Here is a 111,918-nt window from a genome sequence, read left to right as displayed (position 1 = left end):
CCGTCGCGCCAGTCACCCGGCAGCGGGTGCTGGCCGTCATCGCGTACCTGGGGTACGAGCGCAACGTCGAGGCCGAGCGGTTGGGTCGGCTCACGAAGCGCTGAGCGATCGCCGCCGTTGCTCGCACATGACCATCACCGCCGCATGGTTCTCGCCGACCGGCTGCGCGTCACCGGGTCGGCGTCGTCGGCATCGGGACGTCCGTCCGACCGGCGAGTCCGACACGGCTCCTCCGCTGCGGTCCCGTCCGGCCGGACCCCGCGATCACCTGGCGTGCTGGCACCTCGATCAGCACGTGCAGCACGCTGGCGAGTCCGAGGGCGGTGACGAACGCCGCTGCGGCCACCAGCGCGTTCTCCGGAGCGGTGCGGGTCGCCGCTGCGGGGAGCAACGCCAGCACGCTCTGCAGCACGAGCACGTGCACCAGGTAGAAGGCGAACGAGCGTTCACCGAGGCCCATCAGCATCGGTGAGGCGAGCACGGACGGCCGGCGCTCGCGGTCCCACCGAGCGAGCGCGGGCAGCAGCAGCGCGAACCCGATCGCCGTGTACCCGGTGAGGGCGAGCGGCGTGCTCCGCAGCAGGTTCGCCACGGCGAACCCGAGCACGGTCAGGGTGAGCGGCACGGGCAGGCGCGGTCCCCGCCACGCGCCGGAGCGCACCAGACACGCACCGACGACGCCGAGCACGAACTCCGGGAACCGCGCCGGCGGCCACGTGTCGGGGGACAGGTCGCCAGGCAGCAGGTGCAGCGACGTCGGCACGAGCAGCACCGCGGCCAGGGCGAGCGCGCCGACGGTCCACAGCGCCCACGCGGGAGCTCGGCGCAGCGGCACCATCAGGAACGGGAACACGGCGTAGAAGAAGGCCTCGCACACCAACGACCACGACACCGGGTTGCCTGCCTGCCACCACGGTGCATGCCAGGCGCTCACGAGCAGGACGTTCGCCACCAGGGCCTTGGCGCTCAGGGTGGTGATGCTCGGCACGAGGGTCGCCGCGACGACCAGGGCGAGCGCCACGGTGACCAGGTGCAGCGGCACCACGCGTGCGATCCGGCGACGCCAGAACCGCAGCGGACCGGTCCCCGGCGCGTCGGTCCACGCGAGGACGAACCCGGACAGCATGAAGAACAGGGACACGCCCGTGGCGCCTGCTCCGGCCAGTCCGCTCAGCAGGGTCGCCGACTTCCCGGTGAAGAAGCCGACGGTCGTCAGGTGGAAGGCGAAGACCGTCCCCGCGGCGATCCACCGCAGCCCGGTCAGGGACGGCAGGTGAGAGTCCGGGGGAGCTGGGGAGACGTTCGTGGTCATGGTGGTCCGATCCGCGGCGGGTGCCGCATCGGAGTCCATGAGACCGAGCGCGGTGTTCGGGCAGCGTCCGGCGAATCGCAGACGCTGGCCGTACCCGCGGTGTGGTGGACTGAGCGAACCGACCAGGAGGTGGCTCATGCGGGTGCTCATCGTCGAGGACGAGGTGTTCCTCGCCGAGGCCGTCCAGACCGCGCTGCGGCTCGAGGCCATCGCCGCTGACGTCGCCGGCGACGGCGAACGCGCGCTCGAGCTGGTCTCGATCAACGACTACGACGTGGTGGTGCTCGACCGCGACCTGCCGGTGCTGCACGGTGACGATGTGTGCCGGGCCCTCGTGGCGGACCCCACGTCGCCGCGCATCCTCATGTTGACGGCCGCCGCCGAGCTGTCGGACCGGGTGGCGGGCCTGCAGCTCGGGGCGGACGACTACCTCGGCAAGCCGTTCGAGCTCGAGGAGCTCATCGCCCGGATCCGCGCGCTGAACCGTCGGAGCCGTCCCGCACTGCCGCCCGTGCTGGAGTCCGGCGACGTGCGGCTCGACCCCTTCCGCCGTGAGGCGTACCGTGCGGGTCGCTACCTGCACCTCAGTCGCAAGGAGTTCGCCGTGCTCGAGCTGTTGCTGCGGGCCGAGGGCGGCGTCGTCAGCGCCGAGCAGCTGCTCGAGAAGGGGTGGGACGAGTCCGCCGACCCGTTCACCAACGCCGTCCGCATCACGATCTCGACGCTCCGCAAGAAGCTCGGCGACCCCGCCGTCCTGCACACCGTGCCGGGCGTCGGATACGTCGTCGATCCGGACCGGGCGGGCGTGTGAACCGCCCCCGGCGCCTGTCCATCCGCCTGCGTCTGACACTGACCTACACGCTGCTGATCCTGCTCACCGGCGCCTCCCTGCTGGCAGTGGTGTTCGCGGTGCTCGCCATCGTCCCCGGGTACGCCTTCACCGCCGGGCCCTTCCCGTACGGCAGAACCGGCGGCGACCTGTACACGGTGCACGACCGCGCCGACGTGCTGCGGTTGTTCGTGATCGTTGCCGTCCCGGCACTGCTGGTGGTCGGCGGCATCGGCGGTGTCGTGAGCTGGGTCGTCGCAGGACGGCTGCTCCGACCGCTGCAGGACGTCGTCCGCACCACGGAGCTGCTGGACGAGACGAACCTCGACGCCCGGATCACCGTGTCGGGCGCGCACGACGAGATCCACGACCTGGGCGCGACGATCAACGCGATGCTCGACCGGCTCGAGGCGTCGATGACGGCGCGCAGCCGGTTCGCCGCGAGCGCCGCGCACGAGCTGCGGACACCGCTGGCGACGATCAAGACGATGGCGCAGGTGGCACTGCGGACCGCGACCGAGCCGGACACGATCCGGACGTTGACCCGGGTCGCGACGACGGCCGACCAGATGACCGCGATCACGAACGCGCTGCTCGATCTGGCCCGTGGCGCTCCGGACACCGAGACCCATCCCGTCTCACTGCGCACCGAGGTCGCGGCAGTGGTGCAGGCAGAGGCGCCGGCGCTCACCGCCGCGGGCGTCGCGGTGCGGGTGGCGCTCGACGAGGGCGTCGTGCTCGGGTCGCGTGCCCTGGTCCGGCAACTCGTCGCGAACCTGGTCCGGAACGCGATCGTGCACAACCACCGGGACGGCTGGGTCGTGGTCACGGTGGACGACTCTGACGGCGTGCAGCTGACCGTGGAGAACACCGGCCCGGTCATCCCCGCCGCCGAGGTCCCCCGACTGGTCGAGCCGTTCCACCGGATGCAGCGGACGCGCAGCGCCGGCAGCGGGCACGGGCTCGGGCTCGCGCTCGTGCAGAGCATCGCGACGGCGCACGGGGCGGAGCTCATGGTGGCCGCGCGTGACGGGGGTGGGCTGGTCGTTGCGGTCCGCTTCGCCGCCCACGACCAGGGCGGCGACGCTTCCACGTAGGGCGGACGACGTCGTCCGCCACAGCGATGTGGACGCCGTGGCTGCCGAGCGCCGACCGTCCGTCATCGCGCGCAGCCGCACCACCCGGACCGGGATCGCGATCGCGCGGCTGGCCGATCTGGTTCACGATCCCCGAGGATCCTCGACCGGATCGGCCATCGCTGGCGCAGCACGTGGTCGTGGCCCACGCGGGAGCACGAGCTGGAGACGCGGCGTTCCCCGCTGCCGACAACACGGCGGGGCCGCGGTGGTCCAGCGCGCGCCCGGCGACGCTGCCCGCGGGAACCGCACGCTCCCGCGTAGGGTGCGGAGCATGGTCGACGACGCCACCGCCCTGCCCCATGACGCGGTCCTGCTGGCCGGGGGACGGGCCTCCCGGCTCGGCGGTGTCGACAAGACGGCGCTCGTGACGGGCGGCACCACCCTGTTCGACCACGCGCTCGCCGCGGCCGACGGTGCGACCCACGTCGTGGTGGTCGGCCTGCGCGACGGACGGAGCGCACCCGACCACGTCATCCGTGCCCGTGAGGACCCGCCCTTCGCCGGCCCGGTCGCAGCGCTCGATGCCGGCCTCGGAGCGCTCCCGGGCTCCGCGCCGTTCACCCTCGTCCTGGCCTGCGACCTCGTCCGCCCGCAGCAGGCGGCGGCCGCGCTGCTCGCGGCGCCCGAGCGGCACGCCCCACACGACGGTCTCATCGCCGTCGACCAGGCCGGCCGCCGCCAACCCCTGCTCGCGCTGTACCGCACGGCAGCGCTCCGCGACGCCCTCGACCGGCTCCGTGCGACGTCGGGCACGCTCGAGGACCTGTCCATGCGACGACTGCTGGCAGCGCTCGACCTGGTCGAGGTCGTGCTGCCCTCGGTGCTCTGTGCGGACATCGACAGCGCCGAGGACGCCGACCGACTGCTTGACTGAACCCATGACCACCAACGACGTCCTGACCGCGTGGACGGCCGAGCTCGCCGAGGCACTCGCGCTGCCCGACGGCTTCGAACTCGACCTGGACGTCGTGCTCGACCTGGCCCGCGACGCCGCGCACGGAGTCGCCCGACCCGCTGCACCGCTCACCACGTTCCTGGTCGGCTACGCCGCCGGCCTGCGTGGGGGCGCCCCGGCGGACGTCACCGACGCAGCCCGGACCGCGACCGACCGAGCGCTCGCCCACGGCACGGACGGCGACACCGCGCAGTGACGTCGCACCTGTCGTGGTCGGCGGCACGCGACGAGGCACACCGCCAGGGCAGCCTGCTGACCGGCGCGCCCGTCACGCTCGACCTGGTCGCCAGCCCGGGCCGGACCCTCGCCGCCGACGTGCGGGCACCCGGTGCCGTGCCGGCACACGACGGCGCGGCGATGGACGGCTGGGCCGTCGCGGGCGACCCACCCTGGAGGCTCGGTGCGGCGATCGTCGCCGGTGCGGCTCCGTCGACCCAGACCCTCGAGCCCGGGCACGCCCGCCCCGTCACCACCGGGGCGCCCGTCCCACCCGGCACGACGAGCGTCGTGCGGTCCGAGGACGCCCACATCGACGACACCGGCCGGCTCGTGCAGGACACCGTGTCCACCCGACCGCACATCCGACCCGCGGGCGAAGAGGTGACGCTCGGCGACCTGCTGGTGCGAGCAGGCAGCGTGCTGACCCCGCCGCGGGCAGCGCTCGCCGCGGCCTCCGGTGTCGACCGGGTGTCCCTGGCCCCGGCGCCGACCGTGCGGGTCGCGGTGCTCGGCGACGAGATCGTCGGCGCCGGCGTCCCGCAGCCCGGGCAGGTGCGTGACGTGTTCACGCACACACTGCCCGGGATCCTGCGCTCGTTCGGGGCCGACCCGGTCGGGGCCGTGCGGGTGCCCGACGACCGCGCCGCGACGACGGCTGCGCTCGCCGGCACCGGCGCCCGACTGGTCGTGACGACCGGCGGGACGGCGGGCTCGTCGACCGACCACGTGCGCGGGGCCCTCGATGCGATCGGCGCGCAGCTGCTGCTCGACCGGGTCGAGGTGCGCCCCGGTCGCCCGATGCTGTTGGCGCGCCGCGACGACACCCTGTACCTGTGCCTGCCCGGCAACCCGATGGCCGCCATGGTCGGGGCCGTGCTGCTCGGCGAGCCCCTGGTGGCGGGGCTGCTGGGGCGTCCGCCGGCGCCGACGTCGACGGTGCGCCTGGCGGTCGACGTGCCGAACGACCGGCCGGGCGCGCTGGTGCTGGCATACGTGCTCGACGACCACCCCGACGGCGACGACCGTGACCACCGCGCCGTCCCGGCGAACCGCCAGACGTCGGCGATGCTGCGGGGACTCGCCGATGCGGACGGGCTCATGGTGGTGCCGACCGGCGGGGCGCGCGCGGGCGACGTGGTCCCGACGCTGCCGCTGCCCTGGTCGTGATGCGCGTCGGCTGAGGGTCGCCCTTGGTCAGCGCCCCCGCGGGTGGTAGACCCGACCCATGAACCGCATCACGGCGCGCAAGCGTGTCACCCGCGTCACCGTCGGGACCTCGAGGGCCGTGCGCGACGACGTCCTGGCGGTCGAGGAGCCACTCGAGATCCGCGTTGGGGGCTCGGCGCTCGCGATCACCATGCGGACACCCGGGCACGACTTCGACCTGGCCGCCGGGTTCCTGGTCAGCGAGGGGGTCATCGCGCAGGGCGACGACTTCGCCGCGGCCCGGTACTGCGCGGGTGCGACGGACGAGGGGCTCAACACCTACAACGTGCTCGACGTCACCCTGGCCGCCGGTGTGCCCGCGCCCGACCCCAGCCTGGAGCGCGCGTTCTACACGACCAGCTCGTGCGGGCTGTGCGGCAAGGCGAGCATCGACGCCGTCCGCACGAAGTCCCAGCACGCCGTCCTGCACGACGACCTGGTGGTGGACCCGGCCCTGCTGGCGACCTTCCCCGACGTCCTGCGCGCCGAGCAGGCCGTGTTCGAGAAGACCGGCGGGCTGCACGCCGCGGCACTGTTCGACGGACGGACGGGTCGCATGCTCGTGCTGCGCGAGGACGTCGGCCGCCACAACGCCGTCGACAAGGTCATCGGGTGGGCGGTGAAGCAGGACCTGCTGCCGCTGACCGGCATGGTGCTCATGGTCTCCGGTCGTGCCAGCTTCGAACTGACACAGAAGGCGTCGATGGCCGGCATCCCCGTCATGGCGGCGGTGTCGGCGCCGTCCTCGCTGGCCGTCGACCTGGCGACCGAGGTGGGCGTGACGATCGTCGGGTTCCTGCGGGGCCAGAGCATGGTCGTCTACAGCCGACCCGACCGCATCACCGAGTCGACCGCCGCGGACGAGACCCACCACGCGACCGAGCCACATCACGCGACCGAGACAGTGAGCGCATCATGACCGAGAAGCCCCCCGTCGCGGACGTGACCGACGCCGACATCACCGTCGGCGAACCGAAGGAGTGGGCGGCCGGCGTCCCCGGCGTGCTGCACTCGATGGGTCCGGCGATCGAGCAGCTCGGCGTCGCCCGCACGCTCAAGCTCATGACGTCGCTGAACCAGAAGGGTGGGTTCGACTGCATGAGCTGCGCCTGGCCGGACCCGGACAAGCGCAAGGTCGCCGAGTTCTGCGAGAACGGCGGCAAGGCGGTCGTGTGGGAGGCCACGCCGGTGCTGGTGCCGCGCACGTTCTGGTCCGAGCACTCGATCACCGACCTGCTCGACAAGACCGAGTACTGGCTCGGCATGCAGGGCCGCCTGACCGAACCCGTGTGGAAGCCCGCGGGCTCGGACCACTACCAGCCCGTCAGCTGGCAGCGGGCGTTCGAGCTGATCGCGGCGAAGCTCACCAGCCTGGACAGCCCCGACCAGGCGTCGTTCTACACGTCCGGTCGCACCTCGAACGAGGCGGCCTTCGTCTACCAGCTGTTCGTCCGGGCGTTCGGCACGAACAACCTGCCGGACTGCTCGAACATGTGCCACGAGTCGACGAGCCTGGCGATGGCCGAGGTCGTCGGCATCGGCAAGTCGACGATCGCGTACGACGACTTCGAGGAGACCGAGCTCATCATCGTGATGGGCCAGAACCCGGGGACGAACCACCCCCGCATGCTCACCGCGCTCGAGGACGCCAAAGAGAACGGCGCCTCGATCGTCGCGGTGAATCCGCTGCCCGAGGCCGGCCTGCGCCGCTACAAGAACCCGCAGAAGGTCCGCGGGGTCGTCGGCCACGGCACCGAGATCGCCGACCAGTTCCTGCAGATCCGCCTGGGCGGCGACATGGCCCTGCTGCAGGCAATGTCCAAGCGCGTCATCCAGGCCGAGCTCGCGGCACCGGGCACGGTCGTCGACCACGCGTTCATCGCCGAGCACACCAGCGGGTACGACGCGTTCGTCGAGCACGCGCTGCAGGTCGACGACGACGAGGTGGTCCGCGCGACCGGGCTGACCGTCGAGGAGATCGACGAGGTCGCCGACCGCTACATCCGGTCGAACCGGACGATCATCACGTGGGCGATGGGCATCACCCAGCACACCAAGGCCGTCGACACGATCAAGGAGATCATCAACCTGCTGCTGCTGCGCGGGAACATCGGGCGTCCCGGTGCGGGCGCCTCGCCGATCCGCGGCCACAGCAACGTGCAGGGCGACCGCACGATGGGCATCTGGGAGCAGATGCCGGACTCGTTCCTCGACGCCCTCGGCAAGGAGTTCCACTTCGAGCCCCCGCGCGAGCACGGTGTCGACGCACTCAAGGGCATCCAGGCGATGCAGCGCGGCGAGGTCAAGTTCTGGATGGGCATGGGCGGCAACCTCGTCGCCGCCATCTCGGACACGCAGCTGGCCGAGGCGGCGTTCCGCGGCACCGAGATGACCGTGCAGGTGTCGACGAAGCTCAACCGCTCGCACGCGGTGGTCGGCGACGAGGCGCTGATCCTGCCGACGATGGGCCGCACCGAGATCGACGTGCAGGCGTCCGGGCCGCAGTTCGTCTCGGTCGAGGACACCGTCTGCTCCGTGCACGGCAGCCACGGCCAGGTGCCCCCGGTCGCTCCTGGGCTGCTGTCCGAGGTGGCGATCGTCTGCGAGCTCGCCCGCGCCACGCTCGGCGACCGTGTGGCGATCGACTGGTCCGCGATGCAGGCCGACTACGGGGTCGTCCGCGACCACATCAGCCGCGTGGTGCCCGGGTTCGACGACTACTCCCGCCGCGCCGGCAGCAAGGAGGGCTTCGTCCTGCCGAACGGCCCGCGCGACTCGCGCACGTTCGCGACCGAGACCGGCAAGGCGATGATCACGGTCAACGAGCTCGAGCACGTCGAGCGCCCCGAGGGCACGCTGCTGCTGCAGACGCTGCGCTCGCACGACCAGTACAACACCACGATCTACAGCCTGAACGACCGCTACCGCGGCATCAAGAAGGGCCGGCAGGTCGTGTTCGTCAACCCGCTCGACCTGGCTGAGCTGGGCCTGACCGACGGCCAGCACGTCGACATCACGACCGTCTGGCACGACGACCTGGAGCGCGTGCTGCGCGGCTGGCGCGTGGTGGAGTACCCGAGCGCGCGCGGCTGTGCGGCCGCCTACTTCCCCGAGGCGAACGTGCTCGTCCCGCTCGACAGCGCTGCCAAGGGCAGCAACACCCCGGTGTCCAAGGCGGTGCCGGTCCGGCTCACGCCCACGGCGGCCTGACAGGAGGCCCGTGGCGACGCCGCCACGGGCCTCCTGTCCGTCATCGGGTCACCACCCTGTCACTGGTGCAGGAAGTCGGTCCGCTCCGGCACCACCGTCGGCGCGAGCCGGACCCGGACCACCGGACCGGAGTCGACGCTCTGGATGCCGTCGAGCTGCACCACGAGGGCGTCGGGGCGCTGTTCCCACACCACGTCGCCGTCGTGCCCGAGGACCGCGACCGAGCGGATCGCGTGCCCGAGCAGTCCCGAGGCCGACCCGAGCGCGCGGATCACCGCGGTGCCGTCCGCCGGGTCGGCGAGCAGCGTGGCGTAGACGGCCTCGCCCGTGACGTCGTGGCGCACGGTGAAGCGGACGTCCTGGGCGGTGTACGCGATCGCCTCGGCATCGACGAACGACCCCGCGGGACGGGTCGTCGGGCCCTCGCCGGAGATCGTCCACGGTCGGGTGCCGTAGATCGCCTCGCCGTTGCGCGCGAGCCACGCGCCGATGCCCTGCAGCACGCGCACCTCGTCCTCGGGCAGGGTGCCGTCGGACTTCGGACCGGTGTTGAGCAGCAGCACGCCGTTCTTCGCGACGACGTCGACCAGCTCGGCGACCAGGTCGCGCGTGGTCTTGTAGTCGTGCCCCTCGACCCAGCTCCAGGCGGTCTTCGAGATCGCGGTGTCGTTCTGCCAGACCATCTCCGGCGTGCTGCCCATCGCGCCGCGCTCGATGTCGTACACGGCGCTGCCCGGGGCGAAGGTCTCCCACTTGTAGTTGATGACGACCTCGCGACCCCACTCGGCCGCACGGTTGTAGTAGTACGCGGCCAGACGTCGGACGTACGGCTGGAACGCAGGCTGCTCGATCCACCAGTCGAACCACAACACCTGCGGGCGGTACCGGTCGATGAGCTCGACGGTGCGCAGCAGCCAGTCCTCCAGGAAGCGCTCGTTGGGCGCTGTCTCCTCGCGCTGCGCCGGCCCGTAGAAGTCGGCGTACGCCGAGTCCAGCACGTCGGAGGGGAACTTCGTGCCGCCGTTCATGAAGAACCAGTGCTCGGCACGGTGCGACGATGCCCCACGGACCATCCAGGCGTCGTCCGCGGCGCCGAGGAGCTCGCCCAGGACGTCACGCTGTGGGCCGAGCTGCGCCGCGTTCCACCGCGACCGGGCGGTGTCGTACATCGCGAAGCCGTCGTGGTGCTCGGCGACCGGGACGACGAACTGCGCACCGGCCTGGCGGAAGACCCGCACCCACTCGGCCGCGTCGAAGTGCTCCATCGTGAACGACGGGATGAAGTCCTTGTACCCGAAGGTGTCCTGCGGCCCGTAGGTCGCGACGTGGTGCTCGTACTCGGGGGTGCCGGCGCGGTACATGTCGCGGGAGTACCACTCGTTCCGGTACGCCGGTACCGAGAAGACGCCCCAGTGGATGAAGATCCCGAACTTGGCGTCCTGGTACCAGAGCGGCGCACGGTACTGCTGCAGGGACTCCCACGTGGCGTCGAAGGGTCCCGCGTCGATCACGGCGTCGACCTCCGCGAGGGCGGCGGTGTTGTCCGACACGTCGACGGGTGCGGGCAGCGAGGTCGGGTCGAGCGGGGTCAGCGGTTCGTGCACGAGGTGCTCCGATCGGTTGCGCGGCGCCGATGCCGCGAGCACAGACATCCTATGTCTGAGCGGCGCTCGCTGTCACCCGGTCGCGCGCGGCAGCCCCGCCGCGTCCAGCGCCGGTGTCCCGACGCCGCGGCCAGCGGCGAGTCCCGGCCGGGCGGACAGGATGCGGCGTGCGACGGGCGCGATCTGTCCGCGGGGCCGAGACTCGGCGGCGCTCGACTGCGCGTGGCCGCGTCAGGTCTCCAGCGCGCGTCGCAGGTCGCCCAGGTGGGGCACGGCGGCGGCCAGGGCGTGCTGGGCCTCGACGGGCAGACTGCCGATCGCCGCGACGAGCACGCGCTCGGCGGCGGCGTCGTAGACCGTCAGGCGCTCGCGGGCCAGTTCGGTCAGTCCGACCTCGGTGCTCCGCCCGTCGCCTGCGGCCAGGCGTCGTTCGACCAGGCCGTCGCGCTGCATCGCGGCGACGAGGTTGCTCACCGTGGAGCGAGCCAGGCCCAGGGTCCGACCGAGTTGTGTCGGGCTGGACCAGCCGTCCTCGTCCAGGCGACGCAGCACCTCGATCTGCGCGTCGGGGATCTCGGGCAGTGCTCCGCTCCTCCGCGCCGTGGTCAGGAGCGCCCGACGGAGCGGCCCGATCTCCGCGCTGAGCAGCCGCGCCGCCAGGGGCAGGTCGGGGTCGGGCGTGCGCGGGTTCATCCGATCAGCGTACTCACGGGCAGTTGTCGTCGAACTACGCTTGCAACAAACGCAATTCGACGGCAAACTCAGATGCATGGACATCACCATGAGCGTTGCGCACCCCGTCCCGACCCAGGACCTCTCCGGCATCGTCGGACACCGGTTCATCTACACGTACGCCAACGGCTGGCAGTACGAGATGTACGTCAAGAACGCCACCACCATCGACTACCGCATCCACACCGGCATGGTCGGCGGCCGCTGGGTCAAGGACCAGCAGGTCGACCTGGTCGTCCTGACCGAGGGTGTCTACAAGGTGTCGTGGAACGAGCCCACCGGCACGAGCGTCGTCGTGAACGTCGTCCCCGGCGAGCGCGTGCTGCACGGCACGATCTTCTTCCCGCACTGGGTGGAGCAGGACGGCAGCAAGACGGTGCTGTTCCAGAACGACCACCTGGACCGGATGCGGGAGTACCGCGACCAGGGTCCGACGTACCCGATCTACGTCGTGCCGGAGTTCGCGCACATCACGCTGTTCGAGCACGTCGGTCAGGACGACGAGACCGTGATCGACACCGCGCCCGCCGACCTGCCCGCGGGCTTCGCCGACCGGAGCAACTGACCGTGGCCGACCTGCTCGAGCCGGGGAACGGCGCTGACACCGGCAGCGTCCCGACCACCGCGATCACCCTCGACCACCGCGGCCGACTGTTGCGTGGCTGGGAGTACGGCACGGTCCGACCGGGCACCCCGGCCGTCCTGCTCGTGCACGGGTTCGGCGACACCGACACCGGCGCGCGCCAGCTCTTCGTGCAGACCGCCCGCGTCCTGGCCGAGCGTGGCGTCGGGGTGCGCTCGTACTCCCGGCTCGGGCACGGTGTCAGTGACGGGGACTTCGCCCGGATCACCATCGGGGACGAGGTCGCCCAGGTCACCGCCATGATCGAACAGCTCGCCGCCGACGCCGGGGCGCCGGTGCACGTCGTCGCGCACAGCCTGGGTGCGGTCGAGTCGGCGATGGCCGCGGCCGGGGTGCCGGACCGGGTCCGGTCCCTGACGCTCTGGTCACCGGCGGGCGTCGTCGTGGACGACATCACCGTCCACGACGCCATCATGGGGCAGCCGATCGCCCCGGTCCGCGAGCGCGGCTGGTTCGACTTCGGCGGCACCGCGCTGGGGCCGGCCTTCATCGACGAGGTCCAGGCGGGGCTCGACCCGTACGGTGTCGCGGCGGGCTACCGCGGCCCGGCGATGGTCGTGCACGGCACGGCCGACACGATCGTCCCCGTCGAGTACGGCCGGCACTACGGCGAGCTCCTGACCGGCGCGACGTTCGTCCCCGTCGACGGCGCCGACCACGGCTGGTCGTCGGTCCCGCTCCGCCAGGACCTGCTCCGTCGACTCCTGGCGTTCACCGGACTCTGACCGCGATCGGCCCGGGCCGCGACGAGTCGCCGCTAGCGTGAGGGCATGACCAGACGACGGCCCACGCGGTGAGCAGCGCGGTCCCGACGATCCTCGACGTCGCCGCAGCCGCCGGCGTCTCGAAGTCCGTCGTGTCCCGCGCGCTCGCCGGGGCGTACGGCGTGGCGCCCGCGACCGTCGACCGCGTGAAGCAGGCCGCCGTCGACCTGGGCTACGTGGCGAACGCGAACGCCCGAGGCATGTCGGCACACCGGACCCACACGCTCGGGGCGTTCGTGCGCGACGCCTCGACGCCGTTCTACGGGCACCTGCTGACCGCGTTCCAGCTGCGCGCAGCCGAGCGTGGCTACCGGGTCGTCACGGCAACGGGTGCCGGTTCGTTCCCGATCGCCGAGGAACGCCGTGCCCTCGAGACCCTGGTGTCGCTGCGCGTCGAGGGCTTGATCGTCTGCAGTGGGGCCCTGCCCGTCGAGGACGTGCTGCCCTTCGCGCGCCGCATCCCGACCGTGGTCGCGGGGCGCCCGGAGCGCGACGAGTCGGTCAGCAGCGTGTACTGCGACGAACGCGGCGGCGGGCGGGCGCTGGCCGACCGGGTCGCGGACCTCGGGCACGAGCGCGTCGCGGTGCTGACGGTGTCGCCGTCCGGCTCGTTGACCCAGTCCGCCCGGACCGATGCGATGGTGCGGCGGCTCCGCGCCCGCGGTGTCGACGTGCTGCGCATCCGCTCCGAGGACCACGGCGCCGACCCTCGTTCCCTGGACTCGTTCATCGACCAGCTGCTGCAGGCCGGGGGCGTCACGGCGGTCATGGCCCCGAGCGACCTGTGGGCCGTCGGGGTGCTCGAGGCGATGCGCCGACGGGGGCTCCAGGCGCCGGCCGACCTGTCGGTCACCGGGTACGACGGGATCCTGCCGTACGCCACGGAACTGCTCGGCATCACGTCGTGGCGACAGCCCCTGGGCGTGATCGGCGCGCTCTCGGTGGACGACGTCGTCGACCAGATCGACGGCCGGACCTCGAGCGCGACCCACACCGCGATCGACGGCGCCCTGGTCGCCGGCCGCACGCTCGCGCGGCGCTGACCGCCCGCCGGGTCCGAGCGTTCGCGCCCGCCACCGCTGGGACCACCGGACAGCAGGTGCGTGGCGGCCCGGCACCAGGCCTCCCGTCCGCTGGGACCACCGGACAGCAGGCCCGTGGCGGGCTGGCACCGCGCCTCCCGTCCGCCGCGGAGCGCGTCACGTCACCCGCCGTTCACCGGCGCGTCGCCGTCCAGACGGATGCGACCCGCGCGCATCCCGAGCACGATAGGGAACGTTCCCTATCTCACGCGACTGCCCACAGACCGGCCACTGGACGGAGACCATGTCCCACACGCACCCAGCCAAGCGCCCCCTCGACGCGGGCGACCCCTACCGCTACGGCGTCTACCTGCGCCCCGACGCCCGGACCTGCCGGGCGGTCACGGTGGTCACCGACCAGCTCCGGGCCCAGTACGGCCTGGTGTCCGCCGGCGCGTTCCCGCCGCACGCCACCCTGGTCGGCAGCCAGCCCTTCGGCGGCGACATCGCCCAGGTCGAGGACGCCCTGACCACCCTGCTGCAGGGCCGACCGGCGTTCGACGTGCACAACGCCGGCGTCCGCGAGCAGGGCATCGGGTACGTGTACGACGTCGCCGAGCGCCCGGACGGCTCGGTGAACCAGGACTTCGTGCGCCTGGCCGCGGACGTCGACGCCGCCGTGGCTCCGTTCCGCGTGCCGATGCACTCGCCGCTGTCGAACGACTACGACCCGGAGCACTGGCGCGGGCACCTGTCGCTCGCCTCGCACGACCTGTACGGCCGGCCGGACCTGCACGACGAGGTGGGTGCCTTCATCCGCGACCTCGGCATCGACGTGCCCTCCGGCTTCCGCGGTGACACGGTCGTGCTGTACCGCACGGCCAGCCCGGACTGGAGCGGTCGCTGGTGGCACACCATGACGTGGGAGCACGTCCGCACCTGGACGCTGACGTGACCGTCACGTTGGCGGACGTCGCCAGCGCGACCGGGATGTCCCGTTCGCTGGTGTCCCTCGCCCTGCGCGGCGACGACGGCGTGTCCGCGCGCCGACGGGCAGATGCGGTCCGTGCAGCGGGCGCCCTGGGTCTGCCGGTCGGCGACCTCGCGCGCCGCCGCGCCGACGACGGGCCGCTGGTCGTCGGGGTGCTCGTCACCGAGGCCGCGAACCCCTTCCACGCCGAGGTCCTGGCGAGTGCGCACGCGACCGCGGCGACCCTCGGCTTCGACCTGCGCGTCGTGGACGGCTTCCGCGACGACCTCCGGCTGGCCGCCGGACTGGAGGCCCTGCACGCCTGCCACGGGTCGGCCGACGGTGTCCTCGGGGTCGCGGTGGTCAGCAGCCGACTCGACCCGGCACGGCTGGCGGCGGTCGCCGCGGACCTGCCGGTCGCCGTCCTCGGCTCCGGCGCGGTCCGGGCCCGGGGCACCGGCGTGGACACGGTCAGCGCCGACGAGGAGGCCGGCATGCGCGGGCTGCTGCTGCACCTGGCGTCGCTCGGGCACGTCCGCACCTGCTTCGTCGCGGAGTCCGGCCACCCGTCCACCACGCGTCGCGCGCTCGTGCACGCCGAGGTCGCCGGACGGCTCGGGGCACTCGGTGCGGTGCGGACGGACGACGTCGACGCGCTGGTCGTCGACCCCGGACGGATCGCCCGCCACCTGGACCAGGGCGTGACCGCGTTCGTCGCCGCGAACGACTCGACCGCCGCCCGGTTGCTCGGTGCCGCGCACGACGCCGGGCTCGACCTGCCGCGACTGGCCGCCGTGACCGGGTTCGACGGCACGGCCCTGGCGGCGCGACTCGACCTGACGACCGTCGACCAGCCCCGGCGACGGATGGGTGCCCGCGTCGTCGAGCTCGTCGTGGAGCAGTTGCGCGGGCGGCGGGTCGACCGGCACGAGGTCCTGCCGACGGCGCTGCAGCCGCGGGGCTCGAGCGTGCCGCTGCTGGCAGCAGCACGGGCCTGAGCCCGTCGGTCAGCGGCCCTGCCGGTCGAGTGTCGCGACCTGCGCTGCCGTGAGCGCCGCGGGGTAGACCGTGACGTCGTCGAGGTCGCCGGCGAACGCGTCGGTGCTCGGACGGTCCTGCCACGTCGCCAGGTCGTCGTACCCAACGCGCCACCAGCCGGAGTAGGTCGGCGGGGCCACGCCGGTGGTGCTGCCGGTTGCGACACCGTCGACGTAGACCGTCATCGTGCCGGCGCCGAGGGTGGCGACGAGGTGGTGCCACTGACCGTCGGCGACCGAGCCGTGCGGCGCGACGACGACCTCGGTGGAGTCGTTGTAGACCCCGAAGGACGCCCGGCCGTTCGAGGCGATGTAGAGCGTCCGGTCGTAGGCGGACGACGTCCCCGACTGGCTGTCACCGAAACTGATGACGTCGCCGCCGCCCGTCGTGCGGATCCACGCCTCGAGCGAGAACGTCGTCGGCGCCGTCACCCGGGCGTTGCTGGCGCCGGTGACCTGTCCGGAGACGCCGTCGAGCGTGACGTACGGGCTGTCGGCGCAGGTGCCGCCGACGCGGGTCGCGCCGGAGCCCAGGGTGCCCGTCCGACCGTTGCCGGCCGCATCTGCCTCGGTCATGCCGGTCGCGGCGCTGAACTGGTAGCTGAAGGTGGGGCTGTTCGTGACCGTCCGCGCGAGACACGGGAAGGTCGTGGCGGCGCGCAGGGTCGACGTCGGGTCGGCGCTGATGCTGCCGAAGCCCGCGGCCACCGCTGCGGCCGGGCCGACGGTGAGCCCACCGGTGACGAGCAGCACGGCGGCGATCGTTCCGATCCGCACGACGCGACGGTGTCGTCGTTCGGTGCGGCGTCGGCCTCGTCGGGTGTCCGGGTCCGCGGGGGTGCGCCGGACACGCACGGCTGGTGTGGCGGCTGTCCCGTTCGTGACCGGGTGGGCGGGGTTCCGGACGCGTCGGTCGATCGTGGTCACGGCGAGCACGACGGCCGCGCCGACCGCGAGCAGCAGCAGCTTGCTCCACTCGTGGTCGCGGATCCACAGGACCGGCAGGCCGACGAACGGCACTCGGAGCACCGCCACACCGTGCACGGCGGAACGGCGCACCGGGGTGGAGTCGTCGTCCGGGTTCGCGTCGCCCTTGGTGATGAGCGCGCTGTCGGGGCCGGTCGCGACGAACCGGTGCAGGCGCAGTGCTCCGCTCCGGTCCGGGTCCTCGGCGAGCAGGACCTGCCCGACGTGCAGCGCGCTCGCGGCCACCGGGCGCGAGACCACGACGTCACCCGGGGTCAGCCGGGGTTCCATCGAGCCGGTCATCTCCGTGGTGGGCTGCCAGCCGATCGCCGCCGGGACCGCTGCCCAGAGTGCGAGCCCGAGCACCATGACGACCACGCCGCGTGCCATCGTCGCCACGACGACGCGCACGAGGGCGAGGACGTCGGGCAGTGACGTCCTCGCCCTCGCGGCGGCGGGTGCGGCGATGGTCGTCATCACCTAGCTGTTCTGTGCTTCCCAGGTCAGGCCGAGTGCCGCGGAGCCGGCCTGGGCCGTGTTCGGGGTGGACGAGGCGACGGTGTACGTCACCTGGTACACGCGGGACTCCGGCGTCGCGCCCGTGGGCGTCCACGTGCCGATCCCGGTGGCGTAGTTGCTCGAGCCCGACCCGAAGGCGGCGAGCGTGCCGGAGTACAGCGTGCCGTTCGTGGACAGCGGGGTGAATCCCGAGCACGACCCGAAGCCGCCGCCGGTGCCCTGCAGCACGGTCAGGGTGACGTACGACGACAGGGCGTTCGTCGTGCTCGGTGCTGTGCCGTACAGCTTCACGGCCGACGCGAGCGAGCCGTTCGAGGTCACGGTGATGCAGTTCGTGCCGGTCGATCCGGGTTTGAGGTTCGTGGCCGTGAACAGCGCGGTGTTCGCGTCGTCGTCGGTCAGGCTGACCGTTCCGGTCGACCAGTTGCTGGTCGGGTTGGCGGTGGTCGCCGAGAAGGCGGAGTAGGACGCGGTCGAGACGACCAGCCCAGAGGCGACGAGCGCGACCGGGATGCCGACGCCGGCGATGATCTTCGCGGTGAGGGGGATGGATCGGGGCATGGGGCAGCTCCAGAGCAGGTGTCGACGAAGCGACGAGAGGCTGTGTCCGCAGCGCGCCAGGGATGACACGGGATGCACAGGTGGTTGAGTACCTAAACTACTCGCTCAATCACCTGATGTCCAGGAAACTCGGAAAGAGCACTCAGGTGATCGACTAGTGTCGTCGACATGGACGCGCACACGGATCGCGGTCTGCGCGACGACGACGAGACCTTCGACGAGCTGCTCAGCGCGTTCCGTCAGTTCGAGCTCGCGCACCTGCGTGTCCTGCGCCGCCTGCTGGCGGACGAGGGCCTCAACGAGACCGACATCCGTCTGGTGCTGCTGCTGTCCGGGCCGGACACCGGCGGGCTCACACCGACCCGGGTCGCCCGCGCGCTCGACGTCACCACCGGGGCCGTGACGATCATGCTCAACCGCCTGACGCCCCGGGAGATCGTCGTGTCCGTCCCCAACCCGGACGACCGCCGCAGCGTGCTCGTCCGGCTCGGCGCCGCGGGGGAACGGTGTCGTGAGCGGGTCCGGTCGGTCTACTTCTCGGTGTTCGAGGACGCGTTCCCGCACGGTGACTGGGAACGGATCGGCACCCGGTTCGTGCGTCTCGCGGCGGGACTGGACAGCGTGTCCGCCTCCCGCTGACGAGCACGAGCACGAGCACGAGCGCGAGCGCGGGGACGCACACGCACACGCCCGCGCCCGTGTCAGGCGATCATGAACTCCTCGGGCCGCAGCGCCCGGCCGACGACCCGGACGTCGCCGATCGACCCGACGAACACCTGGTCGAGCACGCCGCCGTACCGGTAGCCGCCCAGCAGCCAGGGCTGTCCGGCGGTGCTCAGGCCGCGGTTCCGGGTCGACGGGTTCCGCACGACGGGGCACCCGTCCACGTACATGACCGTGTGCGACCGGTCGTTGACCACCGCGACGTGCCACCAGCGGCCGAGCGGCAGCTCGTGGCCCCAGTTCGTCAGTGATCCGTCCTGGCTGGTCGGGTACACGCACCACTGCAGCTCGCGGTCGCCGGACAGACTCAGGGTGACCGCGGGCTCCTGCGGGTCCCCGTCGTCCGAGCGGGCCTTCCCGACGTCACCGGCGCTCGAGGACTGCGAGAACAGCGCGCTGAACCCGTTGGCGTCCGGGTCGAACGTGGTCGGCAGCAGGAAGAACGCCTCGACGGTGTACCCGTCCGCGAACCGTGCGCGGTTGATCGGCGCGCCGTCGACCGTCAGCAGGTGGTCGCCACCGGGCTTGCCGCCCTGCAGCGCCAGGCTGCCGGCGCCCGGCTGGTCCGGGTGGTGCGCGCTCGACCAGCGCAGCGCGCCCGGCACGGCTCCGGGACGCTGCGCGACGACCAGGTCGTTGCCGCGGCCGGTCTGGTCACGGACCCGCGTCGTGGGAGCGACCGTTGCGCCGTCGGTGGTGCCGTCGAAGCGCCAGTACGCCATCGTCCCCGGCACCAGCATCGCGGACGCCGGACGGGAGGCCCGTGGTGCGACCGGCGCGAAGCCCGCGAAGCGCGCGGTGAAGTCCACGGCCACCGTGAACCGGTCGACGTCGCCGCTCAGGGTGCGTTCCTCGTCTGCCAGCGCGTTGTCGTCGCCCAGGCCGCCACCGAGCACGAACGGCGACAGGGTCTCGACGTCGATCACGTTCCGGTCGAGGTCCACGTGGTACAGCCGGATCATCGCGGCGCCGCCGTAGTACCGGTTCTGGTAGTTCGTCAGGTGCAGCTCGACGTCGTGGCCGGCGGCGTTCTTCCGGGTTGTGCGACCCGGCCCCCAGTAGTGGCCGTTCAGCGTCAGGAACACCTGGTCCTGCTCGGCGATGAACGTGTCCCACAGCTGCTGGCCGTACGCGTCGAACGTGGCATCGCCGGCGGCGTCCGAGTCGACGATCGCGTGGGTCGTCAGGATCACGGGCGCGTGCGGGCGGGCGGCGAGCACGGAGCGGGCCCAGGCGAGACCGCTCGCACTCGTCTTCCAGTCGAGCGCCAGGACGACCCACTCGCGCCCGGCGGCCGTGAAGGCGTGCGCGGTGTTGTACCCGTCCGGGCTCGACCCGATCCACCCCGGTGCCCGCCGGAACCGCTTCGGCCCGAAGACGTCGAGGTACGGGGTCGGGCCGCGCTGGTCGTCCGTCGACGACACCACGTCGTGGTTGCCGGCGAGCACGCTGTAGGGCGCTCCCGCACGGTCCAGCACGTCGAACACGGCACCGGCTGCCTGCATCTCGGACGCGGCGCCGTTCTGGGTCAGGTCGCCGAGGTGCACCAGGAACACGGTGTTGTGCCGCGTCTGTTCACGGACGACGTACTCCATCGAGGCGCGCATCGGGGCGGGGTCGACCGCGGCGCCGTCGAACATGTACTGCGTGTCCGGCATCACGGCCACGGTGAACCGCGGCGATGTGGTGTCCGGACGCCAGCGGCCCGGACGCCCCGCCGAGGCCGCTGTCTGTGCGGCGGCGGTCGGCGGTGTCCCCGCCGCGGCGGGGGCGGTCAGAGCATCGGCCGCCGCCGCACCGTCGGGCAGGCCGGCCGAGGCGGCGATCCCGGCGGCACTGGCCAGGCCGGTCCCGACCAGGAAACCGCGGCGCGAGAGGGGGTTCCGGGCATCGTCACGAAGAGGGTTCTGCACGGCTCCGCACGCTAGCGACGGTGGGCGAACCGGTGGCGGACGCGCGGTGAACGATCGTCGCCGAGAGTGCGCGCACCCGTTCCACCAGGAAGCCGTGCTCGTCGCCGCCACCGCCGGCGACGTAGTCCTCGGCGTCCTGCGGTCGGTCGGTCGGGGCGCCGCCGACGCTGCCGTGGAACCACCCGCCGGCCTGCTGCAGGACGAACGCACCGGCGGCGACGTCCCACGCGTGCGTCGCGAAGCCCATCGTGACGTCGGACCAGCCGGCGGCGACGTGTGCCAGGTTGAGGGCGCCGCTGCCGGTGCTGTGGTGGTGCCGGTAGCGCAGCGTCAGGTCGCGCAGCAGGGCGAACGCGGCGTCCTCGCCCAGCAGCTCCAGGTCCTGCTGCACGGGGAAGCTCGTCAGCACCGTGGCATCGGCCTCGGGCAGGGCGGCGGCGCGGATCGGTGCGCCGTCCAGCGTGGCGCCGGTGTCGTCGGCGGCGAACAGGTGGTCGGCGACCGGGTCGTACACCACGCCGGCGACGACGACCCCGTCGACCTCGGCCGCGATCGAGACGCACCAGTACGCCAGACCGCGCGCGAAGTTCGCGGTGCCGTCGATCGGGTCGACGATCCACCGCAGTCCGGCGTCCCCCGTGCTGCCGCCCTCTTCGCCCAGCACGACCGACCCGGGGAACGCCGACGTCAGCGACCGGGTGATCGTCTCCTCGGCCGCGCGGTCGTGCACGGTGACGACGTCGTGGGCGTCGCGCTTGGTCGCCACGGTCATGTCGGCGCGGAACGCGGCGAGCAGCTGCGGGGCGACCTGGCGGCAGGCGGTCTCGGCGGCGGCTCGCAGCGCCGCTGGTGCGGGGGCATCGGGGGAGTGACTCATGCCCCCGGTGTAGCGGCACGGCCGACGTGGACGGTGAACCGCCGTGGCCCGTCGGTGGAACCCGCGGTGAACGACGGTGTCGTGCACGCGACTCCCTGCCGGGTCGGTGCCCGCGTCCGTTGAACACGGCGTGAACGGACGGCGGCCGGTCGCTGACCGCGCTTGACCGGCTCACCGGCCCGCCCGCACAGTGGAGTCCGTTCCCGGATAGGGAACGTTCCCTACTCGGAGGTGGACACCCCATGACGGTCTCCGTCCGGCCCGGCCTGCTCGCCGGTCCCGCCCGCCCCGCACCGACATCGGGTGCCTGGCTGCGGTCCGACCGCCGCGTCGGCACAGTACTGCTGCTGCCCGCGCTGGTCGTGTTCGGCGTGTTCGTGTTCTACCCGCTCGTGCGCGTCATCGTGCTCAGCACGCAGGGCACCGACATCTTCGGGCAGCCCGCCGGTTGGGTCGGTCTGCAGAACTACGTCCGGACGCTCACCGACCCGGACTTCGCCCAGACGATGGGCAACACCGCACTGTTCTGCGCGGGGGTCGTCGCCGGCCGGATCGTGTTCGGACTGCTCATCGTCGTGCCGCTCACCGCCAAGCTGCGGGGGACCGCGGTGTTCCAGGCGCTGCTCACCTCGCCGATGGTCGTCTCGGTGTCGGCGGGGTCGGTCGCGTTCGCGGCGATGCTCGCGCCGGGCACCGGCCTGGTCAACACGGTCATCCGGCAGTCCGGCGGTCAGGGCGTGCCGTGGCTGACGGACACCCACTGGGCCCTGGCGAGCGTCATCGTCGTCACGGTCTGGGGCTCGCTCGGGTTCACCGTCCTGCTGCTGGTCGGGGCCTTCGGGGCGATCGACCAGGACGTCGTCGAGGCCGCGCACCTGGACGGCGCCGGACCGGTGCGCACGTTCTGGTCGGTGTCGCTGCCGCTCGTCACGCCGACGCTGTTCTTCGTGGTCGTCACGGGCACCGTCGAGGCGCTGACGACCTTCGGCCAGATCCAGATCCTGACCGGCGGCGGGCCGGCGAACTCGTCGCGGACCCTGGTCTACGCGATCTACCAGCAGGCGTTCGGCTCGGCGAGTGCGAACTTCGGGCTCGCCGCCGCGCTCGGGGTCATGCTGTTCCTGCTGGTGCTCGGGCTGTCGCTCGTGCAGTTCGGCGTGCTCGAGAAGCGGGTGAACTACTGATGCGCCCGGTCACCGCCCGCCGCTTCCGCAGCGCGTTCGTCTACGCCTGGCTCGTCGTCGCGGTCGTCGTCGTGTGCTTCCCGCTGTACTACGTGTTCGAGGGTGCGCTCACCCCCACCCGGTACCTCGAGCAGGGGCTGCCCGGACTGCTCCCGTTCCACCTGACGCTCGACAACCTGGTCCGCGCCACCCAGGTCGTGCCGCTCGGCCAGCAGTTCCTGAACAGCGTCGTCGTGACGCTCTGCCAGACGGTGCTGCAGGTCACGATCGGCATCATGACCGCGTACGCGCTGGTGTTCTGCCGGATGCGGGGGACCCGCGCGCTGTTCCTCGTGCTGCTCGCCAGCATGATGATCCCGGGCGAGACGACCCTGATCGCGAACTACCTGACCGTGTCGTCGTGGCACCTCATCGACACCCTGCTGGTCGTGTTCCTGCCCTTCGTCGCCTCGGCGCTGACGATCTTCCTGTTCCGCCAGGCGTTCCTGAGCTTCCCCGACGAGCTGCGCGAAGCCGCCGTGCTCGACGGTGCCGGGCACTTCCGCTTCATCCGGTCGATGCTGCTGCCGATCACCCGGCCGACCCTGGTGTCCGTGACCCTGGTGTCCGCCACTGCCGCGTGGAACGGGTTCTTCTGGCCGCTGCTGGTGACGAACTCGCCCGAGAACCGCACCGTGCAGGTCGGGATCGCCCAGCTGGCGGACGCCCAGGCCTCGGACGTCGGGGTCGTGCTGGCCGGGGCGGCGATGGTCACGCTCCCCGTGCTGGTCCTCGTCCTGCTCGCCCAGCGGTTCCTGGCCGGTGGCCTGACCGCCGGCGCACTCAAGTGACCCGCCCCGCATCCGTCCCCGCACCACGCATCCCCACCACGAACACTCCCACGACAGGAAGCAGCCCCATGCCGTCTCGCCGTTCCTCCGCCGTCCTCGTGCTCGGCGTCACCGCCGCAGTCGCCGTCGCCCTGACCGGGTGCTCCGCCTCCGGGTCCGCCAGCCCCGCGTCGTCCGGCCCCGTCACGGTGCAGTTCTGGCACGCCATGGCCGGTCCCGCGGCCACCGAGTTGGACTCGCTCGTCAGCGAGTACAACGCCGACAACACCGACCACGCCACCGTGAAGGCGTCGTTCCAGGGCGACTACGCCGCGGTGCAGACGAAGTACACCGCCGCGGTGCAGTCCTCGTCGACGCCCGACCTGCTCATGATGAACGACGTCTCGACCGGCTTCATGATGGACTCCGGGCAGACCGTGGCACCGTCGACGCTGGGCAAGGTCGACACCTCGACGATGGCCCCCGCCGCCAAGCGCTACTACAGCGGCAAGGACGGGCTGGCCGCGATGCCGTTCTCGGTCTCGATGCCGGTGCTGTACATCGACAAGGCGCTCGCCACGAAGGCCGGCCTCGACCCGTCCTCGCCGCCGAAGACCCTGGCCGAGGTCGCGACGTGGGCGAAGCGGATCCACCAGGCCAGCGGCGCCTACGGCTTCAGCATGAACATGGGCGACTCGTGGATGCTCGAGGAGCTCTCGGCGTCCGGTGGCAAGGCGTTCTGCACGCCGGACAACGGCCGCGGGTCGAAGACGGCGACGGGCGTCTCCCTGACCTCGGACACGCAGGTCGACTTCATGACGACGCTGCAGTCGCTCTACCAGCAGGGTGTCGCGCTCAACCCGGGCACCGACTCCGCCGCGATGAACTCGGCGTTCGCCAGCGGCAAGGTCGGCATGCTGCTGACCTCGTCCGGCGCGTACACGACGGTCGACCCGGACGGCTCGAAGTCCGTCGTCGCCCGGTTCCCGACCACCGCGTCGTCGTCGGACGCCGGGCAGGTCATCGGCGGCAACGCGCTGTGGATCTCCGGCAAGGGCCACTCGTCCGCCCAGCAGAAGGCGTCGTTCGACTTCGCGAAGTGGCTCCAGACGCCCGACGTGCAGGCGAAGTGGGCCAAGGCCACCGGCTACCTGGCGATGGACACCGGGGCTGCGGACACCAGCGTCGGCAAGCAGTCCCTGGCGGACCCGAACGTCGCGACCATGTACCAGCAGCTGACGGCCGACCCGTCGAGCACCGCGGCCGCCGGCTGCGTGACCGGCGCGTTCCCGACCGTGCGCGCCACCGTGATCGGCGCGTTCAACCGCGTGGTCGAGGGCGCGGACGTCCGCGCCACGATGCAGACTGCCGAGCAGCAGGCGAAGTCGCAGATCGCGTCCTACAACCAGGCCGCCAACAAGTGAGCAGCCGCCCCGCGGCAGCCTGACCACGGGGCGGGCGGGAGGCCCGGTGCCAGCTGGCACCGGGCCTCCCGGCATGTCCGCAACAACTTCTGAACCATCCGGCCCGCTGTCCCGTTGTCCGGGTATGGCACTCACCAAGCGCACCAAGATCGTCATCGGCATCGCCTCGGGCGTCGTCGTCATCGCCGCGGCAGCTGTCGTCGGCCCGGTCATCTACGCGAACACCGTCAACGGGCAGGCCGCGGCCGCGCCCTCGCTGCAGGCCAGCTCGTCGGGCAAGCTCGACGCGGCGGATGCCGACGGTACCTGGACCGGCCAGAGCGGCTCGTACGCCGGCTACCGGGTGCACGAGGTCCTGCAGGGGAATGATGTGAACGTGGTCGGACGCACGAAGGACGTCGAGGGGAAGGTCGCCGTGTCGAGCGGGAAGCTCACGACGGCGACCGTCACCGTGCAGGTCGGCAAGATCTCCACGCCGGAGTCCGCACGTGACGCGTACTTCCGCACCAAGGCACTCGAGACCGACAAGTACCCCACCGCGACGTTCACGCTGACCAAGCCGGTCGACGTGGCACAGGCGCTCGACGGAACGAAGCAGGACGTCACGCTGACCGGCACGATGGACCTGCACGGTGTCGAGAAGCCCGTCACCGCTGATGCGCAGGTCGCGGTCGGCAAGAGCGGTACCGTGCAGGTCGTCGGTTCGGTGCCGATCACCTTCCAGGACTACGGCGTGACCGCACCGTCGCTCGGCTTCGTGACCGTGGACGGGAAGGGCTCCGTCGAGTTCTCCCTCGACCTCGGGAAGTGACCGTGACGAGCCGTTCCGCCGACGAGCTGCTGCAGGCGCTGTACCGCGAGCACGGCGACGCGCTCACGCGGTACGTGCGGCACCTCACGCGGGGCGGCTCGGGCGCCGAGGCGGTCGAGGACGTCGTGCAAGAGACCATGGTCCGTGCATGGCAGCGCCCCAACGTGCTGGAGCGGGCGCCCGACAGTGCCCGCGCCTGGCTGTTCACCGTGGCCCGCAATCTGGTCGTCGACGAGGCCCGCTCGGCGCGTAACCGCCGTGAGACCGGCTCGGAGTGGACGGTCGAGGGCGCGGAGTCCGACCGCACCGACGCCGTGCTCGACCGGATCATCGTCGCCGACGCGCTCGCCTCGTTGACGCCGGACCACCGTCGTGTCGTCGTGGACGCCTACTGGCTCGGTCACACCGTGCCGGAGATCGCCCGACGCCACGACGTCCCGGAGGGCACCGTGAAGTCACGGCTGCACTACGGGTTGCGGGCCATCCGGCTCGCACTGCAAGAACGAGGAGTGACCCGATGAACGGCGACCCGACGCCTGACGACCGGTACGTGGAGTGGGACGCGGCCTACGTGCTCGGTTCGCTCCCACCGCACGAGCGGCTGGAGTACGAACGACACCTCGAGACGTGCGACCGCTGCACGGCCGCCGTGTCCGAACTGGTCGGCCTGCCCGGTCTGCTCGGCAAGCTGCCGGCGGACCAGGCGGTCGAGATCGCGGAACCGGACGGGAGGCCCGACACGCGGTCCGACAGCACCCTCGCCGCCGTCGCGCACCGCGTCCGGCACCGTCGGCGTCGTCGCCGGGTCTGGGTCGGCGCCACCGCGGGGCTGGCGGTCGTGGTCGCCGTGCTCGGTGGACTGGCCGTCGGCACCGCCGGTGACCGTGTCGGGTCCGTCCAGGCCGGAGCGACCACCACCGCCTCGGCGGTCGCCGACCGGTACGACATGGTCGGCCAGCAAGGGCTCGACGTCGACCTGGCGGTCAGTGGCGAGCAGTGGGGCACCCGGTTCGACTGGGGGTGCTCGTACGGCGGCAAGAGCTGGGCCTCGGACGGGTCGGTGATGTACGACCTGGTGGTCGTGCGCACCGACGGCAGCACGTCGACCGTGGCGTCGTGGACCGCGGCGGGAGCCGATGCCCGCGGGCTGTCCGCGTCGACGGAGATCGCCCGGTCGGACATCGCGAGCGTGCAGGTGCGGCTGCGTGGGCAGCAGGTCGTGCTCGCCGGCGTCGACCTGTAGGCGCCCGTCGACCTGCAGGCGCCCGGGCGGCCCGGGTCAGCCGGCAGGCGCCCGGGCGGCCTGGGGCGGTCGGGTCAGCCTGGGGCGGTCAGCCGACCCGGTGCAGGTGCGCGATGATCGCGCGGTGGTCGCTGCCGCCCACGACCCGGACCTCGGTGCTGACGGGGCGCCACTGGGTGGTCGCCAGGACGTGGTCGATGGCGCCGCCCATCCAGGTCGGTGCCGAGGTCGGCCAGGTCGCCGTGCTCGTCGTGCTGGCGGCTGCGTCGCGGCACCCGTCGGGCACGGCGAAGACCGCGTGGTCGACGGTCGCGTTGAAGTCCCCGGCCACGACGGCGTCGCCGTGGCACCCCGACAGTCCCGCGGGGACGTCGTGTCTCCAGCGGCGCATGTCGGCCGACGTGGGGATCGGCGGGTTCGTGTGCACGGCCACGAACCGCGGGCCGTCGCCGTCGACCGGCACGGCAGCGACGGACCCCAGCGTCGTGGCGGCCGCGCGCGCCTGGCGGTAGGCGCCCAGACGTCGGTCGACCAGCAGGCTCGTCGCCGTGCTCGCGGTGTCGCCGGTCTGCACCCCGAACCGCTGGAAGTCGAGTCCGGCACGGGCCAGTGCCCGCTGCAGGGCCGCGGCCCGGGTGGCGTCCGTCTCGGGCATCGCGACGACCTGGAGGCCCTCGCTGCGGACGAACCGCACGAACTCGTCGTCGCCGACCAGCCCGTGCTCGGTGTTCAGGCCCGCGACGACCAGGTCGGACTGGGCCTGCACGGCGCCGGGGGTGAACGACCGGACGGTGCCCACGCCGACCTGCGCGACGGCACTCAGCACGAGCACGAGTGCGGGGACCACCAGCCAGGCGATGCGGCCGCGGAACAGGCGGACCACGACGGCGAGCAGCAGGACGAACCCGGCGCCGACGAGCAGCCCGATCGCCGTGACGCCCCGCAGGGCCACGAGCTGCGCGGGGCCCACGAGCGTGGACACACCGACGACCGCCGGGGCGAGCAGCACCAGGCTCACCGCGATGACGACGGCGGACAGCGTCCACCGGATGACCGACCCTGTGCGCACGGCCTCAGCCCAACCCGGCAGCGGCCGCACGGAGTTCAGTCAGCGCTGCCAGTGCGTGCTGCGCGAGGTCGTCGTCGGCGCCGGAGGGGGTGCCCGACCACCGCTCGAACCCCTGCTTGAACGCGAGCACGCCCATCTCGGCCGCCAGCCGCGCCGGCACCTCGGCGATGCCGCGGGCGACGAGTGCGTCGGTCATCGCGGCCGCCATGCCGACGGACTTCAGCGCATCCCGTTCCTGCAGCTCGGCGCTCGCCGCGACGGCGACCCGCAGGCGCGGTCCGAGCTCGCGGTTCGTCGGGCCCATCTCGGCCGACGCGCGTTCCAGCCCCGCGGCGACCGCGGCCAGCGGCGTGCTGCCGTCCGGTGCCTCGGTGATGCCGTCCGCCAGCAGCCGGCTCAGGGTCTCCTGCCCGGCGACCAGGAGTTCGCGCTTGTCGGGGAAGTGCCGGAAGAACGTGCTCTTGGTCACCCCGGCACGCTCGGCGATCTGGGTGACGGTCGTCTCGTCGTAGCCCTGGTCCGAGAACAGGTCGACGGCAGCCAGCACCATCCGTTCGCGAGCTCCGGGTTCCCAGCGTGCCATGGGTCGATCATACCGACGGGACAAATGTCCCATCGCAGGTGTACCGTGACGGGACAACAGTCGCATCACTTCGAGGAGCACCCATGCACGTCTTCATCACCGGCGGCACCGGCACCATCGGCACCGCCGTCGTCGCCGAGTTCACCGCTGCCGGGCACACCGTGTCCGCCCTGGCCCGGTCCGACGCCTCGGCCGCCAAGCTCACCGCGATGGGCGCCACGCCCGTTCCCGGCTCGATCGACGACGTCGACCTGCTGCACGCCCAGGCTGCCGCAGCCCAGGGCGTCGTCAGCCTGGCGTTCCCGAACGAGTACGACAGCGCCGAGGGGCTCGCCGCGGCCATCGAGCAGGAGTCCCGGGCGATGACGGCCCTGGGGTCCGCACTCGTCGACTCCGACCGGCCGTTCGTCGTCGTGTCGGGGACGCCCTGGGTCCAGGGCCGTGCCGCGCTCGAGACCGATCCGCTGCCGCTCGAGGGGCCGGTCGCGGGCCGTGCCCGTTCGGTGCTGGCCGCGCTCGCCCTGGCCGACCGCGGCGTCCGGGTGTCGGCGATCCGTCTGCCGCGCACCGTGCACGCGGACGGGGCCGGCGGGTTCGCCGGACTGCTGACGCAGGCAGCCCGCCAGAGCGGCGTGGCCGGGCACCCGGGCGACGGTGCGCAGCGCTGGCCCGCCGTGCACGCGCGCGACGCCGCGGTGCTGTTCCGGCTCGCGCTCGAGTCGGCTCCGGCGGGCAGCGTCTGGCACGCGGTCGCCGACCAGGGCGACCGCGTGATCGACCTGGTCGAGGTCATCGGCCGTCGGCTCGGGCTGCCGGTCGCCCGGGTCGCAGACGAGACCTTCGGCCCGTTCGGCCCGATCTTCGCGATGGACCAGCCCGCATCGAGCGAGCACACCCGCCGGGCGCTCGGGTGGGAACCCACACACCCGAGCCTGCTGGCGGACCTGGAGACGATCGAGCCCTGACCCGGACGGCGTCAGTGCTGGTCGTGTGACCAGCCGGTGCGCAGCTGTTCGGCAGCACGGTGGAACGCGTCGGCGATGTCGGGTTCCGGATCGAACAGGTTCTGGATCCGGAGCCCGTCGAACAACGCCAGCAGCTGCCGTGCCCCGCGCACCGGGTCGGTCGACGACGGTTCCCGCCCCGCGACGACGTCCGCTTCGAGCGCCTGCCGGATGCCGGTGCGGAAGGCGCGGTACGTCGCCAGGAACGGCTCGGCGGCGGCGTCACCGGCATCGGCGGCGGTCGCCAGCGCGAAGACGATCAACCGGTCGAGCGCCGGCTCGCTGGACAGGGCGACCACCATGGCGCGGAGCCAGGGGATCGTGCCCTGTTCGGCGGCGACGTGCGCGAGCGGAGCCGACACCGATGCCAGCCACGTGCCGAGCGCCGCGGCGAGCAGGTGGTGGACGGTGGGGAACAGCACGGCGAGCTGTTCCGGCGGGAGTCCTGCACGGGTGGCGACGGCCCCGAGGGTGCACCGCGCCGGTCCGATCTCCCGCAGCAGGTCGATCGTCGCCGTCACCGCGCGCTCCTGGGCCGGTGCGACGAGCCGTCGCGTCGACAGCTGGACCGGGGGCGTCCGGCGGAACCACTCGAGCAGTGCGTGCGCCCGCGACGTCGCTGCCTCGGGGTCCGGCGCCCTGCGCGGGTCGAACAGGTCCACGAAGCCGGGGGTCGCCAGGAGCCGCGGGTCGTCGGTGCGGAGTGCGAGCGACCACGACGCGAACGTGCTCGCCGCGATCGGGTCGTCGCACAGGACCTGCACGTCGAGGTTCGCGGGATCGGCTGCCACCTCGGCGAACTGCGCGCGCACGACGTCCTCGGGTCCCTCGAGCACACCCATCACGTTGTCGTCGTGCATCGCCAGGATGCCGGTCACACCGAGGTCGGCGTTCCGGGCGGCGGCCGTCGGCAGCATCCCGACCAGGTCGTCGACGGAGAACCGGCCGGTCCGGGCGCAGGTGAAGACGAGCGATCGCAGGGTCATCGGTGCTCCTCTGCGGCGTCCCGACGGATCGCGAGCAGCGTCAGGTCGTCGTCGACCCGCCCGCCGACGGCGCCGACGAAGTCACCGAGGCCGTCGTCGAGGGTCGGCACCCGGGTGAGCTCGGTCGCCAGCTCGGTCAGGGTGTCGAAGGTCGCGCCCGGCAGCTCGAGGATGCCGTCCGATGCGATGAGCAGCACGTCACCGGGACCGATGTCGACCCGACGGGGCATGCGTGGGAACCCGCGGGGTTGCAGACCGACGGGCAGGTCCGCTGACCGGATGTGCTCGGCGTCACCTGCCGCGTGTCCGATCGCGGCGAAGCCGTGTCCTGCGTCGATGAAGTCCACGGCGCCGTCGGCGAACCGCAGCCGTCCGTGGAACAGGGTCGCGAAGGCCGAGGCGCGTTCGAGGCGATCGCGGACCGCGGTCTCCGCCGCGTCGACCGCGACCGCGGGGACCTCGTGCCGCTGGGTCGCCAGCGCACCCGCGATGTGGGTCGCGAGCAGGGCGGCAGGCGTCCCCTTGCCCATGACGTCGCCGACAGTCGCCGTCGCGGTGCGCCCGTCGTCGGCGACGCACCACTCGGCGAAGTCACCGGACAGTCCCGCGGCGGCGCGCCAGGCGTGCGCGGCAGACCACCCCTGGACCGCACCGGTCAGCGGCAGCAGCGCCGACTGCACGACCTGCAGGCGAACGGCGAGGTCGAGGTCGAGGCCGTCGGCCTCGTCGTCGAACACCTCGTGTGCAAAGGCCACACCGCACCGTACCCCGGAGACGCCGATCCGGCCGTCACCCCGTTCGGGTGACGGGGTGTCGGTGACCGACGGCGGACGGGAGGCCCGTGGCGGGCCCGCCATGCGCCTCCCGTCCGTCTGGGGTCACCAGCCGAGCGTGCCCGGCTCGCCCTTGAACGGCCCGACCACCTTCGCGGTGATCCACCCGCCGTAGAAGTCGCCGGCCTGGGACTGCACGCGTTCGCCGGCGACCTCGCACGAGTCCATCCGGCTCGGGTAGACCGCCACCCGGCCGACCAGTTCGCCGTAGCCGGGCTCGGGTGTGGGGTAGTACCAGGCGGCGCTCGGCACCGTGACGTCGCCGCCGTGCACGTCGTCGTACTTCGCGCGGCCCTTGAACTCGCACATGCTCGTGCCGGTGGTCGGGGTGAGCGCGCCGTCGACGAAGTCCTCGACGGGCAGGTAGTAGACCGGCGGGTGACTCGTCTCGAGCACGCGCACGGCGTTCGTCGTGTCCGCGATCACCTGGCCGCCCAGGCGCACGACGATGCGCTCGTCGGTCGGCTCGAGCCGCGGAGGACGCGGGTAGTCCCACACCGACTCCTGCCCGGGGCCGGGGGTGATCGGGGCGGGGTGTCCGGGCCAGCGAGGAGTCATGACTCCGGTCTACGCGGCGAAGCCGAGCAGCACCTCGTTGAACGCGTCGGGCTGGTCCAGGTTCGTCGCGTGGCCTGCGTCCTCGAGCACCACGACCCGACCGTTCGGGTTCGTCCCGACGGCGGCCTGGGCGTGCGAGCACGGCCACAGCTGGCTGCCCCGACCGGCGACCATCGTGAACGGCACGTCGAGTCGTGCCACGACGTCCCGCCAGTCCTGCAGGCCGTGGTCGCGCAGCAGCCGGACGGTCTCGGGGGCGTTCGGGGTGCGCACGGCCGGAAAGCCACCGATCCGCTCGATCAGTCGCAGGACGCCGGGGTTCTCCGGGTCGACGCGCAGCCCGCGGCCGGTGTCCGGGATCCCGTGGTCGAAGAACGTGCCGCTGTTCTCCGGGGTCATGCCGGTGAAGCCGTGCTGCCAGGTGTCGTCGTTGACGAGCTTGGGCGTCTGGTCGATCGTCAGGACCCTGCCCACGCGTGCGGTGCCGAACAGGTCGACCATGGCCCAGATCGTGGAGGCACCCATCGACTGCCCGACCAGCAGCACGTCGTGCAGGTCGACGTGGACCAGCAGTTCGTGCAGGTCGGCTCCGTGGCGACTGACGCGCTGGCCCCAGAGCACGTCGTCGCTGTCGCCGTGGCTGCGGCGGTCGAAGGCGACGACGCGGTGCCCGGCGGCGAGCAGGGCGTCCTGCTGCAGGGCCCAGCCCGTCGCCGGCATGGCGTAGCCGGCGACCAGGACGACGGTGCGGCGGGCAGTGGTGCTCGTCTCGGGTGTGGTGCTCGTCTCCGGCGTGGTGTCGGTGTAGGCCAGGCGGGCGCCGTCCGTCGACGTGAACGACGGCATCAGAACGCCTTGCCGGGGTTCAGCGTGCCGGCCGGGTCCAGGGCGTCCTTGACCGACCGGTGCATCGCGACGACCCGTTCGCCGAGTTCCTCGCGCAGCCCGGGCAGCTTGAGCAACCCGACGCCGTGCTCGCCGGTCACGGTGCCGCCGAGCGCCAGGCAGTCGGCGACGATCCGGTCGAAGGCGGCCTTCGCGCGGCCCTTCGCGGCGGTGTCGCCCTCGGGCGCGATGATCAGCGGGTGCAGGTTGCCGTCACCGGCGTGGGCGATGTTCGCGATGGTGACGTCGTTCGCGGCCGCGGTCGCCTGGATGCGGCGGAGCATCTCGGGGACGGCGCTGCGCGGCACGCAGATGTCCTCGGTGAGCACCGGACCCAGCCGCTCGAGCGCCGGGTACGCCAGACGTCGGGCGTGGAACAGCCGGTCGATCTCGTCCGGGTCGGTCGCCCGCTCGACGTCGGTGCCACCGGCGTCGGCGAAGACCCCGGCGACGTGGTCGGCGATGTCGTCCCCGGCAGCGCCGCGTTCGTCGATGCGCGCGAGCAGCAGGGTGTCGACCTCGGACGGCAGGCCCAGGTGCGTCCAGTCGTCGACCGCGCGCAGGCAGGTGCGGTCGACGATCTCCAGCGCCGCGGGGATGATGCCGGCCCGCGAGATGGCGGCGACGGCGTCCCCGGCGGCGCTCAGCGACGGGAAGTACCCGATCACGGCGCGCTCGTCGCGTCCGGCCAGGGGGAGCAGCTTCACGGTGACGCTCGTCACGATGCCGAGCGTGCCCTCGGAACCGACCATCAGCGCGGTCAGGTCGTACCCGGCGACGCCCTTCGCGGTGCGTCGCCCGAGCTGGACGACGGAGCCGTCGGCGAGCACCACGGTCAGACCGAGCACGTAGTCCCGCGTCACGCCGTACTTGACGCAGCAGATCCCGCCGGCGTTGGTGGCGACGTTGCCGCCGATCGTCGAGATCGCCGAGCTGGCCGGGTCCGGCGGGTACCACAGGCCGTCCTGGGCGACCCGGGCGCGCAGGGCGTCGTTGATCACGCCCGGCTGGGTGACGGCGTACCGCTCGTCGGTGTTCACCTCGAGCACGGCGTCCATCAGCTCCATCGACACGACGACCGAGTGCTCGACCGCGTTCGCGCCGCCCGACAGTCCCGTGCCGGCACCGCGTGGGACGACCCGGACCCCGTTGGCTGCGGCCCAGCGGACCGTGGCGACGACGTCCTCGGTGCTGCGGGCGAGCACGACGGCCAGGGGGCGGTGGTACTCGGCCCACTCGGCGTCGTCGTGGCTGTAGCGGTCGAGGGACTCCGGGTCGCGCAGGACCCGGTCGGCGGGGATCGACTGCTCGAGAGCGGTGGTGTCGACGGGGTTCGTCAGGGTCATGTGCTGGTCCTTCCGGCGCGCTGCGGTGCGGCTGGCACGACGGTACGCCCTGCCGGTCAGGGCCGGGTCATGTGCTCCACGCTCCGCATCGCCGTCGCCAGGATCGTCAGCACCGGGTTCACCCCGCCGTTCGTCACGTGCACGGACCCGTCCGTCACCCGCAGGTTGTCGTGTCCCCACACCCGGCCGTGCTCGTCGACGACCGAGTGCGCCGGGTTGCTCCCCATCCGGAGCGTCCCCGCCTGGTGCTGCCCACCGGAGGGGCCCTCCGGGGTGCCGCCGACCTCGGCGACGCGGACCGCTCCGGCGGCGCGCAGCCATGCGGCACTGCGGGCGCTCGTCGCGTCACGGGCACGCAGGTCCTCCGGGTGCGCGCTGCCGCTGAGCCGGGCGACCGGGATGCCGTACCGGTCGAGCACCCCGTCGTCCACGCGGACGCGTGAGTCCGCCGACGTCATCTCCTGGATCGGACCCATCAACCGCATCGTGCGCCGGACCAGGTGCCGCATGCCCGCTTTCGACTCGGCGCCAGCACGCGGGAGCAGTCCTGCGGCGACCAGGTAGCGGTAGGTGTTGGACGGCGTCGCGACGAACTCGTTCGCGATCATCCCGCCGCCGACGATGCCCGCGGTGCCGTGCCGGTGGTCGGTCGTCGCGATCGAGGGGCCCGGACCGACCAGGTCCTCCACCACGTCGTCGAAGATCCCCGTCGCACCGCCGTACACGTGTCCCTGCAGGTGGCGTCCGACCAGGTCCGCCCGGTTCCCGATGCCCGTCGGCTCGCGGTCGCTCCGGCTGTTGAGCAGCAGCCGCGCCGACTCGATCGCCCCCGCGGCGACGACCACCTCGGCGGCGTCGACGTCGTGCTGGAAGTCACGCCCGTCCGCGGTCCCGACGAGCGTGACCCCGACCACGCGGCCGGTGGCATCGGTGCGGAGCCGGGCGGCGCGGGTGCGCAGGACGATCCGGGCCCGTCCGGTCGCGAAGGCGCGCGTGAGCATGGTGTTCTGCGAGCCGTTCTTGGCGTCGACCGGGCACGCGAACCCGACGCACTGGTTGCACCCGGCGCAGGCGCGACGGCCGAGCCACGGCGTGCTGTTGACGAGCATCGGCACGTGCACGGTGCCGAACCCGAGCGATGTCGCCGCTGCCGCCAGCCGGTCCCGCGACGGGCCAGCGGGCAGGGGTGGCATCGGCAGCGCACGCGAGCGTGGGCCGGCCCAGCGCCCGTCGTCGGCACCGCCGCTGACGCCGACCTCCCACTCGGCCCGGGCGTAGTACGGCTCCAGGTCGTCGTAGCTGATCGGCCAGTCCCGCAGGGCGCTGCCGTCCGGTACCCCGTACGTCGACGCCATCCGCAGGTCGAGCGGCGCGAACCGCCACGCCTGCGCGCCGTACACGCGGGTACCGCCGCCGGCGGTCCAGGCGTTCGCGTTCCAGCCGGGGTCCGCGGGGCGGATCGCCAGCCGGGTCCGGCCGTCGTCACGCACCCGGACGTCGCGGTCGTCGGTGGGACCGGAACGCGGTGCGAGCCCCCAGTCGGAGCGCGGGTTCCGCAGGTGGTCGTGGTCGAGCTCGGCGGTCTCCGGCCAGTCCCCGGCCTCGACGACCAGGACGTGTCGACCCGCTTCGGCGAGGCCACACGCAGCGACGCCGCCTCCGGCTCCGGAACCGATGACGACCGCGTCGTACCGGTCCCGGAGTGCGGACGGGTGCACCGTCACGGGGCGGTCGGTGTCGACCGGCACCGCCGTCGGCCAACCGCCGAGCGGCTCCGGCTGCCAGTCGACCATGCGCCAGGACACTCGGTCCGTGTTGCCGCCGTTCCCCGGGTCGGCGTAGTACCCGCCCGCCACGAGTTCGGCGAACCAGTCCCAGTGGGTGCTGCCGGTGCCGTGCGCGGCGACGTCCTCGAAGCGCGCCAGCCAGTCGGGGCGATCCGCCAGCACCGAGTCCAGGAACCCCAGCGCGCCGGCCTGGCTGGCGGACGGGTGGTCGTCTTCCGGCACGACGACGTCGACCAACGCGCTCAGCCGGTCGTTCAGGTCCTGGCGCACATCGACTCCTTCGTCGTGTCCGAGTTCGTGTCCGAGTTCGTGTCGGCGGTCGTCAGTCCAGGCAGAATTCGTTGCCCTCGATGTCCTGCATCACCAGACACGACTCCTCGTCGCCGTCGGCCAGCAGCATGCGCACCCGGGTTGCGCCGAGGGCTTCGACTCGTGAGCCCTCGGTCTCGAGCGCCTGCAGCCGCTCGTCACCGACCAGGCCGGTGGCGACCCGCACGTCCAGGTGCAGCCGGTTCTTGACGACCTTGCCCTCGGGGACCTGCTGGAACCAGATGCGCGGGCCCACGCCCGTCGGGTCGACGCACGCCGTGCCGTCACCCTGCAGTGCGTAGCCCAGGACATCGGCCCAGAAGCGCGCGAGCCTGGCGGGATCGGCGCAGTCGAAGGTGACCTGGAACTCGCGCACGGTCGTCATGCGGCAACCGTACGCCTCCGGCGGTTGCTGTTCCAGGCAGCTTCGAGTAGTTTTTGAACGTGTTCGAAAATGACGAGAAGCCGCTGCCGAAGCGGGAGCGCACGCGGGCGACCATCCGCGCCGTGGCGATCCGGTCCCTGCGCGAGCAGGGCTACGACGCCACGACCATGCGTGGCATCGCGGAGCAGGCCGGCCTGTCGGTGGGCAACGCCTACTACCACTTCCCGACCAAGGACCACCTGGTGCAGGAGCTCTACGTCGACGTGCAGCACGAGCACCGGGCGGCGGCACTCCCGCTGCTCGACACGACCGACGACCTGACCGCCCGGATCGGCATCGTGGTCCGCACCGGACTTGCGAACCTGCGCGAGTACCACGCCATCGCGCCGCAGTTCCTCACCGCGGCGATGGCCCCCGGGTCGCCGGTCAACCCGCTGTCATCCGAGTCGTCCGAGGCACGGGACCTGGTGCTCGACCTGTTCCGCCAGGCCGTCGCCGGATCACGCCAGAAGCTGCCCGTGGACCTGGCCGAGGACCTGCCGATGGCGCTCTGGATGGGCTACCTGCTGTTCGCACTGTTCTGGACGTACGACACGTCAGAGGGCCAGCGCCGCACCGAGCGACTCGTCGACGCGATGCTCGGTGTGCTGCGGTTCGCCCTGCCGATGCTGCGCATCCGCCCGTTCCGCAGTGCGGTCACCGAGATCGTGGGCATCGTCGCGGGGCGCGGCGCATGAGTGGCGGGCTGCCCGTCCCGACCTGGTCGTGGCGGGCGAGCATCCGGCTCGAGCTCCGCGCGCTCGGTTGGATGCTCGGGGCGACCCTTCCGGTGGTGACGGTGATCGGCGTGGTCATCGTGATGAGCGTGCCGGCGATCGACCCTGGTTGGGTCAGCGACGGGTGGTGGTCGACCGTGCTCGGCGCCGTCGGATGGGCGGTGTACATCACGGTGTTCGCCGCGATCCCGACGGTCGTCGGCGCCGTGGTCGCCCTGCCCTTCACGATGCTGCTCGGCCTGCTGATGCGACCGGTCCACCGCACCGGGCTCCACGTCCTGGCAACGTCACTGCTGGCCGGGGTGCTCGCCGCCGCGCCGCTAGCGATCATCCCCGACGGCTGGACGCTGTTCGTCCCCGTGTCACTCGCGGCCGGTGCAGCCGGTGCGCTGGCCCGACACGGCACCTTCCGTCGCGCGGCCCGCACCCGTGAGCGCAGTGCCGATCAGGCACCGCTGGAGCGTGCCGCATGAACACGGACCTGCCCGCGCCGACGTGGACCTGGCGGGCGAGCATCCTGCTGGAACTCCGTGCGCTGGGCTGGATGCTCGGCGCGACCCTGCCGGTCGCGACGACCGTGTGCATGCTCGTCGCTGCGACCGTGCCGGCGGTGCTGCCCGAGGGCTGGGAGTCGACCGGGTTCCGTGACGTCGGCTACGGCCTCGTCGTCTTGACGATGATGGAGGTCTACGGTGCGATCCCGACAATCGTCGGCGCCGTGGTCGCGCTGCCGTTCACGATGCTGCTCGGCCTGCTGATGCGCCCGGTCCGGCGACCCGGCCTCCACGTCCTGGCGACGTGCTTGCTGGCGGGGACACTCGCGGCGGTTCCACTCGCGCTCGGCCCCTTCGCCTGGGTGCTCTTCACGCCGGTCTTGCTTGCGGCCGGCGCAGCGGGCGCGCTGGCCCGGCACGGCGCGCTGCGTCGCGCTGCGCGCACGGTGCGTGCCACGAGTGACTGGCAATGGCCCGCGCCCTGAGCCGGTGATGGTGCGGACGTCAGCACCGTGCTGCGTTGGCGCCGGTGCGAGCTTGTCCGCCCGGTGGGAGCCTGTTCCCGCGCACGGTCCCGACAACCCGGCACCGGGCCGCAACCTCGCACCGTGCTGGCAGCGGACCGCCCCGGACGAGCGACGAACCGCCTGAGCAGTTCATACGAGGGCGCGCGACCGGGTACCGTACCAGGATGACCTCCGAAACGAACAGCACCACCGACCCCATCGATGAGGGGCCCGTGGTGACGTTCGCCGACCTGGGGCTCAGCGAGCCCGTGCTCAAGGCCGTCAAGGAGATCGGGTACGAGACCCCGTCCGCGATCCAGGCTGCCACCATCCCGACCCTGCTTGCGGGCCGCGACGTCGTGGGCCTGGCCCAGACCGGTACCGGCAAGACCGCGGCCTTCGCGCTGCCCGTCCTGTCCCGCATGGAAGCCGGCAGCAAGCTGCCCCAGGCCCTCGTGCTCTCGCCCACCCGCGAGCTCGCGCTGCAGGTGTGCGAGGCGTTCGAGCAGTACGCATCGCACATGCGCGGCGTGCACGTGCTCCCCGTGTACGGCGGCCAGGCCTACGGCGTGCAGTTGTCCGCGCTCCGTCGTGGCGTCGACGTCGTCGTGGGCACGCCCGGCCGCATCATGGACCACATCGCCAAGGGCACGCTCGACCTGTCCGAGCTGAAGTACCTGGTGCTCGACGAAGCCGACGAGATGCTCAAGATGGGTTTCGCCGAGGACGTCGAGACGATCCTGGCCGAGACCCCGGACACCAAGCAGGTCGCCCTGTTCTCGGCGACCATGCCCGCACAGATCCGCCGGATCTCGAAGCAGTACCTCAACGACCCGGCCGAGATCACCGTCAAGGCGAAGACGACCACGTCCGCCAACACGACGCAGCGCTACCTGATCGTGTCGTACGCGCAGAAGGTCGACGCGCTGACCCGCATCCTCGAAGTCGAGGACTTCGAGGGCCTGATCATCTTCGTCCGCACCAAGAGCGAGACCGAGACCCTGGCCGAGAAGCTCCGCGCCCGTGGCTACGCGGCCGCGGCCATCAGCGGTGACGTCGCCCAGGCGCAGCGTGAGCGCACGGTCAACCAGCTGAAGTCCGGCAAGCTCGACATCCTGGTCGCCACCGACGTCGCTGCCCGCGGGCTGGACGTCGACCGCATCACCCACGTGGTCAACTTCGACATCCCCGTCGACACCGAGTCCTACGTCCACCGGATCGGCCGCACGGGTCGTGCCGGCCGCAGCGGTGCCGCGATCAGCTTCGTCACCCCGCGTGAGCGCCGCCTGCTCATCGCGATCGAGAAGGCCACGCGCCAGCCCCTCACCGAGATGACGCTGCCCTCGGTCGAGGACGTCAACGTCACCCGCCTGACCCGGTTCGACGACGCCATCACGGCGGCGCTCGAGTCCCGCGACCGCATCGACGCCTTCCGCGACATCATCGCCCACTACGTCGAGCACCACGACGTGCCCGAGCAGGACGTCGCCGCGGCGCTCGCCGTGGTCGCGCAGGGCGACACCCCGCTGCTGCTCGACCCCGCCGAGGACGCCCTGCGCCGCCAGGTGGAGCGCGACCAGCGCCGCGACGAGCGCAAGACCCGCGAGGACGACGGGGGCGACCGCCGCCGCCGTTCCGTCCCGATGACGCCCTACCGCATCGAGGTCGGCCGCCGCCACCGCGTCGAGCCGCGCCAGATCGTCGGCGCCCTGGCGAACGAGGGCGGCCTGCGTCGCGACGACTTCGGTGCGATCCGCATCCAGCCGGACTTCTCGATCGTCGAGCTGCCCTCGGACATGCCCGGTGACGTGCTCGGCAAGCTCTCCGACACCCGGATCAGCGGTCGACTGATCGAGATCAAGCCCGACCGTCGCGGTGGCGGCGCCGGTGGCGGCTACCGCCGCGGCCCGCGCGAGGACCGCGACGAGCGTCCGGAGCGTCGGCCGCGCTACTGACGCGTCCCTCTGACAGACGGGAGGCCCGGTGCCAGCTGGCACCGGGCCTCCCGTCCGTCTCGGCGCGCTCCTACGCGCGGGCGGGCTCGGCGACGCCGACCAGGGTCCGGCGGCAGACCTCGTCCCACGGCGTGGGCTGGATGCCGAAGCGCTCGCGCGCTGCGCGGTCGTCGACCACGTACGGTGCTGTCCACTGGTAGGCCATCTCGGCGATCTCCCGCATCATCGGCGACACCACCCCGATCGCACGCAGGGCCGGCGCGGGCAGCCGGTGCACGGTCACGGCGGGCTTGCCGGCGGCAGCGAGCACGTCCGTCAGCGCCCGGGTCTGCGAGACCGGCGGGTTCGACGGCACCATCCACGTGCGCCCGAGGGCTGCGGTGTCCGAAGCGGCGGCGACCAGCGTGCGTGCCACGTCGAGTACGTCCGTGAAGGTGTGCGGGAGGTCGGTGCGGCCGATCATCCAGACGCCCTTGCCGGCCAGTGCGCCGGGCAGCACCCGGGTGACGTGCCCGTTCATGCCGACGCCGGTGCCGACGTAGTCCGACCCGCGGACCTCGACGGTGCGCAGGCGTCCGGCGCGGTGGGCGTCGAGTGCGTCCTGCCACATCCGTGCGCGCAGGACCCCCTTGTGGTCGGTGGCCGCATCGGGCAGCCCCTCGTGCATGGGTCCGGTCGTCGGGCCGTACGGGTACAGGTTGCCGGTGATCGCGTAGACCGCGCCCGTACGTTCCGCCGTCGTCAGCAACGACGTCGCCAGCGGAGGCCAGGTCCGCTCCCACTGCGTGTAGTCGCCCGGGTTCGCGCAGTTGTAGAGCACCGACGCGCCCTCGGTGACCCGGCTCAGGGCGTCGGCGTCCGAGGCGTCGAGCGCGCGGTGGGTGACCCCGGCCAGACCGGTGTCGCGGCCCGAGCGGGTGACGACGGTGACCTGTTCACCGCGTTCGGCGAGCAGTACTGCGACGTGACGGCCGACGGGGCCGGCGCCGACGACGACGTGGTGCTGCGACATGGGGTTCCTCCCGGTACGAAGTGAGAGCACTGCTCTCGGTTCGATGAGCATGGCACCGTTGTCCGGCAAATGCAAGAGCACTGCTCTCGTTTGTGATCGGTGATCTCGCGTGGCAGTCTGGAAGGATGACCGACCGGACACCGACCGCACGCGACCTGGCTCGCGAGACCGTCCGCACGCGGATCGTCGACGCTGCCCGCGCGCGCCTGACGGACGAGGGGCCGGCCCAGCTGAGCCTGCGCGCCGTCGCCCGCGACGTCGGCATGGTGTCGTCGGCGCTCTACCGCTACTTCCCGAGCCGCGACGACCTGCTGACTGCACTGCTGGTGCAGGACTACGACGAGCTCGGTGCCGCGGTCGAGGCCGCCGATGCCGCGCACGACCGATCCGACGTCGGCGGGCGGTGGATGGCCGCGTGCCGGGCGATCCGCACGTGGTCGCTCGCGCACCCCGGGGACTTCGCGCTGCTGTACGGCTCGCCGGTGCCCGGGTACGCCGCGCCCCAGGAGACGATCGTGCCCGCCACCCGCGTGGTCCTGGTGCTGGTCCGGACCGTCATCGACGCGATGGACGGCGGGGACACACCGCCGTCGTCGATCGTCCCGCCGCCCGCGCCGGTCGGCTCCGTGGTGGACGGCGCTGTCGCGTACATCCGGTCGCGGGGGATCAGCGAGGACACCCCGGCCGAGGCGGTGATGCGGACCCTGATGGCGTGGACCGCGGTGTACGGCACGGTGTCCTTCGAGTTGTTCGGCCACTACGTCGGGTCGGTGGGCGACCACGAGCGGTACTTCGACCTGGTGGCCGAGCGGTTGGCGGCGGACATCGGGTTCGCGGCCGCGGCCGCGCCCGCGGGAGCGCGTCCGGCATCCGCGTCGGCGGGAGCGCGTCCGGCATCCGCGTCGGCGTGACCGTTGCGTCCCCAGATCGGGGCGGCGGACTGACAAGGGGCCTGTCCCTGAGGTAGACAGGTCGTGGTGCCGCGCCCGACCCGACGGACAGCGCACCGCAACCGCCGCCGGATCAGGAGACCACCTTGCAGCGCACCACGACGTCGGTCGTCGGCTCGGGAGCCGCACGATGACCGCGCTCGACCTCAGTCGCCAGGACCGCAGGCGCCTGGCCACCGGCACCGCGCGTCGACGGATCATCGCCGTCCGCACGGTGGCGCTGCTGGCATCGCTCGCCGGGCTGAACTACGTCGTGTGGCGGTGGGCTGCATCCGTGAACTGGCACTCGTGGTGGATCGCCGTGCCGCTCATCCTGGCCGAGACCTACAGCGTGATCGACTCGCTGCTGTTCGCGTTCGGTGCGTGGCGGCTGCGCGAGCGGGGTGAACCACCGACCACCCCGGCGACCGAGGTCACCGTCGACGTCTTCATCACCACGTACAACGAGCCGATCGACCTGGTGATGCGCACCGCCACCGCAGCGAAGGCGATCCGCTACCCGCACAGCACGTGGATCCTCGACGACGGCAACCGCCCGGAGATGCGTCAGGCGGCCGAGCAGCTGGGGCTCGGTGTGATCACCCGCGGGCAGGACTGGGTCGATCGCCCCCGGCACGCCAAGGCCGGCAACCTCAACAACGCCCTGATGGCGACGCAGGGCGAGTTCCTGCTCATCCTCGACGCCGACCAGGTCCCCGACCCGGCGATCCTCGACCGCACGCTCGGCTACTTCAAGGACCCCCGGATGGCGCTCGTGCAGACGCCGCAGTGGTTCGAGAACGTCCCCGACGCCGACCTGCTCGGCAGCCAGGCGCCCCTGTTCTACGGCCCGATCCAGCAGTCGAAGGACGGCTGGAACGCGGCGTTCTTCTGCGGCTCCAACGCGATCCTGCGGCGCGAGGCCCTGATGCAGCTCGGCATCTCCCGCTACGTGCGCGAAGTCGAGGCCTCGGTCGAACGCACCCTGCGCACCTCGCGCAAGCTCCTGTCCCGCGCACGTGAGCTCGAGACCGACCAGCGCGTGATCGAGGCCCTCGACGACGCCCAGGGCGTGGTGGACCGCGCGCGCGACCAGATGAGCCGTGACGAGCCGCTCGGCGACGTCACCTACGAGTTCCAGCGCGGGATCGACGCGATCGCGTTCCGGTTCGCCGCCGCCGACCTCGAATCCGTGCGCAGCGACCTGCAGGAGCTCGCGGCCCTGTCCACCGACGCCGACACCTTCGCCGGACTCGACGACGCCGCGCTCGACGTGCTCGGGCAGCGGGGCGCATCACCCGTCGCCGCGATCGAGGCCATCGCCGTGCTCGCCCGCGCGGTCGACGTCAACCGCGGCGACGAAGCACAGGCGGTCATGCCCCTGGCGACGATCTCGGTGACCGAGGACATGGCCACCGCGATGCGTCTGCACGGGCTGGGGTGGAAGTCGGCGTACCACGACGAGATCCTGGCGAAGGGCCTGGCCCCCGAGGACCTGCCGACGATGCTGGTGCAGCGGCTCCGCTGGGCGCAGGGCACCATGCAGGTGTTCTTCCGCGAGAACCCGCTGGTGCAGAAGGGGCTGTCGTTCGGGCAGCGGCTCATGTACTTCTCGACCATGTGGAGCTACCTGTCCGGCTTCGCGGCGATCGTCTACATCGCGGCCCCGGTGCTGTGCCTGTCGTTCGGGGTCGTGCCGGTGCAGGCCTACAGCGTCGACTTCTTCGCTCGGCTGATCCCGTTCCTGGTGCTCAACCAGCTGCTGTTCTGGGTGGTGGCCGCGGGCCGTCCGACCTGGCGCGGGCAGCAGTACTCGCTGGCGCTGTTCCCGGTGTGGATCGAGAGCGTGACCAGCGCGTTCCAGAACGTCTTCCGCGGCAAGCCCCTCGGGTTCCGGGTCACCCCGAAGGTGCGCGACGACGCCCAGGCGAAGCCGCGCTGGGACCTCGTCCGACCGCAGCTGTTCGCGATGGGGGCGCTCGTCGGGGCACTCGTGCTGATCGGGATCCGCTACCTGAGCGGGCAGGCGGCCGGCATCGCACCGCTGGTCAACACCGCCTGGGTGGTGTTCGACCTGTTCATCTTCAGCATCGTGATCCGGGCCGTCCTGTACCGCGGCCCCGGCACCGTCCAGTCCGAGCACGAGTCGACCACCTCCGGAGGACCCCTGTGACCGCGTTCGACGTCCCCGCCGTCCCCGAGAGCCTGGACACCGTGCAGGACCGCTTCGGCGCCTGGTGGGACGGGCTCGGCATCGACGACGCCGCGCACCGCTTCGCACTCGAGACGGCGGTGGCCGAGATCGCCGCGAACATCGTCGAGCACACCGTCCGCGCCGATCGGCAGGCCGGCCGGCGGTACACCGTCGAACTCCAGGCCACCGACCAAGCGCTCACCGCCGTGCTCCGCGACAACGGGCTGCCGGTCGACATCGACCTGAGCGCCGTCACCATGGCCGACGTCGATGCGGAGAGCGGCCGCGGACTCGCCCTGGCGATCGCCGCGCTCGACCGGCTCGAGCACCGGCACGAGGGCGGTCACAACGTGTGGACCCTGGTGTGCACCCGGTGAGGCGCACAGCCATCAGAATCCTCACCATGCTGGTCGTCGCGGGCACGCTCGCCCTCGGCGGAGCGCTGCCCGCCCAGGCCACGACCGCCGCGACTTCCGGGACATCCACGACATCCACGGCGAGGACGACCACAGCGGCCGCCATCGCCCCGGCGTCCGACAAGGCGTGGTTCGGCCCTGATCTCGACTGGGGCTCCGACGCACCCGACGGGTACGCGGGCCGGCTCGGAGCGGTCCCGTCCAGCTACGCCGTCGAGATCGACTACCCGATCGACACCGCCGCGCAGAAGCAGCTGCTCCGCGCGACCCGGGCCGCCGCCGCGCAAGGTGCGACCCTCGTGGTCAGCCTCGAGCCCGACGTCGCCCTGCGCTCCCTGACCGCAGCCGATGCACGGCATGCCGACGACCTGCTCGAACAGGTGCACCAGCAGTACCGCACCCAGGTGCTCGTGCGGTTCGCGCCGCAGATGAACGGCACGTGGGTGCGCTGGGGGCAGCAGCCCACGCAGTACGTCAAGGCCTTCCGGACCCTGGCGTCCGCGGTCCACCGGGGGTCCTCCGACGCCCTGATGGTCTGGTCCCCGTCGTACGGCGCGGGCTACCCGTTCGGCCAGTCCGCGGGACGGTTGCAGGACCTGTCCGCCACCGACACCGCCAAGCTCGACACGAACGGCGACGGCCAGCTCACCGCGGCCGACGACCCCTACCAGCCGTACTGGCCCGGCGACTCCTCGGTCGACTGGGTCGGCATGTCGATGTACTACTTCGGCAAGGGCAAGGCGACCGAGGCCGCTGGACGCGACGTCCCGCTCACGACGAACGACGTCCCCGAGTCGGGCGAGGTCGCTGCCCGCTTCGCCGAGACGTGGGGGTACCAGCAGCCGCAGCAGGGTGACTTCTACACGCGCTTCGCCGCGGGGCACCACCGGCCGATGCTGCTCGACACGGGTGCGCTGTACGACCACTCGCTCAAGGGCGCCGCCGAACTCGACGTCAAGCAGGGGTGGTGGCGGCAGGTCTTCAGCGCGATCGAGTCACGGCCGCTCGTCCGCGGGGTCACCTTCCTCGAGACGAACCGTCGCGAGCCCGAGGCCGGCAACCGGGTCGCCGACTGGCGCGACACCGCGGTGCCGGGGATCGCGGGCTCGTTCCGCACCGACCTGCAGGGCACCGACCGGTTCGTGTTCGGTCCGGTCACCGAACGCGTGACACCGCAGGACGGCGCCGCGGCGACGAACCAGCAGCTCGACACCGGCGGCGACCAGATGGCGTGGATCGTCTGGTGCGCCGCCGGGCTGGCGGCCGTGTTCCTGCTGAGCGGACTGTTCGGCCGGTTGCTGCCGAGCTGGCGGTACCCGGACGACGGCAAGCCCGGGCGTGACCTGCGCCTCGACCTGTTCCGCGGGTTCATCATCCTGGCGGTGGTGATCACCCACATCGAGATCGGTGGCCCCTACTCGTACCTGACGTTGCACGCCGTCGGGGCGATCACGGGCGCGGAGATGTTCGTGTTCCTGTCCGGCATGGTGCTCGGCATGACCTACCCGCTGGCGATCGCGAAGTTCGGCGAGTGGGTCGCCGCCGTCGGGGCACTGAAACGTGCGCGCAAGCAGTACGTCGTCACGCTCGTGGTGATCGCGGTGGTGTTCGCGCTGAGCTTCATCCCGTTCCTGAACACCGACGCGATCACGACGTTCACCGACCGGGGCACCGGCACCGGGGGTGTGGGTGCCGAGGGGCGCGTGTACGACCTGTACCCGAACGCGATGCAGCTGCTGGCCTACCCGCCGCCGTGGTTCGCGATCCGGCAGTTCCTGCTGCTCGAGATGGGCCCGTGGCCGTTCAACATCATGGGCCTGTTCGTGGTGCTGAGTCTGTTCATCCCGCTGCTGCTCTGGGTGATCCGGCGCGGCTTCTGGTGGGCGGTGCTGATCGTCAGCTGGGCGCTCTACGTGTTCCAGGCCCTCAACCCGGACTTCGCACCCCTGAACTCGCAGTTCAACGCGGTCTTCCCGCTGCTGACCTGGCAGGTGGTGTTCACGCACGGACTCGTGCTCGGGTACTACCGACGCCAGGTCGTCGGGGCGCTGACCAGTCGGCTCGGCAAGGTCCTGATCGGGATCGCGATCGGCGGGTACGCGGTGTTCCTGGTCTACGTCTGGGCGGCGAACCACGCGGGGTTCACCCCGACGCCGTTCCCCACGTCGATGTACGACGACCTGTACAACACGGCCTACCAGCGCGTCGACCTGCAGTGGGGGCGCCTGGTCGACATCGCGTTCTTCGCGATCGTGTCGTACGCCATCCTGACGGTGTTCTGGAAGCCGATCGCCGCCGCCATCGGCTGGCTGTGGATCCCGATCGGGCAGGCCAGTCTCTACGTGTTCGTCTGGCAGGTGTTCTTCGCGCTGGCCATCGCGTCCATCCCGGGAGTCCCCTGGGGCGACTTCTGGATCGGCTTCGTCGTGCACTCGGCCCTCATCCTGCTGGCGTGGTACATGGTCCGGAAGAAGTTCCTGTTCAGCGTCATCCCGCGCTGACCGCGCACGGTGCGAGGTTGGTGGCCGGTGCCGGGTGGGCGGCGTGGTGCGCGCCTGTTGTCTCGCACCACGCTGCTGACGCCGCACCACGGGCACAGGGCAAAGCGACTGCGCACGGTGCGAGGTTGGTGGCCGGTGCCGGGTTGACGGCTTGGTGCGCGCCAGTTGTCTCGCACCACGCTGCTGACGCCGCACCACGGGCACAGGGCGAGAGCGGACGCGCTGACGCACCACGCGACGGACGGGAGGCCCGGTGCCAGCTGGCACCGGGCCTCCCGTCCGTCAGGTGGTCGCGATCAGGACGCCATGCGGCCCATCTCGGTCACCACGTCGCCCAGCACCGTGGCGAGCTCGTCGCCGTCGGCGACGGACGTGCGGTGCGCGACCTCGATGAGTGCCGCCATCACCAGGGTGACGGCCGTGCGCGCGGTCTGCGTGTCGGTGCGTTCGGCGGCGACCTCGATCACGGCGCTGCGGGTCGCCGCCATCCAGTCGAGCATGGTCGGCATCACCTCGGGGTGCCGCTGGACGAGCTGCCGGGCGCGGTCGCGGTCCTGGGGGAGTGCGACCGTGTGCGCGACGAGGTCGCACAGGTCCGGTACGAGCGGCCCGTCCGAGGACAGGAAGCGCTGCCGGACCGGCCCGGGCACGGAGTTCGGCGGGAACCCGAGCGCCGCGTCGGCCTTCGACGGGAAGTAGTTGAAGAAGGTCCGCGGCGAGACGTCCGCCTCGGCGCAGATCTGCTCCACGGTGACCCCGCCCAGCCCCTGCTCCCCGACCAGCCGTGCGGCCGCGTCGTGGATCGCGTGGCGGGTCTGCTGCTTCTTCCGCTCGCGGAGCGTGCAGGAACCGTCCGCTTCGGTGGGTGTCTCGACGGGGGTCACCGGGTCACCGCCGGACGGTCGGCGTGGAGCCGGTCATCGGGCCGGTGAAGGACCCCGCCTCGGCGGCGGCGAGCCCCGCGTCGACCTCGAGCTGCGCCTCGGCGGACAGGTCCGCGCGCTCCTGCAGTGCCGACCGTGCGCGCAGCGGCGGCACCTTGAAGAACCAGCTCAGCACGAACGCCAGCAGGATGACGCCGAGTCCGACCCAGTAGATCGTGACGGACGAGGCGTTGAAACCGGCCATGAACGGGCGGGTCAGGCGGGCGTCGGCGCCGGTCAGGAACGAGGTGTCGTTCGTGCTCGACGCGCTGGAGCCGCTGTCGGAGGACTGCTGCTGCAGCCGGTCGACGATCGGCGGCACGGCCTGGTCGACGTAGTACTGCCGGTCGGAGGCGTTCGACCAGTCGACGACGAGTGCGCCGTCCTGCACCGTGGCGTGGGCCTTCGATGCGACCGTCTGCAGGGCGGTGGCCTCGGCGGCCGGGGTGGCGGCGCCGACCTGCTGGTCGATGACCGTCTGCGCTGCCGCTGCAGGGACCGTTCCGGCGGCGACCTGCGCCTGCACGGCGGCGGTGACCTGCTGCGTGACGGCCTCGTCCGCGGCCTGCTTGGCATCGGTGGTGGCGTCGGCCAGGCCGTCGGCCACCTGCTGCTGGACCGGGCCGGTGATCGGCTGCCAGATCTTCTCGATGACGCCCTGGTTGCGCTGGGCGCTGGCGACCGTCGGGTTGAGCGCGGCGTCGAGCCCGTCGGACAGGGTGCCCTTGTCCGCCGTGGCGCTGAGGATGTTCGCCGGCATGACGGAGAACAGGATCGACAGCAGGACGGCGGTGCCGAGCGTGCCACCGATCTGGCGGAAGAACGTGGCGGACGACGTCGCGACGCCCATGTCCCGCGCTTCGACCGAACCCTGGGATGCCAGGGTCAGCGACTGCATGACCGAGCCGAGCCCCAGGCCGATCAGGAACATGCCGATCATCAGGAACCACAGCGGCTTGTCGATCGACATGAACGTCAGGACGACGTAGCCGGCCGACACCAGGGCGGTGCCGATGACGGGGAAGATCCGGTAGCGACCGACGCGGGCGACGATCTGCCCGGAGGTGATCGACGCGATCATCAGGCCACCCACGAGCGGCAGCGTGGCGAAGCCGGACTGGGTCGGGCTCAGGCCGACGACGATCTGCAGGTACAGCGGGATGGTCAGCATGGCCCCGAACATCGCGAAGCCGACCAGGAAGCCGATGACGGTCGCCATCGAGAACGTGCCCGAGCGGAAGAGCTTGAGCGGGATGATCGCCGCGTCGCCCATCTTCGACTCGACGATCAGCAGCGTGACCAGGCCGACGACACCGATGACGTAGCAGGCGATGGCGGCCGGGGAGCCCCAGCCCCAGGTGCGTCCCTGCTCGGCGACGAGCAGCAGCGGCACGAGCGTGACGATGACGGCGGTCGCGCCCCACCAGTCGACCTTGGGCTTGTCGGTCTTGTCGTGCACCTTCGGCAGGTGCAGGAACACGATCACCATGACGAGCGCGGCGATGCCGATCGGGACGTTGATCAGCAGGACCCAGCGCCAGCCGGTGACGAACAGGATCTCGCTCGTGCCGGCGAGCAGGCCACCGATCAGCGGACCGATGACGCTCGAGATGCCGAACACGGCCAGGAAGTAGCCCTGGTACTTCGCGCGCTCACGAGGAGCCAGGATGTCGCCCATGATGGCCAGGGGCAGCGACATCAGCGCGCCGGCGCCGATGCCCTGCACCGCGCGGAACCCGGCGAGCATGAGCATCGATGTGGACATCGACGACAGCACAGCGCCCAGGATGAACACGACGATGCCGAAGATGTAGAGGGGACGGCGGCCGAAGATGTCGGAGAGCTTGCCGTAGATCGGGGTCGCGATCGTCGACGTGATCAGGTACGCCGTCGTGACCCAGGCCTGCTGGTCCAACCCGTGCAGGTCGTCACCGATCGTGCGGATCGCGGTGCCGAACACGGTCTGCCCGAGCGAGGACAGGAACATCCCCGCCATCAGGCCGTAGATGACGAGCAGGATCTGGCGGTGCGTCATGAGCGGCTGCTGGCCGGGTCCGGCGGTGCCGGGGGCCGAGGCGTCGTGACGCCCGCGCTGCACCTGGACGGGTGCGGTGGCGGTTGACATGCGTTCCTTCGTGGTTCGAGCGGTTCTGGAGGCTGCGCGGGAGACCGGACGTGTCGAGGCGCAGACCCGTGGGGTGGGCGGCGACACCGGTACTCGACCTTGCAGTGACTGCAAAGTTACACCATGTGCTTCCAGCAAGCAACTAAATGGTCACCGTAGGCTTGCGGTGTGACCGAGGACCGCGCCGACTCCGAGCGAGCACTCCGACAGCAGCTCGACCGGCTCTGGGTCCGGCAGGCCCTGCGGTCGGTGCTGATCGAGGACCGCGGTGGACTCGACCCCACCGCGCGGGTGATCCTGCGGGCCGTCGAGCGCCTCGGTCCCGTTCGGGCCACGACGGTCGCCGAGCTGACCGGGCTGTCCCGGCCGGTCGTCAGCCGTCGTGTGGCGTCACTCGTGAGCGCTGGGCACCTCGGCACGACGCCCGACCCCGAGGACGGTCGCGCCAGCCTGCTCGAGCTCGCTCCTGCGGGGCGCAGCCTGCTCGACCAGCTCGACGTGCACGGGGACGAGACCTTCGACGACATCGTGGGGGAGTTCGCGGACGACGACCTGCGTGCGCTGGCCGTGCTGCTCGGCCGGTTGAACGACCGCGCCGACGACGTGTTGCGGGCGGCGGTGCGGCGGCGCTGACGCCGGCGCCGGCGAGCACGGTGCGAGGTTGCTGTGCTGCGTGCCGCCTGCCTCGGGCGAGCACGGTGCGAGGTTGCGGCTCGGTGCCGGGTTGATCGGGCCGTGCGCGGAATCAGGCTCGCACCGGGCGGACGAGATCGCACCGGCCGCCAAGTCGGCACGGTGCCGACATCGGCACCGTGCGCGGATGCGCGCGCCGTGACGGACGGGAGGCCCGGTGCCAGCTGGCACCGAGCCTCCCGTCCGCCCCGCGGTTGCGGCGCTAGCCCGCGGTCGCGACCGACGTGGACAGTGCGTTCCGGACCGAACCCCAGGCAGCCAGACGCTCGCGGGCCGCGTCGTCCCGCTCGTCCTGCAGTGCGGTGGCGTGCGCCTGCTCGAGCACCTCGTCGATCACGATGCGCTGCCCGGTGCGGGTCGAGGCGATCGCGGCCTCGACCATCGCCAGGCTCATGACGTTGCCGTGCACCTCACCGTCGGGCGTCGTGCCGGACCCGAGCGCGCGGACGAACGAGGCCAGTGCGCCCGCGATCTCGGTGCCGACGCTCGGGGCGGACCCGGGGGAGCCGGGTGTTCCGTCGAGGTCGCTCGTCGGGTCGTGGTCGCCGTCCCACAGTGCTGCGCCGTCCGCACCCGATGCGCGCCAGTCGCCGTTCCACGACGTCTCGGCACCCGGGGCGCACCACGAGCCGTCGTAGACGTAGCGGATGTCGTCCTCGAACGTGAACACCGCAGCGGCCGCCGCGTCGCCGCGGTACCAGGACCACGACGGGTTGTACGACTCGCAGTAGACCGACACCGGGTCGCGTTCGAGCAGGTACCGGGCGGAGTCGAACGGGTGGATCGCCATGTCGAGCAGCAGGACGTCGTCCATCTCCTCGCGGAAGCCGCCGAAGTGCGGGGCCTTCGCGAACCGGGTGCTCAGCGTGCCGATGGTGCCCAGGCCGCGCAGGTGCTGCCGGAACGCGACCAGGTGGTCGTTGTACCGACGGGACTGCGACACCATGAACAGCTGCCCGGTGGCCTCGGCTGCCGCGGCGAGCGACAGGGCCTCGGCGACGGTCTGCGCCGCGGGCTTCTCGCCGAGGACGGGCAGGCCGGCGTGCAGGGCCTCCATCGTGATCGGGTGGTGGGCGACCGGCACGGTGATGTCGAGCACCGCCTGGGCACCCGTCTCGGCAGCCAGTTCGGTCAGGCTCCGTCCGACGGGGATCGACGCGTCGCCGGCCAGTTCGGCACCGGCGCGGGCGACGTCGAGGTCCAGGTCGACGATGCCGACCAGTTCGACGTCCGGGTCGGCGGCGACGGTGCTGAGCCAGGCGCGGCCCATCCCGCCCGCGCCGACCTGGACCACCCGGAGCGTCATGCCTGGGCCCCCTCGGGGGCCGGGGCCGCCTGCTGCTCGTGCGCGTGCTCGTCGACCGACTCGACCGGGGCGTCGTCGAACGGGCCGCGGTAGTGCTGGCCGTCGAAGTACTCGCCCAGGTCGTACCGGCGGAGCGTGGGGATCTCGCGCTCGCGCTCGGGGCGGGCCCACTCGGTGGCGTTCGCGATCACGCGGCGGACGTCCTTGTGGTGGTACACGGGGAAGTCCTGGTCACCGGGCGAGAAGTAGAAGATCTTCCCCAGGCCGCGGCGGTAGGTCATGCCGCTCCGAAACACCTCGCCGCCGGTGAAGCCCGAGATGAAGACGAGCTCGTCGGGGGTCGGGACGTCGAAGTACTCGCCGTACATCTCCTGCTCGGGGATGACGATCGGGTTCGGGACGCCGCGGGTGATCGGGTGCTGCGGGTTGACGGTCCAGACGAGTTCCTGGTCGTGTTCGCTGCGCCAGCGGAGGGTGCACGTCGTGCCCATCAGCTTGCCGAAGATCTTCGACCAGTGGCCCGAGTGCAGGACGACCAGGCCCATGCCGGACAGCACGTGCTTGTGCACCCTGTCGACCACGGCGTCGTCGACGTCGGCGTGTGCCGCGTGGCCCCACCAGGTCAGGACGTCGGTGTTCGCCAGGACCTCGTCGGTCAGGCCGTGCTCGGGCTCCTGCATCGTCGCGGTGCGGACGACGGCCTCGGGCAGGTTCTCGCGGATGCCGTCCGCGATCGCGCCGTGCATGCCCTCGGGGTAGCGCTCGGCGACGTGCTGCTCGACCTGCTCATGGACGTTCTCGCCCCAGACGGTGATGCGCAGCGGGGTGGAGGTGGTGTCGCTCATGTCGTTCGGCTTTCTTCCCCCGCAGGGGTGTTCGGTGATGGGAGGTGCTGCTCGGCCGAACCGGTCACGTGACCGCGTCGCGTCACGTCGCCGTGCCGGGTCACTTGACCGCGCCGCCGAGGGCGCCGGCTGCGATGTACTTCTGCGCGAAGATCAGCAGGACGGCGGCGGGCAGTGACGCCAGGACCGAGGTCGCCATGACGGGCCCCCAGTCGGTGACGTTCGAGCCGATGTAGTTGTAGATGCCGAGGGTGATCGGACGGACCGCGGTCGTCGACGTCAGGGTCAGTGCGATGAGGAAGTCGCCCCAGGCACCCAGGAAGGTGAACAGCGCTGCGGTGACGATGGCGTTGCGGCTGATCGGCACGACGATCGACACGAACGCGCGGAAGTCGCTGGCGCCGTCGACCAGGGCTGCTTCGACCAGGCTCGGCGGGATCGACTCCATGAACGCGCGCATCAGCAGGATCGCGAAGGGCACCTGCACGGCGCTGTCGGCCAGGATCAGGCCGATGTAGCTGTTGAGCAGCCCGACGTTGTTGAACAGCGTGTACAGCGCGTTCGCGATGACGATCGCGGGGATCATCTGCGTGATGAGGAGCACCAGCATGAAGATCCCGGTGCCGCGCATCTTGAACCGTGCCAGCCCGTAGGCCGCCGGGGTCGCGATGACCAGCGTCAGCACCACGGTGCCGAGACCGATGATCATGCTGGTGACGAAGTTCTGCCCCTGCTGGGCGAACGCCGCCTGGTACCCGGCGAAGGTGGGGCTCCACGGGAACCACGTCGCGGTGGCCGCACCCGAGGTGGCCTGCAGGCTCGTGTTCACCATCCAGTAGACGGGGAACACCATGATCGCCAGGAACAGGCAGCCGAGGATCGTGAACGGGATGCCCTTGACGGTGCCGCGCGGGCGGGGGGCCTTGGCCGTCCGCTTCGTGGTGAGCGCACGGGTGGCGGTGACGGTCTGGTTCGCGATGCCGACGCTCATTCGTCGACCGCCTTCCGTGAGATGGCCAGGTAGATCATGGCGAAGACGAACGAGACGACGATGAGCACGTTGCTGACCGCGGCTCCGATGCCGAACTGGAAGTTGATGAACGACTGGTGGTAGGCGTTCGTGGCGAGGGTCTGCGTCGAGTTCGCCGGGCCGCCGCCGGTCAGGCCGAGGATGATGTCCACGACCTTCAGCGTGTAGACGACCCCCAGCACGATCACGACGCTGACCACGCTCCGGATGCTCGGCCAGGTGATGTGCCAGAAGGCCTTCCACCCGGTGGCACCGTCGAGGGACGCGGCTTCGTAGAGCTCGGGCGGCACGGACTGCAGCCCGCTGTACAGGATCGTCGTGTTGAACGGGATGCCGAGCCAGACGTTGACGCCGATGACGGCGATGAGCGCCAGGCTCGGGCTGACCAGCCACGGCACCGGGGCGATGCCGACGACGCCGAGCAGCTGGTTCAGGGCGCCGCTGTCCTGGTCGAGCAGCCACTTCCACACCGCGCTCGAGGCGATGAGGGGGAGCAGCCACGGCAGCAGGAGCAGGCCGCGCAGGAAGCCCGACAGCGGGAAGTGCCGCCGGAAGAACAGCGCCAGCGCGAGCCCGATGACGAACTGCAGGATGATCGAGCCGGCGGTGAACAGGGCGGTGTTCACGACGCTGGTGGTGAAGACCGCGCTCTGGAACACCTGGATGTAGTTGCCGAGGCCGACCCAGGGCGCTTCGCCCGTGAAGAAGGTCGCGGTCGTGTAGTCCTGGAAGGACATGATGATGTTCTTGACCACGGGGTAGCCGAAGAACACGAGCACGAAGATCGCCGCCGGCACCACGAAGAGCCATCGGGTCACGCCGGATCGGAACCGGGCACGTCGCTGTCCGGGTCGGGGTGTCACCACGGGCAGCGTCGTCCGTGGTCGTGTCTGTGTCGAGGCGCTCACGCCGGGGGTCCTTTCCTCCACGCGGGAGGGAGCCGGCCGGGTGGCCGGCTCCCCGGGTGCTACTGCTCTTGCGACTGCGCCTGCTTGAGCGCGTCCGCGGGGTCGGCCTTGCCGGTCAGGGCGAGCTGGACGGCGGTGTAGATCTTCGTCGCGGCCTTGGGCCAGTCTGGTCCGAGCTCACCGGTGCGAGCGCGGGCCGTCTTCACCGTGGTCACGAACGAGGCGACCTGCGGGTGGTCGGTCGCCCAGGCGGCGCCGATGCTCTCGTTGGTCGGCACGTTGCCGGTGGTCCCGGCGATGACCTTCTGCATCTTGGTGCTGTTCAGGCAGCCGACGAACTTGCCGGCGAGCGCCATCGTGTCCTTGTTGCCGGTCTGCGGGACGGTGAACGCCTCGCCACCCAGGGGCGCGACCGGGGCGTCGCCGGTGCGGGTCGGGATCGGGACGGAGTCGAACTCCAGGCTCTTCTTGGCGTTCAGGAGCGGCAGCTGCCACGGGCCGTTGATCATCATCGCGGCCTTGCCGGCCAGGAACTGGTTGTTGACGTCGGCCTGGGCCCAGTTGATCGAGCTCTTCGACATCGAGCCGTCGTCCTGCAGGCTCTTCACGAACTCGAGTGCCTGCGTGGCCTTCGTGGTGTCGATGTTCTTCTCGTTGCCACCGTTCGACCAGAAGAAGGGCAGGAACTGCCAGGTGCCCTCGTAGGTGTTGATGTTGCTCATCGCGAAGCCGTAGGTCGAACCGCTGGTGAGCTTCTTCGCCGCGGCCTGCAGCTCGTCCCACGTCTTGGGCGGGGTGATGCCGGCGTCGCTGAGCATCTTCTTGTTGTAGTAGAGCGCGATCGAGTTGGTGGCGGGCTGCAGGCCGTAGAGCTTGCCCTTGTAGGTGTTCGCCGCCTTGACGCCGGGGACGTCACCCGACGCGTCGAGCTTGTAGTCGCCGAGGTCGGACAGGGCACCGGAGGACGCGATCTGCTGCACGTCGGGGTTGTCGAGCATGAGCACGTCGGGCAGGGTCTTCGACGATGCCTGCTGCAGCACCTTGGCGATGAGGCCGGCACCGGCGACGTGGTTGATGGTCAGCTTCGCGCCGACGGTCGTGGCGCACTGCTTGTAGATCGGGTTGTAGTTGGCCGCGTAGTAGTCCTCGATGGTCAGGTTCTTCGAGCCGGAGCCCGACGATGCGGTGCCCGAACCGGAGCAGCCGGTCAGGACCAGCGGGATCGTGGCGACGACGGCGACGGCGCCGACGATCGCACGCATCCGGCGCGACGGGGAAGTGAACTTGTGCTTCATTGCAGAGCTCTTCTCTTGGGCGGGTCTTGGGGCAGACACGCGCCGACGAGGCCGTTCGACATCGTCGTCGCTGTGCTCTTGAGGCGAGAAGCTAACAGAAAAGCGCTTCACCTGTAAAGCGCTTTTCTGGATCGGTTCGTCGCTATGCTGAGCCCATGGCCACGATGCAGCAGGTCGCGGACCGTGCCGGTGTCTCGATCGCCACGGTGTCCTTCGTGGTGAACGGCACCAAGTACGTCACCCCGAAGACCACGGCGCGGGTCACCGCCGCGATGCGCGAGCTGAAGTTCCGCAACAACGTCGTCGCACGCGCCCTGGCCAGTCGGCGCACCCGCATCATCGCGCTGCTGTTCCCGACGACCGGCAACCGGTTCAGCCCGACCACGTCCGAGTTCTTCATGGCCGCAGCCGAGCGGGCGTCCGAGCGTGGCTACCACCTGGTGCTCTGGCCGGTCGACCCCGCCGGTGACGACCTGGACGACCTGGTGTCCGGTGGCCTGGTCGACGGCGTGATCCTGATGGAGGTGCGCATGGACGACCCCCGCGTCGCCGTCCTCACCGAGCTCGAGGTCCCCTTCACCCTGATCGGCCGCACCCGCGACAGCAGTGGGTTGCCCTACGTCGACATCGACTTCGAGACCACGATCGAGCAGGGCATCGACCACCTGGCCGGACTCGGGCACCGCCGCTTCGGGCTCGTGCTCGAGGACCTCGACGGCACACCGATGGCCGGCTACGCACCGCACCAGCGCGTGCAGGACACCTTCGCCCGCTCGATCGCCGACCACGGGTACGCCGGCTCGGTGGTCTACGCCGACCAGGGGAGCGAGGGCGGGCGCCGGGCAGCGCAGCACCTGCTCGAGGTCGACCCCGACGTCACTGCTGTGCTCATCATGAAGGACGACTCGACGGCCGGGTTGCTCGTCGGGCTGTACGCCGCCGGACGCCGCGTGCCCGAGGACGTGTCCGTGCTGAGCATCGCGTCGTCGTCCGCCACGGGCGACCAGCACCACCCGCGGCTCTCGACCATGAACTCACCCGGTCGCGAGCTCGGCATCCGTGCCGCCGACGCCCTGATCGACCAGCTCGACGGCACCTCGGTCGAGCTGCCGCACTTCCTGCTGCCCTGCGAGCTGCGCGAGGCCGAGTCGACGGCCGCCGCCCCCGCCTGACCCACAGACGGACAGGAGGCGCGGTGCCAGCTGGCACCGCGCCTCCTGTCGGTCGGTCGCGTCAGTTCGACCGTGTGGTCTTCGTGAACAGGTCGTCGAAGACCGTCTGGTCCTCGGTCGGCTGTTCGCCGAACTTCCACTTGCGGCGCAAGCGCCGGAACGTCGTGATGCGGACCGGTTCGATGCCCGGTTCGGTGTCGTAGTTGCTCATGGCAGCCCTCCGTCCTGATGTCGCCCCAGTTGTCCCCACCGGGTTCGACGCTACGGGCGGGGCGGGTGACGTGGGCCGATTTAGGTAGAAGAATTACCTGGTTGCGCTCCGTGGACAATCGTTCGGTGCGGTCGCCGCGGCACAATAATCTGCCTCAGAGGCCGGGGGCTCCGCCGTCGAGTGCGTCGATGACGCGGTCGATGATCCGGACGAACCGGGCCTTGTCGCGATCCGAGAAGGAGGACATCAGCTCGTGCAGGTGTTCGTTCGTGCTGTCCATCGCGGCGTGGTACTCCGCGCGGCTGGCGTCGGTCAGTTCGATGAGCCGGCTGCGTCCGTCGTCGGGGTTCGGCTTGCGTTGCAGGTGACCGGCGCGCTCGAGTCGATCGACGGCGTTCGTCACGGCAGGGCCGGTGATGCCGAGGTGCGAGGACAGGTCCTTCACGCGGACGGAGCGGCCGCCGGACTCGGCACGCGAGACGAACTGCACGACGCTCAGCTCGATGCCGGCGACGCCCATGTGGTCGCGCAGACGGTTCCGGAGCGACGCCATCGCAGCATCAAGGCGGGTGATCGCTGCATCCAGGTCGAGCTCGGCGTCACTGACGGGCACACGATCACCTCCTCCGGGTCGAGCGACCGGGCGACACGTCACACCGGGCACGCCCGACCAGCGTATCCAGATAGCGAGGACGTGCGCGTACATCGGATGTCGGTGCGCCGGAGCGCGGCGTGAGCGACCTCGACCTCGGTGGTTCGGGCGTTCCGGACCTGATCCGGTTCGAGGTGGCCGGGCGTGATCCCGAAGCAGCTGTCCGTGACCTGGCGGTCGTGGACGCGGGCAAGCAGTGGTCCGCGCGACGGACCGACGCTGCGTTCTCGTACCGGTACACGGCCGTGGGTGACAGTGAGGTGACGGTCCGTCGGTCCCGCGCGACCGGGTTCCTGCGCGGCGTGATCCGCCCCGCCGAGCACTACGTCGTGCAGTGGATCACGAGCGGGTCGGCCGCCGTCGACGTCGACGGGGAACGGATCGACCTGCGCCCGGACGAGCCCACGCTGTACCCGACCGATCAGGAGTTCGTCTTCGTGGCCACCGACCACGACCAGCGGCTGGTGTACCTGCACCGGGACCTGGTGCGCCGGGTGGCCGGGGAGCGCTCGGACCTCGGTGCGGGGCCGCTGCGGTTCGACCAGCCCCGATGCAGCGACGAGCTCGCTCGCAACCGGTGGCAGGACGCCCTCGGCGCGCTCTCCCGCGCGCTCCGCGACGGGGTCGAGTCGTCGACCTGGGCCGACGCGAAACGCAACGTGGTCGAGGCGTTCCTGGGGGTGTTCCCGCCGCACGTCGACGCACTGCCCGCGGCGCTGTCCCTGCCGAGGAACGCGCGAGTCCGGGTCATGGTCGAGCACGTGCACGCCCACGTCCGCGAGCCCGTGTCGGTCGCCGAGCTGTCCGCGGTGTCAGGCCTGAGCGTGCGGAGCGTGCAGGAGAGCTTCGCCCGGGTGCTCGGTGTCTCGCCGCTGACCTACGTGCGCGAGGTCCGGCTCGACCGGGTGCGCCAGGAGTTGCTCGAGCTCGACCCGCAGGACGTCACCGTGGGGGACGTCGCCCGGCGCTGGGGCTTCGCGCACCTGGGACGGTTCTCGGCCGTGTACCTCGACCGGTTCGGCGAGTACCCGAAGCAGACGCTCCGCCGCTGACGCGTGCGGCGCCCGGCGCATCGCGCGCCAGTGGCGCGTGCTGCGTGCCGGCCCGGGGGTCAGGCCGGACCGGGGGTCAGGCCGGAGCGGGGCCGGTGCTGCGTCGGACGCGCAGCTCGGTGGTCATCCGCACGTGGTCTGGACCGGGCTCGCCACGGAGCATCGCGAGCAGCATGTCGACCGCGGCGGCGCCGAGTTCGGCGAGCGGCTGGGCCACCGTGGTCAGGGGCGGCGTGGTGGTCGACGCCTGCGGGACGTCGTCGAAGCCGATGACGGACAGGTCCTCGGGAACCCGCAGACCCAGCAGCGCCGCGGCGTGCAGCACGCCGAACGCCGACGAGTCGTTCGCGGCGAACACCGCGGTCGGCCGGTCGGGGATCGTCAGCAGCTGGCGCGCGACCGCGGTGGCCTGGTCCTCCTGGTAGTCGCCGGCCCGCACCAGGTCCTCGTCCACGGGGATGCCGGCGGCGGCCAGGGCCTGCCGGTACCCGGCCTCGCGCAGCTGGGCGCTCGCCAGGTCGGCGCGGCCGTGGATGTGGGCGATCCGGGTGTGGCCCAGCGCGACCAGGTGCTCGACGGCGTCCCGGGCACCGCCGGCGTTGTCGGTGTCGACCGTGGCGTGTCCTTCGGGGCCGGTGTGCGGGTCGATCGCGACGACGGGGATCGACGAACTCGACAGCGCGGTGGTCGGTGTGACGACGATGGCGCCGTCGATGAGCGTGCCGGACAGGCGCGAGAGCGACCGGCGCTCCCACCCGGGTTGGCTGGCACCCGTGACGAGCCCGGCGTACGCCAGCAGCTCGTAGCCGGTGCCGGTCGCCGCCGTCGAGACGCCGCGCAGCAGCTCGGTCGAGAAGGGCTCGAACTCGGGGACCAGGATCCCGATCACGTTCGTCCGGGTGCTCCGCAGGCTGCGTGCGACCAGCGAGGTCTCGTAGCCCAGGCGTTCCACGACCTCCTGCACCCGCAGCATGGTGGCCGAGGCGACCCCGTCGCGGTTGTTGATCACCTTGGACACGGTCGGGATCGAGACCCCGGCCGCCCGCGCGACGTCGCCGATCGTGACCCGTCCGGGCCCCGGCTGCGCGCCCGCGGCGGTCTCCATGTGCTCACCGTACCGCCGGATCAGCCAGATCACGATGTCACGACGCCGTTTAGATAACGTTATCGATATCGATTGACAAGCGGCCCGAGCACCTGGCACGCTCTCCGCAGCGACACTCGATGTCGCGCTTGTCAACGACGACGACACCGAGGAGTTCCACGATGACGAGGAAGATCCGGGCCGCTGCAGCCATCGCGCTGATCGGGGCCACCGCACTCACCGCAGCGGGCTGTTCCGCCGGCGGCAACGCTGCGGACAGCAACGGGAAGGTCACGATGACCTTCTGGCACAACTCGACCACCGGGCCCGGCAAGGCCTTCTGGGCATCGACGGTCAAGGCGTTCGAGAAGGACAACCCGAACGTCACGATCAAGATCCAGGCCATCCAGAACGAGGACCTGGACGGCAAGCTGCAGACCGCGCTCAACTCCGGCTCCGCCCCCGACGTGTTCCTGCAGCGCGGCGGCGGCAAGATGGCCGCGATGGCCCAGGCCGGACAGCTCATGGACATCACCAGCTCGATCGGCACGAACGCCAAGTCCGAGGTCAGCGCCGGTGCCTTCAAGGGCTACGAGCTCGACGGCAAGACCTACGCGATGCCGGTCGACGTCAACCCCGAGGGCATCTGGTACAGCCAGGACCTGTTCAAGCAGGCCGGCATCCAGGGCACGCCCACCACGATGGACGAGCTGAACGCCGACATCGACAAGCTCAAGGCCGCGAACATCCAGCCGGTCGCCGTCGGCGCCAAGGACGCCTGGCCCGCGGCGCACTGGTACTACAACTTCGCACTGCGTGCCTGCAGCGAGAAGGTGCTCAACGGTGCCGCGAAGGACCTGAAGTTCACCGACAGCTGCTGGAAGACCGCGGGCGAGAACACCAAGGACTTCTTCGCCACGAAGCCCTTCAACGACGGCTACCTGACCACCGCTGCCCAGCAGGGTGCCGGCAGCTCGGCGGGCCTGGTCGCGAACCACAAGGCCGCGATGGAGCTCATGGGGGCGTGGGACCCGGGCGTGATCTCGTCGCTGACCCCGGACGGCAAGCCGCTGTCCGACCTCGGCTTCTTCCCCTTCCCGGAGGTCTCCGGCGGCAAGGGCGCGCCTGGTTCGATGATGGGCGCGGTCGACGGGTACTCGTGCTCGGCGAAGGCCCCGAAGAAGGAGTGCACGGCGTTCCTCAACTACATGACCGAGAAGCCCGTGCAAGAGGCGTACTACAAGGCGTTCAACGCGATCCCGGCCAACCAGTCCGCGCAGTCCGTCGTGACCGAGCCCTACCTGAAGACCGTGCTCGAGTCGTACAACAAGGCGCCGTTCGTGTCGAACTACCTCGACACCCTGTACGGGCAGAACGTCGGCAACGCGCTCAACACCAGCGTCGTGAACCTGCTCGCCGGCAAGGGTGACGTGTCCGACATCGTCAAGACGGTCAACCAGGCCGCGGCGAAGGGCTGACCCGACCCATGGCCACATCAGTCGCCCCCCGTCCGTCCCGCTCCGGTGAGCGGGACGGCACGGGGAAGGACCTGACCGGGGCCGACGGCACACCGCCGTCGGCCCCGGCCGGCCGGCCCCGCACGAAGCCGGTCGCCGACGTGCGCAAGCGGGTCGAGATCGCCCTGCTCGCCGGGCCCGCGACGATCATGTTCGTCGGGTTCGTCATCCTGCCGGTGGTGCTCGCCGCCTACTACGGCTTCTACAAGTGGCAGGGGTACGGCACCCCGACCGACTTCGTCGGCCTGGACAACTACAAGATCATCTTCACCGACCCCGACTTCCGGGGCGTCCTGGCGCACAACGCCTTCATCGTGATCGGGTCGCTGCTGGTGCAGGGGCCGATCGCGATCATCCTGGCGCTGCTGCTGAACCAGCGGATCAAGGGCCGCGGGCTGATCCGCGTGCTCATCTTCGTGCCGTACGTCATCTCCGAGGTGATCGTCGGCACCGGGTGGAGCCTGATGCTGTCGACCAGCGGCGCGGTCAACGACCTGCTGCAGGCCGTCGGGCTCGGCGCGTTCCGCAGCGACTGGCTGTCGAACCCCGACATCGCGATCTGGACGCTGCTGGCGATCATCTCGTGGAAGTACATCGGCTTCGCGGTCATCCTGTTCCTGGCCGGGCTGCAGAGCATCCCCGAGGAACTGTTCGAGGCCGCGCAACTCGACGGTGCCGGCTACTGGCAGATCCAGCGGCGCATCACCCTGCCGCTGCTCGGCCCGACGATCCGCATCTGGGCGTTCCTGTCGATCATCGGCTCGCTGCAGCTGTTCGACCTCGTCTACATCATCTGGGGCCAGTACATCGCCTCGACCGCCGGGACCTCGACGATGGCGACCTACATGGTCGCCAACGGCCGCAACTCGGGCAACTACGGGTACGGCAACGCCGTCGCCGTGGTGATCTTCCTCATCTCGCTGGTGATCGCACTCGTCTACCAGCGGTTCGTCCTGCGTCGCGACACCGCCGGCGCCCTCACGGAGAAGGCCACACGATGACCGCCACCGCATCGATCGTCGCCCCACGGCGCGGCCGGAACCGGCCGACCGACGGACCGGTCCGTCGCGAGCGGAACCTCGGCACGTACTTCATCGCGCTGCTGTTCATCGCGGTCTGTGTCGGCCCCGTCGCCTACATCGTCCTGGGCGGGTTCCGCACGAACGCGCAGATCACCGCGAGCCCCGCCGGTCTGCCGGCACCGTGGAACTTCCAGAACTACGCCGAGGTCCTGTCGAGCGGCGTGTTCTGGCAGGAGCTCGGCAACTCGCTGATCGCGGGCGTGACCACCACCGTCGGTGTTGTCGTGCTCGGGCTGATGGTCAGCTTCGTGCTCGCCCGCTACCGGTTCCGTGGCAGCGGTGCGCTCTACGCGCTGTTCGCCGCCGGCCTGATGTTCCCGATCACGGTCGCGATCACCCCGCTGTACCTGCTCGTCAAGGACCTCGGTCTGACGAACAGCCTGGCGGGCGTGATCCTGCCGCAGATCGCGTTCGGCCTGCCGACGACGGTCATCATCCTGGTGCCGTTCCTCAAGGCGATCCCCGACGAGCTCGAGGAAGCGGCGTCGATCGACGGCGCGAGCCGACTCGGGTTCTTCTTCCGGATGGTCGTGCCGCTGTCGCTCCCCGGCGTGGTCACGACCGGCATCCTGGCGTTCATCGGCAGCTGGAACAGCTACATCCTGCCGCTGTTCATCCTCAACGACGCGTCCGCCTACACGCTGCCGCTCGGGGTGCAGGCGTTCTCGTCGCAGTACTCGGTTGACACGGCCCGGGTGCTCGCGTTCACGTCGCTGTCGATGATCCCGGCGCTGGCGTTCTTCGCCGTGTTCCAGCGTCGCATCGTCGGTGGTCTGACCGGGGCGGTGAAGGGGTGAGCACGCTCGACCGCGACCTGGCCCGCCCCGCGTCCGCCACGTCGGTCGCCGTGACCGACGCCGGACCGCAGGCGCCTGGCGGGGCCGAGACGGGCCTCCCGTCCGACACGGGCACCGCACCGGACCGCGCCGGGGCGCTGCTGGCGGACATGACGCTCGAGGAGAAGACCGCGCAGCTGGTCGGCTACTGGCTCGACCAGAACGGTGTCGTCGCGCCGATGCAAGGCGAGATGGCGGCGGCGCAGGACGGCGCGACCCTGGCCGACATCACCCGGCACGGCATCGGCCAGTTCACCCGCGTGTACGGCACGCGCCCCGTCGAACCCGACGAGCGCGCGGCCTGGCTGTGGGCCGAGCAGCGCCGACTCAAGCGCGAGACCCGCCTGGGGATCCCCGCGCTCGTGCACGAGGAGTGCCTGACCGGCCTGGCCGCGTGGAAGGCCGCCACGTTCCCCACGCCGCTCGCCTGGGGTGCGGCGTTCGACCCCGAGCTGGTCGAACAGGTCGGGGCCGTCATCGGCCGGTCGATGCGCCAGCTCGGCGTCCACCAGGGTCTGGCGCCCGTGCTCGATGTGGTCCGCGACCCGCGTTGGGGGCGGGTCGACGAGTGCATCGGCGAGGACCCCTACCTGGTGGGCACCGTCGGCACCGCCTACGTCCGCGGCCTGCAGGGCTCCGGGGTCGACGCGACGCTGAAGCACTTCCTGGGGTACTCGGCGTCGCAGGCGGGGCGCAACCACGCACCCGTCCACGCCGGACCGCGCGAGATCGCCGACGTGTTCCTGTCGCCGTTCGAGATGGCCCTGGCCGACGGCGGCGCCCGGAGCGTCATGAACTCGTACGCCGAGATCGACGGCGTGCCCGTCGCGGCGAACGCCGACCTGCTGACCGGGGTGCTGCGTGACCGGCTCGGCTTCGACGGCACCGTCGTCGCCGACTACTTCTCGGTGGCGTTCCTCGAGGTGATGCACGGCATCGCGGCCGACCGGGGCCAGGCCGCCGCGATGGCGCTCGAGGCCGGCATCGACGTCGAGCTGCCGACCGGGGACGCCTACCTCGCGCCGCTGATCGAGCTCGTACGTGCCGGGGCCGTCGACGAGACGCTCGTCGACCGCGCCGTACTGCGGGTCCTGCAGCAGAAGGAACGCCTAGGCCTGCTCGACCCCGACGTGTTCGCGGACGACGCCCCGACCGGCATCGACCTGGACACCCCGGAGCACCAGGACCTGGCGCGCCGACTGGCGGCCGAGTCGCTCGTGCTGCTGTCGAACGACGGCACGCTGCCCCTGACGGGCGCCGGCCCCGCAGACGGACAAGGTCCGGGCGCCGGCCCGGCTGACGGACACCGTGTGGGCGCCGGAACGGTGCGCCCTGCTGGCTCGGTCGCGGTGATCGGCCCGAACGCCCACCGCGCCGAGGCCCTGCAGGGCTGCTACTCGTTCGCGAACCACGTGCTCGCGACCCACCCCGACCTGCCCCTCGGGTTCGCGATCCCGACCGTGCTCGACGCGCTGCGCGACACGCTCGGCGACGCCGTCTCCTCGGCGCTCGGCTGCACCGTCGAGGGCGATGACCGGTCCGGGTTCGCCGAAGCCGTCCAGCTCGCCGAGTCCGCCGAGGTCGCCGTCGTCGTGGTGGGGGACCAGGCCGGGCTGTTCGGCCGCGGCACCGTCGGCGAGGGCAACGACACCGAGTCGCTCGAACTGCCGGGCGTGCAGCGCGAGCTGGTCGAGGCCGTCGTCGCCACCGGCACCCCGACCGTGGTGGTGCTGCTGACCGGCCGCCCGTACGTGCTCGGCTGGGCGCTCGACGCGCCGACCCGTCCCGCTGCCGTCGTGCAGGCGTTCTTCCCCGGCGAGGGCGGAGGGCTGGCGATCGCCGACCTGCTCACCGGTGCCGCGTCACCGTCGGGCCGGCTGCCCGTCTCGTTGCCCCGGTCCGCCGGTGCGCAGCCGTACACGTACCTGCACCCGAGGCTCGGTGGCCCGTCAGACGTCACCGCGACCGACTCCACCCCGGTGCGGCCGTTCGGCTTCGGCCTGAGCTACACCTCGTTCGCGTACGAGGACCTGACCGTCGACGACACCGTCGCCTCGGACGGCACGTTCAGCGCGAGCGTCACCGTGCGGAACACCGGTGCGCGGGACGGGGCGGACATCGTGCAGCTGTACGGGCACGACGTCGCGGCGAGCATCACCCGTCCGGTCGCGCAGCTGCTCGGGTACGCCCGGGTCGCGGTGGCCGCGGGGGAGTCCGTCCGGATGCGGTTCCGCGTGCCGGTGCAGCGCTTCGCGTTCACCGACCGGCGGATGCGCAAGGTCGTCGAGCCCGGAGACGTGCAGGTGTGGGTCGCGTCCCACGCGGCGGCGTCGCGGCCGCAAGGCCCGGTCGAGTCCGGCGGCATCGTCGCGGTCCCCGGTGGCGCGGCTGCCGAGCCCGTGCCCGGCTCCGCCACGGAGCGTGCGACCGTGCGGGTGACCGGCCCCGTGCACGAGGTCGGCGTCGCCGACCCCCGGCTGGTCACCTGGACGGTGGACTGAGCCACGCTGCGGACGGGAGGCCCGGTGCCAGCTGGCACCGGGCCTCCCGTCCGTTTGGTGGTCCGGCCTGGCCAGCACGGTCGCGGTGCCGTATCCTGGATGTGGTTAATCGATTAAGCAGTGTCGTTCGACGACACGGCGAACCCGGCGATCGACCACGTCCCCCAGCAACGACGCTCGGAAGGAACAGCTCATGCACATCGGGTCCAACTCCAGGCCACGGCGGATCGTCGCCGCGGCACTCGGGGCTCTCGCTCTCGTCACCGGGAGCCTCTTCGCCACGACGGTCGGGGTGGGCAGTGCCGCTGCCGCCACCACCGGCCCCTGCGACACCTACGCCGGCGCCGGCACCTCGTGTGTCGCCGCGTACAGCTCCACGCGGGCGCTGTACTCCACGTACAACGGCCCGCTCTACCAGGTGCAGCGCGCCTCGGACGGGGCGACCACCAACGTCGGCCTGCTCGCCGCAGGCGGGTACGCCAACGCCCAGACGCAGGACACGTTCTGCGCGGGCACCACGTGCACGATCCCGAAGATCTACGACCAGTCGTCGAACCACAACGACCTGACGGTCGCGGGTGCCGGGGACGCGGGGCCGGCGAACCACGCCGCCGACGCCGGGGCGCTGCCGGTCACCGTCGCCGGACACAAGGCGTACGGCATCTCCATGCCGCAGCAGGTGGCCTACCGGATCTCGAGCACCGTCGCCAAGGGCACGGCCCGCGGCGCCAGCCCGGAGTCGATGTACGAGGTCGCCAGCGGCACGAACGTGAACCACGGCTGCTGTTCGGACTTCGGCAACGTCGAGACGCAGTCGAAGGACACCGGCAAGGGGCACATGGACGCCCTGAACCTGTCGATGCTCAACGGCACGGGCAGCGCCGGACGCGGCCCGTGGGTGCAGGCGGACCTGGAGAACGGCGTCTACGAGGGCAAGACGGCGATCAACACCGCCAACACCGGCAACACCTCGAAGTTCGTCACCGCGCTGCTGAAGAACGACGGCGTCGCGAACTTCGCACTGAAGGGCGGCAACGCGCAGTCCGGCTCGCTGTCGAAGTGGTACGAGGGGGCGCTGCCGACCGACAAGGACGGCGACGGCCAGGGCTACACACCGATGAAGCTCGAGGGCTCGATCGTGCTCGGCGCCGGCGGGGACAACTCGAACCGCGGCACCCAGTCGTTCTTCGAGGGCGTCATGACCGCCGGGTACTCCACCGACGCTGCCGACAACGCCGTGCAGGCGAACGTCGTCGCGCAGAACTACCAGGGCGTCTCGACCGGCGGTGGCCCGGGCGCCGCGATCACCGGCCCCGGCGGCAAGTGCGTCGACGTCGCCGGTGACGACACCGGCGGTAACACCGCGGTCGTGCAGCTGTACGACTGCAAGGCGCTGGCCGCCGACCAGCACTGGCTCGGCAACGTGTACGGTACGCACACCCTCAGCACGCTCGGGCGCTGCCTGGACGTCAACGGCAACGGCACCGCGAACGGCACGCACGTCGAGCTCTACGACTGCAACGGTGCCGGTGGGCAGCAGTGGATCGTGCAGCCGGACGGGTCGATCAAGAACCCGCAGTCCGGCCGCTGCCTGGACGACCCGTCGGGCAACACCGCCAACGGCACGGCGCTGCAGCTCTACGACTGCAACGGCAACCAGGCCCAGAAGTTCGTGGCCGCCGTCCCGATCAAGACGATCGGAGCGAAGTGCGTCGACGTCGCCGGCAACGACCTGCAGCAGAACGGCCAGCAGGTCCAGGTGTACGACTGCCAGACGCTGGTGACCGACGAGCAGACGACCGACCAGCAGTGGGCCTACAACGCCGCCGACCACACGATCCGGACGCTCGGGCGCTGCCTGGACATCGACGGCAACGGCACCGCGAACGGCTCGCACCTTGAGCTGTACACGTGCAACGGCATCGGCGGCCAGCAGTGGGTCCCGCAGGCGAACGGCTCCGTGCTGAACCCGCAGTCCGGCCGGTGCCTCGACGTGCCGTCGGGCAACACCGCCAACACGACGCCGCTGCAGCTCTACGACTGCAACGGGCAGGCGCCGCAGGTGTTCAGCTTCAACTGAGCCACGCTGCGGACAGGAGGCCCGGTGCCAGCTGGTGCCGGGCCTCCTGTCCGTCCGTGGGCGCGTTTCGCGCCACATCAGTACCACCAGTCTGGTGCCACCGGAGGAAGCTGGACCGGTGCAAGCGAACATCAGCGCGGTGACGGTGGAGGGTCGAGCCCAGGACCGCGACGCCGACCTCGACCATCTGCAGCGGTTCGAGGCGTCCCAGTGAGATCGCGGAGGTGCACCAACGCCCTGGACGCACATCGAGTCCGGCACCGACGGAGCGTGCTCCCGCATCTACGATTCCAGAGTGGCTCCCATCCTCCGCGACGTCCACGTGTGGCCCCCGATCGGCTTCCCCGGCCAGAAGTGGGACGTCTCGGAGCAACTCGGCATCGTCGACTACCCCGTCGACGAGATGGATGCGCTCCTGCGCGGGTCACGGAAGGTGTCCGAGCTCCTGAGCGAAGCACTCGAGGCGCGGCGGATCGTCGTGCCGCGGTCCTCGATCCAGTTGATGCCAGCGGGGCTCTCGGACACCAAGGACCTGCACGTCCAAGTCCTGAACTGGATGAACGACGGCGACGATCTCGCTCGGGTCTTCGTCCCCGAGGGATTCCACAACCTGAGCGCATCGGTGCGCGACCAGCTCACGCTGCGGATGTGGGAGGAGACCCTGCGCTTCTTCGCCGAACGGCGCGGATGGGACCCTTCTGCGGTGTCCGAAGCCGTGGATGCGGTAGGACGCACTGACTGCACGAGGGAGTGGGTGGGGCCCAGCAAGTGGAATCCCGGGCGGTCGATGCAGATGCGTCTCGTGGGCTCCATCCACGACGACGGGTTCCTCCGTCTGCAGGTGGAGACGGAGGACCGGAGGGGAGCGACACGTCGGTCCGAACCGGTCATCGGTGGCACGACGCGCCCCGGCTTCCAACGAGCAGCCCGAGCGGCCCGTTGGTCCTCGCCAACCACAGTGCGGGTCTCGGTCCTGCCGTCTGCGCTGACGGGAGGTGCCTCGGTCTTCGAGGTCGAAACCACGACCGGGCAACTCGTCGGCGGTGACGACAGCGTCCGTGTCATCCCGATCACGCCGACGGGCCCGGCATCCCCCGTCGGTTTCCGCCTGACGCTCGAGCGCCACGATGCAGTCTCCGTTCGGTGGGGCGGAAGCGGCCCGATGAACAACGTGCCGCACGCGTACAGCGTGGAGATGGATCGCCTCGGCGACGTCATCCGATCGCCGCGCTGGCTGACGTGGTGGGCGCAGGCCGAGGTCGACGAGGTCACGGGGTACGTCGACCACGAACCCGCGACCTCGACACCAGTGGTCCAGTTCCAGCGCCGCAAGCTGATGCTCATCGTGCGCCGTCCGACAGCGTCGATCCCGACGGTCGACGCAGAGGCATCAGCGCTGGCACGAGCAGACCTCGACGCCGCGATCCACAGAGTTGCGGTCCGGAGATCGTTGAACTCGCCTCCACCCCTCGACTGATCCGCGCTGCAGACCGTCCGGCACCCGACCGATCAACGAACGCGGGCTGGCACGCTGCCGCATCTCTCCGTTCCCTCAGCCACCGGCTGATGCATACGCTGAAGCCATGACTGACCGCGATGATCCGGCCCGCGCCACCACGAAGACGTGGACGACGACCTACCGCATGCCCATCGCGATCGTCAGTGGCGTTCTGGGCATGCTGTGCTTCTGGGCGTTGTTCGACGGCAGCCCGGCCGAGAAGTGGGTCGGCGGAGTGGGGCTGGTCGTTCTCATCGTGTGGGTGTTCGTCTTCCAAGCCTTCTACCGTCGCGGCTACTGATCGCACGGCCACCCGAGCGGAGGGTGCGTTCGAGCTCTCGATGGCGAGCTGCGGGGTCAGGGACATTCCTGCAGCGACCTTCGCGAGTGCTTCGACGGCCTCGGTTGCGAGACCGGTCCCTCGGTGTTCGCCGAGCAGTGCGGAGAACAGCTCGACCGCATCTCCGCGAAGTGCAGCCCCGCAGGTACCGGCGCGCTCGCTGTGGGCCGTGGTGATGACCCATCGGAACGACCGTCCTTCTCGAGCGCGGCCGACGAAGGCCCGACACCGTTCGCGCGCTGCTGGCTCGTCGATCGACGGAGGGTAGAACGTCCACCGAGTGACTTCCGCATCTCTGCTGAGGGAGTACTCGACGGGCCAGTCGCCCTCGGTGAGCGCGAGCAACCGTCCGCCGGTCCTCGGCAGCTCGACGCGGTCGGGCCAGTCATCTCCCACGTCGTCACCGTACCGCTGGCGGTCGGAACCTCAGGGACGGCGACTCCTTCCGAAGCGGCCGTCATCCGGACCGGGGGAGTGATGCTTTCCCGTGCTCGTGGCCTTGCGGTCCGTCAGTGTCTGACACTGCTGGTGAGGGGGAGTGCCGCTGGCATACTGAGACGATGACGATGGCTCAGCACGTCATCGGGCGTGCGCGGGAGATCGCGATCCTGCGGGGTGCCGTCCACGACGCGGCGGCCGGCGGTTCCGCGTTCGTGATCGACGGCGAAGCGGGCATCGGCAAGTCGTCGCTGGTTGCCGACGTGCTCGCATACGCGGACAGCCGCGGCCTGCGGGCACTCACGACCGCCGGCACCCTGGCGGAGTCGGCGGAACCGTACGCCGCGCTCCACATGCTGCTGTACCCGTTGCGCGGTGGCATCGCGAACCTGCCGTCCCCGCAGCGACGCGCGCTCGATGTCGCGTTCGGGGTCGTCGTGGGAGTCCAGCCGTCGCCGCTCCTGGCCGGTCTCGCCGCGCTGACCCTGCTGTCGGACGCCGCGGCCGAACGGCCCGTCCTTGTCGTCGCCGAGGACCTGCACTGGATGGATGCACCGTCCGAGTGGGCGCTCCGCATGATGGCCCGTCGTGTCGGTGAGGACCCGGTCGTCATCGTCATGACCACGCGGAACACCGACGTGGTGGACACCCCGGGGATCCGGCGCCTGCACCTCGATCCGCTCGACCAGTCCGCTGCCGACGACCTGCTCGACGGCGTCCCCGGTGCGCCCACGGGTCAGGCGCGACACGACCTCGTGCACCGCGCCGAGGGCAACCCGCTGGCGCTGCACGAGCTGGGGCGGTCGGCAGCAGCAGCGGCCGACCGGACACGGCAACGACCCGTCGTCGGACGGGTCGAACAGGAGTTCGCGGACCGGTACGCGGAGCTGGACCAACCGACCCGGTTGGCGATCCTGGCCGTGGCGCTGTCCGGCGGCACCAGCGCCGAGGAGGCCGCCAGGGTCGCCGCCCGCGCCGTCGGCAAGTTCCCGACGCCGACCTGGACCGAGCAGGCCTCGGCGGCCTCGCTGCTGGAGTGGGTCCTCCCGCGTGCGATCCGGTTCCGGCACCCACTCGTGCAGTCGGCGGTCCTGATGGTGGCGTCGCCGCCGGAGCGCACCGCGGTCCTCCGGTCGCTCGTCCTCGAGCACCGAGACGATCCGGCCCGGACCATCTGGTGGCGTGCGGAACTCGCTTCCGGTCACGACGACGGCCTGGCCGACGAGATCGCCGCGCTCGGCGACGAACGGACCGCGATGTCCGACACCTTCGTCGCCAGCAGGGCGTACGAGCGGGCCGCCGAGCTGACGTCGGACGTGGCCCGACGCGTCGAGCGGCGCATCGTCGCTGCGGAACTCGCAGGTCTGTCGGGGAGGACCTCCGACGCGGCACTGGTGGTGCAGCAGGCGCGCGACGAAGCGCCCGCCGGACTGCTCGCAGCCCGCGCTGCATGGGTCGCCGAAACCCTGCCCACCGGGCGGACCGGCCTGGCCGTGGGTGACCTCGGGCCAGCGCTCCATGCGGTCGCCGAGATGCAGGCGGCGGGCGGGGTCGAACACGCCACCGCTGCCCTGCTGCACCTGGCCGCGATCGCCTGGGACCACACCGCCGAGGCGGATCCGGGCGACCCGATGCTCGTCGTCGTCGAAGCCCTCGCGCTGCCCGAGGACGATCCACGGTCGATCCTGCTGGCGGCCCGGACCGAGCCGGTTGTCCGCGGCGACGAGATCCTGGACCGCGCGCTGGCCGCGGCTCCCGCAGCGCAGGACGAAGCGTCGGCGTGGCTCATCGGGTACGCGCTCAACCTGGTCGGCGAGATCGACACGGCACGCGTCCTGCTCGACCGGGCTCTGGCGAGCATGGCGGCGCGGGGTGAGCTTCGGACCTTCCCGCAGGCGCTCATGGGGACGTCCATGACCACGTACCTGGCCGGGGACGTCGCCCGGGCGCGCGTGCTTGCGGAACAGGCGGCATCGCTCGGACGCGACCTCGGCGACGCCGGGTTCTCCGCCGCGGTACGGTGCGCACTCGCGTGGTTCGATGCCCTCGAAGGGGTACTGCCGGACCCCGAGCGGATCGCCGGCGGGACCGAGGTGGGCGCGCAGGTGCTCCGCTCGAGCGCCATGCGCGCAACGCTCCTGGGCGCGACCGGATTGGCGCACCTGGTCTCCGGCCGCGCAGCGGACGCCCTTGAACCCCTGCGACGCCTCTTCGACCCCGACGACGATGCGTTCAACCCGACCTTCGCCGTGCTGACCTCCCACGACCACGTCGACGCAGCGTTGGAGTCTGGCAACCGAGCGGACGCCGAGCGGCGGTTGGCGGAACTGGAGCGCCTGCACGACCGGTGGCACGCCCCCTTGGTCCACACGGCCCTCCAGTACGCCCGCACCGCGCTCCTGCCGGACGCCGACCTCGATTCGGCGTGGGCGGACCTGCAGCACACTCGTTGGCCGGTCCCGTACCTGCAGGCCCGCGCGCTTCTCCGACTCGGACGCCGTCTGCGGCGTGCGGGCCGGAACGCCACCGCCCGAGCCGCCCTGCATGCAGCCCTCGACCTGTTCGAGGCGATGCCCGCACCGGCCTGGGAGGAGCGCACGCGGGACGCGATCCGTGCCACGGGTGAACGCTTGCCCCTGACGGGTCAACGCAGCATCGAGCTACTCACCCCGCAGGAGCTCAGGGTCTGCACGCTCGCCGCGCAGGGCATGACCAACCGGGCGATCGGTGAGCACCTCTTCGTGTCACCCCGGACGGTGGGCGCGCACCTGTACGCGGCGTTCCAGAAGCTCGGGATCTCGACCCGGCAGCAGCTGCCGGCGGTCCTCGCGACGACGCCGGCCGATGCGCCTTCCTCCCGTGACTAAGTCACCCAACGACCGATCTCGGTCATCGCGACCGATGTGCACCGCCCGGGCCCGCCCCTAACGTCACGGACGGAAGCAGACGCTCCCACACCGACGCAGGTCCACGCCACCGGCTGCGGACCAGGAAGGGCCGCACCGTGACCGGATCGCCCACCGTCGTCCTTGTCCACGGAGCCTTCGCCGACGCCGCCAGCTGGGCGCCCGTCACCAGGCTCCTGCTCGACCAGGGACACGCAGTCCTGGTCCCGCCCGTGTTCAACCGCAGCCTGGCCGGCGACGCCGCCTACATCAGGTCGTTCGTCGAGCAGATCGACGGCCCGGTCCTGCTCGCCGGGCACTCCTACGGCGGTGCCATCATCACCGTCGCGGGGGTCGCGGACAACGTCGTGGGCCTGGTCTTCGTCGCCGCCTACGCACTCGAGGAAGGCGAGAGCCTCGGCGCTCTGCAGGGCGGGTTCCCCGACAGCGACCTCGCCGCGAACCTGGTCTACGCGCCGTACCCCGTCGAGGGTGCCGAGCCCGGTACCGACGTCTCCGTGGCCATCGACGCGTTCCCCGCCGTCTTCGCCGGTGGCCTCGATCTCGACACGGCAACGGTCCTCGCCGTCTCGCAACGTCCGCTGTCCGCGGCCGCGTTCGGCGAGCCCGCGTCCGTTGCCGCCTGGAAGACCAGGCCGTCCTGGGGCATCGTCTCCAGCGCCGACCACACCATCAACCCCGACGTCGAGCGCTTTGGCTACCAGCGCGCCGGTGTCCGCAGGGTGCTCGAGATCGACGGACCGCACCTGGTCATGCAGACGCACCCCGCCGAGGTCGCGGCGTTCATCACCGACGCCGTCGCCGAACTCGGCTGACCTCCCACCGCCCCCACACCCGACGAAGAACGACAACAGGAGAACGACATGGGTTACGTGACCACCGACGACGGTGCAGAGATCTACTTCAAGGACTGGGGCAACCCCGACGCGCAGCCGATCGTGTTCCACCACGGTTGGCCGCTGTCGTCGGACGACTGGGACGCGCAGATGCTGTACTTCCTGGCCGAGGGCTTCCGTGTGATCGCGAGTGACCGACGCGGCCACGGGCGTTCGTCGCAGATCGGCACCGGTCACGACATGGACCACTACGCCAGCGACGTGTCCGCCGTCGTCGAGCACCTCGACCTGCACGACGCGATCCACATCGGCCACTCCACCGGTGGCGGCCAGGTCGCGCGCTACGTCGCGCAGTACGGCCAGCCGCAGGGCCGGGTCGCGAAGGCGGTCCTGGTGGCAGCAGTTCCGCCGCTGATGGTGAAGACCGACGCGAACCCCGAGGGCACCGACATCGCGGTCTTCGACGGGTTCCGTCAGGCGCTCGTCGCCAACCGTGCCGAGTTCTTCCAGGCGGTTGCGTCCGGCCCGTTCTACGGCTTCAACCGCGACGGTGTGACGCCGTCCGAGCCGGTCGTCGCCAACTGGTGGCGTCAGGGGATGACGGGCAGCGCCCTCGCACACCTCGAGGGCATCAAGGCCTTCTCCGAGACGGACCAGACCGAGGACCTGCAGGCCATCACCGTGCCGGTCCTGGTGCTGCAGGGTGACGACGACCAGGTCGTGCCCTACGAGGATGCGTCTCTGAAGCAGGACGAACTCCTCAGCGACTCGACGCTCAAGATCTACGAGGGCTACCCGCACGGCATGCTGACCACGCACGCCGACGTCCTCAATCCCGACATCCTGGCGTTCATCCGGGGCTGAGGTGACGACGGACTGGAGGAGCGGGGCGGGGTCCGCCCGTTCCTCCCGTCCGCAGGACCACAGGTCGAAGGCCCGCTGTCGCACTGCTCCAGGGAGCGCGGCCGGCCGACTCCCTCGTCGCTCAGGGGGTGGCAACCTGACTGATGCGCGCACCCATGTGCAAGCGGAACGCCTCGGGGCCCGACACGCCGTGATCGATGACCGCCCGGTAGACCTCGACACTCGGCATCCGCGAGCCGTCCGGCAGAGTCCAGTCCTGCGCTCGTTTGATCTCGAGGATCCTCGACTGCGTCGACGGGTCGATGCGCGGGGCGAGTGTTCGGAGGTGGAGCAGGTCAGGCTGTCGGTCGGGGTCGTCGACGAACCAGACGTCGACACTCCACAGGTGCCCGTCGGACCCCGCTGCCTGGATGCCCAGGTACAAGCCGTCCGGGTAACGAGGATCGATGTTCCACCGACCCGTGTCGTTGCGGATGAGGACCTCACGGACGCGGTCGTCCTCGCTCAACCGACCTGCCAGTCGTCCCACGGCCTGGACGACGCCATCAGGGAGCGCTGCAACCACCACTGTGAGGTCGATGTCGCGCGCGACCATCACCCTGAGCGCTCCCGCGCCGACGAGGTGCACACTCCCGATCTCGGTGAGGCTGCGATCCAGGTCGAGGTGGCTCCGCAGTTCTCCAGCCATGTCGCGCAGCTCGGCTTCGTCTCCGTCCCACGCAGGTTCCATCGGTGACCGTCCCTTCGCCTGTCGTCAGGGCGATGCCACCGGTGTCTCGCCCTGGAAGATCCAGTATCGGTGCCGCGACCCGCTCGACCGGGCGTCCCCATCTCCGGGCAGCCCGAAGACCGGCGACATCGCACGATCACCTGCGCATCCCCGGCCGTCAGCTCGCCGCGGGCGTGCTTCAGGCCAGGATCGTCAGCAGCCGGTGTCCGAAGAGAGCGGCGTAGCGTCCTTGCTTCTGGAGTATGTCCTGAAGGTGAGCGGCAGGACGTGGGATCTGTTCGGCCATGCGGTCGAAGCCGTGGAGGACCAGGACGAGCCCCGTCTCGGACGGGTCCCACCCGTAGGCCGCTTCCGCCACGTCCGACATACAGTCGTCAAGCGCGTCCAGGTTCATCCCGAAGGAGCTGGGGAACGACAGCGCTGATGCGAAGGTCGAGAGCATCTGCCGGTCGTTCAGCCAGCGTCCAGCGTCCATGTCCAGGACCCGGTAGCCCTCGCGCCGGAGCCACGTCTCCGCCTCGCGCACAGCGGCGACGCCTTGGAACCGGCGGACGAAGTCGTCACGGGCGATCTCGAAGTCCAGCCGGTTGCTCAGGACGTCGTCGGTGGAGAAGGTGGTCATGACGGAACCGTATGACGAGGCGACGTCAGAGCAGCTCGCGCTGGGCGACTATCCGAACAACTGATCATTCGAGGTGCCCCGGACCGTTGACGGAGACGGGGCACCGTCGGGGCTGAGGTACTGGTCGATCAGCTCGGCGGTCTCGTCCTCGCTCAGATTGCTGGTGTCGAGCCATCGACCGCGCTCGCCGAACCCGGCCCGCATGGACTCGTCGAGTTGCTCGTACTCGTCGAAGTCGAACTGCTCGCTCGCCTCTCTCGCCACGTTTCGTTCTCGGCACGTCACCGCACCCGGTGCGAGGACGACGAGTTCTGGCGATCGCGGCGACATGAGCTCGAGGAGGCGCTGGAGATGCACGCCGTCCGGGATCACGCAGTCGATGACCACGTCGAAATCCGCGTCCGTGAAGTTCTCGGCGAGTTCGGACAGGTTCCGGTACACGAGGTCGACCTGCCGATCGGCTTCGTCCGCGGGGAGTCCGAGCGGCCAGACGGCCCCGGAGACGATCATCGAGTGGAGATCGTCGGCCGAGATCCTCGCTGCCCTCGAGCGCCTCGCCGCGAGCAGGCGACTCACGGTGGATTTATCGGCTCCGGGCATCCCGGTGAGGATCACGATGGTCACGGGTCCATCCAACCGGTGGAACGTGAGGAGGTGCGTCTTCGCTCTCCGCGGTTCACCGGCACCGGGGGAGTTGTGTGCTTGCTTGCTCGTGGGGCTGCGGTCTGCGAGCGTTCTGTCATGAGCGACGACGTGACCACGCTGCGTCGGGTGCCCGGGTTCCGCCCGTACTGGTCCGCCGCGACCGTGTCGTCGTTCGGATCTGCGATCAGCGCGGTGGCCGTCCCCGTCCTCGTGGTGACGGTGCTCCACGCCAGTCCGTTCGAGGTCGGGCTGGTGAACGCAGCCCAGTTCCTGCCGTACGCACTGTTCGGTCTGATCGTCGGCGCCTACGTCGACCGGTTCCGGCGGAAGCCGCTGCTGGTCTGGGCGAGTGTCGGCCGCGGCCTGTGTCTCGCGACGATCCCGCTCCTGTGGCTGACAGGACATCTGAACCTGTGGGCGACGGCTTTGGCGCTGTTCGTGTTCGGGATCCTGTCCGTCGTGGGCTTCGCTGCCACGCAGTCGCTCCTGCCGCGGATCGTGCCCCGCCCGCTCCTGCTGGCGGCGAACGCGCGGGTGGACCAGAGTGACGCGGCAGCGCAGACGATCGGCCCCGGCTTCGGAGGCATCCTGGTCAGCATCGTGACAGCACCGATCGCGATCGCGCTCGACGCCGTGAGCTACTTCGTCGACGCCGTCCTCGTCTCCCGGGTGCGCGTCGTCGAGCCCACGCCCGAACGCCGAGCCGGTGTGCGGCTGCGGGGCGACATCGCTGACGGCCTGCGGTGGACGTACGGGCACGCGACGTTGGCGCCACTGGCGCTGTCCACGCACCTCTGGTTCCTCGCCAACGCGGCCGCACTTACCGTCTTCGCGACCCTCGCGCTCCGCACGCTCGGACTGCCCGCAGTCGTGTACGGAGCGATCCTCGCCGTCAACGGCGTCGCGATGCTCCTCGGCGCGACCGCGGCTCCCCACCTCGGCACACGTTTCGGCGCGGGCCGCACGATCATCGCCGCACGAGCCTCCTACCCGATCGCTTGGGCGGCGATCGCCCTGGCGATCGTCAGCACCGGTGGTGCGGCGCCGACGAGCACGGTCGTGGTCCTGTTCGTCGCGTTCGCCGTGAGCGGCGCTGCCGCGGGGTGCGAGAACGCGAACGAGATGAGCCTCCGCCAGACCGCCACACCCGATGCGCTCCTGGGCCGGATGAACGGGACGATGCGCAGCGCCAACAGGACGCTCGCGGCCGCCGGAGCGGTGGCTGGCGGCGCACTCATGACCGTCGCCGGCGATGGGGTCGCGCTGCTTGCGGTGACGCTCGTCTTCGCCGGCGCCTTCCTCGTCGCGGCGTGCTCTCCACTGCGGACGAACACCGTCCGGTAGGGACGGACAACTCGGAGCACCGGAGCACCTCATCCGCCGATGTGGCGCAGGCGGCGCCACGGCACGACCGTGGAGCTGAGGACGGCGAGGAGCCCGACGAGTGCCAGGGGCAGGAGCGCGGTCGTCTGGTCGATGAGCACGCCGGCGACGGCCGACGCCATCGCTGCGCCGAGGTTCACCGCTGTGTTGACCCAGGTCGAGGCCTCGGTCCGGCTCCGCTCGGGCACGATGGCGTCCCCGACGAGGTAGCCGGTGACGAGCGACGGCGCGAGGAAGACCCCCAGGATCGCCAACCCGACGGCGAACGGCACGAGCGAACGGGCCTGCGACACAGCGACCGCGACGGCGCCCATCCCGATGCCCAGCAGCAGCATCTTGGTCCCGAGGGACGCACGCCAGCGCACGTGACCGTAGGCAAGTCCGCCGAGCGCCCTGCCCCCGGCGAACGCAGCCATCAACCAACCCCGACGCCGCGACCGCACCGTTCTCGTCAGCGACAGCCGGTGCGACGATCTCCGCGACGCCGAGGATGCAGCCGACGCCGGTCAGCACCACGAGTACCCGCAGGAACCCGGGTTGACGCAGGGGACGCTCACGCGCGGGGGTGGGGAGCGCGCTTCCGGTCCGTGCCCGGGATGCAGCGCTGCTCGTCAGACCAAGTGTGCCGACGAGGACCACGACCCCGGTGACCAGGAGTCCGACCGCCGCGGACGTCGTGGTGACGAGTGCCGCGATGGCGACGGGACCGCCGACGAACAGCAGTTCCTCGGCGACCGCGTCGAGACTGAACGCCTGCTTCCGCTGGTCACCGGCGTCGGTGATCCCTCCCCAGATGACGCGCATCGCAGCGCCGAGCGGCGGTGCCGTCGCACCGACGACCACGGAGAGCGACACGAAGGCCACGAACGGTGCGTCGACGGCCGCCGCGATCGCGAGCCCCGCAAAGCCGAATGCCTGCGAGATGCCCAACAGGCTCAGCACGAGACGTTGGCCCCACCGGTCCACCGCTCCTGCCCGCCAGGGCGCGGCGACCACGTTCGCCAGTCCGAACACCGCGGAGGCCACACCGGCGGAGGTGAAGGAGCCGGTACTGGCTCGGACGGCCAGGATCGATCCGAGGCCGGCCATCGCGAGCGCTGAGCGGCCGAGCAAGGCCGGGACGAAGGCGCGGAGCGCGCCAGGGAGCAGGAGAACGGTGAGCACGGGAGGAGTCCTTGTGATGTGGCCGCGGGCACGAGGTCCGTGAACGCCCGTGCTCTGCGGGCGCTCAGGACCGCAGGCACCGGGCAAGGTCAGCGCACGGGAGCGGGTCCCGACCCGCCGTCGGGCACGATGCTGGTATCGAGGGGGTCGCTTTCACCCGCTTCGACCGCACCCTCCGCCCCCCCCGTTCGCACCCGAAAGGAACCACGAACCATGCCTGCCAACCCCCTCGGACTGCTCCTCCGCAACAGGCGCGCCGGCCAGCACACCCTCGCCTGGGCCAACCCCGCCCTCCAGGCACCAGAGACCTTCACGCTCACCAGCCCCGCGTTCACCCACGGGGCACCCATTCCCGAGAAGCACCGCGGCAGGATGCGCGGCCCGAACATCTCGCCGGCTCTGGAATGGACGACTCCATCGGCCGGTACCCAGGAACTCGTCCTCATCGCCCAAGACCCCGACGTCCCGTTCGGTCGACCTGCCACCCACGCACTCACGATCGGTATCGACCCAGCACTCGGCAGCATCCCGGAGAACGCTCTCACCCACCCCAGCCCCCTCCGCGGGCTCACCCACGGCAAGGGCGGCCTCGGCCGCCGCGGCTACTTCGGCCCCCTCCCGATCCGCTCCCACGGACCCCACTCCTACGTCTTCCAGCTCTTCGCCCTCGACCAACACCTGACTCTGCCCGACACCTTCACCCTCGAGGACGCCATCCACGCGATCACCGGCCACGTCATCGCCCGCGCCCGGCTCGACGGCACCTACGAGATCCGGTAGCACCACGCAACAAGCGTCATCACCGAGGCTGCACGAGGTCGCAGGGACGAGAGCGCCGGGACCTGCCACACTCCTCGTGTGGGCCCCGATCTCAGCGACGAGTGGACACGCCGCGTCGGTGCCGAAGCCGCCCACACCCGCCGCACCGTGATCGTGACCCAGAACGCGGCTCGCGGGCTGCTCGTCGCCTACGTCGCGACACTGCTCATCGTGTTCGGCGCCCAGGGGTTCAAGTCGACCGGTGAGCGAATGTGGCCGAACGTCCTCCTGTTCGGGAGCATGCTCCTCGTCATCTGCGGCGAGATCACGCTGACCGCGTGGCAGCAGCTTGCAACGAGGCGTCTCCGAAAGCAGGTCAGCGCCGTGTTGGCGCGCGGCACCGGAGAGACCCGTCCAGTGATCAGGGAAGACGCGCTCCTGGACATGAAGCGTTTCGACGAGTGGACCGCCCGCTACCGCCTGCCGTGGTTCGACGGCACCGTCCACGTACCCGAGCACTGAACCGTCGCACCCCGACGCCTCGGTCGGCGATTCCAGTGGCTGATCACCGGCCGAAGAGCAGGCGCACCCTCCAGCTTCGCGCGGGTGGGACCTACGCTCGGTCCATGCACCAGAACGTCACCGAGGCGTGGTTCGGAGTCCGTTGCGTGTTCCGCCACGTCGAGAGCATCTACGAGGAGCGTGTCGTGATCGTCCTGGCCGCTGACTTCACACACGCGATCGCGAAAGCCGAGGCCGAAGCCGCTGAGTACGCCGAGAACGTGGACGCCGAGTACGTCGGGCTCGCTCAGGCGTACGCCGTCGCCGACGACCTCGGCGACGGAGCCGAGGTCTTCTCGCTCATGCGCGACTCCGACCTCGCTCCTGACGAGTACCTCGATGCGTTCTTCTCGACGGGAGACGAGCGGCAGGGCGACGTGGACTCGTCCCACGACTCCACCGAGCCGTCCCCGTGACCGATCACCTCCTGGAACACCTCGGGCAGCGCGGCGACGAACTCGTCGAAGTGGCTGTACCAGACTGAGTGGGCGGCACCGGGAACGTCACGGACGATCACACCCCGCCCACGGTGCAGTGCCGCCGTCTCATCGTCGACGTACGCGCTCGGCTCCGCTCGGACGCTGATGCCAGCGCGGCGCGCGAGTTCCTGGACGCACTCCACGATCGCGATCTCCTATCAGCTGCGTTGTGTTCCCAGACCCAACTGTGGCAGCGCGACCGCGAGGATCTCGGATGCCGGGGTCGTGACGTTGGCAGCCGCGTCCTGCCCCGTGACGTCCAGGTAGGCCTGGACGATGCGCGCTCCGGCCGCGTACCCGGCGCCCGTGGGCAGACCCACCGGTGTCGACCCGAACAGACGTGCGCTGGAGTCACCCAGGACCCACGCCGCGAAGTCCTGCATGCCGGTCACGCCCAGTCCCTCGACGACCCGGCGGAGCACGTCGTCGCTGTTCCGGGTCGCTTCGCTGACGAAGTGCGTCAGGCCTCGCTGCCCCTGGGACTCGGCGGCGAACAGGTCGGCGAGCCCCTCGGCGACGACGTGCTCACCAACGGTGACGGTCTGCGGGTTCCACACCACACCGCCCGGTGAGTAGCGCACGTTGTGGTGCAGCTCGTGCAATGCGATGCCTTCGAGACGACCCAGGACCTCCTCGGTCGGCCAGACCGTGATGGCGATGAAGCCGCTGATGCCACCGGATGCCGACAGCCCGCGGATCTCGTCCATGAAGTGCGTGTTCGCGGGGTCCCCCAACACGAGCAGGACGGTGAGGTCAGGGATCATCACGCGCGGATTCGCTGCCGCGAGGTCGCTCAGACCGTCGACCAGAGCTCGCTCGATCCTGCCCCAGGCGTCTGCCTGCTCCAAGGACTCGACAGCCGCGCGCAGCTGGCCCCGAGGCGTGGACACACCGACCCCGAAGTTCTGGGCGTGGACGGCGGCCAGGTCCGGTCCGCCGGGGACGAAGGAGTACATCCCACCCATCGGTTCCCACAGCCGACGGACGGCGGCAGGCCACTGGTCAGGTGCGGTGTCCACCAGGGCCCGCATGCTGGCGGCGCTGTCGATGATCGTGACGGTCATGGGACCCAACCGTAGACATCGACGCTGCGGCAAGGTCAACCGCATGCTTCGGTACACCAGGCACAGCGCTCGAACAGGTCGTTGGCGGCTGCGGGCGAGTGCCGTCAGAACGGCCAGCGGCCTGCTTGCGGTGGCGGATCCGGCAGTGGACGGGATTCACGACGGACTGGAGGGGCGGGGCGGGGTCCGCCCGTTCCTCCCGTCCGCAGGACCACAGGTCCAAGGCCCGCTGTCGCTCCGTCCGAGCGCGGGTGCCGATGGAGCTGCACGACGACCTGGTCGGGTCCGATCGGGGTGCTGGTGGTGCGGACGCGGCAGACCCCGCCGAACGCACGGAGCACCGGGACGCGGTCGGGCAGGCTCTGGGCGTCGTCCTCGACGAGCTGACCCCGACCGAGCGTGTTGCGTGGGTGCTCCATGAGGTGTTCGCATTCGACTTCACCACGATCGGCACGATCCTCGATCCACGCGTTGGGATATGGACGGTGCGTTCCACTGGATGGCTGGAAAAACCATGCCATTTCGTCACGCGGGGGGTGAGTAGACCCATGACGGGGCAGTCCTCGCTGACCAAACCGCTGCCTAGGAGCGGAGTGCGGCTTGAGCTGCTTTGCAGTTGGGGCAACAGTCGACGTCGTCTGCTGAGCAGTCCCGTCCGACGGATTCCGCGTGGCCGCGCGCACCGTGGTAACTGACCGCGTCCGGCCCGATCAGGGCCAGCTTCTGGGTGCACTGGTAGCTATCGCTCAACGGTCGGGCGGGAGCGACGTGGGTCGTGGCTACTTCTTCTCGTCCTTGTTCCAGTAGCGGGCGAGTGCCGCTTGACCCGGTCGAGCCGTGGTGAACATGACTAGAGCGAACCCGACGAAGATGACGAGAACCGCCACCAGACGGTCGAGCTTGCCGTCTGAGTGAGCCATCAACACGAAGCCGACGATGACGACCAGCGCACCAAGTGTCACGAGTACAACGCGTCGAGGGGTCATGAGCACGAATCTATCGTCGCCGTCGCCGTCGCCGTCGCGAAGTGGTGTCCGAACCGCCTCGCGGACGACGGCACTCGTTCAGTGACGAGCCTCAGCGAGAACCTCCCCGATAGCCGGTCGCCCTCCGGACGCGGTCACCGACCGATCAGGCACCTGCCCGTCGATGTCGCACATGGGTGGTCCGATGGTCGTCTCGATGAGGGGGCGCCAATCAGCACACCTGACTCGCGCGGTGGGGAGGTACTCGGGCAGCCGCGGCGGGGAGGAGCGACGGACGGTGGGACCTGGTGCAGTTCGAGCTGGTCTGAAGGGAGATGTCGGTGCCCGAGATGCGTCTGAGGCTCAGTGAACCGACCGGCGCTGCACGGGACCACTCTGGTGGTACGTCGCCTCGCCCACCGCGACGTCGCAACGTGTCCGATTCCGACCGCCGGCGACCCAACCGCCAACGACCCCTTGCTTCATCGATTAAGCACGTGCATGATGTGACGAGTTAATCGATAAAGCACCGCTCCCCGAAGGAGGCGATCCCCATGCCGAAGTCCGTCACCCTGAAGGACGTGGCCGCCAAGGTCGGCGTCACGTCCGCCGCGGCGAGCATGGCGCTCTCCGGGCACGAGCGCATCAGCGAGAAGACCCGCGCCGCCGTCAAGCGGGCCGCCGACGAACTCGGCTACGTCCCCAGCTCCGCCGGCCGCGCGCTCCGCAGCCAGCGCGCCGACGCCGTCGCCCTGATCGTCCCGAACTCGTCCGCGCACGTCTTCGGACACCTGTACTTCATGCACGTCCTGACCGGCATGTCGACCGCGGCGAACGCCCACGACGCGCAGGTGATCGTGTCGACGAACGCCGACACCAGCTCCGGCGACGTGGCGTACGAGCGGGTCATGCGCTCGCGGACGGCGGACGGCGCCATCGTCACCAGTGCCGCGGTCGACGACGACCACGTGCAGGGCCTCGTCGCGAGTGGCCTGCCTGCCGTGCTCATCGGCAACTACCCGCACCTGGCCGACGCGGTCACGGTGGGGATCGACGACGTCTCCGCGACCGAACGCCTGGTCGACCACTTGGTCGAGGTGCACGGTCGCCGCCGTCTGCTGCACGTCACGGGCACGCTCGACCACCAGACCGGGCTCGACCGACGGCAGGGCTTCCTGCGCGCGGCGGAGCGGCACGGCCTGACCGACGTCACCGTGATCGAGGGCGACCTGTCCGAGACCTCGGGCGCGGCGGCCATGGAGCGGATGCTCGCGTCGGACCCCGACACCAGGCCGGACGGCGTCGTGTTCGCGAACGACGACATGGCGGTGGGCGGCCTGCACACCCTGCGCCGCGCGGGCCTCGACGTCCCGGGTGACGTCGCCGTCGTCGGGTTCGACGACTTCGGGCTCGCCCGCGTCACGACCCCCGGCATCACCACCGTCCGCGTGCCGGCCGAAGAGATGGGCCGCATCGCGACCGAGCGGCTCTTCGACCTGGTCGACCACCGCGGGGGCCAACCCGCCCGCACCGAACTCCCCGTCGAGCTCGTCGTCCGCGCCTCGTGCGGATGCGACCCCGACGCGGAACGCGTCCGCACCTGACCGACGCACCACCGAACAGCACCAAGCACGAAGCCACCAAACACCAAGACCCGACACCGAACGAAGCAACCAGAACCAGCGCACCACGCACCCACCCGCACCACCCCGCGAGCACAGCAACGCAAAGGAGCGTTCCCCGATGAAGCACGCACGCACCACCCTGGCGATCGGCGCCGTCGCCGCCGTGGCAGCCCTCACCCTGAGCGGCTGCTCGGCCGGCAGCTCCGCCAGCAGCGACGGCCCCGCGACCCTGAAGGTCTGGACCGGGTTCACCGGCGGCGACCGCCCCGGGTACGCCACCATCGTCAAGGACTTCGAGCAGTCGCACCCGGACATCAAGGTCGACATGACCGTCCAGCCGTGGGACACCATCCAGCAGAAGCTGCCGTCCGCCTGGCTCACCGGCCAAGGCCCCGACGTCGCGGCGGTCAGCTCCGACCCCAACGCCGTCGCGCAGTACGTCAAGACGAACTCCGTGCTCCCGATCACGATGACCGGCAGCGGCGACAGCAAGATCAACACGTCGTCGTTCGCACCCGGCACGGTCAAGGAGTTCACCTACGACGGCAAGCTCTACGGTGTCCCGGCGAACTTCGCCACGCTCAGCCTGTACTACAACAAGAAGCTGTTCCAGGACGCCGGCATCACGAACCCGCCGTCGACGGTCGCCGAGATGGCCACGGATGCCCAGAAGCTCACGACCGGCGGCAAGTACGGCATCGCACTCGCCGACAACCAGACGATCCAGATGTGGCCGGTGCTGCAGTGGCTCGAGGGCGGCGACATCGTCAACAGCAAGAACTGCAGCGTCGTGCAGTCGAGCAGCGGCAAGCAGAGCCTGAAGACCTGGGCCGACCTGGTCGCGAAGGACAAGGTCAGCCCGGTCGGCCTCACCGGCGCCGAGGCCGACTCGCTGTTCTCCGCCGGCAAGGCCGCGATGGAGATCAACGGTCCGTGGGCTGCCTCCGGCTACAAGTCGGCCGGCATCGACCTGGGCATCGTGAAGGTCCCGGTCGGCGTCGACGGCAAGTCCTCGACGCTCGGCTCGATCGCGCCGCTGTCGATCTCGGCGAAGACGAAGTACCCGAAGCAGGCGCAGGAGTTCCTGGCCTACTGGACGTCGAAGACCGCGCAGCAGAAGTTCTCGCTGCAGACCGGGTTCCCGCCCCTGCGCTCCGACCTGTCCGACGACGCGCAGCTGAAGGCCGACCCGACCGTGTCGGTCTTCGCCAGCCAGGTGCCCGACGCGCGGCTGTACCTGCCGCACGTGCCGAACGCCACCAAGGTCGACTCCGACGGCTACGTCCCGCTGATCGGTGAGATCACCCGCGGCAAGTCGATCGACGACGCCACGAAGAGCGCCGGTCAGACGATCGACGGCCTCACCGGCTGCGGCCAGTGACCGACCAGCTCACCGGGTCGGCCCCGCCACGCACACCGCGTGGCGGGGCCCCGACCTCCGGTCGGAACACCGGACTGGAGGCTCGCCCCACCCGCCGCCGAGCGCGCCGGTTCCAGCCGGCCTGGCTCTTCATGGCCCCGTCGCTGCTGATCCTGGGCGCGTTCGTCGTCTTCCCGATCCTGCGGTCGCTGTACTACTCGTTCTTCGACTGGACGGTCGGTGCCACGTCGCAGCCGTTCGTCGGGTTCGGCAACTACACCAAGCTGTTCCACGACCAGCAGTTCTGGAACGCGCTGTCGATCACGCTCGAGTACACGATCGTGTCGGTCGTCCTGCTGGTCGTCCTGGGGTTCGTCGCGGCACTGCTGCTGCAGCGTGACACCCTGGCGAACCGGATCGTCCGCTCGGTGTTCTTCTTCCCGACGATCGTGTCACTCGTCACGATCGGCCTGGTGTGGAAGTTCCTGCTCGACCCGGACATCGGTCTGGTCGGCGGCATCACCGCGGCCCTCGGACTGCCGAGCGTGGCGTGGCTGCAGTCGACCTCGCTGGCGCTGCCGACGATCATCTTCGTCTCGGTGTGGAAGAGCATCGGCTTCGCGATGATCCTGTTCATCGCCGGGCTCAAGGGCGTGCCGGCCGAACGGTACGAGGCCGCCGAGCTCGACGGCGCGAACCGCTGGCAGACCGTCTGGCGGATCACCCTGCCCAGCATCCGCCCGACCATGCTCTTCACGTCGATGATCCTGACGATCCAGTCGTTCCAGGTGTTCGACCTGGTGTACGTGATGACCGGCGGCGGTCCGGTCTTCCACACCGACACGCTCGTGAACCTGCTGTACCGCGACGGGTTCGTCAACTACCAGACCGGCTACGCGTCGGCGATCTCCTGGGTCCTCTTCGTCATCATCATGCTCATCTCCCTGCTGCAGCTGAAGCTCTTCCGGTACGACGATGTCGACTGAGGCGCGCACCCGGCGACCGTCCGTGACCAGGCCGGCCCGGGCCTCCAGGCCGTCCACCGTCCGCACCCGGCGACCCGGTCGTCCGAGCGGGACGTGGCGCACCGGATCCGTCCTGAAGTGGGTGTACCTGGGGATCGGCCTCGTGGTCGCGCTCGTGCCGTTCATCTGGATGGTGAGCGGGTCGTTCCGGTCCGAGTCCGACCTGTTCGGCCACCCCGCCAGCCTGTTCCCGACCAGCGTCACCCTGCACGGCTACATCGGGGTCTGGCAACAGCTGCCGTTCCTGCGGCTGCTGCTCAACTCGTTCCTGTTCACGGTCGTGACGACCGTGCTGACGCTGTTCTTCGACTCGATGTGCGCCTACGCCCTGGCGCGGATGCGGTTCGTCGGGCGGAACGTCGCGTTCGTGCTCGTCATCGCGACGCTGATGGTGCCGTTCCAGGTGACGCTCATCCCCGTCTTCGTGGAGCTGTTCCACCTGGGCTGGCTGAACACCTACCAGGGACTGATCATCCCGCGGGCGACCAGCGCGTTCGGCATCTTCCTGTTCCGGCAGTTCTTCATCGACATCCCCGTCGAGCTGGACGAGGCCGCCCGCATCGACGGCGCCGGGCACTGGCGGATCTACTGGCAGGTCATCCTGCCGCTCGCCAAGCCCGCGATCGCCACGGTCGCCGTGCTGAACGGGATGGCGCTGTGGAACGACCTGCTCTGGCCGCTCGTCGTGACGACCTCGAACGACATGCTGACGCTGCCGGCGGGACTGACGCTGTTCGGGGGAGCGCACGTCACCGACCACGCGGTGCTGCTGGCCGGCGCGGTGATCTCGCTGCTGCCGATCGCCGTCGGGTTCTTCTTCGCCCAGAAGTACTTCGTCGCCGGCGTCGCGACCACGGGGTTGAAGTGAGCGCGTCGGGCCCGCGCGGTGCCTTCGCGCCGGGGACCTTCACCTTCGTCGCCGGGATCGAGGACACCTGTGTGTACCCGCCGCTGCACTTCGCGATGGCGCCCCTGGACGAGCACGAGCTGACCGGGCACGACCTGGCCTGGCGCGACGACCTGGACACCGTGGCCGCGCTCGGTGCGACCGCCCTGCGCTACGGGGTCGACTGGCCCCGCGTGCACGTCGCCCCGGGGGTGTTCGACTGGGCGGTCCTCGACGAACGGCTGGCGTACGCGGCGTCGCTCGGCATCACCGTCATCGCGGACCTGGTGCACTACGGCACGCCCACCTGGCTCGAGGACTCCTTCGCCGACCCGGGGTACCCGGCGGCGGTGGCCTCGTTCGCGGGGGCGTTCGCCGGACGGTACGCGGGCGTGGTCGACCACGTGACCCCGCTCAACGAGCCGATCACCACGGCGTCGTTCGCCGGGCTGCGCGGGGTGTGGCCGCCGGCACTGACCGGGTGGCGCGGGTGGACCCGCGTGGTGCTCGGCATCGCCGCGGGCCTGCAGCACACGGTGGCGGCGGTGCGGTCGGCGAACCCGGACGCGGTGATCGTGCACGTCGAGGCCTCGTCGTTGGTGACGGCGTCACCCGCGGTGACGGCGTCGCCCTCGGCGTCCTCGTCGGCGTCGTCCGCGTCACCGCCGTCGTCGGCTCTCGTCACCGAGGCCGCGCTGCTCGAGGGACTCGGCTTCCTGCCGACCGACCTGGTGCTCGGCCGCGTCGACCCGACGCACGCGTTCCACGACTGGCTGCTGTCGCACGGGGCGTCCGCCGCCGCACTGGCCGAGCTGGTCGACGGAGCCGTGACGATCGACCTGCTCGGCGTCAACTACTACCCGGACCTGTCGCCCCGCCGGCTCGAGCACGGGCCGGACGGCATCGTGCAGCACGCCTACGACCGCTGGACCGAGGGGCTCGTCGCGTCCCTGACCCGGTTCGACACACGCTACGGGCTGCCGATGGTCGTGACGGAGACGTCGATCGAGGGCGACGACACAGTCCGGTCCGCCTGGGTGCGGGACTCCGTCGCCGCGGTCCGCTCGCTCGTGGACGCCGGCGTCGACGTCCGCGGGTGGACGTGGTGGCCGGTCTTCGACTTCGTGGACTGGTCGTACGCGTCCGGCGGCCGCAACGTCGAGGAGTTCGCGGTCGCGCCCGACGTCGTCGCCGAGCGCGCCGGCTCCGGCCGGAAGACGCCGTACCTGCGGCGGATGGGGTTGGTCCGGCTCGAGGAGCAGCCGGACGGCACGCTGGCCAGACAGCTGACGGGTGCCGCCGAGGCCTACCGAGCCGTCGCCGGCCAGGCGGGCGACACCGTGTCACGCGATCGGGCTGCGTCGGGCTGAGTCGCCAGCGGTCAGTGCCCCCGGTGCGTGCGGAGCGCGACGACCACCTGGTCCAGGAAGTCGTCCACCTGCCCCTGGTCGTAGCCCGCGCGGAACCGCGTCGGCGTGAAGCGCGCAGCCACCACGTCTTCGGGCTCGAGCGGGTCGACCGGCCGCCGCAGCTCGTACCCGGCGAGCGTGCGCTGCACCCGGTCCAGGAACGCATCCACGTCGTCCTGCTCGTAGCCCTCCCGCCACTTGGTCGTGCTGAACCGCTTGGCCCGTACATCCTCCGCGCGCATCGCGCCCCCCTCGTCGTGCCCCGATCCTGCCATGCCGGGCGTGCCAGCAGCAGTCAGGAGCAGCCACCTGTGGACAGGTGGTTGCCTGCGGGCGCGCTCCGAGCCTCCTGGCCGTCGTCCTGAACGAACTGCAGGCCAGCGGGGCGCCACTGGCGGCCGGTTCATCGAGTCCGGCGGCACAGTTCCCACCATGAACCGGATCGACGGCTTCCGCGCACGCACCCCGCGCTGGACGCACCAGCCCCCGCGCGAGCGTCTGACGCTCGCCGCGATCATCGTCCTCGGCGCCGTGCTGACGAGCTGGAACCTGGCGCGCGGCGGCGACTCGGAGTTCTACGCGGCCGCCGCCCGGTCGATGTCGGAGTCGTGGCCCGCGTTCTTCAGCGGCGCGTTCGACCCCGGCGCCACCGTCACGCTCGACAAGCTCGCCGGGTTCGCCGTGCCCCAGGCACTCAGCATCCGGCTGTTCGGCATGTCGACCGCCGCGCTCGCCCTGCCGCAGGTGCTCGAGGGCATCGTCACCGTGTGGGCCGTCTCACTCGTCGGCCTGCGCTGGGCCGGGTCCCGCGTCGGACTCGTGGCCGCAGCGCTCGCCGCGAGCACGCCGATCTTCGTGTCGATGTTCGGCCACCCGATGGAGGACGGGCTGCTCACGATGGCGCTCGCCGTCGCGCTCGTCTGGTGGCAGCGGGCGGCGATCGCGGGGACCTGGTGGCCGCTGCTGGTGTCGGGCCTGTTCGTCGGGATCGGGTTCCAGGCGAAGATGCTGCAGGCCTGGCTGGTCCTGCCGGCGCTGGTGATCGGGACGCTCGTGGCGGCGGGAGCGGGGCGGCGCTGGCGGCGCGGACTCGCACACGCGGGGATCCTGGTCGGCGCTGCGGTCGTGGCCTCGCTCGCGTGGATGGTCGTCGTCGCACTCCTGCCGACCGGCGCGCACCCCTACGTCGACGGGTCCACCGACGACGACGTGTTCGCGATGGTCTTCGGCTACAACGGGGTGGACCGGTTCCTGCCCGGACTGTGGCCCGGGGCGGTCGGCGCGCTCGGCGCCGTCGGGCACGCGGTCGGCGCCGCGGCGCAGCGCTTCGGCGCCGGCGGCGCGCACCGCGACCTGCTGCAGCTGTTCTCGGCCCGCTACGCCTCGCAGGTGGGCTGGTCGTGGCCCGCGGCACTGACCGGCATCGGGATCGGCGCGGTCCGCTCGTGGCAGCGACGCGCCGACCGGGAGGCCCGGGTCGCCGCCGCCACGCTGCTCACGGTGGTCGTGTGGCTGGCGACCGCCGTCGTGGTGCTGTCGGTATTGCGGCTCCCGCACACGGCGTACGTGGCCGCGGTCGGCGTGCAGCTCGCCGTGCTCGCGGCCGTCGGGTGGTGGGGTGCAGTGCGTTGTGTGACCGCTGCCGATCGGCGACTGCTGGCGGTGCCCGTCGCGTTGCTGGTGGTGCAGGGGGCATGGTGGTCGTGGCTGGCGTCGGCGAGCTCGGAACCGCTGCTGCTGGGGTCGGTGGCGGTCGGGCTGACGGTCGTCGCGCTCGTGGCGGTGCTGGTCATCGGTCTCCGGTCGGGCGACGGTGTCGTCTCCGGCATGCGCGGCATGCGCGGTCGTCGGGTCGTCGTCGGGGTGCTCGTCGCCGCGGTCGTCGCGGGCCCGGCGTGCTTCTCGCTGCAGGCGCTCGACGCCGCGCGGGACGGCAGCGGCGGGGATGCTTCTGTGGGGGCGGTCGCCGGGCCGTTCGGGGCGGGCGGCTTCGGGGCGGGTGCGGGGCGCCCGGCGTTCGGTTCGGGTGCCGGTCGGTCCGCGTTCGGCGGAAGCGCGGGTGCGAGCCGGACGGGAACCGGTGGCGGCGCGGGTGCGGGCCGGGCGGCGTTCGGCGGGCAGGTCCTGCCGGGCGGACGTTCGTCGCTCGGCTTCGGGGCGTCGGCGGCGTTCACGGTGTCGGCGCCCGACGTGATCGGCGGCCACACGCGGCTGTCGGCGGACGAGGCGTCCCTCGTGGCGACCGCCGAGCGCGAGGGCGGTGGGAAGGACGGCTCCCCGCTGTTCCTCGACGACTCGTGGCGCATCTCCGCCGACGTCATCGAGACCACCGGGGACCAGGTGCTGACGGACGGCGGGTTCTCCGGGCAGGTGCCCGTGTTCACGACGGCGCAGATCGAGTCCATGGTGCACAGCGGCGACACCCGACTGCTGGTCGTCTCCTCGAGCTCCCGCGCGCAGGACCCGGTGCGGCAGGCGGGCGCTGCCCTCGGCTGCACGGTGGTGCACCGGTGGGGGAGTGCGACGTCGGGGTTCGGCGGGCGAGGCGGCTTCGGCGGGACCGGGTCGTTCGCGCTCGAGCGCTGCGGTCTGTCATGATCAGCCCATGTCCGCGACCACTGCTCCGGAAGCCCGCCACGGCGGGACCCGTCGGCGTCGGACCGTCATCAACGCCGGTCGTCTCGGCCGGTGGACGGCTGGGTTCGTCGTCGTGCAGGCCGTCGCATCGGCGTGGCAGATCTCGGCGACGGCACCGGGTGCGCCCGATCGTGTGTACGCGTTCGCGTCGCACCCCACGTGGTGGCTCGTCGCGCTGACCGTGACGGTCGCCGTCGTCGGCTGGCGTCGGTCCGCACGCGCCGCGGCGTGGGGATCGTCCGACTCGCAGACCGTCCTGCGCCGTACGGTCCACGTGCAGATCGCGCTGACCGTGGCCGTGGTGATCGCGCTGCCCGTGCAGATGGTGTGGGTCGCGTGGGCGGTCCACCGCGGCGTGCTCGACCCGGTCACCCTGCCGAACGTGGTCCTGACCGTCCGGCACTACTGACCCCCTTGTCTGCCGGGCCCCGCCTGCTGGGCCCCGTGTTGTCGGCGATCTCCGCGCGAGGGGCCCGTTGTCACTCGACGGGGTGGTCGACCTCGTGTCGGAAGATCCGCTGCAGTTCCTGCATGGTGATGGGGTCCCCGGGCAGCGGGTGCCGGCTGTCGTCGGCGCGGAGTCCGTCGAGGACGATGCCGACCTGCCGACCGATGATCCGCCCGGCGTCGTCCGGGGGCAGGTTCGCGTAGCTGCCGATCCGGAACGCGGCGAACGTCACGTCGTTCGCGGTGACGTCGGCCCGGAGCGTGCCCTCGGTCTGGGCCGCGCGGACCAGTGCGTCGAGCTGGTCGTTCCACGTCGAGGTGAAGCGGTCGTTGTTCTCCAGCGCCACCATCTTCCGGTTGAGCCGCGGGATCGCGGGGTGCTCCTGCAGGACGTCGATGATGCCCGTCACCAACGCGACCACGGCCTCCCAGGCGGTCGGTCGTGCAGCGACCAGCGTTTCCACGCGCGTGAAGTGGCCGAGGAGCCGGGCGTGGAGTTCCCGGATGACGTCGTCGACGCTGGCGTACCGGCGGTAGAGCGTGGCGACGCCCACACCGGCCAGTTGTGCCAGCTGGACCATCGACGGGTCGGTGTCCTTGACGGCGTAGTGCGCTTCCGCCGCCGCGAGGATCGCCTCGCGGCTGCGCCGCACTTCGACACGTTCCGCTCGCGTGCGAGGGATCTCGGACATGGGAGCAATGTAGCCGGATTCCATGTGGAGACAAGTCTCCACTTAGGAGTATCGTTGCGGAGCGGCTCAGCCCACCCTGGCTGCCGTCACCCGGCTTCGCGACGGGACGACCTCGACCGATGGGCGTCCCCACGTGGCCGGATCACGAGGGCGCCTGCTTCCAGACCCGAACTCGAAGCAGGCGCCCTCACCCTGCGTCAGCGGGCGTTGACTCAGAGGGCGTGCGCGCCGAGCAGGGTGCCGGCCAACCACGTCGCCGCCAGGGCCGCCGCGCCGCCGATCACCACGCGCAACGCCGCGCGACCACGGGGAGCGCCGCCCAGCACCGCGCCCGTCGTGCCCGTCGCCGCCAGGGCGAGCAGCACCGCCACCACGATGACGGCGATGCGGACGGACTCGGGCACCAGCAGCGTCGCCAGGAAGGGCAGCAGCCCACCCACGGTGAAGGTCGCCGCGGACACCCAGGCCGCGCGCCAGGGGCTGACCACGTCGTCCTGCTCAGCCTGCTGCTCGGCGGCGACCCAGCGGTCGCGGACCTCGGGGCGACCGAGCTCGTCGGCGATCGTGCGCGCCGCGTCCTCGGAGACGCCGATCGAGCGGTAGGCGGCGGCGATGTCGGTGGATTCCACCGCCTCGGTCGCACGACGTGCGGCGCGGGCGGCCTGCCCGGTCTCCTGCGCGTCGCGGGCACCGCTCACCGAGACGTACTCGCCGAGCGCCATCGACACGGCCCCACCGACCAAGGCTGCCGCACCGGACGCCAGGACCGGGCCGACGGGTGCACCGGCACCGGCGACGCCGACGATCACCGCGGCGACGGACACGATGCCGTCGTTCGCACCGAGCAGTCCGGCGCGCAACCAGTTGAGCCGGGCGGCGCTGGTCGACTCGACCGGGTCGATGGTCGGCAGTGCGGGGACGGAGATGATGGCCATGACGACCAGGAAAGCACTCCCGAGCGCGCTTCGCTAGCCAGGAAAGGCTGCCCTGACCTGGGGTTTGTCAGGCCAGGCTTACCTCAGTCGGAGCAGGTCTGGGTGGTCCGCCACCCTCGATCACGCGGATCGCGACGCTGATCAGGTCGGGCTGCTCGCCGTCGGCAGCGAGCTGGTCGCGGATGCGTTCGCCGACCTCGCGCACGGTGTCCCCGGCGGGGCGGGCGTCGCTCGCCGCGATGCCGGCGGTGATCCTGACCGCGCCGCCCGAGCGGTCGATGTCGACGAGCACGTCGGGCTGCCGGAGCGCGAGCTTCACGGCGATCGCGTCCGCTGCGGCCTCGAGGATCGGCTGGGCGGGGAAGACGTCGTCCACACCGTCGATCGTGCGGAGCAGCCCGGTCAGGCGGCGTGACAGGTCTTGGTCGTCGAACACCGTGCTCCTCAGGGGACGTGGACGTCGTCGAACACGACGTCGATGCGGTCGATGACCAGGTCCGTGTGGCGCGCGAGGGCGTCCTCGATGCGCGCGCGGAGCTGGTCTGCGGTGGTCTCCGCGACGAGGCCGTACGCGATGCTCGCGGTGACCTCGACCCGGATCGGAGCGCCGGGGACACCGACGTCGCCGTCCAGGGTGCACCTGCCCATGACCAGCCCGCCCATCGTGTCGCCGGTGCGGCGGACCAGGCCGCGCACGGCGGCCTCGGTGATGGTCAGGCGGAGTCGGGGGTCCGGGTGCTCCACGGGGACGTCGCGGCCCGAGCGGACCTCGGACCGGATCGTGTCGAGCAGGCCGGAGATCCAGACGGAGTCGCGGTCGGGCTCCTCGTCGGCACGGCGCTGCATCGCGTCCCAGGACAGCTCACGCAGTCGCTGCATGCCGGACAGCGCCAGACGGCAAGCGGGGGAGCTCTCGATCGCGGCGTCGCGCGGGGTGCGACCACGGTCCAGGTAGGCGCCGAGTTCCTCCATGGTGTGGCCGTCGAGGTCGTCCTCGGGCACGGCGGCATCGTCGATCGTCATCGCCATGCCTCCATCTCCTGGAGCAGGAACCGCCTGGCCCGGGCGAGCAACCCCCGCACGGTCGAGGTGGGCAGCTCGAGGGCCTCACCGATCTCCTGGTAGCTGTACCCGGCCGTCTCACGGAGCAGCCAGCACCGGCGTTGGTCTTCGGGGAGCTTGTCGAGCGCTTCCCACACCGCGTCGAGCTGCAGCCGTGCTTCAACGATACGCTCCGGCGAATGCACGGCATCAGCTGGCGGATCGACCTGGGCGACGTCGTCGTGGTGCCGGCGGGAGCGGATGCGGTCGAGGGCCTTGCGCGTGATGATCTGCGTCACCCAGGCCCGGAACCGCGCGGGGGACTCGAGCTCGGACAGCCGCCGCCATGCGGTCAGGAAGGACTCCTGCACGACGTCGTCGGACTCCAGGTTCGAGCCGAGCATCTTCGCCGCGAACACCCGCAGCAGTGGTCCGTGTCGCCGCGCCAGGACCTCGAACGCCTGCACGTCGCCGTCCGCAGCACGGACGACCAGCGTGGCGTCTTCGGCGCCGGAGAGCGACTGCTGGTCCATCCTCGCCTTCCGGTCGGGTCTCGACCGCGGTGCGCTCGAACGGGTCCCCTCGATCGAGCATGCACCACGGGCCCTGACGATGTCCGGTCGGCGGCATCGCTGAACGACTCCCGAGCGTCGTGCCCGGATGTGTGACGAATCCCGTCCTCGGTGCGTCTGTATGAGGGAGACACACGACCGAGGGATGCATGGACCACGAGTACGACACCGCTGCGTTGCCGACCATCGGCAACGTGATCGCCGGCGACCCGGTCGCAGGCGAGCGGGTGGTCGGCGGAGACGAGTCGGACGGCCGACGTGGGCAGTGCGAGAGCGCGTTCGACCGCTGGGTCTGCGACCTGCCCGCCGGACACGACGGGCAGCACCGTGTCGTCACCGAGCGGCAGCGGGTGGAGTGGAACGACCGGGCAGCCGGTCACCGACTGGGTGGACTGGCGCGGCCCGCCGAGCACGTTGCCCGCGAGGCCCGCGCCGCCGAGCTCGGCTGACTCCCGCAGGACACCTCCGAACGCCTTCGACGACGGGGCTTCGCGGTAGCCTGGTCGGGACGACGAGGAGGACCGATGAGCGAGCGTGCTGCGCAGATCATCCGTGACGTCCGTGCCCGATCGGGACTGACCCAGCGAGAGCTCGCCGGTCGTCTGAGGATGCCGTCCTCTCGCATCGCCGCGTACGAAACAGCGGCAATCGACCCCAGTGTCAGCGTCCTCGACCGGATCGTCGCCGCGGCGGGACTCGACCTGGCCGTCGTTGATCGCGCCTCGGAGACTCCGGACGTCCGCAAGGCCCGACTCCGAGCCCTCGCATCGGACTCGGTCGACCGCAGCATGACGATCGAAGGCAAGCGGGTCGCAGGGCCTCGCACCGTGGCTGCGCTCGACGAAGGTCTCCTGCTCCGACGGATCACCTCGCACCGCCGGTGAGCCGGTACGAGGACACGCCTGTTTCCCCGGACGATGCCGTCGCGTTCGTCGAAGGTGTCGATTTTGATTCGAAAGCGGCGGTTGATGCCGCCGAGGACGCAGCACTCACCGCCGTGCTGAGCAGCCTGTTGAGCGCGCTCGACGAGGGTCTGCTCAGTGTTCCGGATCTGCTGCTCCACGGCACGCTGCAGGACCTGCACCAGACGGCATTCGAGCACATCTGGGACTGGGCCGGTCGGTTGAGGACCCGTGAGGTGAGCGTCGGGGTGGCTCCGGACCAGATCCGCGAGCAACTCCGAGCGACCCACGACGACCTCGACCTCCTGCTGACGGCGATGCCGCCGCGCGAGTTCGCCATGACGGCGCACTGGCGTTTTGTCCGGGTCCACCCCTTCGTCGACGGCAACGGGCGGATCACGCGGCTGTACGCGGACGCGATCCTCTTCGGTCTGTCAGGGGCCGTGTTCGACTGGCAGGCGGGCGACCCGTACTACCGGGCGCTGCGTCGGGCTGACGCCGACCTGTCCGTGCAGGCTCTCCTCGACCTGACTCCCGACCTCCGCCCAGCGGACTGAGCGCGCTTGCGGTCGCCAGCAACTCTCAGTCCTCGTCGCGCGACCGCGTCCTGCGGAATCGCTTGCCGGTCTCCTCGTCGACCGCGATGCTGCCCGTCGGCAGGTTCGAGAAGTCCGGCGCGATCAGGGTCGGCTGCTGCCCGGCACCGGGGAGCCCCATCGGGTCCGGAGTGTCGTCGAGCACCAGGATCGGGGTCTGCGCGGTCAGGGTGCGCCCGGCGAAGAAGTCCGGTGAGCGGTACCACCAGATCGCCATGAGCACGACACCGATCAGGATCGAACCGACCCCCACCACGGCGACAGCTCCGATCCCCAGGATGGTCACGTCCTTGCCGTCGTCGCCCTGCAGCCAGTCGGGCTGCGCGAACTGCACCAGGCCGTAGACGAACGTCACCGCCAGCGTCAGACCGCCGAGCAGGGGGACCAGGCCGCGCATGACGAAGTTGCGCACGGTCGTGAACAGCGTGCGCCGGTAGACCCACACGCACGCGAAGCCGGTCAGCCCGTAGTAGAAGGCGATCATCAGCCCGACCGAGCCGATCAGCGCGGTCAGCAGGTTCGTCGAGATGACGGTGAACAGCACGTAGAACGCGATGGACGCGATCCCCATCCCGAGCGTCGACCAGGTCGGCGTCAGGAAGCGCTTGTGGATGCGGGCGAAGTGGGGTGGCAGCGCCTTGTAGACGGCCATCGACAGCGCGGTGCGGGCCGTGGGCATGATCGTCGTCTGGGTGGACGCCGACGCCGAGGTCAGGATCGAGAACGACAGCAGGGCCATCGCGGCGTGCCCGATGAACGACGTGCCGAACAGCGCCGGCCCGATCGCCGAGAACACGTCGTCCGCGTTGCCCTGCGCGCCGAGGCCGATGCCCTTGGTGCCCACACCCGCGAACGCGATCGCGGCGATCGAGACGAGCGCGTAGATGACCAGCAGCAGCACGGTGCTGATGACCGCTGCGCGCCCGGGGGTCTTCTCCGGGTCCTTCGTCTCCTCGTTCAGGGACACCGCCGTGTCCCAGCCCCAGTAGATGAAGATCGCGGTGAGCATCGCGGGTGCGATCACGGACCCGAAGTCCATGCCGCTCGGCCACAGCCACGACAGCGACGGGGTGAGGGAGCCCTCGACGCCCGTGCCCGTGCCCACCCGGACGAGCGCGACGACCGCGAACATCACGAGCACGAGCACCTCGATCCCCAGAAGCACGTACTGCAGTCGGGCCGACACCTCGACGCCGACGTAGCAGATGAAGGTCATCACGGCGATCCAGGCCACCCCGGCCACGGTCGACCAGAGCGTGCTGTTCCCGAGCGCGCTGACGGCGGGGTCGTTCGTGACGACGCCGACGAACGAGAAGCCGTAGGACCCGGCGATCTGCGCCAGGTTCGCCATCACGATCACGTCGGCGGCGATGATGCCCCACCCACCGAGCCAGCCCGTGACCGCACCGAACGCCCGGGTCGCCCACGTGAAGGTCGTGCCGCAGTCCGGGTCCTCGCGGTTGAGTTCCTGGTAGGCCACCGCGATCATCCACATCGGGATGAAGGCCAGCAGCATGATCGCGGGGGCCTTGACGCCCGCCAGCAGTGCTCCGCCGCTGGCCACGACCAGGCCCAGGCTCGCCGCCAGGCTGTAGGCGGGGGCGGTGGACGAGATCCCCATCACGACGCTGCCCATCAGCCCGATGGCACCGGGTCGCAGGCCCTTCTCGGTACTGACCGTCGCTGTCGACGCCGTCACGACCCGTTCGTCTCGCATGGCCCACCACACCTCTCTCGACCGAGGCGGCAACGGATTCCGTCGCCGGAGTTCCACGTCACCGTGGAAATGAGCACTGAAACTAGTGGTTCACGACGGTTTCCGCACCTGTCTGAGCGGATCTGGAGATCAGGAGCGTGCGCGCAGGAACGCGACCTGCCGCTCCCAGTGGCGGAACCCACCGCCCTCGTGCCCGTTGTACGGGTACACCTCGATCTGCTTGTCGGCCGATCCCAGGGCGTTGTAGGCGGCGAAGGTGGTCCGCGGCGGCACCACCTCGTCCATGAGCGCGACCGAGAACAATGCGGGCGCCGTGATCCGGGCGGCGAAGTTCACGCCGTCCAGGTACGACGCCGTCGTCCACACCGTCTCGGCGGCGTCCCGGTGCACGGCCAGGTACCGGACCAGCTCCTGGTACGGGTCGCTCACCGCGACGTCGGCACCGTGCTCCCAGTCGCACAGGAACGCCACGTCCGGCAGCACCGCGACGATCGGCCCGACGTGCGCCTGCACCAGCGCGGCCGCGGCGATCGCGATCCCACCGCCCTGGCTGCCCCCGGTCAGTGCGATGCGCTCCGGGTCGACACCCGGCAGCGTCCGCACGGCGTCGACGAGCCGGACGGCGTCCGTGTACACGCGGCGGTAGAAGTGGTCTTGGGGGCGCTCGATGCCGCTCGTCATCCACCCGCCGATGTGCGGCCCGGCACCGTGCGGGTCCGGGGTGTCCCCGCCGCCCCATCCGCTGCCCTGGCCGCGGGTGTCCATGACGACGTGCAAGTACCCGGCGAGTGCCCACGCGATCCGCTCGCCCGGGCGGCTGCGCCCGCCGTTGTACCCGAGGTACTCGACGACGACGGGCAACGGTTCTGACCCGGATCCGGCGGGTCGGGTGACCCAGGCGCGCACGGGGTCGGCGGCGAAGCCCGGGAACGTCAGGTCCTCGATCACCAGTCCGGTGACCGGGGTGTCGGCCGGGGTGGTCTCGGGCCGGGCGCCGGTGCGGTCGGCATCGGCGCGTGCCTGGGCGATCGTGTCGGCCCAGAACGCGTCGAAGTCGTCCGGCACGCGGACGGTCGGTCGGTGGGTGCGGAGCTCTGCGAGGGGCAGGTCGGTCAGCGGCATCGGTGTCCTCCGGGGACGATCATGCCCCCGGTGCCCGTGTGACGGGTACCGGGGGCACGGTGATCGGGTGGGTCAGGACGCCGCGACGGCGTCCCGGTAGTGGGCCAGCACCTGGGGGTGCGGGTCCGCGGCGACGGTCGTCGTCTGCAGCAACCACGTCGGCAGGGTGCCGGTGAGTGCCCACGCGGCCTGTCGGGCAGCGCCGGCGGCGACGTACTCGCCCGGTTCGGGCAGGTGCACGTCGCGACCGAACACCTGCGCGGCGATCGTCCGCACGGCCTGGTTGCGTGCGGCACCGCCGATCAGCAGCAGGCGCTCCACGGTGACACCGGCGTCCTCGACGGCAGCGAGTCCGTCGGCCAGTGCACAGAGCATGCCCTCGAATGCCGCTCGGGCCAGGTGGGCCCGGTCGGTCGTCGTCGGGGTCATCCCCAGCAGGGACGCGGTGGCGTCCGGGCGGTTCGGCGTGCGTTCGCCGACGAAGTACGGCACCAGGACGAGTCCGTCGGCACCGGCCGGCGCGCCCAGTGCGAGCTCGCCGAGCTCGCCGTGGTCGACGCCGAGCAGGCCACCGATCACCTCGAGCACGCGGGCCGCGTTGAGCGTCGTGACGATCGGGAGGCGCGCCCCCGTCGCGTCGGCGAAGCCCGCCACGGTCCCGCTCGGGTCCGCGAGCGCGGCGTCGGTCACGCCGAAGACCGTCCCGCTGGTCCCGAGGGACACTGCGACGTCGCCCGGGCCGAGGCCCAGGCCGAGCGCCGCGCCGGCGTTGTCGCCGGTGCCGGCGCCGACGACCAGGCCGTGGTGTGCGACCCCGCCCCCGGCGAGCGGCACGTCGGTGTCGAGCGTGGCCATCGGCTGGTCGGCGGCGACGACCCGGGGGACGACGACACCGTCCGTGGCACCGTCACCCGCGACGCGCATCGGGCGACCGAGTGCCAGCGTGAACAGCTCCGGGTCGTACTCCCGACGAGCGGGGTCCCAGTACGCGGTGCCGCTGGCGTCCGACGCATCGGTCGCCAGGGCGTCGAGATCGGGGCCGAGCGGGCTGACGTCCGCGGGCCCGTGTCCGCGCAGCCGCCACGACAGCCAGTCGTGGGGGAGTGCGACCGCGGCCACGCGGTCGGCGTTCGCCGGCTCGGCGTCGCGGAGCCACCGCAGCTTGGTACCGGTGAACGAGGCCACCGGGACCAGTCCCGTGCGGGCGACCCAGGCCTCCCGGCCGAGTTCGTCGACCATCTGCGCTGCCGCGTCGGCGCTGCGGACGTCGTTCCACAGCAGCGCGTCGCGGACCACGCAGCCCTCGGCGTCCAGGGCGACCATGCCGTGCTGCTGTCCGGCGATCGCCACGGCGGCGACGTCGTCGAGCCCGCCGGCGTCCGCGATCGCGGCGCCGAGCGCGGTCCACCAGTGCTCCGGGTCGACCGAGGTGCCGTCCGGGTGCGACGCGCGGCCCTCGCGGACGACGGCACCGGTGCGGGCGTCACGGATGGTGACCTTGCAGGACTGGGTCGAGGAGTCGACCCCGGCGACGAGCGTGCCGTCGCCTGGGTCGACCGCGCCCGGTCGGATGTCCGACATCAGTTCCGCGCGCCCATGAGGTGCTCGACGGCCAGCTGCTGCAGGCGGACGAAGCCGAAGCCCTTGGCGCCGAAGTAGGCGTCGGCGTCGAAGTCCTCGAACGCGCTGCGGTCGGCGAGCACGTCGTCGTAGGTCTCACCCGGGTTGAGCGTCGGGGTGCTCAGCTCGTCGACCTTGGACGCGGCGAGTGCGGCCTGCACCTCGGGGTCGGCGCGGAAGGCCTGCGCACGCTCCTTGAGCAGCAGGTACATGCGCATGTTCGCCGCGGCGGAGTCCCAGACGCCGGAGATGTCCTCGGTGCGGCTCGGCTTGTAGTCGAAGTGGCGGGGGCCGTCGTACGCGACACCGCCCTGGGGAGCACCGTGCTCGAGCAGGTCGACGAGCGAGAACGCGTTCTGCAGGTCGCCGTGACCGAACACCAGGTCCTGGTCGTACTTGATGCCGCGCTGGCCGTTCAGGTCGATGTGGAAGAGCTTGCCCTGGTACAGCGCCTGGGCGATGCCGGCCGTGAAGTTCAGGCCCGCCATCTGCTCGTGGCCGACCTCGGGGTTCACGCCGAACAGCTCCGGACGCTCGAGCGTGTCGATGAACGCGATCGCGTGGCCGAGGGTCGGCAGCAGGATGTCGCCGCGGGGCTCGTTCGGCTTCGGCTCGATCGCGAACCGGATGTCGTAGCCCTTGTCGGTGACGTACTGCGCGAGCAGGTCGACGGACTCCTTGTAGCGGGAGAGCGCGGCCTGCACGTCCTTGGCGGAGTCGTACTCGGCGCCCTCGCGGCCACCCCACATCACGAAGGTCTTCGCGCCGAGCTCGGCGGCCAGGTCGACGTTGCGCAGCACCTTGCGGAGCGCGAAGCGGCGGACCTGGCGGTCGTTCGAGGTGAAGCCGCCGTCCTTGAAGACCGGGGCGGAGAACAGGTTCGTCGTGACCATCGGCACGATGATGCCGGTCGACTCGAGCGCGCCCTTGAGGCGGTCGATCTGGGTCTGGCGCTCGGCGTCGGTCGAGCCGAACGCGAACAGGTCGTCGTCGTGGAAGGTCAGGCCGTAGGCGCCGAGCTCGTCGAGCTTCTCGACTGCCTCGACCACGTCGAGCTGGGGGCGGGTGGGTCCGCCGAAGGGGTCCGAGCCGTTGTAACCGATGGTCCAGAGACCGAAGGAGAACTTGTCTGCACGGGTGGGCGTCGCTGCCATGGGGGTCACCGTTCGTCGTCGAAACAAAATGTTGCCGCGCCCAACATAAGCGGTAGTGTTGACTCTGGCAAGGACGTGATCGCAAGGGAGCGAACGGATGGCACGCAGACCCCTCCGGGTGGCGATGATCGGGCACGGCTTCATGGGAGCCGCGCACTCACAGGCATGGCGGACGGCGCCCAGGTTCTTCGACCTCGACGCCGAACCCGAGATGAGCGTGGTCGTCGGACGTGACCCCGACCGGACCGAAGCGGCTCGTGTGCAGTACGGCTGGCAGCGTGCGTCGACCGACTGGCGCGCCGTGGTCGCCGACCCGGACATCGACGTCGTCGACGTGGTGTCGCCCGGGTCCTCCCACGTCGAGGTCGCCGTCGCCGCACTGCAGGCCGGCAAGCACGTGCTGTGCGAGAAGCCGCTCGCCAACACCGTGGCCGAGGCCGAGGCGATGGTCGACGCCGCCCGCGCAGCACGCGAACACGGTGTCCGCGCCATGGTCGGGTTCAGCTACCGCCGCGTGCCCGCCATCGCGTTCGCGCGCCAGCTGGTGCAGGACGGCAGGATCGGGACCGTCCGGCAGGTCCGCGCGCTGTACCTGCAGGACTGGCTGACCGACGAGGAGGGCCCGATGACGTGGCGCCTCGACAAGTCGCTCGCCGGCTCCGGCTCGCTCGGTGACATCGGCGCGCACGCGATCGACATGGCCGAGTTCGTCACCGGCGCACAGCTCGCCAGCGTCTCCGGCACGCTCGAGACCTTCGTGCGCGAACGCCCGCTGCTGGGCGAGGGCGTCGGGCTGTCCGGCACGGCGTCGAGCGAACGGGGCCAGGTCACGGTCGACGACGCCGCGTTCTTCCTCGGCCGGCTCAGCGGCGGCGCTGCCGACGGCGCGATCGGCACCTTCGAGGCCACTCGCTACGCGACCGGCCGGAAGAACGGGCTGACGCTCGAGGTCTCCGGCTCGACGGGCGCGATCCAGTTCGACCTCGAGTCCATGAACGAACTCCGCCTGTACGAGTCCTCCGCCCCCGCCGGCGAGCAGGGCTTCCGGCGCATCCTGGTCACCGAACCCGAGCACCCCTACATGGCGGCGTGGTGGCCGACCGGGCACCTGATCGGGTACGAGCACACGTTCAGCCACCAGGTGAAGGACTTCGTCGACGCGATCACCGCCGGCACCGACCCGTCCCCGTCGTTCGAGGACGGCCTGCACGTGCAGCGCGTGCTCGACGCCGTCGAACGCAGCGCCGCCGACGGCAGCAGCTGGACGCCCACCACCACCGGATCGGATGCCGCATGAGCCCCCAGCGCCAGGCCCTCGTCGTGCGCGGCGGCTGGGACGGCCACCAGCCGGTCGAGACCACCGACGCCTTCCTGCCCTTCCTGCGCGAGAACGACTTCGACGTCCGGGTGTCCGACTCCACCGCGGTCTACGCCGACGCATCCGTCATGGACTCCGTCGACCTGATCGTGCAGGTCGTCACCATGTCGACGATCGCCGACGACGAGTTCGCCGGGCTGCAGCGGGCCGTGCTCGGCGGTGCCGGACTCGCCGGCTGGCACGGCGGCATCGCGGACGCCTTCCGGAACACCGCCGACTACCTGCACATGGTCGGGGGACAGTTCGCCCACCACGCCGCCAAGCCGCCGGCAGAACGCAGCGGCGAGCAGTCCGACAACTACATCCCGTACACGGTGCACATCACCGACCTCGGCCGGTCGCACCCGATCACCCAGGGGATCGAGGACTTCGACCTGGTCACCGAGCAGTACTGGGTGCTCAGCGACGAGTACAACGACGTGCTGGCCACCACCACGCAGGATGCCCGCGACTTCGACGCCTGGAACCGCCCGGTCACCGCACCCGCGATCTGGACCCGGCAGTGGGGACAGGGTCGCGTGTTCGTCTCGGCACCCGGGCACCGGCTCGAGGTCGTCGAGTCGCAACCGCTCCGCACCGTCATCGAACGGGGGCTCCTGTGGGCAGCCCGATGAGAGTCGGCATGGTCGGCGTCGGGAACATCAGCCGCCAGTACCTCGAGCACCTGCCGTCCCTGCCGAACCTGCGCCTGACCGCGGTCGCCGACCTGGACACCGAGCGCGCCGCAGCCGTGGCGACCGAGCAGGGCGTGCTGGCCCTCAGCGTCGACGAGCTGCTCGCGCACGACGAGGTCGACGTCGTCCTCAACCTGACGATCCCCGCAGCGCACGCCGACGTCGCCACCCGGGCGCTCGCCGCGGGCAAGCACGTCTACGGCGAGAAGCCCCTGGCGACCAGCACCGCCGAGGCCGCTCCCGTGCTCGAACACGCCCGTGCCGCCGGCCTGCGCGTCGGCAGCGCACCCGACACCGTGCTCGGCACCGGCATCCAGACCGCCCGAGCAGCGCTCGACGACGGCGCGATCGGCCAGCCCGTCGGTGCAGCGGTGTCCTGGAGTGCCCCCGGGCACGAGCTCTGGCACCCGGCGCCGGCGTTCTACTACCAGCCGGGCGGCGGACCGCTGCTCGACATGGGGCCGTACTACCTGACCAGCCTGGTGTCGTTCTTCGGCCCCGTCGTGCGGGTCAGCGGCAGTGCCACCCGGTCCGCCCGCCAGCGCACCGTCGCGACCGGCCCCGCTGCCGGCACCCCGATCCCGGTGGACATCGACACCCACGTGGTCGCGATCCTCGAGCACGAGAACGGCGTCGTCTCGACGGTCACCGTCTCGTTCGAGGTCTGGGCCACCCGGTCGCCGCTGTTCGAGGTGTACGGCACCGCCGGCACCCTGGCCGTGCCCGACCCGAACGCGTTCTCGGAGACCGCGGCCATCGCGACCGCCGACGACCGCACCTGGCACGACCTGCCGGTCCGCGCGGGGTACGCCGACGCGGGCCGCGGGTACGGGCTCGCCGACATGGCGCACGCCATCGACACCGACCGCCCCCACCGGGCGTCCGGGGAACTGGCGTACCACGTGCTCGAGGTGATGGAAGCGGTCGGCACCGCCGCTCGCGAGCACACGGTCGTGCCCGTGACGTCGCGGGTCGAGCGACCCGCGACGGTCCCGTTCGACGCACGACCCGACACCTGGTGACCCACGCGACGGAAGGAAGCACCATGACGGACGCACCACGAGCCTCCGGTCCGGCGACGACGCCGACCAGGCCCGTCACCCTGTTCACCGGCCAGTGGGCCGACCTGCCCTTCACCGAGGTGGCCCGACTCGCCGGCGAGTGGGGCTACGACGGGCTGGAGATCGCCTGCTGGGGTGACCACCTGGACGTCCGTCGTGCTGCGACGGACCCAGAGTACGTCGCCGACCGCAAGCGGATCCTGGCCGACAACGGCCTGCAGGTCTGGACCATCGCGAACCACCTGGTCGGACAGGCGGTGTGCGACGACCCGATCGACCAGCGGCACGAGGACATCGTCCCGCCGCACGTGTGGGGCGACGGCGACCCCGAGGGCGTCCGCCAGCGCGCCGCCGAAGAACTGCAGTGGACCGCCCGGGCGGCTGCCGCGATGGGCGTCGACACCGTGACCGGGTTCTCGGGCTCGTCGATCTGGAAGACCGTCGCGGGGTTCCCGCCGGTGCCGCCGTCGATGATCGACGCCGGGTACCAGGACTTCCACGACCGCTGGTCACCGATCCTCGACGTGTTCGAAGAGGTCGGGGTGCGCTTCGCGCTCGAGGTGCACCCGTCCGAGATCGCGTACGACTACTGGACGGCCAAGCGCACGCTCGAGGTGTTCGCCGACCGGCCGGCGTTCGGGTTCAACTTCGACCCGTCGCACTTCGTCTGGCAGGACCTCGACCCCGCCGCGTTCCTGCTCGACTTCGCCGACCGGGTGTACCACGTGCACTGCAAGGAGTCGGTCAAGCAGCTCGACGGTCGCAACGGCCGACTGTCCTCGCACCTGCCGTGGGGCGACCCCCGGCGCGGGTGGGACTTCGTGACCGCCGGCCACGGCGACGTGCCCTGGGAGCGCGTGTTCCGCGTGCTGAACCACATCGGGTACGCCGGGCCGACCAGTGTCGAGTGGGAGGACGCCGGCATGGACCGACTCGTCGGCGGGCCCGAGGCGCTGGCGTTCGTCCGGCGGCTCGGCACCATCGCGCCGCCCGAGGCCTCGTTCGACGCCGCGTTCTCGCGGTCGCGCTGAGCGGGATGGCGACGGCGACGGGCGGCGTGGGCGGCGCGCGCGGCGTGGGTGGCGCGGTTCCGCGCCGGAACACCGCGCGCGTACTCCGGCTCGTCCACCAGGAGGGCCCCGTCACGCGCGCCGAGGTCACCCGACGCACCGGCCTGAACCGCTCGACGACCCTGGCGCTCGTCGGCGAACTCGTGGCGCTCGGTCTGGTGCACGAGTCCGACGGCGGCGCACCCGGTACGGCGGCTGCCACCGCGGCCGGGGGCCGTGTCGCCGTCGGCGCAACCGCGTCCAGCGCCAGCGCCGGTGCCGGTGCCGGTGTCGGCGCCGGCGTCGGTGTCGGGCGGCCGAGCCCCGTCGTCCGTGCGTCGTCCGACGTGGTCGCGGTCGCCGTCACGGTCGAGATCGACGCGGTCACGGTCGCACTCGTCGGACTCGACGGCACCATCCGGCACCGTGTGACGTCCCCGACGACATCGCGCCCCACCGCACCCCAGGCCGTGGCCGCCGTCGCCACGATGCTCGACGACCTGGCCGACACCATGCGCCCCTTCCGGACGGTCGGCATCGGTGTCGCGATCCCCGGCACGGTCCGCGTCGAGGACGGCCTGGTCCGGTACGCCCCGCACCTCGGCTGGCGCGACGAGCCCTTCGCCGAGCCGCTCGCCGCTGCGACCGGCCGCCCGGTGCGCGTGGCGAACGACGCGAACCTCGGCGCCTTCGCCGAGCACCTGTACGGCAGCGGCCGAGGAGTTCGGGACCTCATCTACCTGAACGGTGGCGCGTCCGGCATCGGTGGCGGCGTCATCAGCGCCGGCCGGCCCCTGAGCGGCGCCGACGGGTACGCCGGCGAGCTCGGGCACACCTTCGTCGCCGACAACGGGATCCGCTGCCACTGCGGCGCCTTCGGGTGCCTGGAGACCGAGGCCTCGCGTGCCGACCTGGTCGCGGTCACCGGGGTCGCCGCGGACGACCTCCCCGCGTTGGGCCGGGCACTCGCCGCCGGCGGGCCCGAGGTGCAGGCGGTCGTCGACCGGCAGGTCGCGGCGCTCGCCACCGGACTGCGCAACGCGATCCACACCGTCAACCCCGAGGTCGTCGCGCTCGGCGGCTTCCTCGGCACCCTGCTCGGGCACGTCGGCGACCGCATCGTGGACGCCGTCCGCGCGCAGTCGATGGCCGCGATGGCCGACCGCGTCCGCATCGTCCCCACCGCGCTCGGCGCGGACGTGCTGCTGCGCGGCGCGGCCGAGATCGGCTTCCGCGACCTGCTCGACGACCCCACCCGCTCTGCCCTGCAACAGGAAGCGACCACACCATGAGCACCACCGCAACCGATTCCCAGAACGCCACCACCCAGCGCGTCAGCGTCCTGCTCGGACAGGACGACCTGACCATCGAGGACCGCCCCGTCCCCGCCGTCGACCCGGGCGACGTGCTAGTGCAGGTCGCCGCCGTCGGCGTGTGCGGTTCGGACGTGCACTACTTCCGGCACGGCCGCATCGGGGACTTCGTCGTCGAGCAGCCGCTCGTCCTTGGGCACGAGCTGTCCGGCACCGTCGTGGCCGTCGGCGACGGCGTCGACCCGTCCCGCGTGGGGGAGCGCGTCGCCATCGAGCCGCAGCGCCCCTGCCACCGCTGCGCCCAGTGCCTGGCCGGCCGCTACAACCTCTGCCCGCACATGCGCTTCTACGCGACACCGCCCGTCGACGGCGCGTTCGCCGAGTTCGTCACGATCGAGGCCGAGTTCGCGCACACGCTGCCCGATGCGGTGTCGTTCGAGGCCGGTGCGCTGCTCGAACCGCTGTCGGTCGGCATCGCCGCGGTCCGCAAGGCCGGCATCGTCCCCGGCTCGTCGGTGCTCATCGCCGGGGCTGGCCCGATCGGCATCATCTGCGCGCAGGCAGCGCGGGCGTTCGGCGCGACCCGCATCGTCATCAGCGACCTGGTCGCCGAACGCCGCGAGCGTGCCCTGTCCTTCGGTGCGACCGAGGTCGTCGACCCCACCGTCGTCGACGTCACCGCGGACATCACCCCCGTCGACGCGTTCATCGACGCCAGCGGAGCACCCCGCGCGGTGTCGGACGGCATCAAGGCGGTCGGCCCCGCCGGCGCGGCGGTCCTGGTCGGGCTCGGCAACTCCGAGATGACCCTGCCGGTCGAGCATGTCCAGAACCTCGAGGTCACCGTCACCGGCATCTTCCGGTACACGAACACGTGGCCGGTCGCGATCGAGCTCGTCGCGTCGGGGCAGGTCGACCTGGACTCGCTGGTCACCGGCCGGTTCGGGCTGGACGACGTGCGGCAGGCGCTCGAGAGCGACACCGACCCCGAGTCGCTGAAGTCCGTCGTGTACCCGGGCGGCGTCCCCGCCTGACCTGCGCGATGCGCGGCATCGCACCCCGCTGCACACATCGCGCCCCGTTCCGGCGTGGCGCGATGTGCGTGCAGGGGTGCGATCCGCCCGTCAGCGTGCCCCGGGGCGGACGGGAGGCTCGGCGCGGGTCCGGCACCGAGCCTCCAGTCGGTGCGTGCCCCGGAACGGGGGCCACCCCCGCGTCACCGGGACGCGCTACGGTTCGCGCATGACCGTCGCTCCGCCGCCGCAGCGCACCGATCGCCGAGCCCTCGTGTCCTGGGCGCTGTGGGACTGGGGCTCCGCGGCCTTCAACGCGGTCGTGACCACCTTCGTCTTCAGCACCTACCTGGCCAGCCGCGCCTTCGTCGACCCCGCGCTCGTCGCAGCCGAGGACACCTCCGCGGCCGCGAAGCAGGCCGTCGAACGGGAACTCGCGCACAACGCCGGGGTCGTCTCGACGGCACTGACCATCGCCGGCATCGTCGTCGCGTTGGTCGCCCCCGCGGTGGGTCGGCTCGCGGACTCGTCCGGACACCGTCGCCGCTCGGTGCTCGTCGCCACGATCGGCGTCGCCCTGTCGATCGGCGCGATGGTGTTCGTCGCCCCGAGCCAGCCGTTCCTGGTGCTGGGGGCAGCTCTGATCGGCATCGGGACCGCCGCGTACGAGATCGCCTGCGTCGGCTACAACGCGATGCTCGGGCAGGTGGCGGTCGGGCAGAAGACCGGCCGCGTGTCCGCGATCGGGTGGGCGGCGGGGTACTTCGGCGGCATCGTGCTGCTGGTCGTGCTGCTGGTGCTGTGCATCCAGGACTTCGGCGCCGGCGACACCGCGGGGTTGCTGAACCTGCCGGCCACCGTGGCGTCCGGGCAGTGGGACGTGCGGGTCGCGATCGGCATCGCCGCGATCTGGCTCGCCGTCAGCTCGATCCCGCTGTTCCTGGTCGTCCCCGAGGCACCGGCGGACCCCACGCGTCGTGGCTCCCTGTGGTCGGCCTACCGCGACCTCGGGCGGGACATCGCCCGGCTGTGGCGCGAGCGCCGGAACGTGCTGTCGTTCCTGGTCGCCAGTGCCGTGTTCCGCGACGGCGTCGGGGGCGTGTTCACGTTCGGCGGGATCATCGCCGCACAGGTCTTCGGCTTCAGCGCGTCCCAGGTCATCCTGTTCGCCATCGCCGCCAACATCGTCGCGGGCGTCGCGACCTTCGCCTCGGGCCGGCTCGACGACCGGTTCGGGTCCCGCGTGCTCATCATGGTCTCGCTCGTCGGACTGGCCGTGTGCGGTGCTGCGGTGTTCTTCGTCGGGTCGGCGCCGATCGGCTTCTGGGTGCTCGGGTTGGCGCTGTGCGCCTTCGTCGGGCCCGTGCAGTCGTCCTCGCGGGCGTACCTGAGCCGGCTGGCGACCCCGGGTCGCGAGGGTGAGCTGTTCGGCCTGTACGCCACGACCGGTCGCGCGGCGTCGTTCATCGCTCCCGCCATGTTCGGCATCGCGGTCACCCTCGGCGGGTCCACGCGCTTCGGCATCATCGGTGTCGTGGTGGTGCTCGTCGCGGGGCTGGTGCTGATGGCGTTCGTGCGGGACGAGGGCCGCGCGGCGCGCTGAAGTCCGCGCGGGCGGGTCTGCCGACCTGGAACGACACGTCCGCTGTCGTACGACGTCGCAGGTGTCGCGCGGCCGGTCGAGTGCCGCAGGTGCGACATGTGCGTTGTCGTACGACATCGGTGGTGTCGCGCGGGTGGTCGCCCGCCGTGGTTGCGGGGGTCCGCCGCGGCACCGCACGAGTCCGGCGTGCGTTGGTGCGCCGCAGTCGGGTGCGCCAGGATGGGGACATGACCGACCAGCGGATCGCCGTCGTCGTCCTCGCCGCCGGGCAGGGCACGCGCATGAAGTCCTCGACCCCGAAGGTGCTGCACCGGCTCGCCG

The 111,918-nt window shown here is 71.2% G+C and carries 107 protein-coding genes and 3 pseudogenes (2 of these 110 running past the window's edge); 65 read left to right on the top strand and 45 right to left on the bottom strand.

Going from position 1 to position 111,918, the window contains the following annotated elements; genetic code table 11:
- Positions 1-104: the 3' portion of a LacI family DNA-binding transcriptional regulator gene (locus ACLBWP_RS13985; protein ID WP_308221918.1), read on the top strand. The gene continues 94 nt to the left of window position 1, outside the view; only the last 104 of its 198 coding nucleotides appear in the window; the start codon falls outside the window, past its left edge; it ends in the stop codon at positions 102-104.
- Positions 105-169: 65 nt separating this feature from the next.
- On the opposite strand, the gene ACLBWP_RS13980 is transcribed toward ACLBWP_RS13985, so the two are convergent.
- Positions 170-1,450: an acyltransferase family protein gene (locus tag ACLBWP_RS13980; protein WP_447655621.1), complete on the bottom strand. Its 1,281-nt coding sequence runs from the start codon at positions 1,448-1,450 to the stop codon at positions 170-172.
- Here ACLBWP_RS13980 and ACLBWP_RS13975 point away from each other — a divergent pair.
- The 7 genes from ACLBWP_RS13975 (at position 1,449) to ACLBWP_RS13945 (ending at position 8,870) form a co-directional block, all read left to right on the top strand.
- On the top strand, positions 1,449-2,123 hold the full coding sequence (locus tag ACLBWP_RS13975; RefSeq protein ID WP_243564213.1) for a response regulator transcription factor: 675 nt from the start codon (positions 1,449-1,451) through the stop codon (positions 2,121-2,123). The two genes, ACLBWP_RS13980 and ACLBWP_RS13975, sit on opposite strands and share 2 nt — an antisense overlap.
- Positions 2,120-3,238, top strand: a complete 1,119-nt coding sequence (locus tag ACLBWP_RS13970; RefSeq protein ID WP_447655620.1) for a sensor histidine kinase — start codon at positions 2,120-2,122, stop codon at positions 3,236-3,238. Before ACLBWP_RS13975 ends, ACLBWP_RS13970 begins: the two co-directional genes overlap by 4 nt.
- Before the next feature lie 313 nt (positions 3,239-3,551).
- Complete coding sequence (gene mobA, locus ACLBWP_RS13965) at positions 3,552-4,154, top strand: molybdenum cofactor guanylyltransferase (protein ID WP_447655619.1); 603 nt, start codon at positions 3,552-3,554, stop codon at positions 4,152-4,154.
- A 4-nt stretch (positions 4,155-4,158) separates the two neighbouring features.
- A complete protein-coding gene (locus ACLBWP_RS13960) occupies positions 4,159-4,431 on the top strand; it encodes a DUF6457 domain-containing protein (RefSeq protein ID WP_243564210.1) in 273 nt (90 codons plus the stop codon).
- The gene (locus tag ACLBWP_RS13955) at positions 4,428-5,621 is read left to right on the top strand and encodes a molybdopterin molybdotransferase MoeA (RefSeq protein WP_447655618.1); all 1,194 of its coding nucleotides are present in this window, start codon (positions 4,428-4,430) and stop codon (positions 5,619-5,621) included. The genes ACLBWP_RS13960 and ACLBWP_RS13955 overlap by 4 nt, the downstream gene beginning before the upstream one ends.
- Positions 5,622-5,679: 58 nt before the next feature.
- Complete coding sequence (fdhD, locus tag ACLBWP_RS13950; protein ID WP_447655617.1) at positions 5,680-6,579, top strand: formate dehydrogenase accessory sulfurtransferase FdhD; 900 nt, start codon at positions 5,680-5,682, stop codon at positions 6,577-6,579.
- Entirely contained in the window at positions 6,576-8,870 is a 2,295-nt protein-coding gene (locus ACLBWP_RS13945) for an FdhF/YdeP family oxidoreductase (RefSeq protein WP_447655616.1), read from the top strand. The genes fdhD and ACLBWP_RS13945 overlap by 4 nt, the downstream gene beginning before the upstream one ends.
- Before the next feature lie 59 nt (positions 8,871-8,929).
- On the opposite strand, the gene ACLBWP_RS13940 is transcribed toward ACLBWP_RS13945, so the two are convergent.
- Both ACLBWP_RS13940 and ACLBWP_RS13935 read right to left on the bottom strand, forming a co-directional pair.
- Positions 8,930-10,474, bottom strand: coding sequence for an alpha-L-fucosidase (locus tag ACLBWP_RS13940; protein ID WP_447655615.1), 1,545 nt, complete (start codon positions 10,472-10,474; stop codon positions 8,930-8,932).
- Positions 10,475-10,705: 231 nt separating this feature from the next.
- Entirely contained in the window at positions 10,706-11,167 is a 462-nt protein-coding gene (locus ACLBWP_RS13935) for a MarR family winged helix-turn-helix transcriptional regulator (protein WP_447655614.1), read from the bottom strand.
- 76 nt (positions 11,168-11,243) lie between these two features.
- Here ACLBWP_RS13935 and ACLBWP_RS13930 point away from each other — a divergent pair, with 76 nt between their 5' ends.
- From ACLBWP_RS13930 to ACLBWP_RS13910, 5 genes are all read left to right on the top strand, one after another.
- Positions 11,244-11,771 (top strand): phenolic acid decarboxylase, encoded by a 528-nt coding sequence (locus ACLBWP_RS13930; RefSeq protein WP_447655613.1) that lies wholly within the window; start codon positions 11,244-11,246, stop codon positions 11,769-11,771.
- Positions 11,772-11,773: 2 nt separating this feature from the next.
- The gene (locus ACLBWP_RS13925; protein ID WP_447655612.1) at positions 11,774-12,574 is read left to right on the top strand and encodes an alpha/beta hydrolase; all 801 of its coding nucleotides are present in this window, start codon (positions 11,774-11,776) and stop codon (positions 12,572-12,574) included.
- Between the two features lie 68 nt (positions 12,575-12,642).
- Positions 12,643-13,656 carry a LacI family DNA-binding transcriptional regulator gene (locus ACLBWP_RS13920; RefSeq protein WP_447655611.1) on the top strand — a complete coding sequence of 338 codons (1,014 nt, stop codon included), beginning with the start codon at positions 12,643-12,645 and terminating at the stop codon, positions 13,654-13,656.
- Between the two features lie 283 nt (positions 13,657-13,939).
- A complete protein-coding gene (locus tag ACLBWP_RS13915; protein ID WP_447655610.1) occupies positions 13,940-14,590 on the top strand; it encodes a heme utilization protein in 651 nt (216 codons plus the stop codon).
- On the top strand, positions 14,587-15,603 hold the full coding sequence (locus ACLBWP_RS13910; RefSeq protein ID WP_447655609.1) for a LacI family DNA-binding transcriptional regulator: 1,017 nt from the start codon (positions 14,587-14,589) through the stop codon (positions 15,601-15,603). The genes ACLBWP_RS13915 and ACLBWP_RS13910 overlap by 4 nt, the downstream gene beginning before the upstream one ends.
- Positions 15,604-15,612: 9 nt before the next feature.
- Here the strand turns inward: ACLBWP_RS13910 and ACLBWP_RS13905 are convergent, their stop codons facing one another.
- Together ACLBWP_RS13905 and ACLBWP_RS13900 are read right to left on the bottom strand one after the other, a co-directional pair.
- The gene (locus tag ACLBWP_RS13905; RefSeq protein ID WP_447655608.1) at positions 15,613-17,085 is read right to left on the bottom strand and encodes a LamG-like jellyroll fold domain-containing protein; all 1,473 of its coding nucleotides are present in this window, start codon (positions 17,083-17,085) and stop codon (positions 15,613-15,615) included.
- Between the two features lie 3 nt (positions 17,086-17,088).
- Positions 17,089-17,688: a CalY family protein gene (locus ACLBWP_RS13900; RefSeq protein ID WP_243564199.1), complete on the bottom strand. Its 600-nt coding sequence runs from the start codon at positions 17,686-17,688 to the stop codon at positions 17,089-17,091.
- Between the two features lie 168 nt (positions 17,689-17,856).
- Here ACLBWP_RS13900 and ACLBWP_RS13895 point away from each other — a divergent pair, with 168 nt between their 5' ends.
- The gene (locus tag ACLBWP_RS13895) at positions 17,857-18,327 is read left to right on the top strand and encodes a MarR family winged helix-turn-helix transcriptional regulator (RefSeq protein ID WP_447655607.1); all 471 of its coding nucleotides are present in this window, start codon (positions 17,857-17,859) and stop codon (positions 18,325-18,327) included.
- A 62-nt stretch (positions 18,328-18,389) separates the two neighbouring features.
- Here the strand turns inward: ACLBWP_RS13895 and ACLBWP_RS13890 are convergent, their stop codons facing one another.
- Together ACLBWP_RS13890 and ACLBWP_RS13885 are read right to left on the bottom strand one after the other, a co-directional pair.
- Complete coding sequence (locus tag ACLBWP_RS13890; RefSeq protein WP_447655606.1) at positions 18,390-20,324, bottom strand: LamG-like jellyroll fold domain-containing protein; 1,935 nt, start codon at positions 20,322-20,324, stop codon at positions 18,390-18,392.
- Entirely contained in the window at positions 20,305-21,201 is an 897-nt protein-coding gene (locus ACLBWP_RS13885) for an inositol monophosphatase family protein (protein ID WP_447655605.1), read from the bottom strand. The genes ACLBWP_RS13890 and ACLBWP_RS13885 overlap by 20 nt, the downstream gene beginning before the upstream one ends.
- Positions 21,202-21,443: 242 nt before the next feature.
- On the opposite strand from ACLBWP_RS13885, the gene ACLBWP_RS13880 reads away from it, so the two are divergent.
- The 6 genes from ACLBWP_RS13880 (at position 21,444) to ACLBWP_RS13855 (ending at position 26,672) form a co-directional block, all read left to right on the top strand.
- Positions 21,444-22,385 carry a carbohydrate ABC transporter permease gene (locus tag ACLBWP_RS13880; protein ID WP_447655604.1) on the top strand — a complete coding sequence of 314 codons (942 nt, stop codon included), beginning with the start codon at positions 21,444-21,446 and terminating at the stop codon, positions 22,383-22,385.
- A complete protein-coding gene (locus ACLBWP_RS13875; RefSeq protein WP_447655603.1) occupies positions 22,385-23,215 on the top strand; it encodes a carbohydrate ABC transporter permease in 831 nt (276 codons plus the stop codon). Before ACLBWP_RS13880 ends, ACLBWP_RS13875 begins: the two co-directional genes overlap by 1 nt.
- A gap of 68 nt (positions 23,216-23,283) precedes the next feature.
- Positions 23,284-24,618, top strand: a complete 1,335-nt coding sequence (locus tag ACLBWP_RS13870) for an extracellular solute-binding protein (RefSeq protein WP_447655602.1) — start codon at positions 23,284-23,286, stop codon at positions 24,616-24,618.
- 124 nt (positions 24,619-24,742) lie between these two features.
- A complete protein-coding gene (locus ACLBWP_RS13865) occupies positions 24,743-25,429 on the top strand; it encodes a YceI family protein (protein ID WP_447655601.1) in 687 nt (228 codons plus the stop codon).
- Positions 25,426-25,950 carry a sigma-70 family RNA polymerase sigma factor gene (locus ACLBWP_RS13860; RefSeq protein ID WP_243564191.1) on the top strand — a complete coding sequence of 175 codons (525 nt, stop codon included), beginning with the start codon at positions 25,426-25,428 and terminating at the stop codon, positions 25,948-25,950. Before ACLBWP_RS13865 ends, ACLBWP_RS13860 begins: the two co-directional genes overlap by 4 nt.
- Entirely contained in the window at positions 25,947-26,672 is a 726-nt protein-coding gene (locus ACLBWP_RS13855) for an anti-sigma factor family protein (protein ID WP_447655600.1), read from the top strand. The genes ACLBWP_RS13860 and ACLBWP_RS13855 overlap by 4 nt, the downstream gene beginning before the upstream one ends.
- A gap of 88 nt (positions 26,673-26,760) precedes the next feature.
- Here the strand turns inward: ACLBWP_RS13855 and ACLBWP_RS13850 are convergent, their stop codons facing one another.
- Both ACLBWP_RS13850 and ACLBWP_RS13845 read right to left on the bottom strand, forming a co-directional pair.
- Positions 26,761-27,741 (bottom strand): endonuclease/exonuclease/phosphatase family protein, encoded by a 981-nt coding sequence (locus ACLBWP_RS13850; protein ID WP_447655599.1) that lies wholly within the window; start codon positions 27,739-27,741, stop codon positions 26,761-26,763.
- A 4-nt stretch (positions 27,742-27,745) separates the two neighbouring features.
- A complete protein-coding gene (locus tag ACLBWP_RS13845; protein ID WP_243564188.1) occupies positions 27,746-28,324 on the bottom strand; it encodes a TetR/AcrR family transcriptional regulator in 579 nt (192 codons plus the stop codon).
- An 83-nt stretch (positions 28,325-28,407) separates the two neighbouring features.
- Here ACLBWP_RS13845 and ACLBWP_RS13840 point away from each other — a divergent pair, with 83 nt between their 5' ends.
- On the top strand, positions 28,408-29,289 hold the full coding sequence (locus ACLBWP_RS13840) for an NAD-dependent epimerase/dehydratase family protein (protein WP_447655598.1): 882 nt from the start codon (positions 28,408-28,410) through the stop codon (positions 29,287-29,289).
- A gap of 11 nt (positions 29,290-29,300) precedes the next feature.
- Here ACLBWP_RS13840 and ACLBWP_RS13835 read toward each other — a convergent pair whose 3' ends face one another.
- The 7 genes from ACLBWP_RS13835 to ACLBWP_RS13805 all read right to left on the bottom strand — a co-directional run bounded on the left by ACLBWP_RS13835 (position 29,301) and on the right by ACLBWP_RS13805 (position 36,417).
- Entirely contained in the window at positions 29,301-30,314 is a 1,014-nt protein-coding gene (locus ACLBWP_RS13835) for a BLUF domain-containing protein (protein ID WP_447655597.1), read from the bottom strand.
- A complete protein-coding gene (locus tag ACLBWP_RS13830) occupies positions 30,311-31,069 on the bottom strand; it encodes a PP2C family protein-serine/threonine phosphatase (RefSeq protein WP_447655596.1) in 759 nt (252 codons plus the stop codon). Before ACLBWP_RS13830 ends, ACLBWP_RS13835 begins: the two co-directional genes overlap by 4 nt.
- A gap of 123 nt (positions 31,070-31,192) precedes the next feature.
- Positions 31,193-31,705, bottom strand: a complete 513-nt coding sequence (locus tag ACLBWP_RS13825; protein WP_447655595.1) for a DUF427 domain-containing protein — start codon at positions 31,703-31,705, stop codon at positions 31,193-31,195.
- 9 nt (positions 31,706-31,714) lie between these two features.
- Positions 31,715-32,551, bottom strand: coding sequence for an alpha/beta fold hydrolase (locus ACLBWP_RS13820; RefSeq protein WP_447655594.1), 837 nt, complete (start codon positions 32,549-32,551; stop codon positions 31,715-31,717).
- Positions 32,551-33,936: an FAD-binding oxidoreductase gene (locus tag ACLBWP_RS13815; RefSeq protein ID WP_447655593.1), complete on the bottom strand. Its 1,386-nt coding sequence runs from the start codon at positions 33,934-33,936 to the stop codon at positions 32,551-32,553. The genes ACLBWP_RS13820 and ACLBWP_RS13815 overlap by 1 nt, the downstream gene beginning before the upstream one ends.
- 56 nt (positions 33,937-33,992) lie before the next feature.
- A complete protein-coding gene (locus tag ACLBWP_RS13810; RefSeq protein WP_447655592.1) occupies positions 33,993-35,993 on the bottom strand; it encodes a GMC oxidoreductase in 2,001 nt (666 codons plus the stop codon).
- A gap of 52 nt (positions 35,994-36,045) precedes the next feature.
- Positions 36,046-36,417 (bottom strand): VOC family protein, encoded by a 372-nt coding sequence (locus tag ACLBWP_RS13805; RefSeq protein ID WP_243564180.1) that lies wholly within the window; start codon positions 36,415-36,417, stop codon positions 36,046-36,048.
- A 59-nt stretch (positions 36,418-36,476) separates the two neighbouring features.
- Here ACLBWP_RS13805 and ACLBWP_RS13800 point away from each other — a divergent pair, with 59 nt between their 5' ends.
- From ACLBWP_RS13800 to ACLBWP_RS13785, 4 genes are all read left to right on the top strand, one after another.
- A complete protein-coding gene (locus tag ACLBWP_RS13800) occupies positions 36,477-37,154 on the top strand; it encodes a TetR family transcriptional regulator (RefSeq protein ID WP_447655591.1) in 678 nt (225 codons plus the stop codon).
- Positions 37,151-37,666 (top strand): hypothetical protein, encoded by a 516-nt coding sequence (locus ACLBWP_RS13795; RefSeq protein ID WP_447655590.1) that lies wholly within the window; start codon positions 37,151-37,153, stop codon positions 37,664-37,666. The genes ACLBWP_RS13800 and ACLBWP_RS13795 overlap by 4 nt, the downstream gene beginning before the upstream one ends.
- Positions 37,663-38,172, top strand: a complete 510-nt coding sequence (locus ACLBWP_RS13790) for a hypothetical protein (protein ID WP_447655589.1) — start codon at positions 37,663-37,665, stop codon at positions 38,170-38,172. Before ACLBWP_RS13795 ends, ACLBWP_RS13790 begins: the two co-directional genes overlap by 4 nt.
- Positions 38,173-38,378: 206 nt before the next feature.
- Positions 38,379-40,148, top strand: coding sequence for a DEAD/DEAH box helicase (locus tag ACLBWP_RS13785; protein ID WP_243564176.1), 1,770 nt, complete (start codon positions 38,379-38,381; stop codon positions 40,146-40,148).
- Between the two features lie 70 nt (positions 40,149-40,218).
- Here ACLBWP_RS13785 and ACLBWP_RS13780 read toward each other — a convergent pair whose 3' ends face one another.
- On the bottom strand, positions 40,219-41,160 hold the full coding sequence (locus ACLBWP_RS13780) for an NAD-dependent epimerase/dehydratase family protein (protein WP_447655588.1): 942 nt from the start codon (positions 41,158-41,160) through the stop codon (positions 40,219-40,221).
- Between the two features lie 125 nt (positions 41,161-41,285).
- Here ACLBWP_RS13780 and ACLBWP_RS13775 point away from each other — a divergent pair, with 125 nt between their 5' ends.
- The 4 genes from ACLBWP_RS13775 to opgC all read left to right on the top strand — a co-directional run bounded on the left by ACLBWP_RS13775 (position 41,286) and on the right by opgC (position 47,200).
- On the top strand, positions 41,286-42,071 hold the full coding sequence (locus ACLBWP_RS13775; protein ID WP_447655587.1) for a TetR/AcrR family transcriptional regulator: 786 nt from the start codon (positions 41,286-41,288) through the stop codon (positions 42,069-42,071).
- 169 nt (positions 42,072-42,240) lie between these two features.
- Complete coding sequence (locus ACLBWP_RS13770; RefSeq protein ID WP_243564173.1) at positions 42,241-44,262, top strand: glycosyltransferase; 2,022 nt, start codon at positions 42,241-42,243, stop codon at positions 44,260-44,262.
- Positions 44,259-44,660: an ATP-binding protein gene (locus ACLBWP_RS13765; protein WP_447655586.1), complete on the top strand. Its 402-nt coding sequence runs from the start codon at positions 44,259-44,261 to the stop codon at positions 44,658-44,660. The genes ACLBWP_RS13770 and ACLBWP_RS13765 overlap by 4 nt, the downstream gene beginning before the upstream one ends.
- A gap of 26 nt (positions 44,661-44,686) precedes the next feature.
- Positions 44,687-47,200, top strand: coding sequence for an OpgC domain-containing protein (opgC, locus tag ACLBWP_RS13760; RefSeq protein WP_447655585.1), 2,514 nt, complete (start codon positions 44,687-44,689; stop codon positions 47,198-47,200).
- A gap of 296 nt (positions 47,201-47,496) precedes the next feature.
- On the opposite strand, the gene ACLBWP_RS13755 is transcribed toward opgC, so the two are convergent.
- Both ACLBWP_RS13755 and ACLBWP_RS13750 read right to left on the bottom strand, forming a co-directional pair.
- On the bottom strand, positions 47,497-48,084 hold the full coding sequence (locus ACLBWP_RS13755) for a TetR/AcrR family transcriptional regulator (RefSeq protein WP_447655584.1): 588 nt from the start codon (positions 48,082-48,084) through the stop codon (positions 47,497-47,499).
- Between the two features lie 4 nt (positions 48,085-48,088).
- Positions 48,089-50,248 (bottom strand): MDR family MFS transporter, encoded by a 2,160-nt coding sequence (locus tag ACLBWP_RS13750; RefSeq protein ID WP_447655583.1) that lies wholly within the window; start codon positions 50,246-50,248, stop codon positions 48,089-48,091.
- A 168-nt stretch (positions 50,249-50,416) separates the two neighbouring features.
- Here ACLBWP_RS13750 and ACLBWP_RS13745 point away from each other — a divergent pair, with 168 nt between their 5' ends.
- Entirely contained in the window at positions 50,417-50,881 is a 465-nt protein-coding gene (locus ACLBWP_RS13745; protein ID WP_447655582.1) for a MarR family winged helix-turn-helix transcriptional regulator, read from the top strand.
- A gap of 262 nt (positions 50,882-51,143) precedes the next feature.
- Here ACLBWP_RS13745 and ACLBWP_RS13740 read toward each other — a convergent pair whose 3' ends face one another.
- From ACLBWP_RS13740 to ACLBWP_RS13720, 5 genes are all read right to left on the bottom strand, one after another.
- A complete protein-coding gene (locus ACLBWP_RS13740) occupies positions 51,144-52,247 on the bottom strand; it encodes a Gfo/Idh/MocA family protein (RefSeq protein WP_447655581.1) in 1,104 nt (367 codons plus the stop codon).
- Complete coding sequence (locus ACLBWP_RS13735; RefSeq protein ID WP_447655580.1) at positions 52,244-53,092, bottom strand: ThuA domain-containing protein; 849 nt, start codon at positions 53,090-53,092, stop codon at positions 52,244-52,246. Before ACLBWP_RS13735 ends, ACLBWP_RS13740 begins: the two co-directional genes overlap by 4 nt.
- A gap of 100 nt (positions 53,093-53,192) precedes the next feature.
- Positions 53,193-54,083, bottom strand: a complete 891-nt coding sequence (locus ACLBWP_RS13730; protein WP_243564165.1) for a carbohydrate ABC transporter permease — start codon at positions 54,081-54,083, stop codon at positions 53,193-53,195.
- A complete protein-coding gene (locus tag ACLBWP_RS13725; RefSeq protein ID WP_447655637.1) occupies positions 54,080-54,985 on the bottom strand; it encodes a carbohydrate ABC transporter permease in 906 nt (301 codons plus the stop codon). The genes ACLBWP_RS13730 and ACLBWP_RS13725 overlap by 4 nt, the downstream gene beginning before the upstream one ends.
- A 104-nt stretch (positions 54,986-55,089) precedes the next feature.
- A complete protein-coding gene (locus ACLBWP_RS13720) occupies positions 55,090-56,325 on the bottom strand; it encodes a sugar ABC transporter substrate-binding protein (protein ID WP_447655579.1) in 1,236 nt (411 codons plus the stop codon).
- Between the two features lie 155 nt (positions 56,326-56,480).
- On the opposite strand from ACLBWP_RS13720, the gene ACLBWP_RS13715 reads away from it, so the two are divergent.
- On the top strand, positions 56,481-57,497 hold the full coding sequence (locus tag ACLBWP_RS13715; protein ID WP_447655578.1) for a LacI family DNA-binding transcriptional regulator: 1,017 nt from the start codon (positions 56,481-56,483) through the stop codon (positions 57,495-57,497).
- 61 nt (positions 57,498-57,558) lie between these two features.
- On the opposite strand, the gene ACLBWP_RS13710 is transcribed toward ACLBWP_RS13715, so the two are convergent.
- Positions 57,559-57,708 (bottom strand): hypothetical protein, encoded by a 150-nt coding sequence (locus ACLBWP_RS13710; protein ID WP_447655577.1) that lies wholly within the window; start codon positions 57,706-57,708, stop codon positions 57,559-57,561.
- Between the two features lie 154 nt (positions 57,709-57,862).
- Complete coding sequence (locus ACLBWP_RS13705; RefSeq protein ID WP_447655576.1) at positions 57,863-58,321, bottom strand: MarR family winged helix-turn-helix transcriptional regulator; 459 nt, start codon at positions 58,319-58,321, stop codon at positions 57,863-57,865.
- 119 nt (positions 58,322-58,440) lie between these two features.
- On the opposite strand from ACLBWP_RS13705, the gene ACLBWP_RS13700 reads away from it, so the two are divergent.
- On the top strand, positions 58,441-59,412 hold the full coding sequence (locus tag ACLBWP_RS13700) for an AraC family transcriptional regulator (RefSeq protein WP_447655575.1): 972 nt from the start codon (positions 58,441-58,443) through the stop codon (positions 59,410-59,412).
- A gap of 76 nt (positions 59,413-59,488) precedes the next feature.
- Here ACLBWP_RS13700 and ACLBWP_RS13695 read toward each other — a convergent pair whose 3' ends face one another.
- Positions 59,489-60,517: a LacI family DNA-binding transcriptional regulator gene (locus ACLBWP_RS13695; RefSeq protein ID WP_447655574.1), complete on the bottom strand. Its 1,029-nt coding sequence runs from the start codon at positions 60,515-60,517 to the stop codon at positions 59,489-59,491.
- A 161-nt stretch (positions 60,518-60,678) separates the two neighbouring features.
- On the opposite strand from ACLBWP_RS13695, the gene ACLBWP_RS13690 reads away from it, so the two are divergent.
- The 7 genes from ACLBWP_RS13690 to ACLBWP_RS13660 all read left to right on the top strand — a co-directional run bounded on the left by ACLBWP_RS13690 (position 60,679) and on the right by ACLBWP_RS13660 (position 70,311).
- Entirely contained in the window at positions 60,679-61,974 is a 1,296-nt protein-coding gene (locus ACLBWP_RS13690) for an ABC transporter substrate-binding protein (RefSeq protein WP_243561042.1), read from the top strand.
- An 8-nt stretch (positions 61,975-61,982) separates the two neighbouring features.
- Complete coding sequence (locus tag ACLBWP_RS13685) at positions 61,983-63,014, top strand: carbohydrate ABC transporter permease (protein WP_447655573.1); 1,032 nt, start codon at positions 61,983-61,985, stop codon at positions 63,012-63,014.
- The gene (locus ACLBWP_RS13680) at positions 63,011-63,892 is read left to right on the top strand and encodes a carbohydrate ABC transporter permease (RefSeq protein WP_243561040.1); all 882 of its coding nucleotides are present in this window, start codon (positions 63,011-63,013) and stop codon (positions 63,890-63,892) included. The genes ACLBWP_RS13685 and ACLBWP_RS13680 overlap by 4 nt, the downstream gene beginning before the upstream one ends.
- Positions 63,893-64,041: 149 nt before the next feature.
- Complete coding sequence (locus ACLBWP_RS13675) at positions 64,042-66,432, top strand: beta-xylosidase/alpha-l-arabinosidase (protein WP_447655636.1); 2,391 nt, start codon at positions 64,042-64,044, stop codon at positions 66,430-66,432.
- Between the two features lie 193 nt (positions 66,433-66,625).
- Complete coding sequence (locus ACLBWP_RS13670) at positions 66,626-68,512, top strand: arabinofuranosidase catalytic domain-containing protein (protein ID WP_447655572.1); 1,887 nt, start codon at positions 66,626-66,628, stop codon at positions 68,510-68,512.
- 295 nt (positions 68,513-68,807) lie between these two features.
- The gene (locus ACLBWP_RS13665; protein ID WP_447655571.1) at positions 68,808-69,989 is read left to right on the top strand and encodes a hypothetical protein; all 1,182 of its coding nucleotides are present in this window, start codon (positions 68,808-68,810) and stop codon (positions 69,987-69,989) included.
- A gap of 106 nt (positions 69,990-70,095) precedes the next feature.
- A complete protein-coding gene (locus ACLBWP_RS13660) occupies positions 70,096-70,311 on the top strand; it encodes a hypothetical protein (protein WP_447655638.1) in 216 nt (71 codons plus the stop codon).
- 12 nt (positions 70,312-70,323) lie between these two features.
- Here the strand turns inward: ACLBWP_RS13660 and ACLBWP_RS13655 are convergent.
- Positions 70,324-70,746, bottom strand: a pseudogene (locus tag ACLBWP_RS13655) (GNAT family N-acetyltransferase); the annotation flags it as partial.
- Positions 70,747-70,910: 164 nt separating this feature from the next.
- Here ACLBWP_RS13655 and ACLBWP_RS13650 point away from each other — a divergent pair.
- From ACLBWP_RS13650 to ACLBWP_RS13640, 3 genes are all read left to right on the top strand, one after another.
- A complete protein-coding gene (locus ACLBWP_RS13650; RefSeq protein ID WP_447655570.1) occupies positions 70,911-73,655 on the top strand; it encodes an AAA family ATPase in 2,745 nt (914 codons plus the stop codon).
- Between the two features lie 137 nt (positions 73,656-73,792).
- Positions 73,793-74,509 (top strand): alpha/beta fold hydrolase, encoded by a 717-nt coding sequence (locus ACLBWP_RS13645; RefSeq protein ID WP_447655569.1) that lies wholly within the window; start codon positions 73,793-73,795, stop codon positions 74,507-74,509.
- A gap of 48 nt (positions 74,510-74,557) precedes the next feature.
- Complete coding sequence (locus ACLBWP_RS13640; RefSeq protein WP_243561036.1) at positions 74,558-75,394, top strand: alpha/beta fold hydrolase; 837 nt, start codon at positions 74,558-74,560, stop codon at positions 75,392-75,394.
- Between the two features lie 121 nt (positions 75,395-75,515).
- Here ACLBWP_RS13640 and ACLBWP_RS13635 read toward each other — a convergent pair whose 3' ends face one another.
- The 3 genes from ACLBWP_RS13635 to ACLBWP_RS13625 form a co-directional block, all read right to left on the bottom strand.
- Entirely contained in the window at positions 75,516-76,124 is a 609-nt protein-coding gene (locus ACLBWP_RS13635; RefSeq protein WP_447655568.1) for a hypothetical protein, read from the bottom strand.
- A gap of 178 nt (positions 76,125-76,302) precedes the next feature.
- Entirely contained in the window at positions 76,303-76,746 is a 444-nt protein-coding gene (locus tag ACLBWP_RS13630; RefSeq protein ID WP_447655567.1) for a barstar family protein, read from the bottom strand.
- Positions 76,747-76,794: 48 nt separating this feature from the next.
- Positions 76,795-77,370, bottom strand: coding sequence for an AAA family ATPase (locus ACLBWP_RS13625; protein WP_447655566.1), 576 nt, complete (start codon positions 77,368-77,370; stop codon positions 76,795-76,797).
- Positions 77,371-77,487: 117 nt separating this feature from the next.
- Here ACLBWP_RS13625 and ACLBWP_RS13620 point away from each other — a divergent pair, with 117 nt between their 5' ends.
- The gene (locus tag ACLBWP_RS13620; RefSeq protein ID WP_447655565.1) at positions 77,488-78,735 is read left to right on the top strand and encodes an MFS transporter; all 1,248 of its coding nucleotides are present in this window, start codon (positions 77,488-77,490) and stop codon (positions 78,733-78,735) included.
- A 29-nt stretch (positions 78,736-78,764) separates the two neighbouring features.
- Here ACLBWP_RS13620 and ACLBWP_RS13615 read toward each other — a convergent pair whose 3' ends face one another.
- The gene (locus ACLBWP_RS13615; RefSeq protein ID WP_243561031.1) at positions 78,765-79,190 is read right to left on the bottom strand and encodes a hypothetical protein; all 426 of its coding nucleotides are present in this window, start codon (positions 79,188-79,190) and stop codon (positions 78,765-78,767) included.
- 961 nt (positions 79,191-80,151) lie between these two features.
- Between ACLBWP_RS13615 and ACLBWP_RS13610 the strand changes: the two genes are divergently transcribed.
- The 3 genes from ACLBWP_RS13610 (at position 80,152) to ACLBWP_RS13600 (ending at position 81,674) form a co-directional block, all read left to right on the top strand.
- Positions 80,152-80,718, top strand: a complete 567-nt coding sequence (locus ACLBWP_RS13610) for a YbhB/YbcL family Raf kinase inhibitor-like protein (protein ID WP_243561030.1) — start codon at positions 80,152-80,154, stop codon at positions 80,716-80,718.
- A 78-nt stretch (positions 80,719-80,796) separates the two neighbouring features.
- Entirely contained in the window at positions 80,797-81,219 is a 423-nt protein-coding gene (locus ACLBWP_RS13605) for a hypothetical protein (RefSeq protein ID WP_243561029.1), read from the top strand.
- A gap of 104 nt (positions 81,220-81,323) precedes the next feature.
- A complete protein-coding gene (locus ACLBWP_RS13600; RefSeq protein WP_447655564.1) occupies positions 81,324-81,674 on the top strand; it encodes a hypothetical protein in 351 nt (116 codons plus the stop codon).
- Between the two features lie 221 nt (positions 81,675-81,895).
- On the opposite strand, the gene ACLBWP_RS13595 is transcribed toward ACLBWP_RS13600, so the two are convergent.
- Positions 81,896-82,801, bottom strand: coding sequence for a DUF2268 domain-containing protein (locus ACLBWP_RS13595; RefSeq protein ID WP_447655563.1), 906 nt, complete (start codon positions 82,799-82,801; stop codon positions 81,896-81,898).
- A 257-nt stretch (positions 82,802-83,058) separates the two neighbouring features.
- On the opposite strand from ACLBWP_RS13595, the gene ACLBWP_RS13590 reads away from it, so the two are divergent.
- The gene (locus ACLBWP_RS13590; RefSeq protein WP_447655562.1) at positions 83,059-83,496 is read left to right on the top strand and encodes a hypothetical protein; all 438 of its coding nucleotides are present in this window, start codon (positions 83,059-83,061) and stop codon (positions 83,494-83,496) included.
- 84 nt (positions 83,497-83,580) lie between these two features.
- Here ACLBWP_RS13590 and ACLBWP_RS13585 read toward each other — a convergent pair whose 3' ends face one another.
- A complete protein-coding gene (locus ACLBWP_RS13585; protein ID WP_447655561.1) occupies positions 83,581-83,787 on the bottom strand; it encodes a hypothetical protein in 207 nt (68 codons plus the stop codon).
- A 533-nt stretch (positions 83,788-84,320) separates the two neighbouring features.
- On the opposite strand from ACLBWP_RS13585, the gene ACLBWP_RS13580 reads away from it, so the two are divergent.
- The 5 genes from ACLBWP_RS13580 (at position 84,321) to ACLBWP_RS13560 (ending at position 90,032) form a co-directional block, all read left to right on the top strand.
- A complete protein-coding gene (locus tag ACLBWP_RS13580; RefSeq protein ID WP_447655560.1) occupies positions 84,321-85,370 on the top strand; it encodes a LacI family DNA-binding transcriptional regulator in 1,050 nt (349 codons plus the stop codon).
- 139 nt (positions 85,371-85,509) lie between these two features.
- Positions 85,510-86,772, top strand: a complete 1,263-nt coding sequence (locus ACLBWP_RS13575; protein ID WP_447655559.1) for a sugar ABC transporter substrate-binding protein — start codon at positions 85,510-85,512, stop codon at positions 86,770-86,772.
- Positions 86,773-86,903: 131 nt separating this feature from the next.
- Positions 86,904-87,737, top strand: coding sequence for a carbohydrate ABC transporter permease (locus ACLBWP_RS13570; protein ID WP_447655558.1), 834 nt, complete (start codon positions 86,904-86,906; stop codon positions 87,735-87,737).
- A gap of 22 nt (positions 87,738-87,759) precedes the next feature.
- A complete protein-coding gene (locus tag ACLBWP_RS13565) occupies positions 87,760-88,644 on the top strand; it encodes a carbohydrate ABC transporter permease (protein WP_447655557.1) in 885 nt (294 codons plus the stop codon).
- Positions 88,641-90,032, top strand: a complete 1,392-nt coding sequence (locus ACLBWP_RS13560; RefSeq protein WP_447655556.1) for a family 1 glycosylhydrolase — start codon at positions 88,641-88,643, stop codon at positions 90,030-90,032. The genes ACLBWP_RS13565 and ACLBWP_RS13560 overlap by 4 nt, the downstream gene beginning before the upstream one ends.
- A 29-nt stretch (positions 90,033-90,061) precedes the next feature.
- Here ACLBWP_RS13560 and ACLBWP_RS13555 read toward each other — a convergent pair.
- Positions 90,062-90,193 (bottom strand): annotated as a pseudogene (locus ACLBWP_RS13555) (DivIVA domain-containing protein); the annotation flags it as partial.
- A 24-nt stretch (positions 90,194-90,217) separates the two neighbouring features.
- A pseudogene (locus tag ACLBWP_RS13550) lies at positions 90,218-90,313 on the bottom strand (DivIVA domain-containing protein); the annotation flags it as partial.
- A gap of 190 nt (positions 90,314-90,503) precedes the next feature.
- Between ACLBWP_RS13550 and ACLBWP_RS13545 the strand changes: the two are divergent.
- On the top strand, positions 90,504-92,669 hold the full coding sequence (locus ACLBWP_RS13545; RefSeq protein WP_447655555.1) for an ArnT family glycosyltransferase: 2,166 nt from the start codon (positions 90,504-90,506) through the stop codon (positions 92,667-92,669).
- A 7-nt stretch (positions 92,670-92,676) separates the two neighbouring features.
- A complete protein-coding gene (locus ACLBWP_RS13540) occupies positions 92,677-93,117 on the top strand; it encodes a hypothetical protein (protein WP_447655554.1) in 441 nt (146 codons plus the stop codon).
- Positions 93,118-93,187: 70 nt separating this feature from the next.
- Here ACLBWP_RS13540 and ACLBWP_RS13535 read toward each other — a convergent pair whose 3' ends face one another.
- The 5 genes from ACLBWP_RS13535 to ACLBWP_RS13515 form a co-directional block, all read right to left on the bottom strand.
- Positions 93,188-93,847, bottom strand: coding sequence for a TetR/AcrR family transcriptional regulator (locus tag ACLBWP_RS13535; protein WP_447655553.1), 660 nt, complete (start codon positions 93,845-93,847; stop codon positions 93,188-93,190).
- A gap of 212 nt (positions 93,848-94,059) precedes the next feature.
- Positions 94,060-94,782 carry a VIT1/CCC1 transporter family protein gene (locus ACLBWP_RS13530; protein WP_447655552.1) on the bottom strand — a complete coding sequence of 241 codons (723 nt, stop codon included), beginning with the start codon at positions 94,780-94,782 and terminating at the stop codon, positions 94,060-94,062.
- Between the two features lie 67 nt (positions 94,783-94,849).
- Positions 94,850-95,218 (bottom strand): hypothetical protein, encoded by a 369-nt coding sequence (locus tag ACLBWP_RS13525; protein ID WP_447655551.1) that lies wholly within the window; start codon positions 95,216-95,218, stop codon positions 94,850-94,852.
- 8 nt (positions 95,219-95,226) lie between these two features.
- The gene (locus tag ACLBWP_RS13520; RefSeq protein ID WP_243561004.1) at positions 95,227-95,811 is read right to left on the bottom strand and encodes a hypothetical protein; all 585 of its coding nucleotides are present in this window, start codon (positions 95,809-95,811) and stop codon (positions 95,227-95,229) included.
- Positions 95,802-96,356 (bottom strand): RNA polymerase sigma factor, encoded by a 555-nt coding sequence (locus ACLBWP_RS13515; RefSeq protein WP_243561003.1) that lies wholly within the window; start codon positions 96,354-96,356, stop codon positions 95,802-95,804. The genes ACLBWP_RS13520 and ACLBWP_RS13515 overlap by 10 nt, the downstream gene beginning before the upstream one ends.
- A gap of 188 nt (positions 96,357-96,544) precedes the next feature.
- On the opposite strand from ACLBWP_RS13515, the gene ACLBWP_RS13510 reads away from it, so the two are divergent.
- The 3 genes from ACLBWP_RS13510 (at position 96,545) to ACLBWP_RS13500 (ending at position 97,854) form a co-directional block, all read left to right on the top strand.
- Entirely contained in the window at positions 96,545-96,844 is a 300-nt protein-coding gene (locus tag ACLBWP_RS13510) for a hypothetical protein (protein ID WP_447655550.1), read from the top strand.
- A gap of 75 nt (positions 96,845-96,919) precedes the next feature.
- Positions 96,920-97,279: a helix-turn-helix domain-containing protein gene (locus ACLBWP_RS13505; RefSeq protein ID WP_447655549.1), complete on the top strand. Its 360-nt coding sequence runs from the start codon at positions 96,920-96,922 to the stop codon at positions 97,277-97,279.
- Positions 97,276-97,854 carry a Fic family protein gene (locus ACLBWP_RS13500; RefSeq protein ID WP_447655548.1) on the top strand — a complete coding sequence of 193 codons (579 nt, stop codon included), beginning with the start codon at positions 97,276-97,278 and terminating at the stop codon, positions 97,852-97,854. Before ACLBWP_RS13505 ends, ACLBWP_RS13500 begins: the two co-directional genes overlap by 4 nt.
- 25 nt (positions 97,855-97,879) lie before the next feature.
- On the opposite strand, the gene ACLBWP_RS13495 is transcribed toward ACLBWP_RS13500, so the two are convergent.
- The 4 genes from ACLBWP_RS13495 to xylA form a co-directional block, all read right to left on the bottom strand.
- Positions 97,880-99,610 carry an APC family permease gene (locus ACLBWP_RS13495; protein WP_243560999.1) on the bottom strand — a complete coding sequence of 577 codons (1,731 nt, stop codon included), beginning with the start codon at positions 99,608-99,610 and terminating at the stop codon, positions 97,880-97,882.
- A 129-nt stretch (positions 99,611-99,739) separates the two neighbouring features.
- Complete coding sequence (locus tag ACLBWP_RS13490) at positions 99,740-100,732, bottom strand: acetylxylan esterase (protein WP_447655547.1); 993 nt, start codon at positions 100,730-100,732, stop codon at positions 99,740-99,742.
- Between the two features lie 72 nt (positions 100,733-100,804).
- Positions 100,805-102,313: a xylulokinase gene (locus ACLBWP_RS13485; protein WP_447655546.1), complete on the bottom strand. Its 1,509-nt coding sequence runs from the start codon at positions 102,311-102,313 to the stop codon at positions 100,805-100,807.
- Positions 102,313-103,506 (bottom strand): xylose isomerase, encoded by a 1,194-nt coding sequence (gene xylA, locus ACLBWP_RS13480; protein WP_243560996.1) that lies wholly within the window; start codon positions 103,504-103,506, stop codon positions 102,313-102,315. The genes ACLBWP_RS13485 and xylA overlap by 1 nt, the downstream gene beginning before the upstream one ends.
- A gap of 97 nt (positions 103,507-103,603) precedes the next feature.
- Between xylA and ACLBWP_RS13475 the strand changes: the two genes are divergently transcribed.
- The 8 genes from ACLBWP_RS13475 to glmU form a co-directional block, all read left to right on the top strand.
- Positions 103,604-104,803, top strand: coding sequence for a Gfo/Idh/MocA family protein (locus tag ACLBWP_RS13475; RefSeq protein ID WP_447655545.1), 1,200 nt, complete (start codon positions 103,604-103,606; stop codon positions 104,801-104,803).
- Positions 104,800-105,498 carry a ThuA domain-containing protein gene (locus ACLBWP_RS13470; RefSeq protein ID WP_447655544.1) on the top strand — a complete coding sequence of 233 codons (699 nt, stop codon included), beginning with the start codon at positions 104,800-104,802 and terminating at the stop codon, positions 105,496-105,498. Before ACLBWP_RS13475 ends, ACLBWP_RS13470 begins: the two co-directional genes overlap by 4 nt.
- Positions 105,495-106,580: a Gfo/Idh/MocA family protein gene (locus tag ACLBWP_RS13465; RefSeq protein WP_447655543.1), complete on the top strand. Its 1,086-nt coding sequence runs from the start codon at positions 105,495-105,497 to the stop codon at positions 106,578-106,580. The genes ACLBWP_RS13470 and ACLBWP_RS13465 overlap by 4 nt, the downstream gene beginning before the upstream one ends.
- A gap of 23 nt (positions 106,581-106,603) precedes the next feature.
- On the top strand, positions 106,604-107,650 hold the full coding sequence (locus ACLBWP_RS13460) for a sugar phosphate isomerase/epimerase family protein (protein ID WP_243560992.1): 1,047 nt from the start codon (positions 106,604-106,606) through the stop codon (positions 107,648-107,650).
- Positions 107,651-107,655: 5 nt separating this feature from the next.
- Positions 107,656-108,960: an ROK family transcriptional regulator gene (locus ACLBWP_RS13455; protein WP_447655542.1), complete on the top strand. Its 1,305-nt coding sequence runs from the start codon at positions 107,656-107,658 to the stop codon at positions 108,958-108,960.
- Entirely contained in the window at positions 108,957-110,015 is a 1,059-nt protein-coding gene (locus ACLBWP_RS13450; RefSeq protein WP_447655541.1) for an NAD(P)-dependent alcohol dehydrogenase, read from the top strand. Before ACLBWP_RS13455 ends, ACLBWP_RS13450 begins: the two co-directional genes overlap by 4 nt.
- Positions 110,016-110,223: 208 nt before the next feature.
- Positions 110,224-111,597: an MFS transporter gene (locus ACLBWP_RS13445; RefSeq protein WP_447655540.1), complete on the top strand. Its 1,374-nt coding sequence runs from the start codon at positions 110,224-110,226 to the stop codon at positions 111,595-111,597.
- A 227-nt stretch (positions 111,598-111,824) separates the two neighbouring features.
- Positions 111,825-111,918: the start of a bifunctional UDP-N-acetylglucosamine diphosphorylase/glucosamine-1-phosphate N-acetyltransferase GlmU gene (gene glmU / locus ACLBWP_RS13440; protein ID WP_243560988.1), read on the top strand. It continues 1,334 nt past the right edge of the window; the window shows 94 of its 1,428 coding nt (coding positions 1-94); the start codon lies at positions 111,825-111,827; its stop codon lies off the right edge, out of view.

It is taken from the genome of Microbacterium sp. M1A1_1b (assembly GCF_053345565.1).
This window is presented reverse-complemented; position numbering and strand designations above follow the sequence as displayed.

Bases quoted from the DNA above. Each gene is read 5' to 3' on its own strand.
- ACLBWP_RS13975 (WP_243564213.1), top strand. From the start codon at position 1,449: ATGCGGGTGCTCATCGTCGAGGACGAGGTGTTCCTCGCCGAGGCCGTC.
- ACLBWP_RS13980 (WP_447655621.1), bottom strand. From the start codon at position 1,450: ATGAGCCACCTCCTGGTCGGTTCGCTCAGTCCACCACACCGCGGGTAC.
- mobA (WP_447655619.1), top strand. From the start codon at position 3,552: ATGGTCGACGACGCCACCGCCCTGCCCCATGACGCGGTCCTGCTGGCC.
- ACLBWP_RS13960 (WP_243564210.1), top strand. From the start codon at position 4,159: ATGACCACCAACGACGTCCTGACCGCGTGGACGGCCGAGCTCGCCGAG.
- fdhD (WP_447655617.1), top strand. From the start codon at position 5,680: ATGAACCGCATCACGGCGCGCAAGCGTGTCACCCGCGTCACCGTCGGG.
- ACLBWP_RS13945 (WP_447655616.1), top strand. From the start codon at position 6,576: ATGACCGAGAAGCCCCCCGTCGCGGACGTGACCGACGCCGACATCACC.
- ACLBWP_RS13935 (WP_447655614.1), bottom strand. From the start codon at position 11,167: ATGAACCCGCGCACGCCCGACCCCGACCTGCCCCTGGCGGCGCGGCTG.
- ACLBWP_RS13930 (WP_447655613.1), top strand. From the start codon at position 11,244: ATGGACATCACCATGAGCGTTGCGCACCCCGTCCCGACCCAGGACCTC.
- ACLBWP_RS13915 (WP_447655610.1), top strand. From the start codon at position 13,940: ATGTCCCACACGCACCCAGCCAAGCGCCCCCTCGACGCGGGCGACCCC.
- ACLBWP_RS13905 (WP_447655608.1), bottom strand. From the start codon at position 17,085: ATGACGACCATCGCCGCACCCGCCGCCGCGAGGGCGAGGACGTCACTG.
- ACLBWP_RS13900 (WP_243564199.1), bottom strand. From the start codon at position 17,688: ATGCCCCGATCCATCCCCCTCACCGCGAAGATCATCGCCGGCGTCGGC.
- ACLBWP_RS13895 (WP_447655607.1), top strand. From the start codon at position 17,857: ATGGACGCGCACACGGATCGCGGTCTGCGCGACGACGACGAGACCTTC.
- ACLBWP_RS13885 (WP_447655605.1), bottom strand. From the start codon at position 21,201: ATGAGTCACTCCCCCGATGCCCCCGCACCAGCGGCGCTGCGAGCCGCC.
- ACLBWP_RS13880 (WP_447655604.1), top strand. From the start codon at position 21,444: ATGACGGTCTCCGTCCGGCCCGGCCTGCTCGCCGGTCCCGCCCGCCCC.
- ACLBWP_RS13875 (WP_447655603.1), top strand. From the start codon at position 22,385: ATGCGCCCGGTCACCGCCCGCCGCTTCCGCAGCGCGTTCGTCTACGCC.
- ACLBWP_RS13870 (WP_447655602.1), top strand. From the start codon at position 23,284: ATGCCGTCTCGCCGTTCCTCCGCCGTCCTCGTGCTCGGCGTCACCGCC.
- ACLBWP_RS13865 (WP_447655601.1), top strand. From the start codon at position 24,743: ATGGCACTCACCAAGCGCACCAAGATCGTCATCGGCATCGCCTCGGGC.
- ACLBWP_RS13855 (WP_447655600.1), top strand. From the start codon at position 25,947: ATGAACGGCGACCCGACGCCTGACGACCGGTACGTGGAGTGGGACGCG.
- ACLBWP_RS13845 (WP_243564188.1), bottom strand. From the start codon at position 28,324: ATGGCACGCTGGGAACCCGGAGCTCGCGAACGGATGGTGCTGGCTGCC.
- ACLBWP_RS13840 (WP_447655598.1), top strand. From the start codon at position 28,408: ATGCACGTCTTCATCACCGGCGGCACCGGCACCATCGGCACCGCCGTC.
- ACLBWP_RS13835 (WP_447655597.1), bottom strand. From the start codon at position 30,314: ATGACCCTGCGATCGCTCGTCTTCACCTGCGCCCGGACCGGCCGGTTC.
- ACLBWP_RS13825 (WP_447655595.1), bottom strand. From the start codon at position 31,705: ATGACTCCTCGCTGGCCCGGACACCCCGCCCCGATCACCCCCGGCCCC.
- ACLBWP_RS13820 (WP_447655594.1), bottom strand. From the start codon at position 32,551: ATGCCGTCGTTCACGTCGACGGACGGCGCCCGCCTGGCCTACACCGAC.
- ACLBWP_RS13815 (WP_447655593.1), bottom strand. From the start codon at position 33,936: ATGACCCTGACGAACCCCGTCGACACCACCGCTCTCGAGCAGTCGATC.
- ACLBWP_RS13805 (WP_243564180.1), bottom strand. From the start codon at position 36,417: ATGACGACCGTGCGCGAGTTCCAGGTCACCTTCGACTGCGCCGATCCC.
- ACLBWP_RS13795 (WP_447655590.1), top strand. From the start codon at position 37,151: ATGAGTGGCGGGCTGCCCGTCCCGACCTGGTCGTGGCGGGCGAGCATC.
- ACLBWP_RS13790 (WP_447655589.1), top strand. From the start codon at position 37,663: ATGAACACGGACCTGCCCGCGCCGACGTGGACCTGGCGGGCGAGCATC.
- ACLBWP_RS13785 (WP_243564176.1), top strand. From the start codon at position 38,379: ATGACCTCCGAAACGAACAGCACCACCGACCCCATCGATGAGGGGCCC.
- ACLBWP_RS13780 (WP_447655588.1), bottom strand. From the start codon at position 41,160: ATGTCGCAGCACCACGTCGTCGTCGGCGCCGGCCCCGTCGGCCGTCAC.
- ACLBWP_RS13775 (WP_447655587.1), top strand. From the start codon at position 41,286: ATGACCGACCGGACACCGACCGCACGCGACCTGGCTCGCGAGACCGTC.
- ACLBWP_RS13770 (WP_243564173.1), top strand. From the start codon at position 42,241: ATGACCGCGCTCGACCTCAGTCGCCAGGACCGCAGGCGCCTGGCCACC.
- opgC (WP_447655585.1), top strand. From the start codon at position 44,687: ATGCTGGTCGTCGCGGGCACGCTCGCCCTCGGCGGAGCGCTGCCCGCC.
- ACLBWP_RS13750 (WP_447655583.1), bottom strand. From the start codon at position 50,248: ATGTCAACCGCCACCGCACCCGTCCAGGTGCAGCGCGGGCGTCACGAC.
- ACLBWP_RS13740 (WP_447655581.1), bottom strand. From the start codon at position 52,247: ATGACGCTCCGGGTGGTCCAGGTCGGCGCGGGCGGGATGGGCCGCGCC.
- ACLBWP_RS13735 (WP_447655580.1), bottom strand. From the start codon at position 53,092: ATGAGCGACACCACCTCCACCCCGCTGCGCATCACCGTCTGGGGCGAG.
- ACLBWP_RS13730 (WP_243564165.1), bottom strand. From the start codon at position 54,083: ATGAGCGTCGGCATCGCGAACCAGACCGTCACCGCCACCCGTGCGCTC.
- ACLBWP_RS13720 (WP_447655579.1), bottom strand. From the start codon at position 56,325: ATGAAGCACAAGTTCACTTCCCCGTCGCGCCGGATGCGTGCGATCGTC.
- ACLBWP_RS13715 (WP_447655578.1), top strand. From the start codon at position 56,481: ATGGCCACGATGCAGCAGGTCGCGGACCGTGCCGGTGTCTCGATCGCC.
- ACLBWP_RS13710 (WP_447655577.1), bottom strand. From the start codon at position 57,708: ATGAGCAACTACGACACCGAACCGGGCATCGAACCGGTCCGCATCACG.
- ACLBWP_RS13695 (WP_447655574.1), bottom strand. From the start codon at position 60,517: ATGGAGACCGCCGCGGGCGCGCAGCCGGGGCCCGGACGGGTCACGATC.
- ACLBWP_RS13690 (WP_243561042.1), top strand. From the start codon at position 60,679: ATGACGAGGAAGATCCGGGCCGCTGCAGCCATCGCGCTGATCGGGGCC.
- ACLBWP_RS13685 (WP_447655573.1), top strand. From the start codon at position 61,983: ATGGCCACATCAGTCGCCCCCCGTCCGTCCCGCTCCGGTGAGCGGGAC.
- ACLBWP_RS13680 (WP_243561040.1), top strand. From the start codon at position 63,011: ATGACCGCCACCGCATCGATCGTCGCCCCACGGCGCGGCCGGAACCGG.
- ACLBWP_RS13675 (WP_447655636.1), top strand. From the start codon at position 64,042: ATGACGCTCGAGGAGAAGACCGCGCAGCTGGTCGGCTACTGGCTCGAC.
- ACLBWP_RS13670 (WP_447655572.1), top strand. From the start codon at position 66,626: ATGCACATCGGGTCCAACTCCAGGCCACGGCGGATCGTCGCCGCGGCA.
- ACLBWP_RS13660 (WP_447655638.1), top strand. From the start codon at position 70,096: ATGACTGACCGCGATGATCCGGCCCGCGCCACCACGAAGACGTGGACG.
- ACLBWP_RS13650 (WP_447655570.1), top strand. From the start codon at position 70,911: ATGACGATGGCTCAGCACGTCATCGGGCGTGCGCGGGAGATCGCGATC.
- ACLBWP_RS13640 (WP_243561036.1), top strand. From the start codon at position 74,558: ATGGGTTACGTGACCACCGACGACGGTGCAGAGATCTACTTCAAGGAC.
- ACLBWP_RS13635 (WP_447655568.1), bottom strand. From the start codon at position 76,124: ATGGAACCTGCGTGGGACGGAGACGAAGCCGAGCTGCGCGACATGGCT.
- ACLBWP_RS13630 (WP_447655567.1), bottom strand. From the start codon at position 76,746: ATGACCACCTTCTCCACCGACGACGTCCTGAGCAACCGGCTGGACTTC.
- ACLBWP_RS13620 (WP_447655565.1), top strand. From the start codon at position 77,488: ATGAGCGACGACGTGACCACGCTGCGTCGGGTGCCCGGGTTCCGCCCG.
- ACLBWP_RS13615 (WP_243561031.1), bottom strand. From the start codon at position 79,190: ATGGCTGCGTTCGCCGGGGGCAGGGCGCTCGGCGGACTTGCCTACGGT.
- ACLBWP_RS13610 (WP_243561030.1), top strand. From the start codon at position 80,152: ATGCCTGCCAACCCCCTCGGACTGCTCCTCCGCAACAGGCGCGCCGGC.
- ACLBWP_RS13600 (WP_447655564.1), top strand. From the start codon at position 81,324: ATGCACCAGAACGTCACCGAGGCGTGGTTCGGAGTCCGTTGCGTGTTC.
- ACLBWP_RS13595 (WP_447655563.1), bottom strand. From the start codon at position 82,801: ATGACCGTCACGATCATCGACAGCGCCGCCAGCATGCGGGCCCTGGTG.
- ACLBWP_RS13590 (WP_447655562.1), top strand. From the start codon at position 83,059: ATGGAGCTGCACGACGACCTGGTCGGGTCCGATCGGGGTGCTGGTGGT.
- ACLBWP_RS13585 (WP_447655561.1), bottom strand. From the start codon at position 83,787: ATGACCCCTCGACGCGTTGTACTCGTGACACTTGGTGCGCTGGTCGTC.
- ACLBWP_RS13580 (WP_447655560.1), top strand. From the start codon at position 84,321: ATGCCGAAGTCCGTCACCCTGAAGGACGTGGCCGCCAAGGTCGGCGTC.
- ACLBWP_RS13575 (WP_447655559.1), top strand. From the start codon at position 85,510: ATGAAGCACGCACGCACCACCCTGGCGATCGGCGCCGTCGCCGCCGTG.
- ACLBWP_RS13570 (WP_447655558.1), top strand. From the start codon at position 86,904: ATGGCCCCGTCGCTGCTGATCCTGGGCGCGTTCGTCGTCTTCCCGATC.
- ACLBWP_RS13545 (WP_447655555.1), top strand. From the start codon at position 90,504: ATGAACCGGATCGACGGCTTCCGCGCACGCACCCCGCGCTGGACGCAC.
- ACLBWP_RS13540 (WP_447655554.1), top strand. From the start codon at position 92,677: ATGTCCGCGACCACTGCTCCGGAAGCCCGCCACGGCGGGACCCGTCGG.
- ACLBWP_RS13535 (WP_447655553.1), bottom strand. From the start codon at position 93,847: ATGTCCGAGATCCCTCGCACGCGAGCGGAACGTGTCGAAGTGCGGCGC.
- ACLBWP_RS13530 (WP_447655552.1), bottom strand. From the start codon at position 94,782: ATGGCCATCATCTCCGTCCCCGCACTGCCGACCATCGACCCGGTCGAG.
- ACLBWP_RS13520 (WP_243561004.1), bottom strand. From the start codon at position 95,811: ATGGCGATGACGATCGACGATGCCGCCGTGCCCGAGGACGACCTCGAC.
- ACLBWP_RS13515 (WP_243561003.1), bottom strand. From the start codon at position 96,356: ATGGACCAGCAGTCGCTCTCCGGCGCCGAAGACGCCACGCTGGTCGTC.
- ACLBWP_RS13510 (WP_447655550.1), top strand. From the start codon at position 96,545: ATGGACCACGAGTACGACACCGCTGCGTTGCCGACCATCGGCAACGTG.
- ACLBWP_RS13505 (WP_447655549.1), top strand. From the start codon at position 96,920: ATGAGCGAGCGTGCTGCGCAGATCATCCGTGACGTCCGTGCCCGATCG.
- ACLBWP_RS13495 (WP_243560999.1), bottom strand. From the start codon at position 99,610: ATGCGAGACGAACGGGTCGTGACGGCGTCGACAGCGACGGTCAGTACC.
- ACLBWP_RS13490 (WP_447655547.1), bottom strand. From the start codon at position 100,732: ATGCCGCTGACCGACCTGCCCCTCGCAGAGCTCCGCACCCACCGACCG.
- ACLBWP_RS13485 (WP_447655546.1), bottom strand. From the start codon at position 102,313: ATGTCGGACATCCGACCGGGCGCGGTCGACCCAGGCGACGGCACGCTC.
- xylA (WP_243560996.1), bottom strand. From the start codon at position 103,506: ATGGCAGCGACGCCCACCCGTGCAGACAAGTTCTCCTTCGGTCTCTGG.
- ACLBWP_RS13475 (WP_447655545.1), top strand. From the start codon at position 103,604: ATGGCACGCAGACCCCTCCGGGTGGCGATGATCGGGCACGGCTTCATG.
- ACLBWP_RS13470 (WP_447655544.1), top strand. From the start codon at position 104,800: ATGAGCCCCCAGCGCCAGGCCCTCGTCGTGCGCGGCGGCTGGGACGGC.
- ACLBWP_RS13465 (WP_447655543.1), top strand. From the start codon at position 105,495: ATGAGAGTCGGCATGGTCGGCGTCGGGAACATCAGCCGCCAGTACCTC.
- ACLBWP_RS13460 (WP_243560992.1), top strand. From the start codon at position 106,604: ATGACGGACGCACCACGAGCCTCCGGTCCGGCGACGACGCCGACCAGG.
- ACLBWP_RS13455 (WP_447655542.1), top strand. From the start codon at position 107,656: ATGGCGACGGCGACGGGCGGCGTGGGCGGCGCGCGCGGCGTGGGTGGC.
- ACLBWP_RS13450 (WP_447655541.1), top strand. From the start codon at position 108,957: ATGAGCACCACCGCAACCGATTCCCAGAACGCCACCACCCAGCGCGTC.
- ACLBWP_RS13445 (WP_447655540.1), top strand. From the start codon at position 110,224: ATGACCGTCGCTCCGCCGCCGCAGCGCACCGATCGCCGAGCCCTCGTG.